Here is a 115343-nt window from a genome sequence, read left to right as displayed (position 1 = left end):
GGGTCGGCCAGCACCAGCCGTGCCAGCGCGACCTGCTGCGCCTGCGCCGCGTGCAGCGTGTGGCCGCCGGACCCGACCTCGGTGGACAGGCCGTCCGGGAGGGCGTCGACCCAGTCGAGGGCGTCGACGGCGGCGAGCGCGGCCCGGATGTCGTCCTCGGTCGCGTCCTCCGGGGCGGCGAGCGCGAGGTTCTCGCGCAGGCTGCCCACGAAGACGTGGTGCTCCTGGGTGACCAGGGCGACGTGGCCGCGCAGGTCGCCGAGCGGCAGCTCGACCAGTCCGACGCCGCCCACGGTGACCTCGCCGGTGCGCGGCGGGTGGATGCCGGCCAGCAGCCGGCCCAGGGTCGACTTGCCGGCGCCGGACGGCCCGACCATCGCGATCCGCTCGCCCACGCCGACGTCGAGGTCGACGCCGTGCAGCACGTCGCGGCCCTCGACGTAGGAGAACCGGACGTCGTGCGCGGCGAGCTGCTCGCCGACCGGCTCGCGCCCGCTCACCTCGCGGTCGTCGGGCACCTGCGCGACGCCGAGCAGCCGGGCCAGTGACGCGGCGCCCATCTGGAGCTCGTCGAGGATGGCGACGACCCGGTCGACGGGGTCGATGAGCATCTGGACGTAGAGGACCGCCGTCGTCACGTCGCCGAGCGAGACGCTGCCCTGGCTGTAGAGGTAACCGCCGTAGAGCAGCGTCAGCACCGTCGGGATGATGTAGCTGATGTCCATGCTCGGGAAGAACACCGTGCGCAGGTGCAGCGTGTAGCGCTCCGCGGCGTAGGAGTCGTCGATGTCGGCGTCGATCGCGGTGACCCGCTCGCGACCGAGGCCGAGCGCCTCGACCGTGCGGGAGCCCTCGACGGTCTCGGTGAGGGTCGCGCTGATCCGCGAGTACGTCGCCGACTCGCGCAGGTAGCCGTCCTTGGCGCGGGCGAGGTACCAGCGCAGGCCGACGACCAGGGGCGGCACGCCGAACAGGCAGGGGAGGGCGACCCACCAGCCGACCGAGAGCGCGGCCGCGAAGGTGAGGACGGCGGTGACGCAGGCGATCGTCCACTCGGGCAGCGCCCACCGCACCGACCAGCCGAGCTGCTCGACGTCGCGGCTCGTGCGGGTGAGCAGGTCGCCGGACCCCGTCGACTCGACGACGCCGACCGGCAGGGCCAGCGAGTTCTGCACGAAGTCCTCGCGCAGCTCGGCCAGCACCTGCTCGCCCAGGACCTGGCTGACGTAGCGGGCGTAGCGGGTGAGCACCGTCTGCAGCACCAGGAAGCCGAACAGCGCCAGGACGACCCGGTCGACGTGACCGGTCGTCGACCCGGTCTCGACCGCCTCGACCAGGCCGCCGAGCAGCCGCGGCGCGGCGAGGCCGGCCACGGCGGCCAGCACGTGCAGCGCCAGCGCGGTCCACAGGAGCCGCGGGTGGCGGCGGGCCAGGTCGACGGCGTACCGGCGCAGGGAGCCGCTGTCGGCGACGGGCAGCGTGGTGCCACTCATGCGGGGCCCCTGCGGTGTCCGGCGGAGGAGCGGGGCGGGGGGGACGGAGAGCGACGTGGGGCGGTCACGAGACCGGCACCTCCTCACGGGTCACGACGGCGCGGTAGGCCGGCTCGGTGTGCATCAGGTCGGCGTGGGTGCCGGTCGCGACGACCCGGCCGTCGAGCAGGAACGCGACCTCGTCGGCGGCGTCCAGCACCAGGGGGCTGCTCGTCGTGACGACGGTGGTGCGTCCGGCCCGGTGGCCGCGCAGCCGGGCCGCGATCCGGGCCTCGGTGTGGGCGTCGACGGCGGACGTCGGCTCCACCAGCACCAGCACGTCGGGGTCGACGGTGAGCGCGCGGGCCAGCACGAGCCGCTGCCGCTGGCCACCGGAGAAGCTCCGGCCGCGCTCGGTCACCACGGTGTCGAGCCCCTCGGGCAGGGCCTCGAGGATGTCGTCGGCGGACGCCGTCGCCAGGGCCTCGTCGACGCGCCGGTCGACCCCGCCGCCGCTGCCGGTGACGTCGAGCCGGTCGCCCAGCCGGCCGGAGAAGAGCGCCGCGCCGGTGTCGGAGACGACGACGCGGCGGCGGACGTCCGCACGGCGGAACGCCGTCAGCGGGAGGCCGCCGAGCGTGACGTCGTCGTCGACCTCGGCGGCGCACATGCCGAGCCGGTCGGCCAGCGCGGCCGACTCCTCGGCGGGCTCGCCCACGATCGCGGTCAGGCTGCCGGGGCGCACCGTCAGGCCGCTGCGGGAGTCGGCGAGCACGCTGCCCTCCGGCGGCAGCTCGAGCGGCGCGGCCGGGTCGTGGACGTCGGGCTCGAGCGCCAGGAGCCGGCAGACCCGGACGGCGGAGACCCGGGCCCGGATGACCTTGTTGGCGTACTCCGTCGCCGTGCGCAGCGGGATCATCAGGAACGCCGAGTAGCCGTAGAACGCGACCAGCTCGCCCGGGGTGATCCGGCCGGTGACGGCGTACCGTGCGCCGAGCCAGACCACGACGACCACGAACAGCCCGGGCAGCAGCACCTGCAGCGCGTCGAGCACCGACTGGATCCGCGCGACCGCGACACCCGCGCGCCGGGTCTCCTGCGACTCGCGGCGGTAGCGGGACAGGAAGACCTGCTCGCCGCCGATCCCACGGAGCACCCGCAGCCCGCTGACGATGTCGGTGGCGGTGTTGGAGAGCCGGCCCATCAGCTCGCGCTGCTCGGCGCTGCGCCGCTGCAGCGGCGAGAGCAGCGGCCCGACGAGCAGCATCAGGGCCGGGACGCCGAGCAGGACGACGAGCCCGAGCGTCACCGAGGTCTGCAGCAGGATCACCGCGACCAGGACGAACGACACGACCGCGCCGCTGAAGCGCGCGGTGACGTCCATGACCTGCCCGAGGTGGGAGATGTCGCTGTTGCCGATCGCGACGACCTCGCCGGTCGACACCTTGCGCGGCAGCGTGCCGCCCAGGTGCACCGTGTGCCGGCCGGTCAGCTGGATCGTGCGGTAGGCCGCCGTCAGCCAGTTGGTGACCGCGAAGCGGTGCCGCATGATGCCGCTGCCGGCCTGCACGAGCCCGAGGGCGAACATCACCCCGGCCAGCGTGAGCAGGGCGGACCGGTCGCGGTCGGCGACCCCCTGGTCGATCGCACGCCCGATCACGGCCGGCATCACCGCCTGGCTGCTCATCCAGACGATGCCGAAGAGCATCCCCCCGAGCAGCGTCTGCCACTGCCCCTTCGCCAGCCACCACAGGAACCTCATCGGCGAGCGGTGGTCGGCGGTGCCGGGATGGTCGAGAGGCAGGTGGCGCACCCGCCGACACTACGGACCCGGGCCCGGCACGAGCCACTCGATTACCCCCCGGCCGCCCGGGGGGCCTCAGGAGGCAAGGCCGTCGACGACCTCGACGCCGGGGAGGCCGGTGAGCAGCCGGCCCGGCACGAGCAGCTTGGAACGACGGACGCCGGAGCCGATGACGGCGACGTCCATCTCGAGGACGCGGGTGTCGACGAGGATGCGCCAGCCCGCGGCGACGGGGAGGCCGACCGGCGTGATGCCGCCGTGCTCCATGCCGGACTCCTCGACGGCCCGGTCCGTCGCGAGGAAGGAGCACTTGCGGACGTCGAGCAGCCGCTTGACCAGGCCGTTGACGTCGGCGCGGGTGTCGGCCCGCACCAGGCAGGCGGCGATCCGCTCCTCGCCGTCGCGGCGACCGGCCACGACGACGCAGTTGGCGCCGGTGTCCATGGTCAGGTCGTAGGCCTCGGCCAACGCGGCGGTGTCGGCGACGGCGGGGTCGATCTCCACCACGCCGACCGCCCCGGCGTGCTCCCAGCCGGCCAGGGCCGAGGCCACGGGCGGGGCGAGCAGGTCGGGGCGGTCGAGCGCGGGGACGGTGGTGATCCGGCCCAGGGTCGGTGGTGTCGTCACGGCTCCATCGTGCCGGAGGGGCCGGCAAGGCCCGAGGGGCCCACCCAGCCGGTCCGGCGGGACACGGCCCGGCGCCGGTCGGCGACGACCAGCCCGACCAGCCCGGCGATCCCGGCGAGCACCCACGGCACCGGCATCAGCCAGCGGACGTCGTCGCCGGCGACGACGTCGCCGGCCAGGAGCGCCCAGACGAGGGTCATCCCGGCGAAGGCCACCCCCATGACGAGGTGGCCGATGCTGACCGGGTGCCGGCCCTCGGCCAGGAGGCCGGGCCGTTCCCCGGCGGTGTCGACGCGTCCCGGCTGCTCCATCGGTGTCGTGTCGTCGTTCATCGTCGGACTCCCTCGCGGTGGATGTCGATGTCGCCGAACGTCATCTCGACGTCGAGCCGGAGCTCGGGCGCGTCCAGGGCGCCGTCGGTGGAGGTGGAGGTGGAGGTGGAGGTGGAGGTGGTGCGGGCGCTGTCGTCGAGCTCGTCGCCGAAGACGCGGTGCTCGCCCTCGTCGAGCCGGGAGTCGACGACGACGTCGATCCCGTCGGGCACGATGATCTCGATCCGGCCGGCGAAGTCGACCTCGACGTCGATCCTGCGACCGTCGAGGTTCGCGGGGTCGCTCACCTGGGTCAGGTCGAGCTTGATCTCGCCGACGGTGAGGTCGTAGCGGTCGGCGACGGCGGCGGCCGTCGTCGGTGTCGCGTCCACCCGGCCGGCGTCGACCTCGTCGACGACCAGCCCGCCGGCGGTGGCGAGCGCCGAGACCAGCCCGAGCAGGATGATGCCGCCGGCGCGGCCCCAGAACGCACCGAGCAGGAGCATCGCGGCGCTCACCCCGAGCGCGAGGGCCGGGTAGGCGGAGTCGGCCACCCGGGCGCCGGCCAGGTCGACCATGCCCAGGACACCGAGACCGGCGGCGATCAGGGCGAGGGCGTACCAGAACAGCACCGGGCCGGGGCGCCGCGGCCGGGCCGGCGGCACGACGTACGACGACACCGGCGGGATCCACGAGCCGGGGGGCGCCGGCGAGACCGGCCCCGACGACGCCGTCGGGGCCGTCGGCCCCGTCGAGACGGGCGGGGCGGGGTACGACGGCGCGACGCCGTCGACACGGAGCATCGGGTGCACGCGCGGGCCGTTGCCGCGCACCAGCATGAACGCCAGCACGAGCGCGCCGGCGACGGCGAGCGGCCACGGGAAGCCCCAGCCGCCGAGGCTCTCGCCGAGGACCGCCAGGCCGGCCAGCGCGAAGGCGATGACCACGGCGACGGTCCGGCTGCGGTCGTCGAGGCGGACGACGACGTCCCCGGTCTCCTCCTGCGGCACGACCAGCCACAGCGCGGCGTACAGGATGATGCCGCCGCCGAAGAAGATCAGCACGGCCAGGACGACCCGCGGGATGATCGGGTCGATGTCGAAGTGCCGGGCCAGACCGCCGGCGACACCGGCGATCTTGCGGTCGTGCCGGGTGCGGCGCAGGTTGGCGAGGTCGCGGAGCTGGTCGCGGTTGACGGGCCGCGCTTCGTGGGGAGCCGGACCGCCGGGATCCTGACCCGCGTCGGCCGGTGCCGGGCCCGGAGGAGGTGTGGTGTTCATGTCTCCAGCGTGGTCGAGAAGTCGGCTTCCCACCATCGGGGACGTCCCTGATCCTGCCGACGCCCGACGGGCGTCGTCCCTCAGGGTCGGGCCGGGGGTTCACCTCATGGGGAGGTCGCTCGCGCTGTGTGACGATGGAGTCACCATGAGCACGCCGACGTACGACGGCCGCGCCGCCGTCCGCGGCCCGCACGGCCTGCCCGCGCCCCGCGCCCCGCGGCGGGCGACCCGCGACCTCGAGGAGTCGGTCGTCGGCGGCGTCGCGTCCGGCCTGGCCGCGCACCTGGGGGTGGCGGTGCTGTGGGTGCGCCTGGGCTTCGTCCTGTGCACGGCGCTGAGCGGACTCGGCCTGGCGCTGTACGCCGTCTTCTGGATCGCCCTGCCGGTGGGCCAGCAGTTCGTCCCGGCCGCACCCGGCCTGGAGAGCGCGTCGCGCGGCGGGCGCCGTCCGACGGTGCGGCGCCGGCTCACCGACGTCGGTCCGATCGTCGTGCTGGGAGTCCTCGGCATCGCGGCGCTCTTCACCGTCGAGGCCGTCTTCGGCAGCGGCGCCGTCTTCTGGCCGGTGGCCATCGCGGTCGTCGGCGTCGCCCTGCTGTGGCGACAGGCCGACGAGGTCCAGCGCGAGCGCTGGTTCGACGGCGGCAGCCGGGTCAACCCGATGCGGATCGTCTTCGGCAACGGCGGCTGGGCGTCGTTCGCCCGGGTCGCGACCGGCCTGGCGCTGCTCCTCTCGGCGCTCTTCGTGGTCGGCTTCGACCAGGGCTCGTTGCGCGAGGCCCGCGGTGTCGTCGTCGCCGGCGCGATCGGCATCGCCGGCATCGCCGTCGTCGTCGGGCCCTGGGTCTGGCGGCTGGCCGCCGAGCTGTCCGACGAGCGCGCCGAGCGGGTCCGGACCCAGGAGCGCGCCGACGTCGCCGCGCACCTGCACGACTCCGTGCTCCAGACGTTGGCCCTGATCCAGAAGAACGCCGACGACGGCGCCACCGTCTCCCGCCTCGCCCGCGCCCAGGAGCGCGACCTGCGCGCCTGGCTGTACGCCGGGGAGGCACAGGACGACAGCACCGTCGCCAGCGCGCTGCGGGCCGCGGCCGCCGAGGTCGAGGACGCCCACGGCATCTCCGTCGACGTCGTCACCGTGGGCGACGTCGACCTCGACGAGTCGCTGCGTCCCGTCGTGGCCGCGACCCGCGAGTCGATGACCAACGCCGCCAAGCACGCGGGCGTCGGCCGAGTCGACGTGTACGCCGAGATCACCCCCGGCGCGGTCGACGTGTTCGTCCGCGACCGCGGCGCCGGGTTCGACGTCGCGGCCGTGCCGGAGGACCGTCACGGCGTCCGGCACAGCATCGTCGACCGGATGCGGCGGCACGGCGGCTCGGGCGAGGTCCGGTCGACGCCCGGCGAGGGCACCGAGGTGCGGCTGCACCTGCCGGTCAGCAGCACCGGGCACCACGAGGAGAAGGATGTCTGACATGAGCACGTCGTCCACCGAGCCGGGCCCGCCCGCCGAGACCCTCGTGAGCGTCGTCGTCGTCGACGACCACGCGATGTTCCGCCGCGGGGTCCGCGCCGAGCTGGAGGCCGCCGGCGCCGGCGTCGTCGACGTGCTGGCCGAGGCCGCCGACGTCGACGAGGCGGTCCGGGCCGTCGCCGCGCACCGGCCGGCCGTCGTCCTGCTCGACGTGCACCTGCCCGGCGGCGGAGGGGTCGAGGTGATGCGGAGGTCGCAGTCACCGGAGACGAGGTTCCTCGCGCTGTCGGTCAGCGACGCCGCCGAGGACGTCATCGGCACGATCCGCGGCGGAGCCCGCGGCTACGTCACCAAGACCATCACCGGGCCCGAGCTGGTCGCCGCGATCCGGCGCGTCGCCGAGGGCGACGCCGTCTTCTCGCCGCGGCTCGCCGGCTTCGTCCTCGACGCGTTCGCCGGCTCGATCCAGGTGGCCGCCGTCGACGAGGACCTCGACCGGCTCACCGAGCGCGAGCGGGAGGTGATGCGGCTGATCGCCCGCGGCTACGCCTACAAGGAGGTCGCCAAGGAGCTGTTCATCTCGATCAAGACCGTCGAGACCCACATGTCGTCGGTGCTGCGCAAGCTGCAGCTCTCGTCGCGCCACGAGCTGACCCGGTGGGCGACCGACCGACGCCTGCTGTGAGACGGCTGCTCGCGGTCGCCGCCTGCCTGGCGCTGGTCGCGTGCTCGACACCGGAGGACCAGCCCGCGTCGCCGGCTCCGGGCACCCCGACCACGTCGACGGTCGTGACGTCGTCCCCCGCGCCCGAGCCGCCCCAGCCCGAGCCGCCCGAGTCGGAGCCGCCCGAGTCCGAGCCGCCCGGGCCGGCGTACTCGACCTGGCCGCTCGGCCGACGGGTCCTGCCGCTGCGCGCCGACGGGTTCGGCGAGGTGCGTCCGACCCCGCCCACGCTGCGCGACCGGCGCTACCCGACGACCGACCTGCTCCCGCCCCCGCGCGGCGAGCGGTGGCGCTCGAGGATCGGGCCGGTCACCCCGGCGATCGCGCGCCGGCTGACCTGGACGTCGTCCTGCCCGGTCGCCCTGGCCGACCTGCGGCACGTGACCGTCTCCTTCCGTGGCTACGACGGCGCCGCCCACACCGGTGAGCTCGTCGTCGCCGCGACCGAGGCCGACGCGGTCGCGTCGGTCTTCCGCGCGCTCTACGCCGCCGACTTCCCGATCGAGGAGATGCGGATCCCCGAGCCGGCCGAGCTCGACCTCCCGCCCACCGGCGACGGCAACAACACCGCGGCGTACGTGTGCCGGCCCACGACGGGCCAGTCCTCCGGGTTCTCGGCGCACGCCTACGGGCTGGCGATCGACGTCAACCCGTTCGTGAACCCCTACGAGAAGGGCGACCTCGTGCTCCCCGAGCTCGCGTCCAGCTACCTCGACCGGGCCAGGGAGCGCCCGGGCATGGTGCTCCGGGACGGCCTGGTGGTCCGGGAGTTCGCCCGGATCGGCTGGTCGTGGGGAGGCGACTTCCAGAGCCTGAAGGACTACCAGCACTTCACCGCCACCGGTCGCTGACGGGGCCCGTCGCGCCGATACCCTGCTGCGCATGGAGACCCTGCGCCTGGTCCTGCTCGTCGTGCACGTCCTGGGGTTCTCCGCGCTCATCGGCGGGCTCCTGGCCCAGGCCGGCCCGGGGGAGAAGACGGTCAACGCCGCGATGCGCGACGGGGTGGGCACCGCCTTCGTCGCCGGGCTCGCGCTCGTGGGTGTCCTCGAGGGCCTCGACGCCGACCTCGACCACGCCAAGATCGCGGTCAAGGCGCTCATCGGTCTCGTGCTCCTGGTGCTCGTCATGGCCAACACCCGCAAGCCGCGGATCCCGCAGGGACTGTGGGTCGGTCTCCTCGTGCTGTCGGTCCTCAACGTCGTCGTCGCCGTCGTCTGGTCCTCCGCGCACGCCTGAGCGGCCGCGGGGGCAACGGCGAGGCGCCCGCTGTCGGAGGGTCGCCGTAGGCTGGGACCAGCATGAGCGCGCAACCATTTCTCGAGGGGCTCGGCGTCGAGGGCACCGCCCCCGCCGAGGCCCGGACGACCCGCCGCGGTCCCACGCCCGATGAGCTGCTGGACGGGCTCAACGAGCCCCAGCGCGAGGCCGTCCGGCACGCGGGGCGACCCCTGCTGGTCGTCGCCGGCGCCGGGTCGGGCAAGACCCGGGTGCTGACCCGGCGGATCGCCTGGCTGATCTCCGAGCGCAAGGCACACCCCGGCTCGATCCTGGCGATCACCTTCACCAACAAGGCGGCCGCCGAGATGAAGGAGCGGGTCGAGGAGCTCGTCGGACGGCGGGCCCGGCTGATGTGGGTGAGCACGTTCCACTCGGCGTGCGTGCGGATCCTGCGCAAGGAGATCACCGTGCTCGAGCGGGAGGGGCGGACCTACCGGTCCAACTTCTCCATCTACGACGCCCAGGACCAGAAGCGCCTGATGACGATGGTCATCAAGGACCTCGACCTCGACCCGCGGCGGTTCCAGCCCGGGCCGGTGCTGCACTGGGTGAGCAACCACAAGAACGAGCTGCGTGACGACGAGGACGCCGCCAAGGACGCCAAGAACGGCGTCGAGGAGGCCTTCGCCCAGGCCTACACGCTCTACCAGCGGCGCCTGCGCGAGGCCAACGCCCTCGACTTCGACGACCTCATCATGCTCACGGTGCACCTGCTGCAGACGTTCCCCGACGTCCGCGAGACCTACCGCCGGCGGTTCCGGCACGTGCTGGTCGACGAGTACCAGGACACCAACCACGCGCAGTACGCGCTGATCCACCAGCTGTGCGCCGACCGGGTCGACGACATGGGCTCGCTCGACGACGGGGAGCGGATCGAGCCGGCCGAGCTGATGGTCGTCGGGGACGCCGACCAGTCGATCTACGCCTTCCGCGGCGCCAACATCCGCAACATCCTCGACTTCGAGCAGGACTTCCCCGACGCGACCTCGATCCTGCTCGAGCAGAACTACCGCTCCACGCAGACGATCCTCACCGCCGCCAACTCCGTCATCAGCCGCAACCAGGGCCGCAAGGAGAAGCGGCTGTGGTCCGAGGCCGGCGACGGCGAGCACATCGTCGGCTACGTGGCCGACGACGAGCGCGACGAGGCCCGCTTCGTCAGCGACGAGATCGACAAGCTCACCGACGACGGACTGCGCCCCGGCGACGTCGCCGTGTTCTACCGCACCAACGCCCAGTCCCGCGTGCTGGAGGAGGTGTTCATCCGCACCGGCATGCCCTACAAGGTCGTCGGCGGCGTCCGCTTCTACGAACGCCGGGAGGTCCGCGACGCGTTGGCCTACCTGCGGATGCTGGTCAACCCCGACGACTCCGTGTCGCTGCGCCGCATCCTCAACGTGCCCAAGCGCGGGATCGGCGACCGCGCCGTGGAGTGCGTCAACGCGCTCTCGGAGCGGGAGCGGATCCCGTTCTGGGAGGCGCTGCGCCGCGCCGACGAGGCGCCCGGCCTCGCCACCCGCTCGCTCACCAACATCCGCGGCTTCGTCGGGCTGGTGACCGAGCTCCAGTCGATGGTCGACGCGGGGGAGCGGCCCGACGTCGTCCTCGACTCGGTGCTCGACAAGTCCGGCTACCTCGCCGAGCTCGAGGCCTCCGACGACCCGCAGGACGCCACCCGCGTCGAGAACCTCGGCGAGCTCGTCGCCGTGGCACGCGAGTTCTCCGACGACCCGGTGGCCGGGCCGTCGGCCGACCCCGCCGACGTCGACGCCGACCTGGTGACGCCGGGGCTCGGCGACTTCCTCGAGCGGGTCGCGCTGGTCGCCGACACCGACCAGATCCCCGACGACGAGGCCGAGGCGCAGGGCGTGGTCACGCTGATGACCCTGCACACCGCGAAGGGCCTCGAGTTCCCGACGGTCTTCCTCACCGGGCTCGAGGACGGCGTGTTCCCGCACTCCCGGTCGCTCGGCGACCGCCCCGAGCTCGAGGAGGAGCGCCGGCTCGCCTACGTCGGCATCACCCGCGCCCGCGAGCGGCTCTACATCTCGCGGGCCGTCGTCCGCTCGGCCTGGGGATCGCCGTCCCACAACCCCGCGAGCCGGTTCCTCGACGAGCTGCCCGTCGACCTCGTCGACTGGCGCCGCACCGAGGCCGCCCAGACGCAGTGGGGTCGCCCCGACTGGGCCTCGTCGTCCCCGGCGGCCAGCGGCTACGGCCAGCAGACCGCCGCCGGCCGCCGCAACTTCTCCGCCGCCGCCGCCCGCGCCGACGCCGCCGCCAAGGCGAAGCCGGCGCGCCAGATCCCGAGCCTCGACCCCGGCGACCGGGTCCTGCACGACTCCTTCGGCATGGGCACCGTCGTCGCGCTCGAGGGCGCCGCCGACAAGACCGTCGCCTCGATCGACTTCGGCTCCGAGGGCGTCAAGCGGCTCCTCCTGCGCTACGCCCCGGTGGAGAAGCTGTAGCGCCGAGCGTGCGGGGCGCGCCGGCTCCCACGGTCACCGAACAGGTGCGGCACGCGGGTGGCATGGCCCCTTGCTCGACCACCGGTGTTCGCGTCGTGTCGGACCCGGCCGTCGCAGGCTCGGGCTACGCCGGCCCGCCGCTCACGGCGTCACGCCGTGCTGGACGAAGGCGGCGTAGGGGTCGACCGGGTCGCCGCCGCCGGGGCGGACCTCGACGTGCAGGTGCGAGCCGGTGACGTTGCCGGTCGTGCCGACGGTGCCGATGATGTCGTTGCCGTTGACGATGTCGCCGACGGAGACGTACTGGTCGGTCTGGTGGCAGTACCAGATCTCGGTGCCGTCCTCGAGCGTGATGACGGTCTTGTTGCCGTAGGACCCGTCGTAGCCGACGAAGGTCACGGTGCCGTTGGCGATCGCGTGGATCGAGTCGCCGGTCTCGCCGTTGAAGTCGAGGCCCGTGTGGTAGCTGGCCCACAGCCCGGTCTGGCCGAACGTCGCGGTGGTGATCGACGGGTTGAGCGGGAGGAACCAGCGGTTCTCCTTGATCTTGGCCGCCTGCTTCTCGGCCTGCGCGGCGAGCTCGCCCAGGGCGGCGTTGCGCTGCTCGGCCTGGGCCTCCGCGGCCGCGACGAGCGCCTCGTCGCCGTTGGCCTGGTCGAGCGCGCCCCGGTCGGAGGAGCGGCTGACGTCGGCGCGCAGCCCGTCGACGGTGCCGGTGCCGCCCGAGCCGCTGAGCGCGGTGGCTGGCCGGACGTCGTTGACGACGACGGTGCGAGCGAGCTCCTGGTCGGTGCCCGCGCCCGAGGTGAGCACGCCGCCGACGGCGACGGCGAGGGTCGCGACACCGAGCAGCAGCGGCGGGGACGGCAGGCCGCGGAAGAGCGAGCCGCGCGCACCGGCGTGCCGGACCGCCTTGCGCCTGCCCGGCGTGGCCTCGCGGACCAGCGGGATCTCGGCGGTGACGTCGAGGTCACCGAAGTAGTGGGTGCCCGTGTGGGTGCCCGTGCGGGCCGGTGCGGGGGCCGCGACCGGAGCCGCGGCGGGCTCGACGTGGGCGACCTGCTCGAGCGGAGGGGCTACGACGACGGGCTCGGGACGAGCGACGCGACGGCCCACGTACGGGGTGTCCGGTCGGGTCTCCGGGCGTCGACGCGGCGCGCGGCGATCCGCTCGGTGGTTTCCCATAGGTCAGACGACTCCGTTGGTTGCTGGTGCTGCACGCGTGGGGGAGACGTGCCGAACAGTGGTGGTCGAGAACGACGCGTCACTCTAACCGAGCCGGGGACCTGTCCGAAATCATCGTCCACAGCACGTGCGGACGACGTCGGGCGGACGGGCGGGTGGATCGCGGGGATGCGGCGATCCGGACCTCGGCGCGGCACCACGCCGCGACGGGACTAGGGTGCCACGAGGAAGCACGCCAGCGCGCGGCTCGCGCCCTCGAGGCCGGACCGGGCCGCTCGCTCCGACGCGTGACAACCCTCTCGAGAACGTGGTGAACCAGTGGACCTGATGGAGTTTCAAGCGAAGGAGCTCTTCGCCAAGCATGGTGTCGCGACGACCCTCGGTGTCGTCGTCGAGACCGCTGAGGCCGCCAAGGCCGCCGCCGAGCAGATCGGCGGCGTCACCGTCGTGAAGGCCCAGGTCAAGGCCGGCGGACGAGGCAAGGCCGGCGGCGTCAAGCTCGCCAAGACCCCCGACGAGGCGTTCGAGCACGCCACCAACATCCTCGCCCTGGAGATCAAGGGCCTCCCGGTCAACCGGGTGCTGATCACCCCGGCCACGCCCCCCGAGGAGGAGTACTACTTCTCCTTCCTGCTCGACCGCGCCAACCGGCAGTACCTCTGCATCGCCAGCGTCGAGGGTGGGGTGGAGATCGAGGAGGTCGCCAAGACCAACCCGGACGCCGTGAAGCAGATCCCGATCGACCCCGGCACCGGCGTCGACGAGGCCAAGGCCCGCGAGATCGCGACCGAGGCGAAGTTCCCCGAGGCCGTCTTCGAGCAGGCCGTCGCCATGATCGAGTCGCTCTACCGGGTCTTCGTCGAGGAGGACGCCACGCTCGTCGAGGTGAACCCGCTCGCGCGGCTCGCCGGCGACAAGCTCGAGGCGCTCGACGGCAAGGTCTCCCTCGACGAGAACGCCTCCGAGGTGCGTCACCCCGACCACGAGGCGTTCGAGATCAAGGACGAGACGGACCCGCTCGAGGCGAAGGCCAAGGAGAAGGGCCTCAACTACGTCAAGCTCGACGGTGCCGTCGGCATCATCGGCAACGGCGCCGGACTGGTCATGTCGACCCTCGACGTCGTCGCGTACGCCGGCGAGGTCCACGGCGGCGTGAAGCCGGCCAACTTCCTCGACATCGGCGGCGGCGCGAACGCGCAGGTCATGGCCGACGGCCTCGACGTGATCCTCGGCGACGAGCAGGTCAGGAGCGTCTTCGTGAACGTCTTCGGCGGCATCACCGCCTGCGACGAGGTCGCCAACGGCATCAAGGGTGCGCTGGAGATCCTCGGCGACGCCGCGACCAAGCCGCTCGTCGTCCGCCTCGACGGCAACAACGTCGACAAGGGCCGAGCGATCCTCGACGAGCTGAACCACCCGCTGGTGACGCAGGTCCCGACCATGGACGGCGCGGCCGACAAGGCCGCCGAGCTCGCCAACAACGCCTGAGACCGGAGAGATCACGACGTGTCTATTTACCTGAACAAGGACAGCAAGATCATCGTCCAGGGCATCACCGGTGGGATGGGCGCCAAGCACACCACCCTGATGCTCCAGTCCGGCAGCAACATCGTCGGCGGCGTCAACGCCCGCAAGGCCGGCACCACGGTCGAGCTGGACGGCAAGGAGCTGCCGGTCTACGGCACCGTCGAGGAGGCGATGCGCGAGACCGGCGCCGACGTGTCGGTGGCCTTCGTGCCGCCGGCGTTCACCAAGGACGCCTGCATCGAGGCCATCGACGCCGGCATCGGCCTGCTCGTGGTCATCACCGAGGGCGTGCCGGTCCAGGACACCGCCGAGGTGTGGTCCTACCTGCAGGGCAGGTCGACCCGGATGATCGGGCCGAACTGCCCCGGCATCATCACCCCGGGCGAGTCGCTGGCCGGCATCACGCCGCACACCATCGCCGGCACCGGCCCGATCGGCCTGGTGTCGAAGTCGGGCACCCTGACCTACCAGATGATGTACGAGCTCAAGGACTTCGGCTTCTCCACCGCCATCGGCATCGGCGGCGACCCGATCGTGGGCACCACCCACATCGACGCCCTCGCGGCGTTCGAGGCCGACCCCGACACCAAGGCGATCGTGATGATCGGCGAGATCGGTGGGGACGCCGAGGAGCGGGCCGCGGCCTACATCAAGGACAACGTGACCAAGCCGGTCGTCGGCTACGTCGCGGGCTTCACCGCCCCCGAGGGCAAGACGATGGGCCACGCCGGCGCCATCGTGTCCGGCTCCTCGGGCACCGCGGCCGCGAAGCAGGAGGCCCTCGAGGCCGTCGGCGTCAAGGTCGGCAAGACGCCGTCCGAGACCGCCGCCCTGATGCGCGAGATCCTGCAGGGCCTCTGACCGCACCGGTCACCCGGAACGGTCCGACGACGGCCCGCCACCTCGATCGAGGTGGCGGGCCGTCCGTCGTCGCGGCGCAGGACCGGCGGGGTCAGCAGCCGGCCACGGTGAAGGCGCACATCGCGGCGACGACGTCGCCGGACCGGTCGGTCATCACCTCGGCGAGGTTCCGGGCCGCGGCCGCGTCGCCGGCGCTGCCCTCGGTGGAGGTGGAGTCGAGGAGCACCGCGCTGCCCACCCTGACGACCTGGAGCGCGCTGACCCCGATGGCCGGCCTCCCGTCGTGCTCGGCGCTGCGGACGACGGCGAACGACTGCCCGCCGACCGCGGTGTCGAAGGTGCGCACCGGGTAGGAGAGCCCGTCCTCGCTCTGCGTGGGGCAGGCGGCGTAGAAGTCGCGGAGGTCGGTGACGAAGGCGACCGCCGCGTCGGCGTCGGCGAAGCTCAGCAGCTCGCGGCCGAGGTAGGCCTCGACGTCGGAGAACTGGGCGCGCACGACCTCGGTCGGGTCGCCGCCGGGCGCCGCGCTGTCGCAGGCGTGGTCGGCGAACGGGGCGTCGAGCTCGGCGACGGGCAGCTCGAGGCCGGCGGAGCCGGACTCGGTGACCTCGGTCGGCCACCCGGCGGCGAGGGGGAGGTCGCCGGCCGACGGCGTGGTCCCTTGGCCCGTGTCCGGGCTGGTCTCCGGGCTGGTTTCCGGGCTGGGGTCGGGCGTGGCCGTCCCGAGGTCAGCCATCGCCTCCAGCACCGGCCGGGACGACGTCCGGGCCTCGTCGACCGAGGACGCGATGGACTCGGGGCTGGTCCCGCCCTCGCCGTAGTACGACGCGAGGTACAGCGCCGGCCCGACCTGGACGACCTCGATGACTTCCAGGCCGGGGTCGAAGGCGCCCCCGTAGCGGTAGCGGTGGGTGTAGGTCGACGACCCCGGGCCGCGATCGATCTCCTCGTAGACCTGGTCGGTGCCGCCCACCGTCGCGTCGGGGCAGGCGGCGAACGCCGCGCGGGCGTGGTCGAGGGCCGCGGTCGCGGCGGCCTCGTCGGCGTACAGGGCGAGGGTGCGGCCGCGGAAGTCCTCGGCCTCGCCGGCGTAGGTGACCCCGGCGACGTCGACCGTCCCGTCGCGGGTCCAGGCCTCGTCCTCGCACAGCTCGACACCGTCGGTGCCGGGCCGCGCGGTCACCCGGACCGGCGTGCCGTCGTCGCCGTTGGTGGCGGGCAGTGCGGCCGCCAGGGGGAAGTCGTCGGGGAGCCGGGTGGCCGGCGGCTCGGCCGAGGGGACGGCGTCCGCGACCGTGGTCGCCGTCCCGCCCCCGTCGGCTGCCTGCGGGCCGGCCGCGTCGCCGCTGCGGGCGTCGCCGCAGCCGGTCACGCAGAGCGGGACGAGGACGGCGACGGCAGCGGCCGTCCCTCGGGTGAGCAGGCGGTGTCCGGCGTTCATGCGGGGCTCCTTCGGCTGGGGTCGTCGTGCAGGGGTGGGACGGTCGGCCGGCCGGAGAAGTTGTCGGCCGCGTCCCGGTCGGCCGCCTCAGCAGCAGCCCGGCGCCGGGCCGACGCCCCCGGACATCCGGGTGACGACGGCGTGGTCGGGCGCCCACGTGGGGCGGTCGGCGTCCCAGCTGCCGCTCATCCGCCACGCCCCGACGCCGTCGACGATGCCGGGCCACGGCGGGGCGCCGATCACCAGGGACGCGCCCTCCCCGCCGCCGGCCCGGGCCCCGGGGTAGGCCGCGCGGAAGTCCGCCCAGGTGTCGCCGAGCCGGATCCCGCTGCCCTCGAGCGCGATCCGCGGCCCGGTGGGGTCCGGGTCGTCGTCCTCGTCCCACCGCCGGAAGTCCGACACCTCCCACCCGAGGAACGTGGCGGTGGCGGGGGAGGAGCCCCCGAAGATCGAGCAGAGCGACGCCCAGCAGGCCGCGCGGAAGTAGCGGTGCCGCCAGGAGTCGCTGAGCGGGTCGTCGTCGCGGTACCAGCCGGCGTGGCCCTCGAGGCGCCGGAACTCCTCCCAGCCGGTGTCGACGTCGGCAGCACCGAGCTCGCCGGTCATGGCCTCGAGCGCCGGCTCGGCCGCGTCGCCGAAGGCCCACCCGCCCAGTCCGTCGTCGGACGCCGTCATCCGTGCCGCCGCGGGTGTCGCGGACGCCGGGGGCTCGGTCCCGACGACCGTGGTGGCTCGCGCGCCGGGCCCGGCGCGCCCGTCGTCGCGCGGGCGGACGTCGTCCTCGCCGCCGCAGCCGGCCAGCGCGAGCGGGACCAGGACGGCGGCCAGCGCGGCCAGCGCGGCCGCCCGGGTGCGGCGCGGCGATGGGGGGCGTGTCGTCATCGGGTCCTCCTCGGCCGGGGTCAGCGTGCGGAGGTGGGACGACGTCCGGTCCCGGAAGGTTGTGGGCCCGCCTCAGCCTCGGCCGGGCGCGCCGGGCGCGGGCAGCTGCCGCAGCCGGGCCTGGGCCCGCTCGGCGAGGTCGACGAACACGTCCGTGTCGACCGTCGCGTCCTGGGTGGGCACGAAGGTGAGCTGGGCCACCGAGGTGCCGGTGCGGATGATGGCCATCAGGTAGGTGACGGTGCGCTCGTCGGTGACCCTCACCTCGAGCCGCCAGGCGGTGAGCGCCTCGGCGCCGTCGCTGCGGTCGACCAGCCGCTCCACCTCGGTGTTGAGCTCGCGCTCGGGACAGCTGGCGAGGCGGTCGCGGACCTGCTCGACCAGGCCGGCGGCGCCGGCGGCGGGCAGTGCCCCGACGGTCTCGGTGAGCCCGAACTCCCGGGGGAGCTCGGCCCCCGGCACCAGGAAGGTGCGGGTGGCGTTGCGGGTGAACCTCGACCTGCCGAACCGGCCGTCGAACGACGTGACGTCGCAGCCGGTCGCCGCGGCGTTGGTCGTCGCGCGCCGTGGTTCGGTGCCGACCCACGGGTCGTCGACGCCGGAGACCGGCGGCAGGTCGATCTCGGACACGAGGGCCGGCTGCCGACCGGCCGGGAGCGGGTCGCGGTCGACGAGCTCGGGCTGCGCCGGTGCGCAGGCGCCCGCTCCGGGCAGCGCACACAGCTCACCGACACCCGCGGCGAGGACGGCGGCCGCGGCGTCGCGGTCGGGCACGTCGTCACCCGGTGTCTCGACGACGGTGGTCGTCGTGAACAGGCCGCTGCGGGCCACCCCGACGACGTAGGTCGTGACCGGGGCCGCGGAGGACCGGAGCACCAGCTGGACCGCCTCGTCGCCGACCCCGGTCGGGGTGCGGGTGCCGAGCAGCTGGACGCGCTGGTCGGTGCAGCCGGCGAACCAGGCGGTCGTGGCGCGGAAGGTCCGCTCGGCGGCCCGCGGGCGGGCCGAGGCCTCCGTGAGCTGGACGGCGGTGGCGGCGGGCTGCCGGCCCGCGGCGGCGCGGAAGGTCCGGACGAGGGCGGCGGTGCCGGCCGGGTCGGCGTACCGCGCCACCTGGCACGGGAGGACCATCCCGCTGCCGTCGCTGTTGTCGCCGGTGCGCCGCTCCGTCCAGGTGCGACCGGGGTAGGCCGCGTCGAGCGGTGCGACGTCGAGGAGCGCGGAGTCGGGCAGGGTGACGGTGACGCCGGACTCGACCTCGGCCTCGTCGACCGGCGCGGGCGTGCGGGTCGGCCGGTCGGGCTGGGCGTGCAACGTGGGGCGGACGCCGCCGGCGTCGGTCACGAGGGAGCCGGTGACGACCAGCGCCGCGACGGCGCCGACCGCTCCGAGCAGGGTGTGGCCGCGGCGGCGCGTGTTGCCCGTGCGGCGCACGATGGGCGCCCGCGGGAACCGGCCGCGGTCGTGCACGGACGTCGCCAGGGCGTCGAAGACCGCCCGCAGCTCGCTGGCCTGGACCTCGCGCTCGAGCGAGAGCGCCGTCGTCCCGGCCTGCAGCTCGATCTCCGCCCGCTCGAGCGTCAGCCCGATCTCCCGGGCCATCTGCGGCATCGAGACCGCGGCGAGCTGGGTGAGCACCAGCGCCTTGCGCTGCGGCGTCGACAGCTTGCCCAGCGCGTCGAGGGTGGCGCGGACGTCGCGGTCGATGTCGCGCTCGCGGTGCCACACGCGCGCGGTGTGCCGGCGCTGGGCCAGCCGCCAGGCGTGCGGACGGACGACGTCCTCGGGCTGCTCGAGGCGCGAGAGCTTGCGCCAGCGCTGCCAGGCGACCGAGAACGCGTCGCGGACCGCCCGGCGCGAGGCGCCGAGGTCGCCGGTCATCGCGTAGGTCTGGGCGAGCAGGCGGTCGCGGGCGTCCTTGTAGAACTCGTCGAACTCGTCGGGCTGCCTCATCGCCCGTCCACGGTAGACGAGGGGGCACGTCGATGCCGACTCGGCGCGACCCCGGTGCCGGTGCCGGTGCGGGCGCCGGTGCCGACCCGGTGCCGACCCCGGTGCCGACCGGGAGGAGGTCGGCGTGGGAGCACGATCGGGACCGGGCTCCGGGTCACGATGGACCGGTCATGACCTCACTGCTGCCCTCCGAGACCCGCCGCGGCCGCACCGCCGAGCAGGTGCGCGACGACCTCGCCACCCGCCGGCCGCTCACCCTGGTCGCGATCGCCGGCGGGCTCGCCGCCGCCACGTCGACCCTGCTGGTGTGCCTGGCCCTGGGTGTCGCCGGCTGGTTCCTCACCGACGGCGGGTCGCACGGCGCTCCGCGTGACGGACTCCGCACGGGTGCCCTCGCCTGGCTGATGGGCCACGGGTCGGGCGTCCGGATCGAGGGGACCCCGGTCACCGCGGTGCCGCTCGGCGTGACCCTGCTGTGCGCCTGGGCGCTGTGGCGGATCGGCCAGCGCGTCGGCGCCTCGGTCTCCGGGCACGGACCCGACGCCGACGGCGTCCTCGACGGCCGCCGCGACCTCGTCGTCCCGGCCGCCGGGCTCCTCCTCACCCTCGGGTACGTCGCCACCGCGGTGGTCACCCTCACCCTCGCCTCCACCCCCGCGACGGCGCCGAGCCTGCCGCGGGTGGTGCTGTGGGCCGTCCTGCTGTGCCTGCTCGTCGGGGTCCCCGCCATCGCGGTCGGCTCCGGCCGGGCCGCGATCTGGGCGGCGTACCTCCCGACGACCGTGCGGGCGAGCGCCCACGTCGTCCGTCGGGTCGTCGTGGCCTGGACGCTGGTCTCGCTGCTCGCCTTCGCGGTCGCGCTCGTCGTCGACCTCAGCACCGCCGCCAACGTGATGAGCCAGCTCGGCGGCGGCGGGGGAGCGGTCGTGCTCGTCGTCGCCCTCGGCCTGGCCCTGCTGCCGAACGCCGTGGTCTTCGCCGGCTCCTACCTGCTCGGTCCCGGCTTCAGCGTCGGCACGGGCACCCTGGTCACCCCCGGGCTGGTCGTGCTCGGACCGCTGCCGGCGTTCCCGATGCTCGCCGCCCTCCCCGACGACGGCCCCACGCCCGGCTGGACCGGCTGGCTGATGCTGCTGCCGCCGCTCGTCGCCTGCGCTGCCGCGGCCTGGTCGCAGCGGGCCTGGCCCACGGCGTACTACGTCGAGGGCGCCGTCCGCGGCGTCGCCGGTGGCGTCGTCGCGGGCGTGCTGTTCGCGCTGGCCGCCTCGGTGGCCGGCGGTGCCGTCGGCCCGGGCCGGATGGCCGACGTCGCACCGTTCACCTTCGACGTGCTGCTGCACGCGCTGACGTCGTTCGGCCTCGGCGGCCTCGTCGGCGGCGCCGCGATGACCTGGTGGCAGCGCCGGACCCTGCCGGTGGAGATCTCGCTCGAGGAGTCCGAGCAGTAGGGTCTGCGCCGTGCCTCGCCGTCCCCGCCGTCTGGTCGTCCTCGTGTCCGGCAGCGGCACCAACCTCCAGGCGCTGCTCGACGCCTGCGCCGACCCCGCTTACGGCGCCGAGGTGGTCGCGGTCGGTGCCGACCGCGACGGCATCGAGGGGCTCGCCCGCGCCGAGCGGGCCGGCGTCCCGACGTTCGTGCTGACGGTCGCGGGCTCCGCGGACCGCGCCACGTGGGACGCCGACCTGGCGCGACTGGTCGGCGAGCACCGCCCCGACGTCGTCGTCCTGGCCGGGTTCATGAAGCTGGTCGGCGACGCCTTCCTCGCCGCCCACGGCGGTCGCACCGTCAACACCCACCCGGCCCTGTCGCCGGCGTTCCCCGGCATGCGCGGTCCGGCCGACGCGCTCGCCTACGGCGTCAAGGTGACCGGCTGCACGCTCTTCGTCGTCGACGCCGGGGTCGACACCGGCGCGATCGTCGCGCAGAGCGCCGTCCCGGTCGAGGACGGCGACACCGAGGCGTCCCTGCACGAGCGGATCAAGGTCGCCGAGCGGGCCATGCTCGTGGAGGCCGTGGGCCGGATGGCGCGCGAGGGCTTCACGGTCGAGGGCCGGTCGGTCCGGTTCGGCGGGGGCGACGACGACCGATAGTCTGCGGGCACACGACTGGCGCAGGTGGGTGACCACCGGGGAGTGAACGTCGAGGGTCATCGTCCGCCTGGGTGGCCCCTCCGTCCCGACGCAGGAGCGCTCTGACATGGCTGACCAGATCTCGATCAAGCGGGCCTTGGTGTCCGTCTACGACAAGACCGGCCTCGAGGGCCTCGTCCGCGGCCTGCACGACGCCGGGGTGGCGCTCGTCTCGACCGGCGGCTCGGCCGCGCTGATCGAGGGCCTCGGCCTGCCGGTCACCAAGGTCGAGGAGCTCACCGGGTTCCCCGAGTGCCTCGACGGCCGGGTCAAGACGCTGCACCCGCGCGTGCACGCCGGGATCCTCGCCGACCGCCGCCTCGAGAGCCACGTGCAGCAGCTCGCCGACCTCGAGGTCGAGCCCTTCGACCTCGTCGTGGTGAACCTCTACCCCTTCCGCGAGACCGTCGCCTCGGGCGCCGCCCCCGACGACGTCGTCGAGCAGATCGACATCGGCGGACCGTCGATGGTGCGCGCCGCCGCCAAGAACCACCCGTCGGTCGCCGTGGTCGTCTCGCCGTCGGCGTACGACGACGTGCTGGCCGCCGTGGGCGCCGGCGGCTTCACGCTCGCCCAGCGCAAGCACCTCGCCGCCCGGGCCTTCGCCCACACCGCGGCCTACGACGCCGCGGTGTCGTCCTGGTTCGCCTCGACCTACGTGCCCGCCGACGACCAGTGGCCCGCCTTCGTCGCCGGCACCTGGGACAAGTCGACCGTGCTGCGCTACGGCGAGAACCCGCACCAGGGTGCCGCCCTCTACGTCAACGACCTCGGCGGCGGCCTCGCGCAGGCCACCCAGCTGCACGGCAAGGAGATGTCCTACAACAACTACGTCGACAGCGACGCCGCTCGTCGTGCGGCCCACGACTTCAGCGAGCCGGCCGTCGCGATCATCAAGCACGCCAACCCGTGCGGCATCGCGGTCGGCGCCGACGTCGCGGAGGCGCACCGCAAGGCCCACGAGTGCGACCCCGTCTCGGCCTTCGGCGGCGTCATCGCCACCAACGTGCCGGTCTCGGTCGCCATGGCCCGGCAGGTCGCCGAGGTCTTCACCGAGGTCGTCGTCGCCCCCGGCTACGAGGACGGCGCCGTCGAGGTGCTCGCCGCCAAGAAGAACATCCGCCTCCTCGTGTGCGGGCCGGTCAGCGGCGGTGGCGTCGAGATGCGTCCCATCTCGGGCGGTCTGCTCATCCAGGAGCGGGACGAGATCCACGCCGAGGGCGACGACCCGGCCACCTGGACCCTCGCCACCGGTACGCCGGCCACGCCCGAGCAGCTCGCCGACCTCGCCTTCGCCTGGCGCGCCTGCCGCGCGGCCAAGTCCAACGCCATCCTGCTCGCCAAGGACGGCGCCTCGGTCGGCGTCGGCATGGGCCAGGTCAACCGGGTCGACTCGTGCCGGCTCGCCGTCTCCCGCGCCGGCGACCGCGCTGCCGGCTCCGTGGCGGCGTCCGACGCGTTCTTCCCGTTCGAGGACGGCCCGCAGATCCTCATCGACGCCGGCGTCACCGCGATCGTGCAGCCCGGCGGCTCCGTCCGCGACGAGCTGACCGTCCGCGCCGCCGAGGCGGCCGGCGTCACGATGTACTTCACCGGCACCCGCCACTTCGCCCACTGACGCTGACCCGTCACCTATAGGTGACGGGTCGACGAGGATGACGCTGACCCGTCACCTATCGGCGACGGGTCGACGAGGATGGCGCTGACCCGTCACCTATAGGTGACGGGTCAGCGAGGACGAGAGGGGAGTGGTGGTGGGGCTGGGGAGCGGGTTGCTGCCGAGGACGAGGCTGGAGCGCGACCTCGCGCTGCAGTGCGTCCTGTCGGCGTTCGCGACGGGGTCGTTCCTTACCGGGACGGCGGTGTTCTTCACGCAGATCGTCGGGCTGAGCGGCGCCCAGGTGGGCCTCGGCATGTCGGTGGCGGCCGGCGTCAGCCTGGCGCTGTCGATCCCGCTGGGCCGGCTCACCGACGTCGTGGGTGCCAAGCTGCTCTGGGTCGTCGCCTCGCTGCTGGAGGCCGGGCTCTACCTCGTCTGGCCGCTGATCGGCACGTTCGCGACGTTCGTGGCGATGCTCGCCGTGCTGGCGTGCGTCGAGACCGCCGCGCGGTCGGCCCGCGAGGTCTACCGGATCGCGGTGTTCCCGCGAGAGACGCGCGTGCGGGCGATGGCCTACATGCGCGCGGCCCGCAACGTCGGCTACACGCTCGGCGCCGGTGCGGGCGGTGTCGCGCTCGGCATCGGCTCGCGCGAGGCGATCATCGCCGTCCCCCTGCTCACCGGCGGGCTGCTGGTCCTCAACGCGGTGATGGTCGCCTTCCTGCCGAGCGTCGCGCGGCCGCCGCGGGCGAAGGGCGACCTCGAGCTGATGGGCCCGGCGGCGCTGCGCAACCCCGGGTTCGTGGCGCTCGCGATGTGCAACGGCGTGCTCGGGTCCAACCAGGTGCTGCTCAACGTCGTGGTGCCGTTGTGGCTCGTCGAGCGCACCGACGTCCCGCAGGTGCTGCTGGCGTGGCTGTTCGGCACCAACACCGTGCTGGCCGTGGCCCTGCAGGTGCGCGCGTCGCGCGGCTCGGAGACCGTGCCGGGCGCGCTGCGGGCCGTGCGCTGGTCGGGGTGGGCGTTCGTGGTGTCGTGCGCGCTGATGGCCGTCACCCACGAGACCATCGGCTGGGTCTCCATCGTGCTCATCTGGGCCGGGCACATCACGATCACCGGTGCCGAGCTGTGGCAGTCGGCGGCGAGCTGGGGATTCGCCTCCGAGCTCTCCGACCACCGTCGCCTCGGGGACTACCAGGGCGTGTGGGGCATGGGCCACCAGGTCGAGTCGATCGTCTTCCCTGCGCTGTTCACCTTCCTCGCCCTCGAGTGGGGCGCCCCGGGATGGGGGGTGATCGCGGTGATCGCGGTCGCCGCGGCGCTCGCCTCGCACCCCGCCGCGCGGGCCGCCGAGCGTCACCTCGTCAAGGTGGGTGCGCCGGTCGGTGCCTGACGGCGGGGGCTCCCTAGACTGGCGCGTGTGACTGCGCAGAGGCTCGACGGCACCGCCACCCTCAAGACCATCAAGGCCGAGCTGAGGGAGCGCGTCGCCCTCCTCCGCGAGCGGGGCGTCGTCCCCGGGCTCGGGACCGTGCTGGTCGGTGACGACCCCGGGTCGCGCTGGTACGTCGGTGCCAAGCACAAGGACTGCGCCGAGATCGGGATCGAGTCGATCCGCCGCGACCTGCCCGCGACCGCCACCCAGGCCGAGGTCGAGGCCGTCATCGACGAGCTCAACGCCGACCCCGGCTGCACCGGTTTCCTCGTGCAGCAGCCGACCGGGCTCGACGAGTTCCGGCTGCTCTCGCGCGTGGACCCCGACAAGGACGTCGACGGCCTGCACCCCGTCAACCTCGGCAAGCTCGTCCTCGGCGAGCCCGGCGCCCTGCCCTGCACGCCGATCGGCTGCATCGAGCTGCTCCGCCGCCACGGCGTCGAGCTGAACGGCGCCGAGGTGGTCGTCGTCGGCCGCGGGCTCACCGTCGGTCGCCCCCTGGGCCTGCTGCTCACCCGCCGCTCGGAGAACTCGACCACGACGCTGTGCCACACCGGCACCCGCGACCTCGCCGCGCACACCCGCACCGCCGACGTCGTCATCGCCGCGGCGGGTGTCCCCGGCCTGATCACCGCCGACATGGTCAAGCCCGGCGCCGCGCTCCTCGACGTTGGTGTCTCCCGCGTCGACGACAAGATCGCCGGTGACCTCGCCGACGACGTCTGGGACGTCGCCGGCTGGGTCTCGCCCAACCCCGGCGGCGTCGGCCCGATGACCCGCGCGATGCTCCTGAGCAACATCGTCAGCCGCGCCGAGCAGGCGCTCGAGACGTCGTCCTGAGCGCCGTGACCGAGCCCGACCCGACCGAGGGGGCCGGCGACCCGGAGGTCGTCGGGGCGTCCCAGGCCTGGCAGCCACGTCGCTACCCCTCGACGGTCGGCGGCGGGTTCTACCTCGCCATCCTCCTCACCGCGAGCACGGCGATCGGCATCGTCGTCAGCGGCGACTGGCGCCTCGGCGTCCGGGTCCTCGCCGCCGCCCTCGCGGCCGCGGCGGTGCTCCGGCTGGTGCTCCCGCGCCGTGACGCCGGGATGCTCGCCGTCCGGCACCGGGTGCTGGACGTGCTGATCCTGGCCGGGGTCGCCGTCGCGCTCTACTGGCTCGCGGGCTCCATCCCGGACCAGCCGGGCTAGCCCCGCGAGCACATGCACACAGCCGAACGCCACCGTGGGAGTCCCCGCGGTGGCGTCCGGCTGTGCTGGTGGGCTCGGCTCAGATGAGACCGAGCTCGGTGACCGCGGCGCGCTCGTCGGCGAGCTCGGCGGTCGAGGCGTCGATGCGGGTGCGCGAGAAGTCGTCGATCTCGAGGCCCTGGACGATCTGCCAGTCGCCGTCCTTGGTGGTGACGGGGAACGACGAGACCAGGCCCTCGGGGACGCCGTAGGAGCCGTCGGAGACGACGGCCATGGAGACCCAGTCGTCCTCGGCGGAGCCGAAGAGCCAGTCGCGGGCGGCGTCGACGGTGGCCGAGGCGGCCGAGGCGGCCGAGGACGAGCCGCGGGCCTCGATGATGGCGGCGCCGCGCTTGGCGACGGTCGGGATGAAGGTGTTCTCCAGCCAGTCCTGGTCACCGACGGTCTCGGCGGCGTTGCGGCCGGCGACCTCGGCGTGGAAGAGGTCGGGGTACTGGGTGGCGGAGTGGTTGCCCCAGATCGTCATCTTGGTGATGTCGGTGACCGGGGCGCCGGTCTTCGCGGCGAGCTGCGAGATGGCCCGGTTGTGGTCGAGGCGGGTCAGCGCGGAGAACCGCTCGGCCGGGATGTCGGGGGCGTTCTTCAGCGCGATCAGCGCGTTGGTGTTGGCGGGGTTGCCGGTGACCCCGATCCGGACGTCGTCGGCGGCGGCGGCGTTGAGGGCCTTGCCCTGCGCGGTGAAGATCGCGCCGTTGGCCGAGAGCAGGTCGCCGCGCTCCATGCCGGGGCCGCGCGGGCGGGCACCGACGAGGAGGGCGAGGTTGACGCCGTCGAAGATCTTCTCCGCGTCGTCGCCGATCTCGACTCCGGCGAGGCCGGGGAAGGCGCAGTCGTCGAGCTCCATGACGACGCCCTCGAGCGCCTTCAGCGCGGGCGTGATCTCGAGCAGGCGCAGCTCGATCGGACGGCCGCCCGTGAGCGAGCCGCTGGCGAGGCGGAAGAGGAGGCTGTAACCGATCTGGCCGGCGGCACCGGTGACGGCGACCTTGAGCGGAGCTGAGCTCACGACGACTCCTGAGTCATTTGAGGTGGGTTGGGACGTCGCTCCCGACGCTAGCAGCGGGCGCGGACAGAGGTGCGGCCGGTCCCGAGGGCGAGCTCGGGACCGGCCGCACCGGTCACTGCGGGGCGAGGTGCCCGGTCACTGCCCGTCGGAGGGGCGGACCTGGGTCTGCTCGCCGGCGCCGGGGCTGGGCCAGCTGCCGCCGGCGGCCGGCGGCTGCTGCTGGGCCGGGATCCACTGCTGGGCCTGCGGGTCCCACTGCCACCCGTCCTGGATGATCGGCTGCTCCTGGGCCGGCTGCTGCGCGGCCTGCGGCGCGGCGTACCCACCGGCGGCGGGCTGCTGGTAGGCGCCGTGGGCACCCTGACCCGTGTCGTGCGAGCCGAACGCCGGGGAGGCGCCGGGCTGGTTCCACTGCTGCTGGAACTGGTCGGGGGCGCCGTAGCCGGGCACCGCGCCGCCGGGCTTGCCGCCGAAGCTCATGCCCGACCCGGGGACCGGCTCACCGGCGTGGCCGAAGATCGCCGGGTAGGCGAAGCCGGCGAGCGCACCACCGAGGAGCGGCGCCAGGATGAACACCCAGACCTGGATGAGCGGGTCGGACCCGGAGAAGAGCGCCGGGCCGATCGACCGGGCCGGGTTGACCGACGTGCCGGTCGCGGGGATGGCGACGAAGTGGATCACGGCGAGCGTGAGGCCGATGGCGAGCGGGGCCAGGGCCGGGTGCTCGTTGCGCTCGTCGGTGACGCCGAGGATCGTGAAGACGAAGATCGCGGTGAGGATCAGCTCGAGGAGCAGTGCGGCCCACAGCGCGTAGCCGCTGCCGTCGTCACCCCAGCTGTTGGAGCCGAGCGTGTCGGTGAAGGCGTCGAAGCTGTCGAAGCCCATGGCCACGACGAGCAGGCCGGCGCCCGCCAGGATCGCTCCGGCGAGCTGGGCGCCGACGTAGAGGGGCACCTGGGTCCAGGCCATCCGGCCGCCGAGCGCGGCCCCGACGGTGACGGCCGGGTTGAAGTGGCCGCCCGAGATGCGACCGAAGGCGTAGACCATGACGGTGACGGCCAGGCCGAACGACAGGCCGATCGAGACGATCGAGGCGAGCCCGGTGAAGGACTCGAGCGAGTCGCTGGCCTCCTTGGCCTTCAGCGTCGCCAGGACGACCGAGCCGCAGCCGATGAAGACGAGCACGAAGGTGCCGATCGCCTCGGCCAGCAGCTTCTGCACGGTGGTGGGTGGAGCGGGAGTGGTGGTGTCCATGTGGGCGGACCTGCCCTTTCGCGGTGGGACGAAACCTGGGAGAGCAGCACTCTAGACCGGTCGGCGCCCCGGCGACCGGCTGGCCCGCGGGACCGTCGGGGTGCAAGTCTGGCGGAGGCAGGGACGTCAGGTATCTTGACGTCAAGAAACCCATCGTCGCCGCAGGAGCTGATGACCACCCATGACCGACCAGTCGAAGATCATCTACACGCACACCGACGAGGCGCCGCTGCTGGCGACGTACTCGTTCCTGCCGATCATCGCGGCGTACGCCGCCAAGGCCGGCGTCGACGTCGAGACCCGCGACATCTCGGTCGCGGCCCGGATCCTCGCGCAGTTCGGCCTCGCCGACGACGCGCTCGCCGAGCTGGGCGACCTGGCCACCACCCCCGAGGCCAACATCATCAAGCTGCCCAACATCTCCGCCTCCGTCCCGCAGCTCAAGGCCGCGATCAAGGAGCTGCAGGAGCAGGGCTTCGACCTGCCCGACTACCCCGAGAACCCCTCGACCGACGAGGAGAGGGCGACCGCGGCCCGCTACGACAAGGTCAAGGGCTCGGCGGTCAACCCGGTCCTGCGCGAGGGCAACTCCGACCGCCGCGCGCCGGCGGCCGTGAAGAACTACGCCAAGAAGTACCCCCACCGGATGGGCGCCTGGAGCAGCGACTCCAAGACCAACGTCGCCACCATGGGCGAGCACGACTTCTTCTCCAACGAGAAGTCGGTGATCCTGCCGGCCGCCGACACCCTCACCATCAAGCACGTCGGCGTCGACGGCACCGAGACCGTGCTCAAGGACGACGTGGCCGTGCTCGAGGGCGAGGTCGTCGACGCGACGTTCATGGACGTCGCCGCGCTGCGCCGCTTCCTCACCGAGCAGATCGCCCGCGCCAAGGCCGACGACGTCCTGTTCTCGGTGCACCTCAAGGCGACGATGATGAAGGTCTCCGACCCGATCATCTTCGGCCACGTCGTGCAGGCGTTCTTCCCGACCCTGTTCGAGCAGTACGGCGAGGTCCTGGCCGCTGCCGGCATCTCGCCCAACGACGGGCTCGGCGCCCTGCTCGACGCGGTCGCCTCGCTGCCCGAGGGCGAGGCGATCAAGGCCGCCGTCGCGCAGGGTCTCGCCGAGGGCCCCGCCATGGCGATGGTCGACGACCGCAAGGGCATCACCAACCTGCACGTGCCGTCCGACGTCATCATCGACGCCTCGATGCCGGCGATGATCCGCACCTCGGGCCACATGTGGGACCCGAAGGGCGAGGAGGCCGACACCCTGGCCGTCATCCCCGACTCGTCCTACGCCGGGGTCTACCAGACCGTCATCGACGACTGCCGCGCCCACGGCGCCTACGACCCGGCCACGATGGGCTCGGTGCCCAACGTCGGGCTGATGGCGAAGGCGGCCGAGGAGTACGGCTCGCACAACAAGACCTTCGAGGCGCCGTCCGCCGGCTCCATCCAGGTCGTCAACGCCGCCGGCGAGGTGCTGATCGAGCACGCCGTGCAGCCCGGCGACATCTGGCGCGCCTGCCAGACCAAGGACGCCCCGATCCGCGACTGGGTCAAGCTCGCCGTCACCCGGGCCCGCGCCTCCGACACCCCGGCCGTCTTCTGGCTCGACGAGGACCGCGCCCACGACGCCAACCTGATCGGCCTGGTCCGGACCTACCTCGCCGAGCACGACACCGACGGCCTCACCATCGAGATCATGGCCCCGGCCGCCGCGTGCGCGTACTCCATCGAGCGGATCCGCAGGGGCGAGGACACGATCTCGGTCACCGGCAACGTGCTGCGCGACTACAACACCGACCTGTTCCCGATCCTCGAGCTCGGCACGTCGGCCAAGATGCTCTCGGTCGTCCCGCTGATGAACGGCGGTGGCCTCTTCGAGACCGGCGCCGGCGGCTCGGCGCCCAAGCACGTCCAGCAGCTGGTCGAGGAGAACTACCTGCGCTGGGACAGCCTCGGCGAGTTCTTCGCGCTGGCCGCCTCGCTCGAGCACCTCTCCGACTACGCCGGCAACAAGGGCGCCAAGGTCCTCGCCGACACCCTCGACAAGGCGACCGGCACGTTCCTCGAGAACGACAAGTCGCCGACCCGTCGCCTCGGCGGCATCGACAACCGCGGCTCGCACTTCTACCTCGGCCTCTACTGGGCCCAGGAGATCGCCGCGCAGAGCGAGGACGCCGACCTGGCGGCGGTGTTCGCGCCGTTCGCCGAGTCGCTCGCGGCCGACGAGGAGAAGATCGTCGCCGAGCTGAACGCCGTGCAGGGCAGCCCGGCCGACATCGGTGGCTACTTCCGCCCCGACGCGGCCAAGGCCGACGCCGTGATGCGACCGTCCGCGACGCTGAACGCCGCCCTCGCGGCGCTGTGACCCCCGGCCGCTCGCGGCGGCCGTGACGACGGCGGCGGACCCCTCCGGGTCCGCCGCCGTCGTCCGTCTCGGCGTCGCAGCGCGGGGACGGACGAGGAGCGAGGAAACCCAGGTGAGACTGTCGGTGCTCCGGCGTAGCGTCGGTCAGCGATGAGCACATCAGCCACGACCGAGCCCGACACGCGGCCGACCCCCGAGGGGCGGCCCGCCGTCGTCGCGCCGTCCGACGACGCGGCCCGCCGGATCGACTGGCGCCGGGTGCGTCGTCCCGTCACCGCGTGGGCGCTCGTCTGCTCGTTCGTGGCCGCCGTGGGCCAGACCCTCGGCACCGTGGTCGCCGGGCACCTGGCCGAGGCGCCGACCTCGCGCCTGGTGTGGTTGCTGGGGTCGTGCGTGGTCGGCGCGGCGCTGCTCGACACCGTCGGCCGCACCGTGTGGGCCGGGGTCGTCGACCGCGCCGAGGGCCGGCTGCGCGCCGACCTGCTCGACGTCGCCCTGCACCAACCGCTCGCGTCGCTCGACGAGCAGGCCGTGGGCGAGGTCCTCGACCGGATCGACGACGACACCCACGAGGTCGGCGCGCTGCTGAGGCGTCAGGTCTGGGACGCGCTGCGCACCGTGTTCGCCGCGGTGCCGATGTGGATCGTCGCCGGCGTGACCTGGTGGCCGGCGTGGCTGCTCTTCCCCCTCTTCGCCGGCGCCGCCTTCGCGGTCGTGCGCCGCAAGCTGCCCGAGATCGCCGAGAAGACCCTCGTCGAGGAGATGGCCTGGACCGACCACGCCGCCGCGATGGAGGAGGGCGTCACGGGTCGCGACGACCTGCGCACCAGCCTGGGCCAGGCCCACGTGGTCCGACGGCTCGCGCTGCTGTCCGCGACGGTGCACCGGCGCTTCGACGCCCTGCTGCAGCTCGAGGTCTGGGTCACGCGCCGCAGCGGCCTGCTGCTCCACGCGCTGCTCGGCGGGGTCGCGGTCGGCGGCGTCGCCGTCGTGATCGAGGGCGACCTGTCGGTCGCGCGCCTGGTGACCCTCTTCCTGGTCACAAGCACCTTCGTCGGGCAGATCGACCGGATGGCCCAGCACCTGCCGGAGCTCCAGGCGGGGCTCGGCGCGGTCGTCCGCCTGCGTCAGCTCGCCGCCACCGAGCCCGAGCCGGTCGGGGGGCTGCCGCTGCCGGGCACCCAGCTCGACCTCGAGCTCCGCGACCTGCACTTCTCCTACGCCGAGGGCACCTTCGCGCTGCGCGACGTCGACCTCCTGGTCCCCGCCGGGCAGACCTGCGCGCTCGTCGGGCGCACCGGGTCGGGCAAGTCCACGCTGGCCTCGTTGATCTCGCGCGCCGTCGACCCCGCGCCGGGCACCGTGCTGCTCGGGGGCGTCGACGTCCTCGACCTCGACCTCCAACAGCTGCGCGCCGCGGTCGGGGTGGTCACGCAGCGCACCGAGATCCTGGTCGGCACCCTCGCCGAGAACGTCGCCCTCTTCGTCGACCTGCCGCGCGCGCAGGTCGCCGCCGCCATCACCGAGCTCGGGCTCGACGAGTGGGTCGCGGGGCTGCCCGACGGCCTCGACACCCCGCTCGGCCCCGGCGGCACCACCCTGTCCGCGGGGGAGGAGCAGCTCGTCGCCTTCGCCCGGCTCCTGGTGCGCGACGTCGACGTGGTGATCCTCGACGAGGCGACCGCCCGGATGGACCCGCTCACCGAGGCCCTCGTCGTGCGCGCCTCCGACCGGCTGCTCCGGCGCCGGACCGGTCTGCTGATCGCGCACCGGCTCTCGACCGTCACCCGGGCCGACCTGGTCGCCGTCCTCGACGCCGGGCGGGTGGTCCAGCAGGGCCCGCGGGCCCGGCTGGCCGTGCAGCCCGGCCCGTTCCGGTCGCTGCTCGAGGCCGGCGGGGGCGACCTGCTCGACGAGCACCTCGGCACGGTCGACGACGACGAGGACACCGCCGGGTCGCCGGTGGTCGCGGCGGGTCCGGTGGGAGGCACCCGCCGCAGCGGTCCGCCGCCGGTCCTCGCCGACCCCGGCGACGGGCCGAGCCTGGCCCGGGGGATGGTCTCGGCGCTGACGACCAAGCCCTGGTGGGGAGCGTGGGCGGCGATGCTGTTCCTGCTCACCTCGGTCCTGGGCGCCTTCGGCGTCGTCACCGGCTTCCTCTGGGGCACCCTCGTCGAGCGGCTCCAGGACGGCGCCGGCTGGAGCCCGACCACGGTGCTGCTGTGCCTCGGGGTGTCGGCGTCGCTGATCGCGGCGCCGCTCGTGCTCGCCGCCGCCATCCGGCGCTACCCGCGCTGGTGGATCGAGGTGATGCTGCGGGTGCGGATGTCGGTGCTGGTCGGCCAGACCCAGCAGCACCGGCTCGAGCGCACCCCGCCCGGCGAGGTCGTGGCCCGGTCGATGGACGCCGACCGCTACGTCCGCTACGCCGACCGGTGGGTCGACTTCCTCAACGGTGCGCTGATCGTCGTGATCACCGCGATCGCCGGTCGCAGCCTCCTCGCCGGCGCGGTGCTGCTCGCGGTGATGGTCGGCTCGGCGCTGGCCTCCGCGCTGGGCCGACCGATCGCGGGCCGCTCGGCCGCGGCGTCCTCCGCGGCCCGGGCCGGGTTCGGCCGCTCCCTGGTTTCGGCGCTCGAGTCGGCCCGCACGGTCAAGCTCGCCGCCGCCACCCCTGCCGTGCACGCCCACCTGCGGCGCGTCGACGGCGGTCGGGTCCGGGCCGCGGTGTTCGAGCACCGGGTGCAGGCCGTCCTCGACGGCGTCCCGGTCGTGATGGTGCAGTGCGGCGTGGTGGCGGCGTGGCTCACCTACTTCCTCGGCGGCTGGGGCCTGTCGACGGCGATCCTGGTCGCCGGGGCCGTCACCGGCTTCGACTGGTTCGGCCGGGTCGCCGGCGCCGTGGTCACCGAGGCACCCGGCACCCGGGCCTGGCAGCAGGCCACCGGGCGACTCGCCGGCGGGGTCGACCTCATGCACCTCCCGCCCGGCGTCGACCTCGTCGCGGGCACCGCCCCGGAGCCCGCGGTGCCCGACCGGGTGCCGTTGCGGGACCTGTCGCTGCGCGGGGTGGGCGCGGTCCACGACGACGGCACCCGTGGCGTCGACGGCGTCGACCTCGACGTGAGGGCGGGCGAGCTCGTGCTCCTGCTCGGCCAGGTCGGCTCGGGCAAGTCGAGCCTGCTGGGCGCCCTGGCCGGACTGCTCGACCACACCGGGTCGATCCGCTGGAACGGCGTCGAGGTCGACGAGGCCCAGACCTTCCTGCGCCCCGGTCAGGTCGCCCACGTCTCCCAGGTCCCGCGGGTCCTCTCCGGCACCTTCGACGACAACATCCGTCTCGGTCACGAGCGCGACGTCGCGAGCGCCGTCGACGACGCCCGGCTCGGCCTCGACGTCGCCGACGCGGGCGGCATCGACGCCGTCGTCGGTCACCGTGGCGTCCGGCTGTCGGGCGGCCAGGTCCAGCGCGTCGCCCTGGCGCGCGCCCTCGCGGCCGACACCGAGCTGCTCCTCGCCGACGACGTGTCCAGCGCCCTCGACGCCACCACCGAGGTCGAGCTCTGGTCGGCGCTGCGCTCCCGCGGCGCCACCGTCATCGGTGCCACCTCCAAGCGGGCCGCGCTCGCCCAGGCCGACCGCGTCGTCGTCCTCGTCGAGGGCGAGGTCGCCGCCGTCGGGCCCTGGCGCGACCTCGCGCCGGCGTGGAGCCACCTCGCCGGCTGAGCGGCGTCCCGGGTGCGGGTCGCCCCGGTCGGCGGCTCGCTGGAACGCCCCTGGCACCCTGGAGGCATGCGCACCGTCGTCCTCGCCACCGTGACCGTCCTGGCCGCCCTGGTCCTCGCGGCGTGCTCCGACCCCGAGGCCGCCGTCCGCGACGCCTCGTCGGACGCCGCCTGCTCGCTGGCGCGTGAGACCGTCGACCAGGTCGGCACGGAGGCCAGCTCGGCCGTCGACGAGATCGGCGCCGACCCGCGAGCCGCGCAGCAGGAGCTGGAGGCCGCGCGCGACGTCCTCACCGTCGCCCAGAAGGGCGTGTCCGGCGACGTCAAGAGCAAGGTCGACGACGCGCGCGCGGCCGTCGAGGAGCTGCTCGGCGAGGCGAGGAGCGCCGCCGAGGGCGCCGACGTGGACGTCCAGCTCGTGGAGCGGGCGCGCGGCGAGCTCGACCAGGCGATCGCCGACGTCCGCGACCTCTGCTGACGCCACCCTCCCGTCGTCGCGACCGGCGTTCCCCGCTCGCCGGCTGACCGGTCGTCCAACCCCCAGGGGTGGTGAACGACGCGGGCCGACGTGACCATGGTGGAGGCATGAGCGACGACAAGCGGATCACAGTCCAGCGCACCATCGACGCGCCGACGACCGCGGTGTTCGACGTGTTGTCGAACCCGCAGCGGCACGCCGACCTCGACGGCTCGGGTTTCGTGATCTCCGACGACCGGTCGGACCGGATCACCGGCACCGGCCAGAAGTTCCGGATGAACATGAGCGGCGACCACATGGGCGGCGACTACCAGACCGACAACCACGTCACCGGCTACGACGAGAACAAGCTCCTCGCGTGGCAGACCGCGCCCGCCGGCGTCGAGCCGCCCGGATGGGAGTGGGTCTGGGAGCTCGAGGCGAACGGGCCGGACGCCACCGACGTCACGCTCGTCTACGACTGGAGCCACGTGACCGACCCCGCCATCCTGCAGAAGGTGAGCTTCCCCCTGGTCTCGCAGGCCCAGCTCGAGGACTCCCTCGCGAACCTGGCGGAGTCCGTCTCGGGCTGAGGACCCTCGTCGGGCGGGCGCGTGGTGGTGACAGGTCACACCCCGCCGCGGAATAGGCCGGCCTCGCGGCCCGGTTGGAGGATGAGGACAGTCCCCGATCCGGAAGCAGTGATGACCACCACCGCCCCGCCCCCGCCCGTCGTGTCCGCGACGCGCGCCCCGCACTACCTGCTCGCCGTGCTCGCCCTGGCGATGGGCGGGTTCTCGATCGGCACGACCGAGTTCGTGACCATGGGGCTGATCCGGGAGATCGCCGGGGGTGTCGCCGTCTCGGTCCCGAGCGCCGGCCACGTGATCTCCGCCTACGCCGTGGGCGTCGTCGTCGGTGCGCCCGTGCTGGCCTTCCTCGGGGCCAGGTGGCCCCGGCGCGGCCTGCTGATCGGCCTGATGGCGACGTTCGGCATCTTCAACGCCCTCAGCGCCCTCGCCACCAGCTACTCGTGGCTGATGCTCGCCCGCTTCCTCGGCGGCGTCCCGCACGGCGCGTACTTCGGCGTGGCCTCGCTCGTAGCGGCGAGCCTGGCGCCGGCCGACCGCAAGGGTCGGGCGGTCGCGAGCGTCATGCTCGGCCTGTCGGTGGCCAACGTCGTCGGGGTCCCGGCCGCGACGTGGCTCGGGCAGCACCTCGGGTGGCGCTCGGCGTACTGGGCGGTCGCGGTCCTCGCGATCGTCACCGTCGCCATGATCATCGCGTTCGTCCCGTCGTGCCCCGGCGACTCCGAGGCGACCGGACGCCGCGAGCTCGCCGCCTTCGCCAAGCCGCAGGTGTGGCTGACCCTGCTGGCCGGCGCGATCGGCTTCGGCGGCATGTTCGCCGTCTTCTCCTACATCGCACCCACCGTCACCGAGGTCGGCGGGCTGGGTGACGGTGCGGTCCCGGTCTTCCTGCTGGTCTTCGGGCTCGGCATGGTCGCCGGCACGTGGGCGGCCGGCGAGCTGGCCGACTGGTCGGTGTACCGCTCGCTCCTGCTGGGCTCCGCGGGGATGGGCGCCGCGCTCGTCGCGTTCTACGTCCTCGCCCCCACCGGCTGGGGCCTGCTCCCGGTCGCCTTCGCGGTGACGGGCCTGAGCTCGGTGCTGGTCGTCAACCTCCAGCTCCGCCTGATGGACGTCGCCGGCGACGCCCAGACCCTGGGCGCCGCCATGAACCACGCCTCGCTCAACGCCGCCAACGCGCTCGGCGCGTGGCTGGGCGGCGTCATCATCGCGGCCGGCTACGGCTACCGCGCCCCGGCCCTCGTCGGCATCGGCCTCTCGGTCGCCGGCTTCGCCGTGATCGTCCTGTCCGCCGCCCTGCAGCGCCGCACCGACCACGCACCCGCCCTCACGCCGACCCGTCAGTGATCACTGTTGGGTCGACCCCCGGGTCCACGCCGACCCGTCACTGATCAGGGACGGGTCGACCACTCCGAGGCAAGGACGTCGTAGAGCGCGACGTCCGCGAGGCCGGTGCGGACGCGCGTCGCGAGACGCTCCTCGCCGGTGCGGCGGAACCCGCACGCCTCGGCGACGTGGCACGACGCGGCGTTGGCGACGGCCGCGACGATCCGCACCCGCCCGACCCCGAGCTCGGCGAACGACCACGACGTGACCGCCTCCACGGCAGCCCGCACGACGCCGCGGCCACGGGCGTCCGGGTGCGCCCAGTAGCCGATCTCGCACTCGTCGTCGTCGACGTCGAAGATGCTGATCGCGGCGAGCAGCCGGTCGTCGTCGGGGTCGGCCACCGCCCAGGTCGTGCCCCTCCCGGTCGCCTGCTTCTCCGTGGAGCCCTCGATCCAGCCGTGCGCGTGCTCGGCGGTGTACGGCGAGGGCATGGCGCCCAGCCAGTGCTGGGTGCGCGGGTCGGAGCACGCCTCGACGACCCGCGGGACGTCGTCCTCGCTCACGGGCCGGAGCCGGACGCCGGCGCCGTCGACAACCGGTGAGGTGAGCCAGCGCGTGGTGGGGGTGCGCGGCTCGTCGGCGAGCAGGGTGCCGACCCAGGCGTCGACGAGCGCGCCGCGCGACACCTGCGAGTGCCGCAGGACGCCGTCGATCCGGAAGCCGAGGCGCCAGGCGAGCTTGCGGGAGGCCCAGTTGCCGACGTTCGCGCGCCAGACGACGGTCCGCACGTCCTGCGTGGCGAAGCCCCACTCCAGGAGCAGCCGGACCCCGGCCTCCATCGCGCCGGTGCCGCGGGCGGCCGGGTAGGCACCGAAGGCGATCTCGGCCCGCCCGTGGCCCTCGTCGCGCAGGGCGATGTTGCCGGCGTAGCGGGTGCCGTCGTCGAGCGGGTGCTCTACGCCGAAGATCCACTGCGACCCGTCGGCCCACGCCGCGGGGGCGATCTCGTGCACGAAGGCGACCGCGTCCTGGACGCCGAACGGCACCGGCACCTGGGTCCACGCGATCGAGACCGGGTCGAGGCACTGCTCGAGGACGCCGGCGACGTCGCGGTCGGCCAGGGCACGGATCGTCGTGGTGCCGTCGGTCAGGGTCGGGGCGTCCATGGGTCGACCCTGTCACGCGCCGCCCGGGCCCCGCCCCGGGTTATCCCGCGAAGGCGGTGGCGTCCCCGCCGGACGCCCCGACGGGCGTCGTCGCCGGCGTCAGAGCACCGCGCTGTCGTGCCAGAGGGGCCAGATGTCGGAGTCGAGCTCGGCCGTGCGGTGCCACAGCGCCAGGTACACCTGGACGGCGGTGCCCTCGATCGAGCGGTCGCCCGCGACCGGCCCCTCGTGCCGGACGACGACGGGCGGCTCGTCGGTGACCCGGACGGTGTAGCCGTGCTGCGCGTCGGTGAGCGTGACGGCGAGCGTGAGCGGCGTCGTCGAGCGCAGCCGCGACCTCGAGCGCGGCACGAACCCGAGGAGCAGCTCGTCGACGCCGTCGAGCGCGACGTCGGGGTCGATCCACGTCTCGTCGGCGCGGGGGAGCCGGCCGAGTCGGGCGGCGAGGACGTCGACGGCGTGCACGGTCGTCTCGTGGCACTGACGGCGGGCCCAGAAGCGGCGCGGCGGCGGGGCGTCGTGCAGGAAGGTCGCCGCCTGCGCGTCGGCGGGCGCCGCGACCAGGGTGCGGACCAGCTCGATGGCGCCGTCGCGGAGCCACTCGACGGGGTCGGCGCTGCTGCGCCCGGCCTTCTCGAGCGGCTCCCACGCCAGGTCCTGGCCGCGGAAGCTGCCCGCGGCCCAGCGGTGGACGGCGCCCTGGTGGCCGATCAGGCGTCGTACGGTCCACTCCGGGCACGACGGGACGTCGACGTCCAGCCCGCCCCGACCGGCGTGCCGGGCCAGCTCGGTCATCGCCGTGTGGAAGCCCGCGAGGTGCTGCTCGAACGTGAGGTGGGTGGGCACCCGCCGATGGTCTCAGGTCGTCGGCAAGAATGACGTCCATGCCTGCGGTGACCGAGACCGAGACCGCCGTCCCGACGGCCGCGACCGGCGGCGCGCGCCCACGCGTGCTGTCCGGCATCCAGCCGACCGCCGACTCCTTCCACTTCGGCAACTACCTCGGCGCGCTGCGCCAGTGGGTCGACCTCCAGCGCGACCACCAGCCGTTCTTCTTCATCGCCGACCTGCACGCGATCACCGTCGAGCAGGACCCCAAGGTGCTTCGCGAGCGCACCCTGCGCGCGGCGGCGCAGCTGCTCGCCATGGGCATCGACCCGGCGCGATCGGCGATCTTCGTGCAGAGCCAGATCCCCGAGCACGCCCAGCTGTCGTGGGTGCTGCAGTGCCTCACCGGCTTCGGCGAGGCGCGCCGGATGACGCAGTTCAAGGACAAGTCCGCCAAGGGCGGGGAGGGGGCCGCCTCGGTCGGGCTGTTCACCTACCCGATCCTCCAGGCCGCCGACATCCTGCTCTACCGGCCGCACTACGTGCCGGTGGGCGAGGACCAGCGCCAGCACCTCGAGCTGACCCGCGACGTCGCCCAGCGGTTCAACCACCGCTACAAGAAGACCTTCCGGCTGCCCGAGCCCTACATCCTCAAGGCCACCGCCAAGATCGCCGACCTGCAGGACCCGACGTCGAAGATGTCGAAGTCGGCCTCCTCGCCCGGGGGCATCGTCGAGATGCTCGACCAGCCGTCGGTGAGCGCCAAGAAGATCCGCTCGGCGGTGACCGACTCCGAGGCCGAGATCCGCTTCGACGTCGAGGCCAAGCCGGGCGTCAGCAACCTGCTCACCATCTTCTCCGCCCTCACCGGCACCGGCATCTCCGACCTCGAGGCGGAGTACGCCGGCCAGGGGTACGGCGCCCTCAAGGGCGACCTCGCCGACGCCGTCATCTCGTTCGTGACCCCGTTCCGCGACCGCACGCTCGAGCTCCTCGACGACCAGGACCACCTGTCGAAGGTGCTCGCCCAGGGCGCCGAGCAGGCCGGCGAGGTCGCCCGGGCCACCCTGCGCGACGTCTACCAGCGGGTGGGCTTCGTCGCTCCCACCGCCCGCTAGGGTCGGGGAATGCCGACGATCGGAGTGGCCGTCGCGATCCCGGAGCCGTGGGCCACCGAGCTGCAGGACTACCGCACCGCCGTGGGTGACACGACGGCGACGATGATCCCGACGCACATCACGCTGGTGCCGCCGACCGAGGTCGACGGTGACCTGTCCTCGATCCAGGCGCACCTGGCCGAGGCGGCCGCGACGGTGCCGGCCTTCGAGGTCCACCTGCGCGGCACGGGCACCTTCCGCCCCGTCTCGCCGGTGGTGTTCGTGACGCTCGTCGAGGGCATCTCGCAGTGCGAGCAGCTCGCCGACGCCGTCCGCCGGGGACCGCTCGAGGTCGACCTCGACTTCCCCTACCACCCGCACGTCACCGTCGCGCACCACCTCGACGACGTGCTGCTCGACCGGGCCTTCGACGAGCTCGCGCGGTTCGAGTGCGAGTTCACCGTCACCGACTTCCACCTGTACGTCCACGACGACGAGCACGGGTGGCAGACCTCGCACGACTTCGCCCTCCGCGCCGCCCTAGGAGGCTGAGCCCGATGCCGTCGGTCAAGCAACGCATCACCAGCGCGCGCGAGCGTCGTCCCGGCCTCGACCACGTGCTGCGGATGCAGGAGCACTACGGCGCCGTGAAGGCCGGCCAGCAGGCCGGCGCGGTCACCTACTTCGCGTTCCTGTCGTTCTTCCCGATCCTGGCGCTGGCGTTCTTCGTGGTCGGCGTCGTCGCCGAGGTCTACCCCGAGGCCAACGCCAACCTGACCACCGCCATCGAGTCGGTGCTGCCGGGCCTGATCGGCAACGGCGAGAGCCAGATCTCCCTCGACGACGTCCAGTCGTTCTCCGGCATCGCCGGTGTCGTCGGTGTGCTCGGTGTCCTGTACGCCGGACTCGGCTGGGTCTCGGCGCTGCGGGACGCGCTCGTGGTCGTCTTCGAGACCCCGCAGCGCGAGCTGCCGTCGTTCGTCAAGGGCAAGCTGCGCGACCTGGTGGCCCTGGTGTCGATCGGCTTCGTGCTCATCGTCGCGGTGGCGGTGACCGGCTTCGTCTCCGGCTTCTCCGCCGACGTCCTCGGCTGGATCGGCCTCGGGTCCGAGCTCGCCTGGCTCGTGCAGGTCCTGGTGGTCGTCCTCGGGCTCGCCGCGAACGCCGTGCTGTTCTTCACGCTCTTCAAGCTCCTCGCCGAGCCGCGTGCGCCCAGCCGCTCGCTCTGGTCGGGGGCCCTGCTCGGTGCCGTGGGCTTCGAGGTCCTCAAGCAGGTCTCGAGCCTGCTGCTCAAGAGCACGCAGGGCCAGCCGGCCTTCCAGGCGTTCGGGATCGCGCTGATCCTGCTGGTCTGGATCAACTACTTCTCGCGCCTGGTCCTGTACGCCGCCGCCTGGGCCCACACGACGCCCGCGGCGCGCGCGCTGCGCCAGTCGGAGCCGGTCGACCCCGTGCAGGGGCCGGTCACGCCCGACCTCACGCACCTCCCGGCCGACAAGGCCACGGCCGGCGCCGCCACGCCCGGCCGCGCCTGGACCACGCCGTTCGCCGCCGGTGCGGGCGCCATGCTCGCCCTGGTGGCCGTCATCCGCCGCAGGAGGAACCCGTGAGGTTCGAACGCAAGCACGCCCTCGTCCTCCTGGCCGTCGCGGCCTGGAACGTCGTCACCTTCGGCAACTTCGCGAAGCGGCTCTACACCGCCTACGACGCGGGGGAGGACCGGGCGCTGGGCTACTGGGTGGCGCACTCGGTGCTGATCGTGGTCAACGTCCTGATCGCCGGCGTGCTCGGGTCGTGGGGCTGGAAGGCGCTCCGGGCCACCAAGGAGTCCTGACGCCGCCGTTTCTCCCGCCCGAGGCGGAGCGAACGGACGCCGACGAAACCGGCGAGCCGGCCTCGGTGCGCTCCCGGAGGCGGCTCGGTGGTCTCGACACGCTGACGCGCCTTCGCAAGCCCAGACGCGCCGCTTGCTCGACCCGCGCAGCGACGGGTCCCGCTCCTCCGTCCTGCGCCCCGGCTACTTGCCGTGGCGCAGGGCGGCGTGCAGGTCCCAGTTGAGGCGGGAGATCACGTCGAGCGGGATCTCCTTGGGGCACGCGGCGGTGCACTCACCGATGTTGGTGCAGCCGCCGAAGCCCTCGGCGTCGTGCTGGCCGATCATGTTGACGACACGGGTGTCGCGCTCGGCCTGGCCCTGGGGGAGCTCGCCGAGGTGGGTGATCTTCGCGCCGAGGAACAGCGAGGCCGAGCCGTTCGGGCAGGCGGCGACGCACGCGCCGCAGCCGATGCAGGTGGCGACGTCGAAGGCGCGGTTGGCCTTGTCCTTGGGGACCGGCGTGGCGTGGGCGTCGGGTGCCGCACCGGTGTTGACCGAGATGTAGCCGCCCTGCTGGATGATCCGGTCGAAGGCGCTGCGGTCGACGACGAGGTCCTTGACGATCGGGAAGGCGTCGGCGCGCCACGGCTCGATCGTGATGCTGTCGCCGTCACGGAACGAGCGCATGTGCAGCTGGCACGTGGTGGTCACCTCGGGGCCGTGCGCCTCGCCGTCGATCATCAGGCTGCACTGCCCGCAGATGCCCTCGCGGCAGTCGGAGTCGAACGCGATCGGCTCCTCGCCCTCGGCGTTCAGCTGCTCGTTGAGGACGTCGAGCATCTCGAGGAAGCTCATGTCCTCGGAGACGTCGTCGAGCTCGTAGGTGTGGATCCCGCCCGGCGCGGTCGCGTTCTCCTGGCGCCAGATCTTCAGGTTGAGCTTCATCGGGGTCCTTCCAGGGCAGCGGTGCTCGACAGGGGTGCGAGCAGGAGGGGACGAAGGGTGTCGCGGGGGGCCGTCACTTGTAGCTCCGCTGCTTCATCTCGACGAACTCGTAGGTGAGGTGCTCCTTGTGGAGGATCGGCTTCTCGTCCGCGCCGCCCCACTCCCAGGCCGCCACGTAGGCGTACTGGTCGTCGTGGCGCAGCGCCTCGCCCTCCTCGGTCTGCGACTCGGCCCGGAAGTGGCCGCCGCACGACTCGCGCCGGTTCAGCGCGTCGATGCACATGAGCTCGCCGAGCTCGAAGAAGTCGGCGACCCGGCCGGCCTTCTCGAGGGACTGGTTCATGCTCTCGGCGCTCCCGAGGACCCGGACGTTGCGCCAGAAGTCCTCCTTCAGGCTGCGGATGAGGTCGATCGCCTTGCGCAGGCCGTCCTCGGACCGCTCCATGCCGCAGTACTCCCACATGATGTGGCCGAGCTCGCGGTGGTAGGAGTCGACGCTGCGGGTGCCGTTGGTCGTCATGAACTGCTCGATGCGCGACTTCACCGACTGCTGCGCCTCGACCACCGCGGGGTCGTCCTCGGCGATCTTCTCGAACGGACCCTCGGCGAGGTAGTCGCGGATGGTGTTGGGGAGGACGAAGTAGCCGTCGGCGAGGCCCTGCATCAGCGCCGAGGCGCCGAGGCGGTTGGCGCCGTGGTCGGAGAAGTTGGCCTCGCCGGTGACGAACAGGCCCGGGATCGTCGACTGCAGGTCGTAGTCGACCCACAGCCCACCCATGACGTAGTGCACGGCCGGGTAGATCCGCATCGGCGAGGTGTAGGGGTCCTCGCCGGTGATCCGGGCGTACATGTCGAAGAGGTTGTCGTACTTGTCCTCGATGGCCTTGCGGCCGAGCCGGTCGATGGCCTCGGCGAAGTCGAGGTAGACGCCGCGCCGGACGCCGTCGACCTCGGGGCCGACGCCGCGGCCCTCGTCGCACATGTTCTTCGCCTGGCGCGAGGCGATGTCGCGGGGGACGAGGTTGCCGAACGCCGGGTAGATCCGCTCGAGGTAGTAGTCGCGGTCCTCCTCGGGGATCTCCCGGGGGTCCTTGCCGCAGTCGGCCTGGTTCTTGGGGACCCAGATCCGCCCGTCGTTGCGCAGCGACTCCGACATGAGGGTCAGCTTCGACTGGTGCGCGCCGGCGACCGGGATGCAGGTGGGGTGGATCTGCGTGTAGCAGGGGTTCGCCATCAGGGCGCCCTTGCGGTGCGCGCGCCACGCGGCGGTGACGTTGCAGCCCATCGCGTTGGTGGAGAGGAAGAAGACGTTGCCGTAGCCGCCCGAGGCGAGCACGACGACGTCGGCGAAGTAGGTCTCGATCTCGCCGGTGACCATGTCGCGCACGATGATCCCGCGGGCCCGGCCGTCGACGACGATCAGCTCGACCATCTCGTGGCGGGTGTAGCACTTGACCGTGCCGGCCGCGACCTGGCGCTCGAGGGCCTGGTAGGCGCCGATGAGCAGCTGCTGGCCGGTCTGGCCGCGGGCGTAGAAGGTGCGGGAGACCTGGACGCCGCCGAAGGAGCGGTTGTCGAGCAGGCCGCCGTACTCGCGGGCGAACGGGACGCCCTGGGCGACGCACTGGTCGATGATGCTGGTGCTCACCTGGGCCAGGCGGTAGACGTTCGACTCGCGCGAGCGGTAGTCGCCGCCCTTGATCGTGTCGTAGAAGAGCCGGTAGACCGAGTCGCCGTCGCCCTTGTAGTTCTTGGCCGCGTTGATGCCGCCCTGGGCGGCGATCGAGTGCGCCCGGCGCGGGGAGTCCTGGTAGCAGAACGACTTGACGACGTAGCCGGCCTCGCCGAGCGTCGCGGCGGCCGAGGCGCCGGCCAGGCCGGTGCCGACCACGATCACCGAGAGCCGGCGCCGGTTGGCCGGGTTGGCGATGCGGGCCTCGAACTGACGGGTGTTCCAGCGCTCCTCGAGCGGGCCGCCGGGCGCCTTCGTGTCCTGGATCGGGTCGCCGTCGACGTAGTAGTCGGCCGCGTCGTCGGTCTGCTGCGCGCCCTCGCGCTCGGCGAGCGCGGCGGCGTCGAGCGTGCGCGAGGAGTCGAAGGAGTTGGTGGTGTCGGGCAGGTCGGTCATGGGGTGCTCGAACCTCTCAGATCAGTCGATGACGCCGGCGAGCACGAAGATCGGGACCAGCGAGAACCCGCCGGCCACGACCACCGCGAGGATGGTGCCGATCGCCTTGGCGTTGCGGCGCGACGTGGCGTTGTTGGTCAGGCCGAGGGTCTGGGCGGCACTCCAGGTGCCGTGGTGCAGGTGCAGCGCCAGGGCGACCATCGCCAGGAGGTAGATGACCGTCAGCCACGGCACCTCGAAGCTCTGGACCATCAGCGTGTAGGGGTCGCCCGCGGCGTCGCCCGTCTCGCCGGTGTTCACGTTGATGCGACCGACGGTGAAGTTCAGCAGGTGCCAGATGATGAAGAGCAGCAGCGTGATCCCGCCCCAGCGCATCCAGTGCGAGGAGAAGCTGGAGTGCTTGTTCTTCTTCACCACGTACTTGGTCGTGCGCGCCCTGCCGGCGCGCCGCCACAGCGCGATGGCGCAGAAGACGTGCACGAACAGCGAGAGGAGCAGCACGACGCGCGCGATCCAGAGGAAGCCCTCGTGCGGCAGCAGGGGCTCGCCGAGCTCGCGCAGGTGGTGCGCGTAGTCGTTGAAGGCCTCCTGCCCGGAGAAGGCCTTGAGGTTGCCGTACATGTGCGCAAGCACGTAGCCGACGAAGATCAGGCCGCTCACGGCCATCAACATCTTCAGCGCGATGGTCGAACGCACTGCACGAGAGCCCTTGACCAGGGCCGGACGGGTCGTCATCACCACGATGGTCACTCTACGGTCACCGCGACCTGCGGCTTCACCCGACCGGTGTGACATACGTCGCCCGGCCCACCCCGCGGCGTGTCGTGCTGCCTCGGGCGACGGTCGCGCCTGGTCAGGCGGCGGTGACCCGGGTCGGGGCCAGGTGCTCGGCGACCAGCTCGTCGACCGCGTCGGACCAGCTGCGCCGGCGGGCGACCTCGCGCCCCTCGGCTCCGAGCAGGCCGCGGTGCCGGTCGGCGACGACGGCCTCGACGGCCCGCCGGAACGCCCGGGGGTCGGAGGGGTCGTAGAGGAGCCCGGTCTCGAGGTGGCGGACGACGTCGGGCGCCCCGCCCGAGCGCGGTGCGACGACGGGGACGCCGGCCGCGGCGGCCTCACGCAGGGTGTGGGCGCACGTCTCGTGCTCCCCGGGGTGCACGAGCAGGTCGAGGGTCGGCATCGCCACGGTCAGGTCGCCGGTGCCCATCGAGCCGGTCACCTTCCCCTGCGGCAGGCGCGACTCCAGCCACTCGCGCTGCGGGCCGTCGCCGATCACCACCGGGCGGACGCCGTCGAGGGAGGCCAGCTCGGCGAGGCGGCGCACGCCGTGCCGCTTGTGCAGCCCGCCGACGTACCCGACGACGACCAGCGGTGGCCGGCCGGCGCGCCCGGCCGAGCGGGCGCGCGACCACGAGTCGTGCAGCCAGCCGTCCCGCAGCGCCGGGGTGAACGCCGCGGTGTCGACCCCCGGGCGCCACAGCCCGGCGTCGACGCCGAACTCCTTCATCCGGTCGACCATCCAGGTCGAGGTGACCAGCACCCGGTCGGCGCGGTCGGCGACCCGGGAGCGCCAGTAGTCGGCGCTGACGTCGAGCACGGGGGACTGCTCGACGACCAGCGAGGGGATGCCGGTGCGGTGGGTCAGCTTGAGGGCCTTGCGGCCGAGCACCCCGGGGGAGGTGACGTGCACGAGGTCCGGGCCGAACTGGTCGAGGGCCGTGCGCACCTGCGGGCCGGCGGGCTCCAGCGGGCGGACCCGCACCACCTGTGAGGTCCGGTACGTCGTCAGCCCTGGCCCGGGAGTGATGATCCGGACCGTGTGGCCGAGGTCGACGAGCCGGTCCGCGACGGCCTTCAACGTCGTCGTGGTGCCGTCGACCGCGGGGTAGAACGTCTCGGTGACCAGGGCGATCCGCATGTCGCGAGCCTCACCGCCGCGCCCGTCGGTGCCACCACGGCGACCCGTCCCGTCCGTGCACACCAGGTGAACGCGTGGGTGGGCACCGACGTCGCGACGCCCTACGGTGGTTGCGCTCCCTCCTGTGTGCCCACCCCCTCGACGCCAGGAGTCCCCGGACGATGTCCGTGACCGCTTCCTCCCCCGACGCCCCTGCCCCTCCCGCCGGCCACGCGGCACCCGACCCACGCGGTCGGGGAGTCGTCCGCCTGCTGCCGGCGGCCGAGCGCCACCTGGTGAGCCGGTTCTCCTACGGCATCACCCCCGAGCTCGCGAAGCGGGTCCGCGGCGCCGGCGGGGCCGCGCGCTGGTTCGAGCAGCAGCTGTCGCCCGGATCGGTCAGGGACCCGCAGGCCGACGCCGTCGCCGACTGGTTCCCGAGCCTGCGGCGCGGGCCGGCCGAGCTGTGGCGGCGCCAGGTGCAGGACGTCGAGGGTGGCTGGGAGGTCATGGAGGACTACGCCCGCTGGCTGCTCGTGCGACGGACCAAGACGCGTCGCCCGGTGCTGGAGATGATGACCGAGCTGTGGGAGAACCTGCTGCACGTGCCGGTCTCGGGCGACGAGCAGTTCACCCACCGCGTCGACTACGGAGCCACGATCCGCCGCCACGCCCTCGGGCGCTTCGACGAGCTCCTCGTCGCGGCGATCACCCATCCCGCGATGCTCATCTACCTCGACGCCGCCGAGTCCACCAAGGAGCACCCCAACGAGAACCTCGGGCGCGAGCTCCTCGAGCTGCACACCGTCGGCGTCGGGCACTACACCGAGGACGACGTCCGCGACTCGGCGCGGATCCTCACCGGCTGGTCGGTCGACCTGTGGGAGAGCTGGCGCCCGGAGTACCACCGCGAGGAGCACCACGTCGGTCGGGTGCGGGTCAAGGGCTTCGTCGACAAGAACCGGTCGGACGACGGACGCGCGCTCACCCGCCGCTACCTGCGCTACCTCGCGCACCACCCGCACACCGCCCGGCGGGTCGCGCAGCGGCTGGCGGTGAAGTTCGTCGGCGACCGCCCGCCGGCGTCCCTGGTCGACCGGCTCGCCCGCGTCTACCTCGAGCACGACACCGCCATCAAGCCGGTGCTGCGCGCCCTGGTCGCCTCGTCGGCGTTCGAGCGGTCGGCCGGCACCAAGGTCCGCGACCCCGGCGAGGACGTCGTCGCCACCTACCGCGTGCTGGGTGCGTCGATCTCCCGGCCGCCGAGCGGGGAGGCGCGGGGCCGGTCGGCCGCCGAGGCGATCCTGTGGCAGAGCAGCTCGATCGGCACCTCGCCGTACGCCTGGCCGGCGCCGGACGGGCAGCCGATCGACAGCGCGTCCTGGTCGTCGCCCTCGCGGCTGCTGGCCTCGATGCGGTTCCACCTCGACCTGGCGGGAGGCTGGTGGCCCGACGTCGCGGTCGGCCACCGCGAGCCGCGGCAGTGGCTGCCACGGCCGGAGGTCCGTTTCGACGACCTGGTCGACCACGTGTCGCGCCTCGTGCTGCACCGCCCCGCGACCGACCGGCTGGTCGAGGCGTGCTGCCGCGCCACCGGCGTGAAGCGCCGCGAGCGGATCGACGCCGAGCACGCCCTCGTGCAGTGGATGTTCCCGACCTTCCTCGCCGTCCTCCTCGACAGCCCCGCCCACCTGAGCAGGTAGCCCGCCATGACCTCGACCCACCAGCCCACCCAGCACCCCCGCTCCTGCTGCGACGAGTACGCCGGCGTGCAGGCCGCCGTCTCCCGCCGCGGCCTGATGAGGGGCGCGCTCGCCCTGGCCGGCGCCAGCACCGTCGTCGGCGGCGCGGTCGTCACCGCCTCTCCCGCGGCGGCCCGCACGGCGTCGTCCGTGCTCGTCGTGCTGTCGCTGCGCGGCGGCGCCGACGGGCTCTCGCTCGTCGTCCCGCACGCCGACCCGGTCTACTACCGCGCCCGCCCGGGCATCGCGGTCGCCGCCGACCGGCTGCTGCACAAGGACGGCATGTTCGGCCTGCACCCGGCCCTGGCCCCGCTCACGCCGCTCTGGCAGGCGGGGAAGGTCGCGGCCGTGCACGCCACCGGGCTCCCGGTCGCCAACCGGTCGCACTTCTCCGCGATGGAGGAGGTCGAGGACGCCGACCCGGGCTCCTCGACCCGCGTGGGCTGGCTCAACCGCCTGGTCGGCACGACGCCGGGCGGCTCCCCGCTGCAGGGCTTCGGCGTGGGCGGCGGCGTCCTCCCGACGTCGCTGTACGGACCCTCGCCGGTGATGTCCGGGGGGCGCGTCGACGCGCTCACCATCCCCGGCGCGAGCGGCGACGGCCGCAAGAAGGCTTCGCTCCGCACGGTCTGGAAGGGCGACACGAGCCCGCTCGGCCGCAGCATGCGCTCGGTGTTCGACGCGGTCGCGGCCGGCGGCCCGATCCGCGCGGCGGCCGACCACAGCGACGCCTACCCGGCGACCGACCTCGGGCGCGCCCTGTCGACGGCCGCGCAGATCGTCCGCGGCGACGTGGGCGTCGAGGTGATCACCGTCGACCAGGGCGACTGGGACATGCACGTCGGCACCGGCGGCTCCGACGACGGGTGGCTGGCCCGCAACGCCCGCGACCTGGCCGCGTCGATGGCGGCGTTCCTCGGTGACCTCGGCGACCAGGCCGGCAAGGTCACGCTGGTGACGATCAGCGAGTTCGGACGCCGCGTCGTCGAGAACGACAGCGGCGGCACCGACCACGGCCACGGCAACGTCATGCTCGTCGCCGGGGCGGGCGTCCGAGGCGGCTACCACGGCCGGTGGCCGGGCCTGTCGACCGGCTACGAGGCCGACCTGAAGGTCACCACCGACCACCGCCAGGTGCTGGCGGAGATCGGAGCGACGCGGTTCGGGGCCTCGACGGCGAAGGTCTTCCCGGGCCTGCGCTACGCGCCCCTGGGCGTCGTCCGCAGCGGCTGACCCGGCCGCGCCAGCGCCCCAGAAGCGGGGTCCGGACCAGTCCGTGCGGTGTGGCCTCTTTCACATCGGGCCCGGTTTGTGCAGACTCGGCGCACCACCGGCTGACTGCACGAGCAAGGGGCGCGGATGAGCACTGGCCAGGGAAGCACCGGCGTACGAGGCCCGACGCGGGCCCGGATCGAGGCCAGGACGCTCCGCACGGACCGGTGGTGGCAGGCGCCGTTGACGACGTTCGTCGTGTTCTCCGCCTTCGTCGTCTACGCGACGGTGCGCGCGTTCATGGGCACCGACTACTACGCGAAGCCCTACCTGTCGCCGTTCTACTCGCCGTGCCTCGGCGACTGCGTCGAGGGCGCCTCCGACTTCGGTCAGCCGTTCGGCTGGTTCCCGCTGTCGGCGGCGCTGATCATCCTGGTCTTCCCGCTCGGCTTCCGGATGACCTGCTACTACTACCGCAAGTCCTACTACCGGGCGTTCTGGCTCTCGCCGCCGGCCTGTGGGGTCGCCGAGCCGCACGCGAGCTACACCGGTGAGTCGCGCTTCCCGCTGGTCCTGCAGAACGCGCACCGCTACTTCTGGTACGCCGCGATCGTGGTCGGCCTGATCCTCACCTTCGACGTGGTCCTCGCGTTCCGGCCGATGCCCGGCGAGTACGCGATCGGCGACGGCGAGACCGGCGGCGTCCACATGGGCCTCGGCACGCTGCTGATGATCGTCAACATCGTGCTCATCTGGCTCTACACGCTCTCGTGCCACTCCTGTCGGCACGCCGTGGGCGGCCGGCTGCGGCACTTCTCGAAGCACCCCGTCCGCTACCGGCTCTGGACGTGGGTCTCGAGGCTGAACGTCCACCACGGCCGGTTCGCCTGGTACTCGCTGTTCTCGGTGGCGCTGGTCGACCTCTACGTCCTCCTGCTCGCCACCGGCACCATCCAGGACCTGAGGTTCTTCTGACATGAGCACGACGAGCGACCGGCACCCGATGACCGGCAACGAGATGTCCGGTGCCGCCGAGGGCGGCACGGAGCGCCACCAGTACGACGTGGTCGTGGTCGGCGCCGGCGGCGCCGGCCTGCGGGCCGCGATCGCCGCGCACGAGGCGGGCGCACGCACCGCCGTCGTCTGCAAGTCGCTGCTCGGCAAGGCCCACACGGTCATGGCCGAGGGCGGGATCGCCGCGGCGATGGGCAACCGGTGGCCCGAGGACAGCTGGGAGGTCCACTTCCGCGACACCATGCGCGGCGGGAAGATGCTCAACCACTGGCGGATGGCGCAGCTGCACGCGCAGGAGGCGCCCGAGCGGGTGATGGAGCTCGAGGACTGGGGTGCGCTGTTCGACCGCACCGACGACGGGCTGATCTCGCAGCGCGACTTCGGCGGCCACAAGTACGCGCGGCTCGCCCACGTCGGCGACCGCACCGGCCTGGAGATGATCCGCACGCTGCAGCAGCGCACCGTCGCGCTCGGCATCGACGTCTTCATGGAGTGCACGGTCACCGACGTCTTCAAGCAGGACGGGGTGGTGTCGGGGGCGCTGGCCTACTGGCGCGAGACCGGCCGGTTCGTGCTCTTCGACACCCCCACGGTCGTGCTCGCCACGGGCGGCATCGGCAAGTCGTTCAAGGTCACCTCGAACTCCTGGGAGTACACCGGCGACGGCCACGCCCTCGCGATGCGCACGGGGGCGTCGCTGATCAACATGGAGTTCGTGCAGTTCCACCCGACCGGCATGGTGTGGCCGCCGTCGGTGAAGGGGCTGCTGGTCACGGAGTCGGTCCGCGGCGACGGCGGCATCCTGAAGAACTCCGAGGGCGAGCGGTTCATGTTCGACTACATCCCGGAGTTCTTCCGCGCCGAGACGGCCGACACCGTCGAGGAGGCCGACGCCTGGTACGAGGACAAGAAGAACAACCGCCGGCCCCCCGAGCTGCTGCCGCGCGACGAGGTCGCGCGGGCGATCAACTCCGAGATCAAGGCGGGGCGGGGCACGCCGCACGGTGGCATCTACCTCGACATCGCCTCGCGCCGGACGCCGGAGTTCATCCGCAAGCGGCTGCCCTCGATGTACCACCAGTTCAAGGAGCTCGCCGACGTCGACATCACCCGGGAGCCGATGGAGATCGGCCCGACCTGCCACTACGTGATGGGCGGGGTCGAGGTCGATCCCGACACCCAGGAGAGCGCGGTCACCGGCCTGTACGCCGTGGGGGAGTGTTCGGGCGGGATGCACGGCTCCAACCGGCTCGGCGGCAACTCACTCGGCGACCTCCTCGTCTTCGGCAAGCGGGCCGGGGAGTCGGCCTCGGCGTACGCCGCCGGGCTGGGCGCGACGCGTCCGCAGGTCGACGAGGACGACGTCCGCGCGGCCCGGGCGAGCGCCCTCGCGCCGTTCGAGGTGGAGGGGGGCGAGAACCCGTACGCGATCCAGAGCGACCTCCAGCAGTCGATGAACGACCTGGTCGGGATCATCCGCACCGGGCAGGAGCTGCAGGAGTCGCTGGACGCGATCGAGGCCTTCAAGGTGCGGGCGGCGTCGATGAAGGTGGAGGGCCACCGGCAGTACAACCCGGGCTGGCACCTGGCGCTCGACCTGCGCAACATGCTGCTCGTCAGCGAGTCGGTCGCGCGGGCGGCGCTGGCCCGCGAGGAGTCCCGCGGTGGTCACACCCGCGACGACTTCCCCGGCCCCGACCCGACGTGGGGCACCAAGAACCTCGTCGTCCGCCTCGACGCCGCGGGCACCGGCGTCGAGCTGCAGGAACAACCGCTGCCGGCGATGCCGGACGAGCTCAAGAAGTACTTCGAGAGCAAGTGAGGGAGCGACCATGGGCTACGAGCTGAAGCTGCGGGTGTGGCGGGGCGACCAGGACGGCGGCGACCTCGGCGACTACGCCGTCGAGGTGTCCGAGGGCGAGGTCGTGCTCGACGCCCTGCACCGGCTGCAGGCCACCCAGGCCGGCGACCTCGCGATCCGGTGGAACTGCAAGGCCGGCAAGTGCGGCTCGTGCAGCGCCGAGATCAACGGCCGGCCCCGGCTGCTGTGCATGACCCGGCTCTCCGACTTCGACCCCGCGGAGACGATCACGGTGACGCCGATGCGGACCTTCCCGGTGATCCGCGACCTCGTCACCGACGTCTCGTTCAACTACGAGAAGGCGCGCGAGCTGCCGTCGTTCGCCCCGCCGCCGCGCGACGCCGACGGCAAGCGCCGGATGGCGCAGGTCGACGTCGAGCGGGGCCAGGAGTTCCGCAAGTGCATCGAGTGCTTCCTGTGCCAGGACGTGTGCCACGTCGTCCGCGACCACGACGACAACAAGCCGGCCTTCGCCGGTCCGCGGTTCTTCCTGCGGTACGCCGAGCTCGACATGCACCCGCTCGACACCCACGACCGCCGCGAGCTCGCCCAGGGCGCCGCCGGGCTCGGGATGTGCAACATCACCAAGTGCTGCACCGAGGTCTGTCCCGAGGGCATCAAGATCACCGACAACGCGATCATCCCGATGAAGGAGCGCGTCGTCGACCGCAGGTTCGACCCGCTGGTCTGGCTCGGCTCCAAGATCGGGATCCGCACCAAGGACTACGACGGCCGCACCGAGGTCTGACCCCTGTCCCTCCCGGGGCGGGCCCGGAGGCGCCGTCGTCAGGGGGTGGGTGCGGGGGCGTCGACCGTCTGCGGCGGCAGCACGCCGCGCTCGACGTCCGCGGCCACCGCGCGGATCCGGGCGGCGCTCGCGCTCCAGTCGCCGCCGTCGTCGTCCCACCAGATCCGGAGGCCCTTCCGGGCCTCGACGGTCCAGCGGCGGCGGACGGCGGCCCGGTGGAGGACCGCGAACGGCAGCACGAGCAGCATCACCGCGAGCTCGACGAGGGCGGCGACGGCGAAGGGGATCCCGACGAGCACGACGAGCAGGATGCTCAGCGGGTCGTCGGCACCGAGCCAGCCGAGCACCTGCGGCAGCCACTTCTTGAACCGGCGCCGCCACGGCACCCACCGCCGGCTCACCCGCCACACCTGCCCGGTGGGATCGCTGACCTTCACCCCGGCACCCTAGGCCGACCCGTCACCCATAGGTGACGGGTCAGCGCAGACCTGACCGACCCGTCACCTATAGGTGACGGGTCAGCGGAGACCTGGTCGACCCGTCACCCATAGGTGACGGGTCGGCGTGGCGGCCGAACGACCGTACGGCAAACATCACAGTCAGTGGCCCGGATCACGTCGGGTGCCTAGGGTGCCCACCATGAGCATCGAGGGGACCGCCGTCGAGGGCGGCCTGGACGAGCCGACCGAGCTGGAGCCGGAGCAGGGCTCGCTCGAGCTGGCGCAGGCCGAGGACCGGCACACCCGCGCCGACTGGGAGCGCGAGACCGCGAAGGTGCTCCGCAAGGCGCGCCGGATGACCGACGAGGACGACGACGCGCTGGTCTGGAGCAAGCTGACCCGCACCACGCTCGACGGGATCCCGGTCGCGCCGCTCGGCACGCCCGACCTGCTCGAGGACCTGCAGACCGTGGGCCGACCCACCCGAGCCGGCGACTGGGACGTCCGCGCACACGTCGCGGCCGGGCCCGCGAAGGAGGTCAACGAGGAGATCCTCGGCGACCTCGAGGGCGGGGTGACCTCGACCTGGGTCGAGGCCGGTCCCGGCACCGACTTCGAGGCGCTGCTGGAGGGCGTCCTCCTCGACCTCGCCCCCGTCGTCCTGCAGCCCCCGCCGGACGACGCCGCGGCGACCGCCCGCGCGTTCCTGGCCTGGGCCGGCGACCTCGAGCTGCACCCCGGCACCAACCTCGGCGTGCCCGCCTTCGACGCCGACGTCGCGGCAGCCGCCCGCGCGGCCGGCGTCCTGGGCTTCGTCCTCGACGCCACCGCCGTCCACGACCGCGGCGCCTCCGACGCCCAGGAGGTCGGCACGGCGATGGCGGCCGCGGCGGGCTACCTGCGCGCCGCCACCGACGCCGGCCCCGCCGTCGCCGAGGCCGCCGCCCTGGTCGAGTTCCGCCTGGCCGTCACCGACGACCAGTTCGCGAGCATCGCCAAGCTGCGGGCCGCACGTCGTCTGTGGGCGCGGCTCCAGGAGCACTGCGACGCCGAGCCCGTCCCGATGCGTCTGCACGCCGTCACGAGCCGGCCGATGATGACCCGCTACGACCCCTGGGTGAACATGCTCCGCACCACCGTCGCCGCGTTCGCCGCCGGCGTCGGCGGCGCCGACGCCGTCACCGTCCTGCCGTTCGACTCCGCGCTCGGTCGCCCCGACGCCCTCGGCCGGCGCAACGCGCGCAACACCTCCGCGCTGCTGATCTCCGAGGCGCACGTCGCCCGCGTCGCCGACCCCGCCGGCGGGTCGTACGCCGTCGAGAAGCTCACCGACGACCTCGCGGTCGCCGCGTGGGAGATCCTCGGCCGCCTCGACGACGGTGCCGACCTCACCGCCGAGATCGAGGCCGTCGCCCGGGAGCGCGAGGAGCAGGTCGCCACCCGCCGGCGCCCGCTGACCGGCGTCACCGAGTTCCCGAACCTCGCCGAGACGTTGCCCGAGCGGTCCGGTGCCGGGCTCGCGGCGGCCGGCGTCCGCTCGTACGCCGCCAGCTTCGAGGCCCTGCGCGACGACCCGCCGGCGGCCCACGTCTTCCTCGCCACCCTCGGACCCGTCTCTGCCCACACCGCGCGGGCCACGTTCGCGGCCAACCTGTTCGCGGCCGGGGGAGTCGCCACCGACCCCGCCGGCGCGACCGACGGCGTTGAGGCCCTCCTCGCGGCGTACGCCGGCCAGCCGGTCGTCTGCCTGGCCGGGACCGACGCCGCCTACGCCGAGTGGGGCGCGGCCGCAGCCGCCGCTCTCCGCGAGGCCGGCGCCACCCGCGTCGTGGTCGCGGGCAGGCCCGTCGACCACGCCGACGACTCCTGCGCGACGGGCGTGGACGCCCTCGACTTCCTGAGCCGCACGCGAGAGGCGCTGTCATGAGTGTTCCGAAGAGCTTCGCCGGCCTGCCGCTCCACGGGGGCGGCGTCGCGTCGGGCGCGACGTCCGGTGGCGAGCCGTGGGCCAGCCCCGAGGGCATCGACGTCCTGCCGGTCTACGGACCCGAGCACCTCGCCGGCCTCGACGCCCTCGACACGTGGCCGGGCCTGAGCCCGTTCCTGCGCGGTCCCTACCCGACGATGTACACGACCCAGCCCTGGACCGTGCGCCAGTACGCCGGCTTCTCGACCGCCGAGGCCTCCAACGCCTTCTACCGGCGCAACCTCGCCGCCGGCCAGAAGGGCCTGAGCGTCGCCTTCGACCTCGCGACCCACCGCGGCTACGACTCCGACCACCCGCGCGTGCGCGGCGACGTCGGGATGGCCGGCGTCGCGATCGACTCGATCTACGACACCCGCACGCTCTTCGACGGGATCCCGCTCGACGAGATGTCGGTGTCGATGACGATGAACGGCGCGGTGCTGCCGGTGCTCGCGCTCTACATCGCCGCGGCCGAGGAGCAGGGGGTGAAGCCGGAGCAGCTCGCGGGGACGATCCAGAACGACATCCTCAAGGAGTTCATGGTCCGCAACACCTACATCTACCCGCCGGCGCCGTCGATGCGGATCATCTCCGACATCTTCAGCTACACCTCGGCGCGGATGCCGCGGTTCAACTCGATCTCGATCTCGGGCTACCACATCCAGGAGGCCGGGGCGACCAACGACCTCGAGCTCGCCTACACCCTGGCCGACGGCGTCGAGTACATCCGCGCCGGCCTCGAGACCGGGATGACGATCGACCAGTTCGCCCCGCGGCTGAGCTTCTTCTGGGCGACCGGGATGAACTTCTTCATGGAGATCGCCAAGATGCGCGCGGCCCGCGCCCTGTGGAGCCGGCTGGTGCGGGAGTTCGAGCCGCAGAACCCGAAGTCGCTGTCGCTGCGCACGCACAGCCAGACGTCGGGCTGGAGCCTGACCGCGCAGGACGTCTTCAACAACGTCCAGCGCACCTGCATCGAGGCGATGGCCTCCACCCAGGGCCACACCCAGAGCCTGCACACGAACGCCCTCGACGAGGCCATCGCGCTGCCCACCGACTTCAGCGCCCGGATCGCCCGCAACACCCAGCTGCTGCTGCAGCAGGAGAGCGGCACGACCGGCACGATCGACCCGTGGGCCGGCTCGTACTACGTCGAGCGGCTCACCCACGACCTCGCCGAGCGCGCCTGGGGCCACATCCAGGAGGCCGAGCGCGCCGGCGGGATGGCCCGGGCGATCGAGCAGGGCATCCCGAAGATGCGCATCGAGGAGGCCGCGGCCCGCACCCAGGCGCGCATCGACTCCGGCGCCCAGAAGGTCATCGGCGTCAACACCTTCCGGCTCGCCGCGGAGGACAAGCTCGACGTCCTCAAGGTCGACAACGACGACGTCTACCGCCAGCAGCTCGCGAAGCTGGAGCGGCTGCGCGCCGAGCGCGACGACGACGCGGTCCGCTCGGCCCTCGAGGCGCTCACCAGCTCGGCCGACCGCGGCGCCGCGAAGGGCAGCCTCGACGGCAACCTGCTCGCCCTGGCCGTCGACGCCGCGCGCGCCAAGGCCACGGTCGGGGAGATCTCCGACGCGCTGGAGAAGGTCTACGGCCGGCACCAGGCGGTGATCCGTACGATCTCGGGCGTGTACCGCGACACCGCCGGCGAGGGCGACGGCACCCTGCTCCAGCAGGTGCTCGACGCGACGGCCGCCTTCGACGAGGCCGAGGGACGGCGTCCGCGCATCCTGGTCGCCAAGATGGGCCAGGACGGCCACGACCGCGGCCAGAAGGTCATCGTGTCGGCCTTCGCCGACATGGGCTTCGACGTCGACGTCGGCCCGCTGTTCTCCACGCCGGAGGAGGTCGCGCAGCAGGCGGTGGACGCCGACGTCCACATCGTCGGGGTCAGCTCGCTGGCGGCGGGCCACCTCGCGCTGCTGCCCGCGCTGAAGCAGGCGCTCGCCGAGCAGGGACGGCCCGACATCATGACGGTGATCGGCGGCGTGATCCCGCCCGACGACGTCCCGACGCTGAGGGAGATGGGCGCCGCCGCGGTCTTCCTGCCCGGCACGGTCATCGCCGAGTCGGCGCTCGACCTGCTCGCCAAGCTGCGCGAGCAGCTCGGGCACTGATGGTGGGCGCGAGGTCTCGACTCGCGGTGACTACGTCCCCGCGGCTCGACCACCGGAGTCGTCCGTCGGTCGAGCCGGGCGAGCGCCGGCGAGCCCGAGTCGAGACCCTCCCCGTCGACGAGCGGGCCGGCGATGCCTGACGTCGACACCCTGGTCTCCGGCATCCGCGAGGGCCGGCGCGCGGCGGTCGCGCAGGCGATCACGCTCGTCGAGTCGGCCCTGCCCGCGAAGCGGACGGCGGCGCGCGAGCTGCTCACGCTGCTCACCACCGACGCCGACGCCGGCGTCCGGTCGCCCGCGGTGCGGGTCGGCATCAGCGGCGTCCCGGGCGTGGGCAAGTCGACCTTCATCGAGGCGCTCGGGTCGCGGCTGACCGCGGAGGGCCACCGCGTCGGCGTCCTGGCCGTCGACCCGAGCAGCGTGCGCACCGGTGGTTCGGTGCTCGGCGACAAGACCCGGATGTCGCGGCTCTCCGCCGACCCGCAGGCCTACATCCGCCCGAGCCCCAGCGCGGGCACGCTCGGGGGCGTGGCGCGCGCGACGGTGCAGGCGATGACGGTGCTCGAGGCGGCGGCGTACGACGTGGTGCTGGTCGAGACCGTCGGCGTCGGCCAGTCCGAGGTCACCGTCGCCGGGATGGTCGACACCTTCCTCTTCCTCACCCTGGCGCGCACCGGTGACCAGCTGCAGGGCATCAAGAAGGGCATCCTCGAGATCGTCGACGTCGTCGCGGTCAACAAGGCCGACGGCGAGCACGAGCAGGAGGCGCGCGTGGCCGCGCGCGAGCTGGCCGGGGCGCTGCGGCTGGTGCGCGGGCACGGGGAGTGGGCGCCGCCGGTGGTCACCTGCTCGGCCCTGCACGACGTCGGCGTCGACGACCTGTGGCAGCGGGTCCTCGCGCACCGCGACCACCTCGGCGACGAGGGCCTCGCGACCAGGCGCGCCCAGCAGCAGCTCGAGTTCACCTGGGCGCTGGTCCGCGACGAGCTCGACCAGCGGTTGCGGCACTCGCCCGGCGTCCGGGCCATCCGCGACGACGTCCGCGCCGCGGTGCTGGGCGGCGACCTGCCCGCCACCGTCGCCGCCGACCGGCTGCTGGCGGCCTACGACGGCTGAGCCGTCCCCAATGCCGGGGTAACGGCCCGCCGATCCGCCCCGTCGGGACGGCGGGGGAGCAACATCGGTGGGCGTCCCGCCCGACCCCACGAGAGGCATTCCTCATGCGCACCACCACCGCGACCCGCGCTGCGGTCGCCGGCCTGGCCGTCGTCCTGGCCGGCCCGTTCCTGACCTCGGCGCCGGCGGCGTCGTCCGCCGCCGACAGCCCCGCGCAGGCTCCGGCCCCGCCCCGCGCCGTCACCCTCGTCCCCGGGCTGGTGAGCCCGCTCAGCGTCGCGATCGGCGGCGAGCAGACCCGGTGGTTCAGCCAGAACTTCACGGGCACCCTGATGCGCCAGCGCGGCGACCGACCGGCCAGGCCGGTCTACCAGGCCGAGCGCGGCGTCGAGGTCGGCGCCGTCTCGGTCCACCGCGGCTCCGTCGTCTTCGCCACCACCCTGCGCCGTGACACCCACCTGCTGCGGCTCGGGCGCGACGGCGGGGCGACCGAGCTCGCCGACCTCGGCGCCCACGAGCGCCGCACGAACCCCGACGGCGACGTCCGCTACGGGTTCCGCCGGCTCGGGGCCGACTGCGCCTCGCAGCTGCCCGAGCGGTTCCCTGCCCGCTACCGCGGCATCGTGGAGTCGCACCCGTACGCCACGACCACCGCCGGCGGCCGCACCTGGGTCGCCGACGCCGCCGCGAACGCGATCCTCGAGGTCGACCGGCGCGGCCGGGTGAGCACGACCGCCGTCCTGCCGCCCGTGCCGGTGAGGATCACCCGCAGGGCCGCGGAGGCCAACGGGCTGCCGGCCTGCACCGCCGGCCACGTCTACGTCTTCGAGGGCGTGCCCACCGACGTCGAGGTCGGACCGCGGGGCCAGCTCTACGTCTCGTCCCTGCCCGGCGGTCCCGAGGACGGCAGCACCGGCGCCCAGGGCCGGGTGTTCCGGGTCGACCCGTCCTCCGGGAAGGTCACCCTGGTCGCGAAGGGCCTCGTGAGCGCCACCGGCCTGGCCGTGACCCCGCGGGGCGCCGTGTACGTCGCCGAGCTGTTCGGCGCGAGGATCTCCAAGATCGCCCCCGGGGCCCGGCGACCGCGGCCGTTCCTGCCGATCGGGATGCCCGGCGACGTCGAGCTCCACCGCGGTCGCCTGTTCGCGACCGCCGACGTGCTGGGCGAGGGACGGCTGGTCGCGATCCGGCGCTGAGCCCGGGCGGTGCGCCCGTCGCCGGCGGCGACGTCCCTCGACGCGATCCGGGCCGACGGGCCTCGCCGCCGGGGGCTAGATTGGACCGGATGCCCGATCACCTGTCCTCGCTCATCGCCGACGTCGTCGCCAAGTACGCCGGCGAGCTCGTCGACCTGCGCCGAGACCTGCACGCCCACCCCGAGCTGTCGTGGGCCGAGGCCCGGACGACCGACCTGGTGGCGCAGCGCGTCGAGGCGGCCGGCTGGCGGGTCACGCTGCCCTCGCCGACCGGGGTGGTCGCCGAGATCGGACCCGCCGAGGGCGGGCCGGGCATCGCGCTCCGGGCCGACATCGACGCCCTGCCCGTCCAGGACGTCTCCGGGGTGCCGTGGCAGAGCACGGTGCCGGGTGTCGCGCACGCCTGCGGCCACGACGTCCACACCACCAGCCTCGTCGGTGCCGCGCTCGCCCTCGGGGAGCTCCACGAGCGCGGCGAGCTGCCCGGCCGCGTGCGGCTGCTGTTCCAGCCGGCCGAGGAGGTGATGCCGGGCGGCGCCCGCCAGCTCGTCGCCGACGGCCACCTCGACGGGATCGACCGGATCTTCGCGCTGCACTGCGACCCCAACGTCGACGTCGGCCGGATCGGGCTGCGGTCCGGGGCGCTGACCAGCGCCGCCGACAAGATCGAGGTCCACCTCGAGGGCACCGGCGGGCACACGTCCCGGCCCCACCTCACCGGCGACCTCACCTTCGCCCTGGCCAAGGTGACCAGCGAGCTGCCCGCCGTCCTGAGCCGCCGGATGGACCCGCGCGCCGGCGTCAGCGTGGTCTGGGGCGTCGTCCGGGCCGGCTCCGCGCCCAACGTCATCCCCGACCGCGGCCTGGTCGCCGGCACCGTGCGGATCCTCGACGCCGTCGCCTGGGCCGGCTGCGAGGCGATCATCCGCGAGGCCATCCACGACATCGTGCGCCCCTACGGCGTCACCGCCACCGTCAACTACCTCCAGGGCGTGCCGCCGGTCGTGAACGACGCCGGCTCCAACGCGATCCTGGCCGCCGCCGTCCGCGACGCGCTCGGCACGGCCGGCCAGACCGCGGTGCCGCAGAGCCTGGGCGGCGAGGACTTCGGGTGGTACCTCGAGCACGTCCCGGGCGCCATGTTCCGCCTCGGCACCCGCACGCCCGGCGGGGCGACGTACGACCTCCACCAGGGCAACCTGCAGGTCGACGAGCGCGCGATCGGCATCGGCGCGCGGGTGCTGGCCGGGACGGCGCTCGGCTCGGTCGTCTCGTCCGGCTCGGCCTCCTCCTCGTCCTAGAACCAGGCACAGGACGCCGGACGCCCCGTCCTCGGGGGGACGGGGCGTCGCGGTCGGTGCTGCGGGCGCTAGGACTTGCGGTAGGGCAGTCCCACCGCGGCCGGGCCCCGGGAGCGGCCCACCAACCCGGCGACGGCGAAGACCGTGACGACGTAGGGGAGCATCAGCATGAACTGGCTCGGCACCGGTGAGCCGATCACCGACAGCACGCCCTGCAGGTTGGAGGCGAAGCCGAACAGCAGGGCGGCCAGCGTGGCCCGGATCGGGTCCCACTTGCCGAAGATCACCGCGGCGAGCGCGATGTAGCCGGCGCCCCCGGTCATCTCCCGGTTGAAGCCCTGCACCGAGACGAGGGTGTAGAACGCGCCGCCGAGGCCGGCGATCGCGCCGGCCAGCAGGATCGTCTTGTAGCGGGTCGCGACCACGTTGATGCCGACCGTGTCGGCGGCCTTCGGGTGCTCGCCGACGGCGCGGACCCGCAGGCCCCACCGCGTCTTGTAGAGCGCCCAGGTCACCACCGCGACCGCGACGTAGAGCAGGTAGACGATGACCGTCTGCCGGAACAGGATGGCTCCCACGACCGGGATGTCACCGAGGACCGGGATGGTGATCGCGCTCAGGCGGGGCGGCGAGTTGAGCGACTCGGCGTTGGGGGCGAGGACCTGCGAGAACATGAAGCTGGTGACGCCGATGACGAGCACGTTCAGCACGACGCCGACGATGACCTGGTCGACGTAGTAGCTGATCGCGAAGACCCCGAGGATCACCGCGACGAGGGCGCCGGCCACCATCGCGCCCAGCATGCCGGCCCAGGTGGAGCCCACGATCGAGGCGGTCAGCGCCGCGGCGAAGGCCCCGGCGAGCAGCTGGCCGTCGATGGCGATGTTCACCACGCCGGCCCGCTCGCCGAGCACCCCGCCGAGGGCGCCGAACACGAGGGGGACGGCGAGCGCCACCGATCCGCTCAGCAGGCCGACGAGCGGCACGGTGCCGCCGGCCGCGGCCCAGGTGAGGAACCCGGTCATCGCGACGACGGCGAAGACGATCGGCAGCCACATCGGCAGCCGGAGCCGGCCGAGGTAGCGGCGCAGCGCCTCCGCGGTGCACAGCGCCATCACGACCAGCGCGGCGATCGCGGTGCCCGTCACGGGCACCGTGACCTCGGGGAGCTCGAACAGGTCGTCGCGGGACGCGAGCCGGTAGGTGGTGTCACCGCTCTGCGAGCCCAGGAGGACCGCGAGGCCGAGGCCGAGGGTCAGCAGGCCCAGGACGATGGCGGCCTTGGGGCTGACGACGGTGACGACCCGGGCCTCGTCGGTCACCGGCTCGTCGGGGATCTCGACGGCGGGGCCGTTGTCGGTCGTGCTCACATCGCCTCCTTGGCGGGTAGACGGAACAGCGCCCGGACCAGCGGCGGCGCGGCGATGAAGAGCACGATGAGGGACTGGATCACCAGGACGATGTCGACCGGGATCCCCTCGGCGGCCTGCATCGAGAAGCCGCCGGCCTTGAAGGCGCCGAACAGCAGCCCGGCGCCGAGGATGCCGAGGGGGTGGGAGCGACCGAGCAGCGCCACGGTGATGGCGTCGAACCCGATCCCGGCGTCCAGGCCGGTGGTCACCCCGTCGGGCACGGTGCCGAGCACCTGGTTGGAGGCGGCGAGCCCGACGAGGCCGCCGGCCATCAGCATCACCACGACGTACATCCGGCCGACGTCGATGCCGGCGGTGCGTGCGGCGTGCGGGTTCTCACCGACGGCGCGGAACCGGTAGCCGAGCGCGGAGCGGTTCAGGACCCACCAGACGACGGCGACGGCGACCAGCGCCAGGACGAAGCCGAGGTGCAGGCTGAACTGGTCGCCGAGCAGGCGCGGCAGCACGGCGTCCTCGGGCATCGGCAGCGACTTCGGGTTCACCGAGCCGGGCTGCTGGAGGATGCCCTGCTTGGAGAGGGCGTAGAAGACCAGGTAGAAGCCGACGTAGTTGAGCATGATCGTCACGATCACCTCGTGCGCCCCGGTGCGGGCCTTGAGGAGACCGGCGATGCCGGCCCACAGGCCGGCGCCCAGCATGCCGGCGAGGACGGAGAGCACGAGCAGCAGCGGTCCGGAGACGTCGACGTTCAGCGCCACCCAGCCGGCGGCGGCGCCGCCGAGCAGCATCTGGCCGCGGCCACCGATGTTGAACAGCCCGGCGCGGAAGGCCAGGCCGACCCCGAGGCCGGCCATGATGAGGGGACCGGAGAACTTGAGGGTCTCGGTGAGCGGGCGGATCCGCCCCTCGGACGTCGGCGAGAGGTTGTTGTAGATCGAGCCGCGGAACAGCGCGGTGTAGGCGCCGCTGATCGCGTCCCACGAGGCGCTGAAGAAGTCCTGCGGGCGAGCGGTGATGTAGGACGCCGAGTCGCGCACGCTCTCGTCGGTGAACATGATCATCAGCGAGCCGACGATCAGGGCGAGGACCACCGAGAGCACGGCCACCACGGCGTTGCCGGAGGTGATGGAGCGGACCACCAGGTGCCAGGGCGGCGACTCGGGCCGTCGGACCTCGTCGACGTCGACGGGCGGGGTGGCCTGCGGCTCGGCCGAGCCGTCGTCGTCGGCCGGCCCGGTCGAGGCCTTGGCGAGGTCGGGCCTCTCGTCGCTCATGCGACCACCTCGGCGGGACGCTCGCCGGTCATCATCAGACCCAGCACGTCGCGCGGGGTGTCCGCCGGCACGATCCCGACGATCTGTCCTCGGTACAACACCATGATCCTGTCTGCCAGCGCGACGACCTCGTCGAGCTCGGTGGAGACCACGACGACCGGGATCCCGGAGTCGCGCGTCGCCACGATCTGCTTGTGGATGAACTCGATGGAGCCGACGTCGACACCGCGGGTCGGCTGGGCGGCGACGAGGAGGCGCAGGTCGCGCGAGAGCTCGCGGGCCACCACGACCTTCTGCTGGTTGCCGCCGGAGAGGTTGCCGGCCTTCGCGGTGATCCCGGGGGCGCGGACGTCGTACTCGGCGAACTTCTCGCGCGCGAACGTCGCGAGCCTGCCGCGCTGGACCGAGCCCAGCTTGACGAACGGTGCCCCGAAGCTCCGGTCGAGCATGAGGTTCTCGGCGACGGAGAACGTGCCGACCAGACCGTCGACCTGCCGGTCCTCGGGGATGAACCCGACGCCGGCGTCCAGGATCTGGCGCACGGAGCGTCCGTGCAGGCGCTTGCCGTCGAGGGTGACGGAGCCGCGGACGTGGGCTTGGAGGCCGAGCAGGGCCTCGGTCAGCTCGGTCTGCCCGTTGCCCTGGACGCCGGCGACGGCGAGCACCTCGCCGGCACGCACGGTGAAGCTGACGTCGTCGACGTGCACGAGCCCGTGGACGTCGGTCACCGTGAGGTGCTCGACGACCAGGGCCTCCTTGCCGAGCTCGGGCTCCTCCTTGTGCACCGTCAGCTCCACCGGGCGGCCCACCATGAGGGCGGCGAGCTCGGCGTTGGTGGCGGCGGGGTCGGCCTCGCCGACCACCTTCCCGCGCCGGATGACGGTGATCCGGTCGGCCACCGCGCGCACCTCGCGCAGCTTGTGGGTGATGAAGACGATCGCGACGCCCGACTCCTTGAGCTGGCGCATGATCAGCATCAGCTCGTCGGTCTCCTGCGGCGTCAGCACCGCGGTCGGCTCGTCGAAGACGAGGACGCGGGCGTCGCGGGAGAGCGCCTTGATGATCTCGACCCGCTGCTGGACGCCGACGGGGAGGTCCTCGACGACGGCGTCGGGGGAGACGTGGAACCCGAAGCGGTCGGAGATCTCGCGGACCCGGCGGCTGGCGGCGTCCCGGTCGAGCGAGCCGGCGAAGCCGGTCGACTCGTCGCCGAGCATCACGTTCTCGGCCACGGTGAAGACGGGGACCAGCATGAAGTGCTGGTGGACCATGCCGATACCGGCGGCGATCGCGTCGCCCGGACCCGAGAAGTGCTGCACGGTGCCGTCGAGGACGATCTCGCCCTCGTCGGCCTGGTAGAGGCCGTAGAGGACGTTCATGAGGGTCGACTTGCCGGCGCCGTTCTCCCCGAGCAGGCAGTGGACCTCGCCCGGCTCGACGGTCAGGGAGATCCGGTCGTTGGCGACGAGGGTGCCGAAGCGTTTGGTGATGTCGCGCAGGGCGAGCTGCATGGGGCGCATCCTAGTGGTGTGCGTGCGTGGGTCGTGGGTCGTCCGGCGGGGCTCGCGGAGCCCGGACGCCTGGGGGCCCACCGGCGCGGTGGGCGACCTCTCCGGGAAAGCCAGGAGGGAGGCCGGCCGGGGCCGGACCTCCCTCCTTCTCGTCAGCGGTGGATCAGGGGGTCAGGTACGACGTCACCGGGATGGAGCCGTCGATGATGCCCTCCTTGATCGTGTCGAGCTCGCCCTGCAGCGACTCGTTGACCTCGGTCTCGAAGTTGTGGAACGGGGCGATCGCGACGCCGTCGTTCTCGAGGGTGCCGACGTAGGCCTCGGGGTCGAACTCGTCGTTGCCGGCGGCCATGATGGCGTCGTAGGTCGAGACGTCCATGTTCTTCATGATCGAGGTCAGGATGACCTCCTGCGTCTTCGGGTCGCTCTCGAAGACGTCGGCGTCGGTGCCGATCATGACGGCGTCGGAGCCCGAGTCGGCGATCGCGGTGAGCGCGCCCTCGTAGATCGGGCCGCCGACGGGCAGGATGACGTCGACGTCCTGGCCGAGGATCTGCGTGGCCGTGTTGGTGGCCTTCTCGTTGGCCTCGAAGCCACCGGTGAACGAGCCGTTCTCGCCGTCCCAGCCGGCGACCTTGACGTCGGTGCCCTTCTGCTCGTTGTAGTACTCCACGCCCTGGCGGTAGCCGTCCATGAAGATCGTCACGGTCGGGAACGGCTGGCCGCCGTAGGTGCCGACGGTGCCGGTCTTGGAGTAGTCGGCGGCGGCGTAGCCGGCCAGGAACGCGGCCTGGGCGGTGTCGTAGAGGAGCGGCTTGATGTTGTCCGCGTCCTTGGTGCCGTCGAAGTCGTTGTCGGCCGCGTCGTCGATGAGGATGTACTCGATGTCGGGGTTGGCCTTGGCCGACTCGACGGTGGCCGCCGAGAGGGCGAAGCCGACCGTGACGATGGCGTCGCAGCCCTGGTCGACGAGGTTGGTGAGGTTGGGGGCGTAGTCGTTCTCGCTGTTGGACTCCACGTCCTTGTACTCCGCGCCGAGCTCGTCAGCCGCCTTGACCAGGCCCTCGAAGCCGAGCTGGTTGAAGGACTTGTCGTCGAAGCCTCCGGCGTCGGAGACGATGCACGGGAGGAAGTCGGTCTTCGCCTCGTCGTCGCCGGCCGAGTCGTCGGGGGCATCGCCGCACGCGACGAGCGCGCTGGCCAGGGTGAGCGCCGAGATTCCGCCGAGGACGGACTTCCTGATCTTCATACGTGGTGCCTCCAGATCTCCTGCCCCCGGAGTGGGTGCAGCGCGGTCGGTCACGCTACGCGATCCGGCGGCCGAAAGTCTTCCGAAGTCGCGATGTATCGAAACGTTTACCGTACTGGGATGTTCGGGCCCTCCCGCGGGGTGCTGGGGCGGCCCGGGACCGGTGCCGGGTGGCCCCGCGTACGGCTTGTGCCGGCCGCCGTCGTGCGTCAGGGTGTGTCGCCCGGCGTGAACCGCGCCCCGCCCCCCGAGGAGCCTGCTGTGAGTGTCGAGCCCGGAGCGTCCGTCGACTGGAGCGCCCTGCGCGCCGCCGCCGTCGAGATCGCCCGCCACGCCTATGCGCCCTACAGCCGGTTCCGGGTCGGCGCGGCCGCCCTGGTCGACGACGGTCGGGTGGTCGTGGGCTGCAACGTCGAGAACGCCGCGTACGGCGTGACCCTGTGCGCCGAGTGCGGACTGGTGTCGTCGCTGCACGCCGGCGGCGGCGGGCGGCTGACCCACTTCGTCTGCGTCAACGGCGACGACGACGTGATCATGCCGTGCGGCCGGTGCCGCCAGCTGCTGTGGGAGCACGGCGGCGCCGAGCTGCTGGTCGAGACGCCGCGCGGGGTGCTGACGATGGCCGACGTCCTGCCGCAGGCCTTCGGAGCCGAGGACCTCGGCCAGTAGGGTCGCGCCCATGAGTGCCCACGACGCCGTCGAGATCATCACCGCCAAGCGCGACCGCGGGGAGCTGAGCGACAGCCAGATCGACTGGGTGGTCGACGCCTACACCCGCGGTGACGTCGCCGACGAGCAGATGTCGGCCCTGGCCATGGCGATCCTGCTCAACGGCATGGAGCGGCGCGAGATCGCCCGGTGGACCGCCGCGATGATCGCGTCGGGCGAGCGGATGGACTTCTCCGCGCTCTCCCGCCCGACGGCCGACAAGCACTCGACCGGTGGCGTCGGCGACAAGATCACCCTCCCGCTCGCGCCCCTGGTGGCGGCGTGCGGCGTCGCCGTCCCGCAGCTCTCGGGGCGGGGTCTGGGCCACACCGGCGGCACGCTCGACAAGCTCGAGTCGATCCCGGGCTGGCGCGCCGCGCTGTCGAACGACGAGATGATGGCGCAGCTCGATTCGGTCGGCGCCGTGATCTGCGCCGCCGGTGACGGGCTGGCGCCGGCCGACAAGAAGCTCTACGCGCTGCGCGACGTGACCGGCACGGTCGAGGCGATCCCGCTGATCGCCTCCTCGATCATGAGCAAGAAGATCGCCGAGGGCACCGGGGCACTCGTGCTCGACGTCAAGGTCGGCAGCGGCGCGTTCATGAAGGACGTCGCCCGCGCCCGCGAGCTCGCCGAGGTGATGGTGGCGCTCGGCAAGGACGCCGGCGTCACGACCGTCGCGCTGCTCACCGACATGGGCACCCCGCTCGGCCTCACCGCCGGCAACGCCCTCGAGGTCGCCGAGTCGGTGGAGGTGCTCGCCGGCGGCGGACCCGCCGACGTCGTCGAGCTCACCGTGGCGCTGGCCCGCGAGATGCTCGCCGCGGCCGGCCGCGACGACGTCGACCCCGCCGACCGGCTCGCCGACGGCTCGGCGATGGATGCCTGGAAGGCGATGATCCGCGCCCAGGACGGCGACCCGGACGCCGCGCTCCCCACCGCCCGCGAGTCGCACGTCGTCACGGCGCCGTCCTCGGGCGTCCTGACCCGGCTCGACGCGATGGCCGTCGGCATGGCCGCCTGGCGCCTCGGCGCCGGGCGCGCGCGCAAGGAGGACCCGGTGCAGGCCGGCGCCGGCGTCGTCTGGCACGCCCGACCCGGCGACGAGGTCACCGCGGGGGAGCCGCTGTTCACCCTGCTCACCGACGAGCCGGCCCGCTTCGAGCGGGCCCTGGCCTCCCTCGAGGGCGGCTGGGACGTCGGCGACGCGGCCGACGTCGTCAAGCAGGACCTGCTGATCGACCGGATCGCCTGAGCCGCGTCAGGGCAGCAGGACGACGACCATCTCGGCGACGCAGGCCGGCTTGTCGACGCCGTCGATCTCTAGGACGTGCTTCATGGTGAGCTGCTTGCCGACGGGCAGGTCGTCGACGGCGAGCAGCGTGACGTGGTCGCGCAGCCGCTGGCCGACCTTGACCGGGTGCGGGAAGCGGACCTTGTTCAGGCCGTAGTTCAGCTTGGCGCCGGGGGTCTCCAGCGAGAAGACGCTGGTGCCGAGGTAGGGGATCAGCGAGAGCGTGAGGTAGCCGTGCGCGATCGGTCCGCCGAACGGGCCGGCGTTCGCCCGCTCCACGTCGACGTGGATCCACTGGTGGTCGCCGGTGGCGTCGGCGAACAACCCGACCCGGTCCTGCTCGATCTCCAGCCAGTCGCCGGTTCCGAGCTCCTCGCCGACGGCGGCGTCGAGCTCCTCGAGAGTGGTGAAGGTGCGCATGGCGGGGCCTCCGTGCCGCGGGGGCGGCGGGCAGACGGGGTGGTTGGATGATCGCCATGGAACCTACACGCGAGCAGGTCCGCTCGGCTCCCAAGGTCTTGCTGCACGACCACCTCGACGGGGGGCTGCGGCCCTCGACGATCCTCGAGCTCGCCAACGAGATCGGCCACCGGCTGCCCACCCACGAGAGTGCCGAGGCGCTGGGCGCCTGGTTCGCCGACGCGGCCGACTCCGGCTCGCTGGTGCGCTACCTCGAGACCTTCGACCACACGGTCGCGGTGATGCAGAACGGCCCCGCGATCACGCGGGTCGCGCGCGAGTGCGTCGAGGACCTCGCCGCCGACGGCGTCGTCTACGCCGAGGTCCGCTACGCCCCCGAGCAGCACGTCGAGCAGGGGCTGACCCTCGACGAGGTCGTCGCCGCCGTCCAGGAGGGCTTCGAGCAGGGCGTCGCCGCCGCCGGCGGCCGGATCGTCGTGCGCCAGCTCCTCACCGCGATGCGGCACCAGGCGCGGTCCATGGAGATCGCCGAGCTGGCCGTCGCCTGGCGGGACCGGGGTGTCGCCGGCTTCGACATCGCCGGGGCCGAGGCCGGCTACCCGCCCACCCGTCACCTGGACGCCTTCGAGTACCTCCAGCGCGAGAACTCCCACTTCACGATCCACGCGGGCGAGGCCTTCGGGCTGCCGTCGATCTGGCAGGCGATCCAGTGGTGCGGGGCCGACCGGCTCGGCCACGGCGTGCGGATCATCGACGACATCACCGTGCACGACGACGGCTCCGTCGAGCTGGGTCGGCTGGCGTCGTACGTGCGCGACCAGCGGATCCCGCTCGAGATGGCCCCGGCGTCGAACGTGCAGACCGGTGCGGCCGCCAGCATCGCCGAGCACCCCATCGGGCTCCTCACCGAGCTGCGCTTCCGCGTCACCGTCAACACCGACAACCGGTTGATGAGCGGCACCTCGATGACCGACGAGATGCTCGCGCTCGTGGAGGCGTTCGGCTACGGGTTCTCGGACCTGCGCTGGTTCACGATCAACGCGATGAAGTCGGCGTTCCTGCCCTTCGACGAGCGGCTCGCGATCATCGACGACGTCATCAAGCCCGGGTACGCCGACCTGCTCGGCTGACGGCGAACCAGACGGTCGTCCAGCGCCCGAGCGGCCGCGCCCGCGCGAGCGCCGCGGCGTCGACCTCGACGACCCTGCCCCGGGCGGGGTCGTAGCAGCGCAGCGGGTCGTGGCCGACCACGAGCACCACGTGCCGGGGGAGCCAGCGGTCGCCGACGTAGAGGGCGGCGACGTCCTCCCAGCGGGGCGGACGCCGCCACCGCACCAGCCGCGTGCGGTGCCGGACGCCGGTGAGGGCCGTCAGCTCCCGGGCCACCGCCCACGGCGGGGTACCGACCGCCCGCGGCCAGGGGAGCTGGAGCCGACCGTGCAGCCGCGCCCGGGTGAGCCGCCGGTGGGTGGCCAGCACCTCGGCGGCGAACCGCGGCCGCACCCCCTCGGCGTACGAGGGGTCGGCGAGCATCCGGGCCACCACCGCGGCCGTGGCGCCGCAGGAGCGCTGGTCGGGCTGGCGCAGGCCGGCGGGGTTCATCGTCGTCCGGCGCGACTCATCGGACCGGGGTGGACCGGATCCGCTCGACGTCGGCGACCGCCTCGTCGGGGGTCATCGGCGTGCAGCCCTTGCGCACGGCGTCCTCGACCACGCCGCGCTGGGCGCGGGCCAGCGCGAGGCCGCGGCGCAGCAGCACGAGCGGCGGCTTGCGGCGCTCCTTGAGGTCGCGGGTCAGTCGCAACCAGAACGTCACGGCGGCCGAGCGGCGGATGCAGTAGGCCGCGGCCAGCAGCCCCTCGTCGCGGCAGGCCGCGACGACGTCGGGGGCGAAGATGCCCTCCGCGACGACGAGGTCGGCGCCGGCGAGGTCGAGGGTCTGCCAGCCGCACCGGCCGTTCTGGGAGATCTCGTAGACCGGCACGTCGGCGACACCGGTGGCGCACAGCGTGCGCAGGGCGGCCATCGCGTCGTCGGGCAGCCACGAGTCGGGGTGGTCCCAGTCGACGATGCCGGCGTTCGCGCCCTCGGTGACGCGGGGGAGCGTCGGGTCGTCGCCGGACTTGTAGAAGTCGTCGAGCCGCAGGATCGGCAGCCCGAGCCGGCCGGCGAGCCGGGACTTGCCCGACCCGGAGGGTCCGGCGAGCACGATCACGCGGGCGGTCGTCCGGGGCACCCGCAGATCATGCCGCACGCGGGCACGCCCCCGGCACCTGGTCGGTGTCAGACGCCCATCGGGTGCCAGACCGTCTTCAGCTCGAGGAAGTCGGTCATCGTGTCGAGGCGCGGGGTGAGGGTCCAGTCGGGCTCGGCCGCCGGGGCGCGCCGGACCCGCTTGAGGTTGTCGGCCGCGGCGACCTCGAGGTCGGTGGCGAGCGCGGGGTCGCCCGCCACGCCGACCAGGTCGATGGCGTTGACGTCCATGTGCGAGGCCAGCCACGGGCCGAGGGTGGCCGCGGAGCCGGTGAGGACGTTGACGACGCCGGCCGGGACGTCGGAGGTGGCCAGGACCTCCGCGAACGTCACGGCCGGCAGCGGACGGTCGTGGGAGGAGACCAGGACGACGACGTTGCCGGTGGTGAGGACCGGGGCGATCACGCTGACCAGGCCGAGCAGCGAGGACTGCTGGGGCCCGAGGACGGCGACGACACCGGTGGGCTCGGGCGTGGTGAGGTTGAAGAACGGTCCGGCGACCGGGTTGGCGTTGCCGACCACCTGGGTCAGCTTGTCGGCCCACCCGGCGTACCAGACGAGCCGGTCGACGGAGGCGTCGACGGCGGCGTTCGCCCTCGCGGCGCTGAGTCCCTCCGACTGCTGGACGGCGGCGACGAACTGCGGGCGGCGGTCCTCCACCAGCTCGGCGACGCGGTAGAGGATCTGCGCCCGGTTGTAGGCGGTGCGTGCCGCCCAGCCGCCGGCGGCCTTGCGGGCCGCGACGACGGCGTCGCGGGCGTCCTTGCGGGAGGCGAGGGCGGCGTTGGCCACGAACTTCCCCTTCGCGTCGTTGACGGCGTACGAGTAGCCGGACTCGGAGCGCGGGAAGGCGCCGCCGATGAAGAGCTTGTAGGTCTTGCGGACGTCGACTCGACTCATGCGGGGTCCCTGCGGTGGTGTGCGACGGAGGAGCGGAGCGGGGGAGGCGAAGAGCATCGTGCAGTGGTCACAGGTCGCCACCCTTGAGGTAGGCGGCGAGCCCGTGCCGGCCGCCCTCGCGGCCCTGGCCGGACTCCTTGTAGCCGCCGAACGGGCTGGTGGGGTCGAACTTGTTGAACGTGTTGGCCCACACCACGCCGGCCCTGAGCGCGCCGGCCATGTGGAGGATGAGCGAGCCCTTCTCGGTCCACACGCCGGCGGACAGGCCGTACGGCGTGTTGTTGGCCTTCTCGACCGCCTCGGACGGCGTGCGGAACGTCAGCACCGACAGCACCGGGCCGAAGATCTCCTCCCGGGCGATCCGGTGGGCCTGGGTGACGCCGGTGAACAGCGTCGGCGGGAACCAGAACCCGCGCTCGGGCAGGTCGCACGGCGGTGACCAGCGCCCGGCGCCCTCGTCCTCGCCGACCTGCGACAGCTCGCGGATCCGCTGCAGCTGCTCGGCGGAGTTGATCGCGCCGACGTCGGTGTTCTTGTCGAGCGGGTCACCGACGCGCAGGGTGCCCATCCGGGTCTTCAGCTTGGCGAGCAGCTCCTCGGCGATCGACTCCTGCACCAGCAGCCGGGAGCCCGCGCAGCAGACGTGACCCTGGTTGAAGAAGATCCCGTCGACGATGCCCTCGACGGCCTGGTCGAGCGGGGCGTCGTCGAAGACGATGTTGGCGGCCTTGCCGCCGAGCTCGAGGGTGACCCTCTTGGTCGAGCCGGCCACCGCACGGGCGATCGCCTTGCCGACGTCGGTGGAGCCGGTGAAGGCGACCTTGTCGACGTCCGGGTGCGAGACGAGCGCCTGGCCGGTGCCGCCGGCGCCGGTGACGATGTTGACCACGCCGGGCGGCAGGTCGGCCTGCTGGCAGATCTCCGCGAACAGCAGCGCGGTCAGCGGCGTCGTCTCGGCCGGCTTGAGGACGACGGTGTTGCCGCACGCCAGCGCCGGGGCGATCTTCCAGGCCAGCATCATCAGCGGGAAGTTCCACGGGATGATCTGGCCGGCGACGCCGAGCGGGGTGGTGCCGTAGCCCGAGTGCTCGAGCTTGTCGGCCCAGCCGGCGTAGTAGAAGAAGTGGGCGGCGACGATGGGGACGTCGACGTCGCGCGACTCCTTGATCGGCTTGCCGTTGTCGAGCGACTCCAGCACGGCGAGCTCGCGGCCGCGCTCCTGGATGATCCGGGCGATCCGGTAGAGGTACTTGGCGCGCTCGCTGCCCGACATCCGCGACCACACGCGGGTGTGGGCGCGGCGGGCGGCCCTGACCGCGGCGTCGACGTCGGCGTCGTCGGCCTCGGCGACCTCGGCGAGGACCTCCTCGGTGGCGGGGTTGATCGTCTTGAACGACGATCCGTGGCCGTCGACGAACTCGCCGTCGACGAAGAGTCCGTAGGACGCCTTGAGGTCGAGGATGCTGCGCGACTCGGGGGCGGGGGCGTACTCGAACACGGTGCTGGTCGGGGCGGTGCCGGTGGGGGCGGTGCCGGTCGGGTCGGTCGTCATCGTCGTCCTCAGTCCAGCGTGAAGTAGTCGGGGCCGGAGTAGCGGCCGGTGGTCAGCTTGGTGCGCTGCATGAGCAGCTCGTTGAGCAGCGTGGAGGCGCCGAAGCGGAACCAGTCGGGGTCGAGCCAGTCGGGTCCGGCGACCTCGTTGACCATCACGAGGTACTTGATGGCGTCCTTCGAGGTGCGGATGCCGCCGGCCGGCTTCACGCCGACCATCTGGGCGGTGCTGTCGCGGAAGTCGCGCACGGCCTGCAGCATCACCAGCGTGACCGGCAGGGTCGCGGCCGGCTGCACCTTGCCGGTGGAGGTCTTGATGAAGTGCGCACCGGCCAGCATCGCCAGCCAGCTCACGCGGCGCACGTTGTCGAGGGTCTGCAGCTCGCCGGTCTCGAAGATGACCTTGAGGTGGGCGGCGGTGCCGTCCTCACGCGTGCACGCCTCGCGGACCGCGACGATCTCCTCGAAGACCTGCAGGTACCGCCCGGACAGGAACGCCCCGCGGTCGATGACCATGTCGATCTCGTCGGCCCCGGCCTCGACGGCGTCACGGGTGTCGGCGAGCTTGATGTCGAGCGCGGCGCGACCGCTGGGGAAGGCGGTGGCCACGGCGGCGACGTTGATGCCGGAGGACCCGAGGGTCTCCTTCGCGATCGCGACCATGTCGGGGTAGACGCACACGGCGGCGACCTGCGGGCAGGTCGGGTCGGCCGGGTCGGGGTGCACCGCCTTGGACGCCAGGGCGCGGACCTTGCCCGGCGTGTCCTGCCCCTCGAGCGTCGTCAGGTCGACCATCGAGATCGCGAGGTCGATGGCGTGGGCCTTGGCCGTGGTCTTGATCGACCGGGTGCCGAGCGAGGCGGCGCGCGCCTCGGCACCGACCTGGTCGACCCCGGGGAGCCCGTGCAGGAAACGACGCATCGAGGCCTCGGACCCGGTCACGTCGGCGAACTCCGTGGTGAGGGTGGGCATGGGGTGAGCATAGAGTTCCGGGCGTGACCGGCGACAAACCGCGAGGCGAGACCTTCGTGCCGACCAGCGGGCGGGTCTACGGGGTCGCGGCCGTGCTGCTCGGGCTCACCGGTGCCGTCCTCGGCCTCGCCGGCGAGGGCCCGGTGACCTGGTGGGTGGTCGCGCTCGGCGTGAACTTCGCTGCGCTGGGCTGGGCGGCCATGCTGCGCCCCGGGGTGGCGGTCCGGGACGAGACGCTGGTGCTGCGCAACATCGTCGACACCGTGCGGATCCCGCTCGCGGCGGTCGAGGAGGTCGCCGTCCGCCAGGTCCTCGCGGTCCGGGCGGGGGAGAAGCGCTACACCTCGGCGGCGATCGGCCGCAAGCGTCGCCAGCTGCGGCGCGACGACCGGGTCCCCCGGGGCGGTTCGGCCGACGTCGGCCGGATGGCGGAGGAGTCCTACGGGCTCTTCGTCGAGGAGCGGATCCGCCAGCTCGCCGAGGAGGCCCGCACGACGCAGGGCATCAAGCTCTACGGACCCGAGCAGGCCGCCCTCGCCGCCGGCGTCCGCCGCGAGCCGGCCGTTCCCGAAATCGTCCTCCTCGCCGGCTCCGCGCTCGCGCTCGTCCTCGCCGTCGTCGTCTGACCGGTCGTGCCCGGGCTCAGGTGAGTCCGACCGCGGCCGTCACGACGGTGTGCACCGCGCCGTCGGCGCCGACCTCCAGGCGGCTGTCGCCCGGCGCGCCCTCCTGGGCCGGCCACCACGCTCCCCAGACCCCGTCCTGGACGGTCGCCACGACGCGCAGCCCGTTGGCGAGGACCACGACGACCGAGTCGACGTCCGGCCCGGCGAGCCCGGCGAGCTGGTAGGCCTCCAGCATCCTGACGTCGTCCTCCTCGGGCGGCGGCGGCGGTGTGTCGACGTCACCGGTCAGGACGAGCACCTCGTCGGCCGCCGGAGGGGTGAACGGCTGGTCCTCGACCCGAGCCCACATCGTGTTCAGCTCCTCCAGGGGGCCGTCGTCGGCCCGGATGCCGGCCAGGGCCACGAGGGGGTCGTCCTCGGTCCCGCTGCCCCGGGCGACGTCCACGCAGAAGGTGAAGTCGCCGCGCCGGTCGACGAGGGGGGTCCGTGCGGTGGCCTCCTCGACCCGTGGAGGCACCCCCTCGATCGAGACGCCGCCGACACCGAGGTCGCTGCACTGCGAGCTCCACGCCGCGAGGTCCCCGTCCGCGGGGTGCCGCCCCGGGGCGGTCTCGGGCACCGCCGTCCAGCTCGCGTAGCTCGGCGAGGGGCCGGGGTCGGCGACGACGAGCACGACGGCCGTGACCGCGGTAGCGGCGACCAGCCCGCCGGCCAGCGCGACGCGGCTCGGGGACCGGCGCGGCGGGTGGGCCCGGCCGGCCTCGGCGACGAGCAGGTCGCGCACGGCGGCGTGCCGGCGTGGGTCCATCGGGGTGAGCGTGGTGGTCATCGGTGCTCCTGGACGGTCAGCGGGAGGGGGGCGGGGTCTGCCGGTGGACCCGGTGGACCCGGTGGGTCCGGTTCGACGGCGTCGCGGAGCCGGCCCCGCGCCCTCGACAGACGGGAACGGACGGTGCCGATCGGGACGCCGAGCGCCACGGAGGCCGAGGCGTAGTCGAGGCCCTGCCAGACGCAGAGCAGGATCACGTCCCGATCGATGGCGTTGAGCTCGGTCATGGCCACGCGGACCCGCTCGAGGTGACGCTCGTCGTCGAGGCGTGCCGCGACCCCGTCGGCGGGGTCGGGCTCGACCATCGACGCCGGGAGCCGGGAGAGCGCCTGCCGGTGCCGGACCGCCGTGCGCCAGCGACGCTGCACGGTGCGGCGGGCCACGCCGTAGAGCCACGGGAGCGCGAGGTCGTCGACGAGCTCGACCTCCTCGCGTCGTCGCCAGGCCTCGAGGAAGACGATCGACACGAGGTCGTCGGCGGCGTCCAGCGAGCCCGTCCGGCGCGCGCAGTAGCTGCGCACCGCCTCGGCGTGCCGGTCGAACAGCACGCCGAAGGACTCGCGGTCGCCCGCGGTGGCCCGCCGCCAGAGGACGCCGTCGGTGGGGTGGGGAGGCACAGGCACGTCGTTCACGACCTGCCTATGCCCGCAGGAGCGGCCGGGTTCCGTCCGGACGCCTACAGTCCGGCGGCGGCGAGGATGTCGGAGCCGAGGGCGTCGAGGCGGCCGGCGGCGCTGATGCGGGCGGCCTGGACGCCGTCCTCGGCGCCGTCCTCGACCGGGACGACGACCTCGAGGTAGCACTTCACCTTCGGCTCGGTGCCGCTGGGCCGCACGATCACCCGGGCGCCGTCGGCGAGGTGGTAGCGCAGCCCGTCGGTCGGCGGCAGGTCGGCGGAGCCCGCGCCGAGGTCGTCGACGGACAGCACGTCGAGGCCGCCGAGGGCGGTCGGCGGCTGCTCGCGCAGGCGCGCCATTGCGGCGGTGATCAGGCCGAGGTCGTCGACCCGCACCGAGGCCTGGCCGGTGGCGTGCAGCCCGTGCTCGCGGGCGATGTCGTCGAGGAGGTCGACCAGGCCGCGGCCCTCGGCCTTGAGGGCGGCGGCGAGCTCGCACAGCATGAGCAGGGCCGAGACGCCGTCCTTGTCGCGCACGTGGGTCGGGTCGACGCAGTAACCGAGCGCCTCCTCGTAGCCGAAGGCGAGGCCCTCGACCCGGGCGATCCACTTGAAGCCGGTGAGGGTCTCCTCGTGGGGCTGGCCGGCGGCCCGGGCCTGCTTGCCGAGCAGCGAGGAGGACACGATGGACGCCGCGTAGGTGCCGGTGGCGCCGCGCGCGAGCAGGTGGTGCGCGAGGAGCGCGCCGACCTCGTCGCCGCGCAGCATCCGCCAGCCGCCGGGGCCGGGGACGGCGGCCGCGCACCGGTCGGCGTCCGGGTCGTTGGCGACGACCAGGTCGGCGCCGGTCCGCTCGGCGAGGGCGAGCGCGAGGTCCATCGCGCCCTCCTCCTCGGGGTTCGGGAAGCCGACCGTCGGGAAGTCGGGGTCGGGCTGCTCCTGCTGCTCGACGACGCGCGGCGCCGCGAACCCCGCGGTCTCGAGCACCTGCAGCACCGTGGCGGCGCCGACGCCGTGCAACGGCGTGTAGACGACGTCGAGGTCGCGCGGGCCGTCGCCGGCCAGGCCGGCCACCGTGTCGAGGTAGTGGTCGACGATGTCCTCGCCGAGGACGGTGCCGGCGCCGCCGCGGGCGATGCCGGCGAGCGGGCCGACGGTCTCGATCTCGGCGGCGATGCCGGCGTCGGCGGGCGGCACGATCTGGCTGCCGTCGCCGAGGTAGACCTTGTAGCCGTTGTCCTGCGGCGGGTTGTGGCTCGCGGTGACCATCACGCCGGCGGCGCACCCGAGCTCGCGGATCGCGAAGGCCAGGATCGGGGTGGGCAGCGGTCGCGGCAGCACCCACGCGGTGAAGCCGGCGCCGGTCATCACCGCGGCGGTGTCGCGCGCGAACACGTCGGAGTCGTGGCGGGCGTCGTACCCGATGACGACGGAGCGGTGGCCGCCGGCGGCCGGGTCCTGCTTGACGAGGTAGGCCGCCAGCCCGGCCGCCGCGCGCTGGACGACGACGCGGTTCATCCGGTTCGGCCCGGCACCGAGCGCACCGCGCAGCCCGGCGGTGCCGAACTCGAGGGTGCCGCGGAAGCGGTCGGCGAGGTCGGCCCGGGCGTCGGCGTCGCCGCTGCCGACGGCGGCCACGACGGCCTCGAGCTCGGCCCGCGTGCGGTCGTCGGGGTCCTCCGACAGCCAGGCGCGCGCGCGGTCGAGGAGGACGTCGACGTCGGGACTCATGTGAGGAAAGGTAGCGCCATGGCTCCCGCCGGCTCCGACCGCGAGCCGGTCGCGGTCTCGATCGCCGCCCTGGCCGATCGGATCGGCCGGCCGGCGTTCACGGCGGTGTGCGTCGACCTGCTCGCGGGGGCGCCGCGCGAGCGGTACGTCGCCGAGCTGCGCGGGCTGACCGGGCGCACCTGGGAGCCCGGGGACGCCGTCCTCGACCGGAGCAGGTGGAAGGACTACTGGGTGCGCACGTGGGGTGCGCGCGGCCTGCTGCACGTGTGGGACGAGGCGGCGACCCCGGCGGTCGTGCGCGGTCTCGCCGACGGGCACTACCGGCCGGCCGAGATGTGCCTCAAGGTCGCCGCCCGGTACGACGTCGCCGGGACCGGCGACGGCGCGGCCGCGCTGGCCGACCACGCCCTGCCGCGGGTGCGGGCGCAGGCCGTGCGCTGCCTGGCCGTCACCGGCGACACCGAGCACGTCGCCGTGGTCACGGCGCACCTGGCGGACGAGCACCCCGACGTACGACGGCAGGCGGCCCGGGCGCTCGAGACGCTGCGCCGCCGCCTCGACCTCGACGACACGTGATCGACCCGTCACCGATAGGTGACGGGTCGACCTCGCTCACTCCTCGATCGAGCTCATGTCGCCGTAGCGGTCGCCGACGACGGCGTCGGCCGGGACGGCCTCGGCGATCCGGGCGAGCTCGTCGTCGGTGAGGACGACGTCCGCGGCACCGACGTTCTCCTCCAGGTAGCGCACCCGCTTGGTGCCGGGGATCGGCGCGACGTCGTCGCCCTGCGCGAGCACCCAGGCGAGGGCGAGCTGGCCGGGCGTGCAGCCCTTCTCCGCCGCGATCTCCTTGACCCGGTCGACCAGGCGCAGGTTCGACTCGAGGGCGTCGCCGTGCAGGCGGGGGAAGCGGCTGTTGCGGGAGTCGGACGCCTCCAGCGAGCCCGCCGAGATGGCGCCGGTGAGGAGGCCGCGGCCCAGCGGGGAGTACGGCACCAGGCCGATGCCGAGCTCGCGCAGGGTCGGCAGCACCTCGGCCTCGAGGTCGCGGGTGAACAGCGAGTACTCGGACTGCAGGGCGGTGATCGGGTGCACGGCGTGCGCGCGCCGGATCGTCTCCGCGCCGGCCTCCGACAGGCCCAGGTGGCGGACCTTGCCGGCCTCGACGAGCTCCTTCATCGCCCCGACGGTCTCCTCGATCGGGACGGTCCGGTCGACGCGGTGCTGGTAGTAGAGGTCGATGTGGTCGACGCCGAGGCGCTGGAGCGAGGCGTCGCACGCCGAGCGCACGTAGTCGGGGGAGCCGCTGATGCCGAGGAACCCACCGTCCTCGCTGCGGACGTTGCCGAACTTCGTGGCCAGGACGACGCCGTCGCGGCCCTGGCCGCTCGAGGCGATGGCCTTGCCGACCAGGCGCTCGTTGGTGAAGGGGCCGTACATGTCGGCGGTGTCGAGGAAGGTGACGCCGAGGTCGAGCGCGCGGTGGATGGTGTCGAGCCCACCCTGCTCGTCGGGGGTGCCGTAGAACTCCGACATGCCCATGCAGCCCAGGCCGAGGGCCGAGACGGTCAGGGGGGAGGCGGTTCCGAGGGTGCGGTGCTGAAGGGTCATGGACCCAGCCAACATCCTGGAGCGCGGTCCAGGTCAAGCGGCGCCGTCGGCACGCTCCAGGAGGTCGGTGTAGATGCCGATCTTGTGGTCGATGGCGCCGAGGTGCTCCTGGACCTCGGCGAGCTGGGCCAGCACGGCGCGGCGGTGCTCCTGCAGGAGGGCGAGCCGGTCGGGCTCGTTGCCGGCGCCGGCCCGCACCAGGTCGGCGTAGCGACGCACGTCGCGGATCGGCATGCCGGTCGAGCGGAGGCGGGTCACGAGCTCGACCCAGCGCAGGTCGGGGCCGTCGTAGCGGCGGTGCCCGCTGGAGGCCCGCCGGACCGGGCGGAGGAGCAGCCCGTCCTTCTCGTAGTAGCGCAGCGTGTCGGGCGTCAGGCCGAGGTGAGCTGCGGCCTCCGCGATGCTCATCCCGGAGGCGGAGGCGGAGGCGGGGGCGGGGTCCGTCGACGTGGCGTCCATCCGCACATTCGACCCTGGAGCGGGCTCCAGGGTCAAGTGGTCACGGCTCCCGGCGGATCCGGCCGGCCTCCTCGGCCGCGGCGCGCTCCTTGGCCGCCTTCTTCTCGAGGTTCCGGGTGTCGCGGTGAGGCAGCAGGATGTCGTCCTCGGCCGGCTCGCCGCGCTGGAGCTCGCGGCCCCGCTCGAGCTCGGCGTCCAGCTCGGCCCCGAGCAGGAGGGCGAGGTTGGTGAGCCACAGCCACAGCAGGAACACCACGACGCCGGCGAGCGCGCCGTAGGTCTTGTCGTAGGAGGAGAAGTTCGCGACGTAGAGACCGAACCCGATGCTCGCGACCACCCAGACCACGATGGCCAGGACGGCGCCGACACTGGTCCAGCGGAAGCGGGGCGGGTGGACGTTGGGCGTGAAGTGGTAGAGCAGGGCCACGATCAGGACGACGACCGCGAGCAGCACCGGCCACTTGGCGATGTTCCAGACCGTGACGGCCGTGCCGCCGAGACCGATCGCGTCGCCGACCGCCTCGGCCGCCGGGCCCGTGAGGACGAGCGCGGCGAGCACCAGGGCGACGAGCACGACCAGGACGGCGGTCAGCAGGAGCATCGCCGGGCGGAGCTTCCAGATCGGGCGGCCCTCGCCCTTCTCGTAGATCCGGTTCATCGCCCGGCCGAACGCACCGACGTACCCGCTGGCCGACCACAGCGCCCCGGCGAGACCCAGCACGAAGCCGAGGCCCGCGCCCTGCGACGTCGCGAGCTCGCGCAGGGTGGGACCGATGGAGTCCACGACGCCGCCGGCGCCGAGGGTCTGCAGGATGCCGAGCACCTCGTCGACCGCGCTCGTGCCCTGACCGACCAGGCCGAGCACGGAGGTCAGGGCGATCGCCGCCGGGAACAGCGCCAGGACGGCGTAGTAGGTGAGCGCGGCCGCCAGGTCGGTGCACTGGTCGTCGAGGAACTCGCTGAGCGTCTGGCGTGCGACGAACTTCCGGGTGCGGGGGGTGAGGTCGGTCGGGTCGTCGACGTCCTGGGTGTCGTCGACTTCGTCGGTGTGCGTGTCCGTCATGGCGCCCGGTACCCACCTGGGCGGGTTCTGTGCAGCCCGGAGGTGGAGTGCGTCGACCTCCGGGCGGGACGGTCAGCGCCGGTAGGCGGGGAGGTGCCGGCCGAGCTCGGTGAAGAGCGCCTGGTTGAGGTTGAAGGCGACCTTGACCTCCTCCACGACGCGGCGGACGCCGGCGTCGTCGAGCCCGAGGCCGTCGAGCCGGGCGCGGTAGGCGTCCTTGTAGGGCTTCGGCTTCGCGATGGCCGGGAAGGCGTAGAAGGCCACGCCGCCACCGTCGGTGAGGTCGAAGGACCGGCTGAGGATCCGGCCGATCGCCTGGCCGCCCGAGAGGTCGCCGAGGTACCGGGTGTAGTGGTGCGCCACGAGCGCGCCGCCCCAGCCGTCGGCGGCTTGCTCGCGCGCCGTCCGCAGCCGGGCCGCGTAGGCCTCGGCGGCGGGGGAGTCCAGCGTCCCGACCTCGGCACCGCCGGGTGTCCGGGCGGTCCAGTAGGCCAGGTCGGCGTCGAGGGCGGCAAGTCGTTCGAGCTCCGGGTCGTGCACGGCGGCGACCATCGGGTCGTCGGCGGTCGCACGGACGGCGTCCTCCATCGCCTCGTAGGCGGCGCGCAGGCGCAGGAGGTAGTCGACGTAGCCGCGCTCGTTCAGCCGGCCGTCGAGCAGCTCGGCCATGAACGAGGAGCCCTCGGCCGCCTCGTGCTCGATCTTCGAGCCGTCGCGCATCGCCGAGGCCAGGGACGGCGTGGTCGTGGTGGTGATGGTCATGGGGGTGGGTGCCCTGTCTGGTGGTCTCGGGTGGTGCCGGGGGTGGGGCTGGGGGTGGTGATGGGGGTGGTGCCGGCGCGGGCTGACGGGTCCCTGGGGCCGGGCGCGAGCCCGGCCCCGGGGACCAGGATGGATCAGCCGACGGTGAAGCGGACCGTCTTGGTCGAACCGGCGACGTTGGCGGTGCCGGCGTAGGTCACGACGACCTGATGGGCGCCCTTGGCCTTGTTGCCGAGCTGGGGCAGCGTCACGGTGACGACGCCGTTCGGCCTCAGCGTGCCCTGGGCGCGCCTGACGACCTTGCCGGCCTTCGTGACCTGGACGACGACCTTGCCGGTCGCCCTCGTGGTCGGGGAGGTGACGGTGACCTTCGCCTTGCCGGCCCTCTGCTTCCTCGGAGCCCTGGCCAGCGCGACCGCGGTCGTGCTGGTGGCCTTCGCGACCCTCAGCGAGCCGGCGCCCCGGGCGGCGAGCGAGTTGCTGTTGCCCGAGAACGACGCGGTGAGCGCGTGCGCGCCGGCCGGGAGCGTGCCGAGCGGGAAGGTCGCCGTGCCGGCGGTGAGCGGGGCGGTGCCGACCGTGGTGGTGCCGCGCCGCAGCGTGACGGTGTCGCCGTCGGCGGCACCCTCGTTGGCGACGGTGACGGTCGCGGTCGCGGTCCTGCCGTAGGTGACCGACGGCGCCGAGACGGTGACCGCCGGGGTCGCCGGGGTGAAGGTGATCGGCGTGTAGGTCTCGAACGCCGCGTTGGCCGCGCCGCTGCCCGGGTAGGTGTAGACGCCGTAGTTGACCAGGCTCGGGTCGGTCGCCACCGCGTCGATCGCGGCCTTGTCGACGGTGACGGTGGTCGAGAACGTGCCAGCGGGGGTGAGCTCGACCGCACCGGCCGCGGGACCGCCCACGGTGCCCATGTCGGCGGCGAGGACGGCCCACTTCTGGCTGGTGTTCTTGCGCGAGGTGGACGGTGCGCCCGCCGAGGGGCGCCAGGTGTCGGCGAACTTGCCGAACACCACGTAGGTGCCCCCGGACCGGCCCGCGAGCGGGGGGCGGGTGCCGATGGCGGCGCCCGGGTCGAAGTTCTCGCCCTCGACGGTGACCTCGTAGCTGCCGTTCGGCAGCAGGTCGGTGTCGGAGACGGTGACCGAGGGGGCGGTGTTGAACCTCACCTGGAGCTCGTTGGCGATCTTGCGAGGGTCGGCCGCGCCACCGGTGGAGTACCAGTACGGACCCTGGCGGACGTCCTGCTGGAAGTCGACGAAGCCCTGGGGGAAGGAGCCCCAGCTGGTGCCCGAGGTGACCTGGGCCGACGAGCTCGCCGGCGCGGAGTAGGCGACCTCGCGGTACGCCGGGGTGGTGGTGACGCCGAGCGTGGTGACGTCGACGTCGGTGAGCGTGGCGACGGTGACCTCCTCGTCGGGCAGCGCCTGCCAGAGGGTCGGGTCGTCCATGGACGTGGCGTAGCCGCCCACGGTGGCCCTCACGGTGCCGGTGCCGTCGGCGGCGACGCTCAGCTCGGGGTCGGAGAGGTGGAAGAACGTCATGCCGGAGTAGAAGAGGAGCGTCGCGTCGCCGTCCCAGGCCACGGACGCGGTGCCGGCGGCGGGGTCGACCGTGCCGGTGCCCCCGGTGAACTTGAACCGGGTCTCCCCGCGGACACCCGCCGTGTTGGCGTTCGCGCCCGCGGTGTTGGTGCGGGTGCCGCCGAAGGTGGCCGGGGCGTACGAGCCGTTGGCCTGGAGGTCCTCGACGGTGACGTCGCCGCTCTGGGCCGACCAGCCGGCGGCGGCGCCGTTGCTCCAGGTCGCGCCGTCGTCGCTGGTCCTGAGGGTCACCCCGCCCGCGCCCGGGTTGCCGATCCTGCCGGCCGACATCAGGTTCCAGGTGCCGGGCGCGAAGGCCCCGCTGGTGGCCTCGTTGTTGAGGTCCCACGTGAAGGTCGCGTTCGTGACGTCGACCTCCGCGGCCCGGGCGGGCGGGGCCGTGGCGACGCCGCCGAGGACGGCGAGGCCGGCGGCGGCGACGCCGAGGGAGGTCACGGCGCCGAGGACTCGCCTCGGTCGATGGGTCGTGCGGTTCATGCTGGTCCTTTCACGCGGTTGCTGAGCAGGGTGACTGCGGCCGCTGCGAGCAGCAGCGCGCTTCCGGCCAACCACGTCCAGTGGAGGTCGGAACCAGGGCCCGGTGCCGTCGCGGTGTCCGACGAGGCGTGGGCGTAGACGGTGGGCGCGGCGGGGGCCGGTCCCAGGGCGGGAGTCCCGGCGGCGGCGCTGCCGCCGGGATCGGTCAGGTCGGCGGGCGGGGTGCTCGCCGACGGTTGCGGGGGGAGCGCGGGGGCCGGGGGCCGGGCCGGCACGGAGGGTGACGGGGTGGGCGGCGGCGTCGGGTTGACCGGGGTCGTCGGGGACGCCGTCTGGCCGGGGTCCGGCGTCTCGGTGACCGGGTCGGTGGGCGGCTCGACCGGCGCGCCGGCCTCGTAGCTGACCGCGATCGGCTCCGGCACCTTGTGCGCGTCGGCGGAGCCGCCGCTGGAGTACCAGTACGCCGCCGACCCGACGTCCCGCATGAACGCGAGGTACGACGGCGGGAAGGCGCCCCAGGCAGCGCCGGTCCGGACCTGGGCGGGGTCGGTGCCCCCGCCGTCGTGGCGGACGCCGAGGTACCTCGGCGTCGCCACGAAGCCGCCCGGCCGCTCCAGGTCGACCTTCGGCAGGTTCGCCAGGTCGACCTGCCGCGGCGGGACCGGTCGCCAGATGCTCTGGTCCTCCATCGAGGAGGCGTAGCCGGCGAGGGTGGCGCGCAGGGTGGCGCCGGTGCGGGTCACGGTCAGGACCGGGTCGCTGACGGTGAAGAAGGTCATCCCGGAGTAGTAGACGACCGAGAACGCGCCCTTCCAGGTGATCGTGGCCGTGCCGGCGTCGGCGTCGACCTCGCCGGTGCCGCCGTCGAGGACGACCTGGTGGCCGGAGAACGGTCCGTTGGTGCCGGACATCGTGGTGCCGGCGACGGTGGTCGACAACCCGGACCAGGTGGCGGTCGCGAAGCCGCCGTCGGGCTGCTGCTTCTCGATCCGGACGTCGCCCGAGGCGGCCTGCCACGCGCGCGTGCCGGTGCCGCGCCAGACGCCGTCGACGATCGTCTGGCCGCCCCGGCCGGGGTCGGGGACCTTGCCGGCCGCGAGGAAGTTGATGGTGCCGGGGGCGAACGCACGGTTGTTGGACTCGTCGTTGACCGCCCAGCGCAGCTGGGCGTCGTCGACCTCGAAGGCACCGGTCTGGGGGGCGGCCGGGGTGGTCGGGCTCGAGGACGTGGGGGTCGTCGGAGGGTCGGTCGGAGTCGGGCTCGTCGGGCTCGTGGGGCTGCTCGCGGGGTCGTTGGCGGGGGCGCCGGGGGTGCCGGCGGCGGCGGTGGCCGCGACGAGGGCCAGCGGGACGCCGAGGACGACGACGCCCGCCAGCACCGCGGCGACGAGGCCGTGCCGGACCCGGACCCGGGTGCTCGGCGCGGCGCTCACGCCGGCACCTGCGCGGGACGGCGCCGCACCCGACCGAGCGCGAGCCCGGCGACGGCGAGGAGGAAGACCGCGCCGGCGACGCCGAGGAACACCCACCCGGCCGGCTGGCCGTCGCCGCGGGTGCTCGCGTCCTCGGCGGCGACCGGCTCCGCAGCGGCCCCGGAGGCGTCCGTGCCCGCGGCGACGGGGAAGAGCTGGGCGACCTCGGTGCCGGACGCGGCGCCGGACAGCCGGAGCTCGTGGGTGCCGACGCCGAGGTCGACGGGCAGCTGGAGGACGCCGGCGACCTCGCCGGAGGCGCCGGCCTGCATCGGCCCGATGGCCGCGACGCCGTCGTCGAGGACGGCGACGACCTGCTCACCGGGCTGGAAACCCTGCCCGGAGAACGCCATCGCCCGACCCTCGACCGCGGTGGCGCGGTCGACGACGGCGAGGGGGCGTGCCGTGGCCGCCCTGCGGCCGGCCCGGCCCGTCCCGGCCGCGGGGGTGCCGGCGGTGGTGCCCGGCCCGCTCCCGGTGGTGCCCGCGCCGGCGTCCGGACCGTCGGCCGGGCCGTCGGCCGGGCCGTCGGTCGGGTCGGCGGCCGGGGCCTGGTCGTACACGTCGCCGAAGTCGACGGGCGTGAACGACTCGTTGGCGGGGTTCTTCACCCCGTGCGCGCCGATCGTGATGACGCCGCACTGGACGCGACGGCAGTCGACCTGCGCGACGGCCCCGTCCCGGTCGACGCTCTGGAAGACCGGCCCGGGGATGGTGATGTCGACGGTGAACGAGCCGTCGGCGGCCAGCACGGCGCTCGCCTCGGACGCCGTCGAGCTGCCCGGGAACGCGACGAACGTGAGGTAGCCCTTGTTGTCGGCGGCGTCCTCGGCGTCGGGGATGTACTGGTAGTCCTGGCCGGTCAGACCGCCGTTCGAGGGCCGCCAGCCGCCGCCACGGGCGTCGCGGACCCAGCCGAACATGACGTAGACGCCGCCGAAGCCGCCGTCGACGACCTGGAAGCCGGTGCCGCGCAGGGTGAGCCTCGTCTGGTACGTCGCGTCGGCCTGCGACCCGCCGCGGTCGTTGCTCACGGTGACGCGCGAGTCGGCGTGGGCCGGGGGCGGGGCCAGGACGCCGCCGAGCAGCAGGCCGGCGAGGGCGAGCGCGGTCATGGCCGTGGTCAGGCGCTTCACGGGGTCTCCTCCAGGGGTGCGGTGCGGGCCGCCGAGCGGTCGGCCAGCACGAGCAGCTCGCCGCTGACGGGGTGGGGGAGCACGTCGACCGGGTAGCGGTAGACCTCGCTCAGCAACGGCGCCCGGAGGACGTCGGCGGGGGCGCCCTCGGCGGCGACGCGGCCGCGGTCGAGCAGCACGATCCGGTCCGACCACGCAGCGGCCAGGCTCAGGTCGTGCAGCACGACGACCACGGCGGCGCCGGCGTCGGCCTGCGCCCGCGCGCGGGCCAGCACCGTCTCCTGGTGACCGAGGTCGAGCGCTGCGGTGGGCTCGTCGAGCAGCAGCACGCCGGTGCGCTGGGCGAGGATCCGGGCGAACGACGTCCGGCCCTTCTCGCCACCCGACAGCACGCCGAACGGACGGGCCGCGAGGTGGGTGATGTCGGCGACGCCCATCGCGTCGGCGACGGCCGCGTCGTCGTCGTCCTCCTCGGGGCGGCCGCGCCACGGGGAGCGGCCCATCCGGACGACGTCCCCGACGGGGAACGGGAACGACACGTGGTGCTCCTGCGCCAGGACGGCGCGCTCGCGGGCCAGGTCGCGCAGCCGCCACTCCTCGAGCGGGCGGCCGAGCACCTCGACCTTGCCGTCGGTGGCGTCGACGTCGCCGGTGAGGACGCCGAGCAGGGTCGACTTGCCGGCGCCGTTCGGGCCGACGAGCGCGAGCACCTCGCCGTGCCGGACGTCGAGGTCGACCGCCTCGAGCACGGTGGTGGCGCCGTACCGGACGGTGACGCCGCGGGCCTGGAGGGCGGTCGTGCCTCGTGGGGTGCTCGGGGTTGGGGTGTCCAATGTTGCGGGGTCCCCGCGGCGTTGCCCGGTGGGGGAGCGCAGCGGCGGAGCCGAGGAACGTCGTGGGGTGTTCATGCCCACCCGCCGGCGGTCCTGCGGGTGCGGCGGAGCAGCCAGAAGAAGAACGGGCCGCCGACGACCGAGGTGAGCATGCCGAGCGGGAGGTCGGCGTTGGCCACGAACGAGCGGGCGGTGGTGTCGGCCACGACGAGCACCAGCGCACCCGCGAGCATGGAGGCGGGGATCAGGACCCGGTGGCCGGGACCGGTGACCATCCGCACCAGGTGCGGGACGACGAGCCCGATGAAGGCGACGATCCCGCAGAAGCTGACCGCGGCGGCGGTGAGCAGCGCGACGACCACGATGAGGAAGATCCGCAGCCGCTCGACGTCGACGCCGAGGTGCCGGGCCGGGCGCTCGCCGAGGGCGAGCAGGTCGAGGGAGCGGGCGCAGAAGAAGGCGACGACGATGCCGGCCAGCGCGAGCGGCGCCACCACGGCGACGTAGGGCCAGCGGCTGCCGTTGAGGCTGCCGAGCTGCCAGAAGACGATCTGCTCGCGCGCCTGGGTGTCGCCGACGAAGAGCAGGAACGCCAGGGCGGCGCCGGCGACGGCGTTGACCGCGATCCCGGTCAGCACCAGGGTGACGACCTCGGTACGACCGTCGGCGCGGGACAGGGCGTAGACGGCGAGGGTGGTGACCAGGCCGCCGGCGAAGGCGCAGGCGGCGACGGTCCAGTCGCCGGCGAAGGTCCACGAGAACGCGATCGACGCCGCGGCGGCGACGGCGGCGCCCGCCGAGACCCCGACCACGCTGGGCTCGGCCAGCGGGTTGCCGAAGACGCCCTGCATGAGGGCCCCGGCGACCCCGAGGGCGGCGCCGACGACGATCGCCATCGTCACGCGGGGGAACCGGACGGTCCACAGCGTGTCGTCGCCGCGCGGGTGGGTGGGCATCGGTCCGAGGTCGAGGCCGAGTCGGTGCAGGAACGAGCCGAGGACCTCGTCGAACGGGATCGCGAGCTGACCGGAGCCGGCCGCGGCGAGCCCGGCGACGCCGACCCCGACGCCGAGCAGGACGAGGAAGATCGCCGAGCGGGTCCGACGGCGGGGGGCCGGTGCCTCGCGAGGGTCCTTCGCGACGGGGACGGCGTCGGCGCGGGCCGGCTGGGCGGGGACGGTCTGGGTCACGGGTCGCCCGGCCTAGAGCGCGTCGGGCGCGTAGAGCGCGACCGCGAGGGCGTTGAGGACGTCGGCGGTGCGCGGACCGAAGCTGAGCACCTGGTCGTCGTCCATCGCGATGATCCGCTCGTGCTCGCCGGCCGGGGTGTTCGCGAGGGCGGGGAAGCGCTCGAGCAACCCGTCGGCACCGCCGACCGAGTCGAGTCCCTTCGTCATTATCAGCAGCACGTCGGGCGCGGCGTCGATCAGGGCCTCGTCGGTGACCGGCTTCATGCCGCTCCAGTCGATCTCCTTCGCGACGTCGTAGCCGCCGGCGGCCTCGATGAGCGAGTCGGCGCCGGAGCCCTCGCCGAACATGTAGTAGACGCCGGCCTGGCCGCGGACGTAGAGGAAGACGGTGCGCAGCTTGCCGGTGACGTCTGCCGGGGCGACCTCGGCGATCGCGGCGGCGGTGTCGGTGGCCTCCTGCTCGAGGCGGTCGCCGAGCTGCTTGCCGGCGTCGGGGACGCCGAGGGAGTCGGCGACGAGCCGGGTGAGCGAGGCGATGTTGTCGAGGCCGCGGTGGGAGTCGGTGACCACGACCGGGATGCCGGCGTCCTCGAGCTGCAGGACGACGTCCCACGGGCCGAGCGAGGTGTCGGTGAGGACGACGGTCGGGTCGAGCGCCAAGATCGCCTCGGCGTTGAGCTCGTGGCCGTTCTGGGTGACCAGCGGGCGGTCGGAGATCTCGGGGAACTGCGCGGACACGTCGCGGCCGACGACGTTGTCACCGAGGCCGAGCTCGAAGACGGTGTGGGCCAGGGTGCCGTAGATGTCGAGCGCGAGGATCCGGCTGACGTCGTCGACGACGACCTCGTCGCCCTGGGCGTCGGTGACCGTCGCGGGCAGCCGCGGCTCGGGGGAGTCGTCGACCGGGTCGATGACCGGGTCGGGCAGGTCGACCTCGACGACACCGTCCCACGAGCGCGGGTCCGCCAGCGGGGTCACCTCGCCCAGCCTCGGGACGCGGGTCGCGGTCGGCCGGTCGTCGTCGCCGGCGGCGGGGTCGACGACCGGGCCGCACGCGGCCAGGGCCAGCAGGGCGGTCGCGGCGGCGGTGGCGATCGGGAGGCGGAGCATGCGCGACGTCGTTTCTCGAGGAAGGGTTACCTAAGTGAGGCAAGGGTAACCTTAAAAAGGTTTGCCTTACCTAACTGGGCCGCATCGTGGGAAAAGCAGGCCCGCCCCGGCCGAGGGCCGGGGCGGGTCCGTCGTCGCGGGGTCGGTCAGATGCGGGGCACGATGCGACCGAGCAGGTCACCCATCCGCGAGGCGGCGGAGCGGCCCGCCTCGAGGACCTCGGCGTGGTCGAGGGGCTCGCCGCTGATGCCGGCGGCCAGGTTGGTGACCAGGCTGATGCCGAGCACCTCCATGCCGGCCTCGCGGGCCGCGATCGCCTCGAGCGTGGTGCTCATGCCGACCAGGTGGCCGCCCATGATCCCGGCCATCCGGACCTCGGCCGGCGTCTCGTAGTGCGGCCCGGGGAACTGGACGTAGACGCCTTCGTCGAGCGAGGGGTCGACGTCCTGGCACATCGCGCGCAGCCGGGGGGAGTAGAGGTCGGTGAGGTCGACGAAGTTGGCGCCCTCGAGCGGCGAGCGGCCGGTCAGGTTGATGTGGTCGCTGATGAGCACCGGGGTGCCCGGCGTCCAGGACTGCTTGAGGCCGCCGCAGCCGTTGGTCAGCACGATCGCGCGGCAGCCGGCGGCGGCCGCCGTCCGGACGCCGTGCACGACCGCGGCGACGCCCTTGCCCTCGTAGTAGTGGGTGCGGCTGAGGAAGACGAGCAGGTTGGTGTCGCCGGAGCGCACCGACCGGATCTTGCCGCTGTGCCCGACCACGGCCGCCGCGGAGAAGCCGGGCAGGTCGGTCGTGTCGATCTCGGCGGTCGCGTCGCCGAGCGCGTCGACGGCCGGCAGCCACCCGCTCCCGAGGACGAGCGCGACGTCGTGCCTCTCGACGCCGGTCAGCTCGGCGAGACGGGCGGCGGCGTCGCGGGCGAGGTCTGCGGGACTGGGCGTGGTGGCGGCGTTCGTCTCGGTCACGGGCGGCACTGTAGGGCACGCGGGTCCCTCGGTGCCGCGCCCGGCGTTTCCTCCGGCCGGGCCCGGGCATGGTGCGCAGGTGGACCCCGAGACGACGTACGCCGAGCTGACCTCGGGCGACGCCGGGGCCGTCGAGCAGGTGGGAGCCGACGCGCAGGACCTGTCGCGCTCGGTCGACGCCGACGCCCGCGCGATCGTCGACGCCGTCTCGCGCCCGGTCTGGACGGGCGCCGCGGCGAAGGACTCGTTCGAGACCGAGGGGCTGGTGGCCTACCTCGCGGCCTCGATGGCGGCCTTCCGGCTCTACCGGGCCGGCGAGGTGCTCGAGGTGGTCGCCGCCGACTACCGCTCGGCGTGCCGCTCCGCCGACCATGCGATCGGGATCTGGCGGGGACGCCCGGGCGGTCCTGGTGCGGTGATCACCGACCCGCTGTACGAGATCGTCGTGAACGGCGCGCTCCAGGTCACCGGGGCCTACCTCCAGGCGTCCTACCAGCAGGCGGTGGCCGCGCTGCAGTCGATCGAGGCGGAGATCGAGGAGTGGGTGGCACGCGGCGCCGTCCTCGACTACGTGTTCTACACCGACAACGACGCCCTCCCGGGCGCGCGCATCCCCGACTCCGGGATCAACGGCGTGCCCGGCGGGTGGACCCAGCAGGGCCTGGCCTACGACCCCGGTACCGACCGCTACTACGTCTCGTCCTACGACGACGACGGCGGCGCCCAGGTCACCACGATCGACGCCGGCACCGGGGCACCCGGCCCGTCGGTCCCGCTGGCCGGTCCGGGCGGGTCGGCGCCGCCGAACCACGTGGGCGGGATCGTCGTGCAGGGCGACCAGGTGCTCGTGACGTCGACGGAGGGCGACCAGAGCTACGTCTACGTCTACGACCGCGCCGCGTTCGAGGCGGGCGACGGGCAGCCCGTGAACGCGCTGGACCGGATCGAGGCGCCCGCGTCGTCGTACGCGACGGTCGGCCCGGACGGCTCGCTGTACCTGGGGTCCTGGGACGAGGACGACAACGGGGTGCTGCACCAGGTCGCGCTCGTGAACGGTGAGTACCAGACGGTCGAGTCCTGGGACACGCCTCCCGGCGTCAACGGCGTCGCGGTGCAGCCCGGCGGGGTCTTCACCTTCGGGGTCCAGACGGGTCGCAACGACCGCGGCCAGCTCGTCACCGTCGACTCCGGGGGAGACGGCGGGAACAGCCAGGCGGACATCGACGGCGCCACGACGATCGACGTCGGCAACATGGTCCAGAACCTCGTGATCGTCGACGGACGGGGGCGCCGGAGACGTCACCGAGGCCGGAGCGACGCAGTACGGGCCCGGCGACCCGGACTCCGGCAACCCCGGCGCGTTGTGGGGACAGACGCACCTCAGCGAGCTCGTCAACGGCGGCGCCGGCTACGACGTCGAGCCCCGGACCCTGACCGAGGCCGCGCAGGCGCTCTCCGCCGCCCAGGCGGGGATCTCCGACGAGATCGGTCGGATCGCGGGTCTCCACCTGCCGAGCGCCGTCCTCGGTGACGTCTCCGGCGCCCCCGCCCTCGCGAGCGAGGCGACGGTCTACTTCGACCTGACCTCGACCCGGCTGCTCACCTCCGCCGACTCGATCGACGTCTCGGTGACGGGGCTGCTCGCCGCCCGGACGTTGTACGAGGAGACCGACAGCGACGCCGCCGCGCAGGCCCTGAGCATCGTCGAACGGATGGTCTGACCTCAGCGCCCGGTCCGGGAGCAGGCTCTCAGCGCAGGGCGAGGCACCCCGACGTCGGCGACTCGAACGGGAGGTCGGCGTCGGAGGCGATCTGGCGGTCGAGGTTGGCGGCGACGTCCTCGGGCCAGGGCGCGGTCTTGCGGGTCTCCATCTCGATGTGGAGGAAGACCTCCTCCATCACGTAGCTGACCCGCTGGTGGGTGTCGTCGAGCAGGTACACCAGGACGTGCGCCGCCCGCTCCGACCGCCCGAGCAGCCGCACCCGCGCCGACATCGTGTCGCCGGTGCGCAGCTCGGCGAGGTAGGTGCAGTGGTGCTCGGCCGAGAAGCACGCGTGGCCGGCCGTGATCGGCCACGTCTGGGGGATGCCGAGGGACACGAGCGACTCGTCGAGGCCCTCGCTCGCGATCCCGATGTAGTGACGGACGTTGAGGTGGCCGTTGATGTCCTCGAACGGCATCGGCACGGGCTGCACGGCATACGCCGGCAGGGCCGAGAGCTGCTCGTAGGTCGGTTGGGTGCTCATCGGCCGGACACTACTCAGGGCAGCGCGGCACGTCATCCGTCGGGCGGCGTGGCGCGGTCGGCCCGGCCCGGCCCCGGACCTCACCGCCAGGCAGGAGCCGGCACGACGGACCTCGCTACAACCCCGTCGACCGGCAGGGACGCCGGCGCAGGGCACCCACGTAGTCGGCCGGGGCGTCGGCCGCCTCGGCGGCGTCGGCCAGGACGCCGAGGGTGACCGCGGAGGGCAGGCCGCCCTCGTAGGCGTCGAGGACGTAGGTCCAGACGACGAGCTCGCCGGCCATCGTCGCGACCCGCACCTTGGTCTTGCGGTAGAGCCCGGAGTCGGCCTGCTCCCAGCCGTCGAGGGCGTCCTCGTCCGTCGGGACGACGTCGTACACGGCGACGTAGACCTGCTCGAAGGGGTCCTGCACCAGGGTCGGGAGGGCGCCGTCCCAGCCGAGCTCCTCGCCCCCGAAGGTCAGCCGCCAGCCGGTCAGCCAACCGGTCGTCTGCAGCGGCGAGTGCGGGCAGCGCTCGCTCATGCGAGCGGGGTCGAGGTTGCTCCCGTAGGCGGCGTAGAGCGTCATCGGCGGGCCGGGCGCGGTGCGGGCGCGGCGAGCGGCGTCAGGGGGGCAGGCGTCACGGAGAGCACAGTAATGCCCGAGGCGGAGGCGTCCCGCCACCCGGACTAGGCTGCAGTCGTGAGCCACTTCGATGTCCTCGTCCTCGGTGCCGGCCCCGGTGGGTACGTCGCCGCGATCCGCGCCGCCCAGCTCGGCAAGTCCGTTGCCGTGGTGGAGGAGAAGTACTGGGGCGGTGTCTGCCTCAACGTCGGCTGCATCCCCTCCAAGGCGCTCCTCAAGAACGCCGAGCTGTCGCACGTGCTCACCCACGAGAAGGCGAAGTTCGGCATCGAGGGCGACGCCACCATGGCGTACGGCCCGACCCACAAGCGCAGCCGTCAGGTGTCCGCCGGGATCGTCAAGGGCGTCCACTTCCTGATGAAGAAGAACAAGATCACCGAGATCGACGGCTGGGGCACCCTCACCGGCCCGACGTCGGTCGACGTCAAGGGCAAGGACGGCGAGACGACCGCCCACACCTGCGACGACCTCATCATCGCCTCGGGCGCGAAGGTGCGCCTCGTCCCCGGCGTGACCCTCAGCGACAACGTGGTCACCTACGAGGAGCAGATCCTCGACGAGAACCTCCCCGGCTCGATCATCATCGGCGGCTCGGGCGCGATCGGCGTCGAGTTCGCCTACGTCATGAAGAACTTCGGCGTCGACGTCACCATCGTCGAGTTCGTCGACCGGATGGTCCCCACCGAGGACGCCGACGTGTCCAAGGAGCTCGCCAAGCACTACAAGAAGCTCGGCGTGAAGGTGCTCACCTCGACCGCCGTCAAGGGCGTCGAGGACACCGGCTCCGGGGTCAAGGTCACCGTCGCCCCCGCCGGCGGCGGCGACGAGCAGGTGCTCGAGGCCGACAAGTTCCTCGCCGCCTTCGGGTTCGCACCGCGCGTGGACGGCTACGGCCTCGAGGCCGCCGGCGTCCAGCTCACCGAGCGCGGCGCGATCGACATCGACGGCCGCGGCCGCACCAACGTCGAGCACGTCTACGCCATCGGCGACGTCACCGGCAAGATGATGCTCGCCCACGCCGCCGAGGCGATGGGCATCGTCGCCGCCGAGACCATCGCCGGCGCCGAGACCATGGAGATCGACTTCGACATGATCCCGCGCGCCACCTACTGCCAGCCGCAGATCGGCTCGTTCGGCTACTCCGAGCAGCAGGCCAAGGACAAGGGCTACGACGTCAAGACCGCGACGTTCCCCTTCTCGGCCAACGGCAAGGCCCAGGGCCTCGGTGACACCGCCGGCTTCGTCAAGATCGTCGCGGACGCCGAGCACAACGAGATCATCGGCGCCCACCTCATCGGCCCCGACGTCACCGAGCTGCTGCCCGTGCTCACCCTGGCCCAGCGGTGGGACCTCACCGCCGACGAGGTCGCTCGCAACATCTTCGCGCACCCGACCCTCGGCGAGTCCGTCAAGGAAGCGGTCCACGGCATCGCCGGCCACATGATCAACTTCTGATCCGGTCGCGGACCGGGTCGTCCTGTCCTGTGCGGCCGGCTGGAGGTGGGGTCGTGGGCCTGCGGCCGGTGTGGGGCTCGGTGTGAGGCACACGACCCGGCCCGACCCCCGGCCCGACGCCACCCGGACGGCGCCCGAGCGCGCTCGATAGCCTGCAGGCATGAGTACTGACCGCGTTGTCATCCTCGGCGGCGGGCCCGGAGGCTACGAGGCCGCCCTCGTCGCCGCCCAGCTCGGCGCCGACGTCACCGTCGTCGACTCCGACGGCATCGGCGGCTCGGCGGTCCTCACCGACTGCGTGCCCAGCAAGACCCTCATCGCCACCGCCGAGGTGATGACGCAGGTCGCCGCCGCGGCCGAGCTCGGCATCGACTTCCACGACTCCGAGGGCGACGCCGCGACCACCATCCGGGTCGACCTGGCGCGGGTCAACGCGCGGGTCAAGCAGCTCGCGACCGACCAGTCCGACGACATCGCGCGCCGCCTCGACAAGGAGGGTGTCACCGTCGTCCGGGGTCGCGGCCGGCTCGACGGACCGAGCCGGGTCGTCGTCGGCGGGACGACCTACGACGCCGACGCGATCCTCGTCGCCACCGGCGCCGCACCGCGCACCCTGCCCAGCGCCCAGCCCGACGGCGAGCGGATCCTCACCTGGGAGCAGGTCTACGACCTCACCGAGGTGCCGACCGAGCTCGTCGTCGTCGGCTCCGGGGTGACCGGCGCCGAGTTCGCCAGCGCCTACCTCGCGCTCGGCATCCCGGTCACCCTCGTCTCCAGCCGCGACCGCGTGCTCCCGGGCGAGGACGCCGACGCCTCCCTCGTCCTCGAGGACGTCTCCAAGCGCCGCGGCATGACGGTGCTGTCGAAGTCCCGGATGGAGTCGGTCACCCGCGACGGCGACGTCGTCACGGTCCGGCTCACCGACGGCCGCGAGGTGCGGGGCAGCCACTGCATCCTGGCCCTCGGGTCGGTCCCCAACACCCACGACCTCGGCCTCGAGGAGGCCGGCGTCGTCCTCGACGACGGTGGCTTCGTCAAGGTCGACCGGGTCTCGCGCACCTCGGCGCGCGGCGTGTACGCCGCCGGCGACTGCACCGGCGTCCTGATGCTCGCCAGCGTCGCCGCCATGCAGGGCCGGATCGCGATGTGGCACCTGCTCGGCGACACCGTGCACCCGCTCGACCTCAAGAAGGTCTCCTCCAACGTCTTCACCGCACCCGAGATCGCCACCGTCGGCTGGTCGCAGCAGGCCGTCGACGCAGGCGAGATCCAGGCCGAGTCGGTCATGCTCCCCCTGGCCGGCAACCCGCGCGCCAAGATGCAGGGCGTCCGCGACGGCTTCGTGAAGCTCTTCTGCCGTCCGGGCACCGGCATCGTCGTCGGGGGAGTGGTGGTCGGGCCGCGGGCGAGCGAGCTGATCCACGCGGTCGCGGTCGCCGTCGGCGAGTCGCTCACCGCCGACCAGCTGGCCCAGGTCTTCACCGTCTACCCGTCCAACAGCGGCTCGATCGCCGAGGCCGCGCGTCGCCTGCACCGCGTCTAGCGACGCTCACCCGCCGCGCGAGCCGGTCACGGCAGCTGTCGCAGCAGCTCACGCATCCGGGTGATCTCGGCGTTCTGGCTGGCGATCACGTCGGTGGCCATCTCGGTGGCCCGGACGTCCTCACCCTCGACGACCTGCTGCTCGGCCATGGCGACGGCACCCTGGTGGTGCTGGATCATGTCCTCGAGGAAGCGGCGGTCGAACTCCGTCCCGTCGGTCGCCGCGAGCGCGTCGACCTGGGCGGTGGTGAGCATGCCGGGCATGCCGTGCTCGGTCATGGCGGCCACGCCCTCGACCGTCGGCTCCGGCAGGTCGTGGTCGACCAGCCACGCCGCCATCACCAGGACCTCCCGGCCCTGCCCGGCGTCGATCCCGGTGGCGATCTTGCGCACCCGCCGGTCGACGGCACGCTCGGCGGCGAGCTCGGTGAGGTCGATCGCCTGGCTGTGGTGGGCCACCATCATCGAGAGGTAGGTCGCGTCGGCGGCGTTCCAGTCGGCCGACGCGGGAGGTTCGGGGACGGCGTCCATCGCGTGCCCGTCACCGGCGTGGGTGTGGACAGCGGAGGGCGGGTTCGTCGTAGGCTGCTCGCCAGCACAGCCCGCGACGAGCACCAGGCAGAGCGCCGTACCCACGGCGAGTGCGCGACTCGGGTCCATGCCCAGCACCTTAGGTCGGTGTGGGTGAGCGCCCCCCCAGGTAGGAGAATCTCGGTGAAGCTGATCGTCGCCCTCGGCTCGTTCGTCCTGGCGGCCGGACTGGCCGTCGCCCCCGCGTCCGCGGACCCCGACGACCCGCCGGCGCTGGAGAAGCGCCCGGTCCTCCCCGGGCACGACATCGCGCGCACCGACCCGGCCGTGCCGCGCGTCACCAGCGGCCAGGTCGACCGCAGCCGCGCCATGCGCCAGGTCGCCCGGGTGCCGCTCGCCGCCGAGCTCGCCGAGGACGGTGCGTTCGGCACCGACCTGGCGTTCAAGGGCGACTACGCCTTCGCCGGCAACTACAACGGCTTCGCCGTCTACGACATCTCGCGGCCGCGGAGCCCGCGGCGCGTCGCCCAGGTCGTCTGCCCGGGCGCGCAGAACGACGTCTCGGTCTACCGCAACCTGCTCGTGCTGTCCGTCGACGCCGTGCTCAGCGACGACACCTGCAACGCCGAGTACGCCGAGCCGGGAGGCGACGAGACCACCACGTGGGAGGGCATCCGGGTCTTCGACATCTCCGACCCCCGCTCGCCGGAGCTGCTGACGTCGGTCGCCACCTCGTGCGGCTCCCACACCCACACCCTCGCCCCCGACCGTGACGGCCGGAACGTCTACGTCTACGTGTCGTCCTACGGCCCCGCGCCCCGGCTCAAGGGGTGCAAGCCCCCGCACGACTCGATCAGCGTGGTGAAGGTGCCGACCGACGACGGCGCGGCGGCCCGGGTGGTCCGCACGCCGGTGCTCTTCCCCGGCGGCGGGACGAGGGGCGACGACTACAGCAGCAACACCAGCGGCTGCCACGACATCACCGCGTACCCGCGCAAGAACCTCGCCGCCGGCGCCTGCATGGGCGACGGCATCCTGCTCGACATCACCAACCGCGCCCGGCCGCGGGTCATCGACCGCGTCAAGGACCGGCGCAACTTCGCCTTCTGGCACTCCGCGACCTTCAACAACGCCGGCACCAAGGTCGTCTTCACCGACGAGCTCGGCGGGGGCGGCGGCCCGATGTGCAACAACGACGTCGGCCCGAAGCGGGGGGCGAACGGCATCTACGACATCGTCCGTCGCGAGCTGAAGTTCCGCAGCTACTACAAGATGCCGCGCGTGCAGTCGGACACCGAGAACTGCGTGGCGCACAACGGCTCGCTGATCCCGGTCAAGGGTCGCGACATCATGGTGCAGGCCTGGTACCAGGGCGGCACGTCGGTCTTCGACTTCACCGACTCCCGCAACCCGCGCGAGCTGCAGCACTTCGACCGTGGCGCGATCTCCAACCGTCGCCTGGAGCTGGGCGGGTCGTGGTCGTCGTACTGGTACAACGGCTTCGTCTACTCCAGCGACATCACCCGCGGGCTCGAGGTCTTCCAGATCCGCACGCCGTGGGCCCGCCGGGCGGCGAAGGTGCGGCTCTCGAGCTTCAACGCGCAGTCGCAGCCCTCCTACAACGGCTAAGCACGACTGACCACGGCTGACCACGACCGGCCACCGCGGGGCGACCCCGCGGTGGCCGCCGTCGGTCGACGTCGGTGCCCCTCGACCCTGGAGTCCTCGGTGAAGCTGCTCGTCGCGCTCAGCGCCCTCGTCCTGACCACCGCGCTGGCGGTGACCGCGCCCGCGGGCGCCGAGGACGACCTCACCCTCGACGCGGTGACCGGGCGGGCGGCCGAGCCGGCGGCCGAGCGGGCCGCCCCGTCGGTGCGGGTCACCGGCAACGGCTACGGGCACGGCCACGGCCTGTCGCAGTACGGCGCCCAGGGTGCCGCCGGCCAGGGCCTGAGCCACCGCGAGATCCTCGGCTTCTACTACCCCGGCCTGACCTGGGGTCGTGCCGGCGGCAACGTCTCCGTGCTGCTGACCGCCGACACCAGCACCGACGTCGTGGTCGTCGACCGGGGCGGCCTCCGCTACCGCAGCCTCGGCAACGGACGCACCGTCCGACTCACGAAGCCGCGCGCCGCCCGGCTGTGGCGGATCACCCCGTCGGCGGGCGGACGCACGAGCACGCTGGCCTGGAAGGGCCAGCGAGGGCGCTGGACGAAGGTCCGCACCACGCCGGGCGAGGCGCAGTTCACCGCGGGCGGGGAGCCGATCACCCTGGTCACGCCGTCCGGGCGCCGGGCGTACCGCGGGGTGCTCCGCTCGGCGGGCGCGACCGCGACGACGGTGCAGCGCGACACCGTGAACGTCGTCCCGCTCGACTCCTACCTCAAGGGCGTCGTGCCGCGGGAGGTCCCGGCGTCCTGGCGCGCGGCCGCACTGCGCTCCCAGGCGGTGGCGGCGCGCACCTACGCGGCCTTCGACCGTCGCGACGGCACCGCGCGGCACTACCAGATCTGCGACACCACGAGCTGCCAGGTCTACGGCGGCTTCACCGACGAGCACCCGGCGACCAACCGCGCCATCGACGCCACCCGCGGCCAGGTGCTCCTCACCGCCGACGGGCTGCCGGCGTTCACCCAGTTCTCGGCCAGCAACGGCGGCTACCTGGCCGCCGGTTCCCAGCCCTACCTCGTCGCCAAGCGCGACCCCTACGACACCGCCTACCGCGGGTGGACGGCCACCATCAGCGCCGACCTGGCCCGCCGGGTCGCCGCGGCCAACCCCGACGACCCCACCGACATCGGCACGTTCCGGTCGATGACCGTGCTCGGCCGCGACGGTGGTGGCGCGTATGGCGGCCGGGTCACCTCGATCCGGATCACCGGCACCGCCGGCTCGACGGTGCTCACCGGCGAGAACTTCCGCTACCTCGCGGCCCTGCGCTCGACCCTCTTCACGCTGGGCTGAGCGCTGACCCGTCAGCGATCGCTGACGGGTCAGCGCTCGAACCGGGCCGACCCGTCACCTATAGGTGACGGGTCAGCGCTCGAACCGGGCCGACCCGTCACCTATAGGTGACGGGTCAGCGTGGGTCGGGACGGCGGGCGATCAGGACAGGACGACGACCAGGTCGCCGCCGTCGACGGCCTGGGTGCCGGTGAGGGCGACCCGCTCGACCGTGCCGGCGACGGGGGCGGTGATCGAGGCCTCCATCTTCATCGCCTCGATGGTCGCGACGGTCTGGCCCGCCTCGACGGCGTCGCCGGCGGCGACGGCCAGGGTGACGACGCCCTGGTACGGCGCGGCGACGTGCCCCGGCTTGCCGGGGTCGGCCTTCTCCGCGACCGCGACGTCGGAGGCGATCGAGCGGTCGCGCACCGAGATGGGCCGCATCTGGCCGTTGATCGTGGTCATCACGGTGCGGATGCCGCGCTCGTCGGGCTCGCTGATCGCCTGCAGCCCGATCAGCAGCGTGACGCCGGGCTCGAGCTCGACCTCGTGCTCCTCGCCCTGGCGCAGGCCGTAGAGGTAGTCGCGGGTCGGCAGCACCGAGATGTCGCCGTAGGTCTGCCGGGACTCGTCGAACTCGCGCGTGGGGCCGGGGAAGAGGAGCTGGTTGAGCGTGCGCCGCCGCGTCGGCGACGCGCCGGCCAGCCCGGCGGCCTGGTCGTCGGTGAGGTCCTCGGCGGGCGCCTTCCAGGTGCGGCCCTCGAGGGCCTTGGAGCGGAACGGCTCGGGCCAGCCGCCGGGCGGGTCGCCGAGCTCGCCGTTGAGGAAGCCGATGACGGAGTCGGGGATGTCGTACCGGGAGGGGTCCTCGGCGAACTCGGCCGGGTCGGCCCCGATGCCCACCAGCGCGAGGGCCAGGTCGCCGATCACCTTCGAGGACGGCGTCACCTTCGGGACCCGGCCGAGGATGTCGTTCGCCGCGGCGTACATGTCCTCGACCTGCTCGAACTTCTCGCCGAGGCCGAGGGCGATCGCCTGCTGGCGCAGGTTGGAGAGCTGGCCGCCGGGGATCTCGTGGCGGTAGACGCGGCCGGTGGGGGCGGGCAGGCCCGACTCGAACGGCGCGTAGACGCGGCGGGTCGCCTCCCAGTAGGGCTCGAGCGCGTTGACCGCGGCCAGCGACAGGCCGGTCTCCCGCGCCGAGTGGTCGGTCGCCGAGACCAGCGCCGACAGGGCCGGCTGGGACGTCGTGCCGGCCACCGCCGCGCAGGCCGCGTCGACGGCGTCCACCCCCGCGTCGATCGCCGCCAGGAGCGTGGCGAGCTGCCCGCCCGGGGTGTCGTGGGTGTGCAGGTGGACCGGGAGGTCGAAGCGGTCGCGGAGCGCGGTGACCAGGGTGCGGGCGGCGGGCGCGCGCAACAGGCCGGCCATGTCCTTGATCGCCAGCACGTGTGCGCCGGCGTCGACGATCCGCTCGGCCAGGCGCAGGTAGTAGTCGAGGGTGTAGAGGTCCTCGTCGGGGTTGGACAGGTCGCCGGTGTAGCAGAGGGCGACCTCGGCGACGGCGGTGCCGGTGGCGCGCACGGCCTCGATCGCCGGCCGCATCTGCTCGACGTCGTTCAGGGCGTCGAAGACCCGGAAGACGTCGATGCCGGTGGCCGCGGCCTCCTCGACGAAGGCGTTCGTGACGGCGGTGGGGTACGGCGTGTAGCCGACGGTGTTGCGCCCGCGCAGCAGCATCTGGAGGCAGATGTTGGGCACCGACTGCCGCAGCACGGCCAGCCGCTCCCAGGGGTCCTCGCCGAGGAAGCGCAGCGCGACGTCGTACGTCGCCCCGCCCCAGGCCTCGAGCGACCACAGCTCGGGCGTCGTGCGGGCCACGTGACCCGCGACGGCGTCGAGGTCACGCGTGCGGACCCGGGTGGCGAGCAGCGACTGGTGGGCGTCGCGGAACGTCGTGTCGGTGACGGCGACGCGGTCCTGGGCGCGCAGCCGGCGGGCGAACTCCTCCGGGCCTACGTCCAGCAGCAGCTGGCGGGTGCCGTCGGGGGCCGGGACGTCGAGGTCGACGGCGGGCAGCTTGCTGACCGGGTCGATGCTGACCGGCGCGGCGCCGTGCGGCTGGTTGACCGTGACGTCGGCGAGGTAGGTCAGCAGCTTGGTGCCGCGGTCTCCCGAGCTGCGGGCGCTCAGCAGCTGCGGGTGCGTCTCGATGAACGACGTCGTCACCCGGCCGGCGGCGAAGTCGGGGTCGTCGAGGAGCGCCTGGAGGAACGGGATGTTGGTGGAGACGCCGCGGATGCGGAACTCGGCGACCGCGCGCTTGGCCTTGGCGACCGCGCTCTCGAAGGTGCGGCCGCGGCAGGTGAGCTTGGCCAGCATCGAGTCGAAGTGGGCCGAGACCTCGGCGCCGGTGTACACCGTGCCGCCGTCGAGGCGGATGCCGCCGCCGCCGGGGGAGCGGTACGTCGTGATGATGCCGGTGTCGGGGCGGAAGTTGTTGGCGGGGTCCTCGGTGGTGATCCGGCACTGCAGGGCGGCCCCGCGCAGCTGCACGGTCTCCTGCGAGAGGCCGAGGTCGTCGAGGGTCTCGCCCGCGGCGATCCGCAGCTGCGACTGCACGAGGTCGACGTCGGTGACCTCCTCGGTCACGGTGTGCTCGACCTGGATGCGCGGGTTCATCTCGATGAAGACGTAGTTGCCCGCGGGGTCGAGGAGGAACTCGACGGTGCCGGCGTTGCGGTAGCCGATCTCGCGGGCGAAGCGGACGGCGTCCGCACACATCCGCTCGCGCAGCTCGGGGTCGAGGTTGGGCGCCGGCGCGATCTCGACGACCTTCTGGTGCCGGCGCTGCACGGAGCAGTCGCGCTCGAAGAGGTGCATCACGTGGCCGACGCCGTCGGCGAGGATCTGCACCTCGATGTGCCGCGGCTCGACGACCGCCTGCTCGATGAAGACCGTCGGGTCGCCGAAGGCGCCCTCGCCCTCGCGCATGCAGGTCGCGACCGCCTCGCGCAGGTCCTTCGGGTCGTCGACGCGGCGCATGCCGCGGCCGCCGCCCCCGGCGACGGCCTTGACGAACAGCGGGTACGGCAGGTCCGCGGCCGCGGCGACGAGGGTGTCGACGTCCGTGCCGGGCTCGACGCTGGCCAGCGTCGGGACGCCGGCCGCCTTGGCCGCCGCGATCGCGCGCGCCTTGTTGCCGGTCAGCTCGAGGACGTCGGAGGTCGGGCCGACGAAGGTGATGCCGGCGTTGGTGCAGGCCTCGGCCAGCGCCGGGTTCTCCGAGAGGAACCCGTAGCCGGGGTAGACGGCGTCCGCGCCCGACTTGAGGGCCACCGCCACGATCGCGTCGGCGTCGAGGTAGGCGCGCACGGGGTGGCCGCGCTCGCCGATCTCGTAGGCCTCGTCGGCCTTGAGGCGGTGCTCGGACCAGCGGTCCTCGTAGGGGAAGACCGCCACCGTCTTCGCACCGAGCTCGTACGCCGCGCGGAAACCGCGGATCGCGATCTCGCCGCGGTTCGCTACCAGGACCTTGGAGAACATGGCCGCAAACCTAGTGGCGCCAGGGGTCGTCCCTGTTACGGGTCTCATGGTGCGGGTGGTGCAGGGACGGCGCCGTCGCCGACGGCGGGGAGGTGCGGCGTGGTGCCGGCGGGCTCAGGCGTCGCGACGTCGGACGTGCTCGGTCAGGGCGGCGATGTCGCGGGGTCCGGTGCCGCAGCAGCCGCCGACCAGCCGGGCGCCCGCGCCGACCCAGGCGTCGACCAGGCCGACGTCGAGACCGCCGACGCCCTCCCACGCCCGGGTCTCGCTGTTCCAGGTGCCGCCGCGGTTCGGGTAGACCACGGCCGGCAGCCCGGTGACGGTGACGCTGGTCGTGACGGCGTCCAGGACGTCGCCGGGCGCCGAGCAGTTGACGCCGGCGGCCACGAGCGAGGTGCTGCCGGACAGCACGGCGTAGGCGTCCTCCAGCGGTTGCCCGGCGGCCGTCTCGGCGCCCCGGACGACGTAGCCGAACCAGGCGGGGATGCCGATCTCGTCGAGCAGCGGCACCAGCACGGCCGCCTCGTCGAGGTCGGGGACGGTCTCGACGGCGAACAGGTCGGGCCCGGCCGAGGCGAGCAGCTCGAGGCGCGGGCCGTGGAAGTCCCGCAGCTCGCGGGCGGTGCGGCCGTAGCGGCCGCGGTACTCGGAGCCGTCGGCCAGCACGGCGCCGTACGGTCCCACGGACGCCGCCACCCGCAACCCGGTCCCGCGCGTGTCGGTGGCCTCGTCGCGGGCGACCCGGGCGAGCTCGACGGCGGTCACGACGAGCCGCGTCGCCTCGGCCTCGTCGAGCCCGGCGGCGACGAGGCTCGGGACGCTCGCCTGGTAGCTGGCCGCCGTGGCGACCTCGGCGCCGGCCTCGAAGTACGCGCGATGGGCCGCGACGATCCGCGCCGGGTCGTCGCGGAGCAGACGGGCGGTCCACAACGCGGAGCCGAGGTCGGCGCCGAGCTCCTCCAGGGCCGTGGAGAGGCCGCCGTCGAGGATGGTCGTGGTGGGGGTCGCGGTCATGCGGAGAGGCTAGGGCGTGGCGCGACGGGCTCGAGGAACTGCTCGACCAGACCGGGGACGGCGTCGTCCGCGAGCGCGACGGCGGTCGGCTCCGGCACGTCGGGCGCGGTGACCGACCCACCGCCGCCGGCGGTCGTCGCGACCAGCGTCGTCAGCCCGGCCCGGCGCTGGAACCAGGTGTCGCGCAGGTTCCAGCCGATGACGTGCTCGGCACCCAGCACCTCGCGCCGCCGGGTCAGGCTGCCGGAGCGGACGACGACGTACCCCTCGGCGAGGACGTGCCCGAGCCCGGCCACCCGGTCGGCGGCGAGCGCGGCCGTGGCGGCGAGGGCCGTGACGGCGACGACCACCGGCCACCACCAGCCCGTGGCGACCGCGAGGACGACGGCCGCGACGACCACGGGCAGCGCGCCCAGCAGGGCGCGGGTCCAGCGCCGCCGGGCCGCCCGTGGGCCGTGGCCGACGAGCCGGGCGTCCACGGGCACGGCCGAGCCGAGCAGCTCGCCTGCGACCCGGGTCGCGACGCCGGCGTCGGCGGGCGGGACCAGGGTCGAGCTGCCGCTCTCGCTGCGGTCGACGCCGGTGACGATCGCCTGCAGGTGCCGGCCGCCGGCGAGGCGGAGCGCGAGCGGCTCCCCGAGCGCGACGCCGGCGAGGCGGCCCTCGTCGATGCTGGTCTCGCGGGTGGTGAGCAGCCCGCGCCGCACGTGCCAGGCGCCGGCGGCGCGGGTGAGCCGGTAGCCGCCGTTGGTGACGAGGTAGCCGAGCACCGAGGCGGCCGCCAGCACGACGAGCGCGCCGACGACGAGCAGCGCGATGCCGAGGAAGGACGGCACGGCCAGGTCCCCGACGTCGAGGCGCTCCCAGAGGTCGAGCGAGTCGAGCACCTGGCTCAGGGCGCCCACGGTCGCCGCGACCACGACGGCGCCGGTGGCCGTGAACGGCGCGAACCGCAGCCACCGCAGGTCGAAGGTGGCCAGGGTGGTCGGCGCCGCGGCGTGCGGTCCGCCCGCGTCGCCGTCCCCGCCGGCCGTCGCGGCGGGACCGACGGGCGCCGCGCGCAGCAGCTGCGCGCGCAGGGCGTGCGCGCGCCCGACCGGGAGCCCGTCGAGGTCCAGCGACTCGCCGTCGTCGCTGCTGGCCAGGCCGGTGCCGATGCGCAGGGTGGTCAGGCCCAGCAGCCGGTGGATGAGGGAGGCGGTCAGGTCGACGGTGCGCACCCGGGCGACCGGCGTCGACGTGACCCGGCGGCTCAGCAGGCCGCGACTGAGCTCGACCCGTCCGTCGGCCACCCGGAACCGCGTCGTGAGGTAGCGGAAGATGCCGTACACGATCGGGACGGCGACGCCGAGCAGCTGCCACGGGGGCCCGCCGGAGGCCGACCCGGCGATGAGCAGGCCGACGAGGACCGGCAGGAACCTGACCAGCTCGCGCACCGGGTGGACCAGGAGCATCCGGGCGTCGAGACGCTGCCACCCCTGGTCGGACGGCGCGGTGGGCGGGACGGGCGGGTCCGGTGGCGCGGGTGCCGCGGGTGCCGCGGATGGGTGGGGTGGACCGGACGGGTCGGGCGGGCCGGGCGGGTCGCTCACGTGGCGTCGCCCTCGACGGCGTCGGCCTTGAGGGTGAGGTCGTCGACGAGGCGGCGCGCGGTGTCGCGGTCGAGGCCGTCGATGCTGATCGCGCCGGCGGCCGAGGCGGTGGTGATGGTGACGCGGGCGAGGCCGAACAGGCGGGCGACCGGCCCCTCGGCGTAGTCGACGGTCTGGATCCTGCTCATCGGGGCGATCCGCCGCTCGCGCGCCCACCACCCGGTCTGGGTGTAGACGGCGGTCTCGGTGGTCTCCCAGCGGTGCACCAGGTAGCGCCACCGCGGCACGACGACGGCCCACACGACCTGGACGGCGGCCAGCGCGGCGATCGTCCAGGCCGGCACGCGGTCCCACAGCAGGACGGCGCCGGTGAGCAGCGCGACCGCGAACACCCCCTCGACCACCGCGCTCAGGTGCCACATGGTCCGCGCCCGCGGGCTGACCCGGTGGGCGGGCTCGCGCAGGCTGATCCCGACCGTTGCCCCAGCTGCGCCCACGTCGGCGAGCGTAGTGGGGGCGGTGACGCGGCCGGGCCGGGCGGGCGAGGGTGCGCGGGGTCCGCCGGCGGGTAACGCACCGTTCGTTGCACCTACCCGCCCGTATTCGGGCGGGTAGGAACGCACAACGGTGAGTTACCCGCCGGCTCGCCGGACCGTCTCCCGGTGCGACGTTCAGCCCCGCGTAGGTTGAGGCACCGTGACCGAGCAGCCGTACCTCGCGCCCGTCTCGGCGGACTCGATCGAGGAGTCCGCCCGCCGCGTCGCCGGGGTCGCGGTCCGCACCCCGCTGGAGCGGAGCACCCGGCTGTCCCGGCTGACCGGGCTCGAGGTCTGGCTGAAGCGGGAGGACCTCCAGCCGGTGCGGTCCTACAAGGTCCGCGGCGCCTACAACTTCATGGCCCAGCTCAGCGCCGAGACGCTGACCCGCGGCGTCGTGTGCGCCAGCGCGGGCAACCACGGCCAGGGCGTGGCGCTGGCCTGCGGCCGGTTGCGTGCCGAGGGGCGGATCTACGTCCCGAAGACGACCCCGCGGCAGAAGCGGGACCGGATCGCCGCGCTGGGCGAGGGCAGCGTCGCGGTCGTCGTCCTGGGCGACACCTACGAGGAGGCGAGCCGGGCCGCCGCGGCCGACGCCGCCCGCACGGGCGCGACCCTGGTGCCGGCGTTCGACGACCCGCGCACGATCAACGGCCAGGGCACGGTGGCGCCGGAGATCGTCGAGCAGCTCGGCCGCGCGCCCGGCACCGTCGTCGTCCCGGTCGGTGGCGGCGGGCTGCTGGCGGGTACGGCGACGTGGTTGCGCGAGCGCGGTCACGCGACGCGGATCGTCGGGGTCGAGCCGGCCGGCGCCGCGTGCCTGGCCGCGGCGGTGGCCGCCGGCGGTCCGGTGGACCTCCCGTCGGTCGACACCTTCGTCGACGGTGCGGCCGTGGGACGAGCCGGCGCGCACACCTACGCCGCGGTCCGCGACCGCGACGTCGACCTGGTCACCGTCGAGGAGGGCCGGGTCTGCACCGAGATGCTCGACCTCTACCAGAGCGACGGGATCATCGCCGAGCCCGCCGGCGCCCTCGCCACGGCCGCGCTGCTCGCGCTCGACCTGCCGCCCGGCTCCGACGTCGTGTGCGTGGTCTCCGGGGGCAACAACGACGTCAGCCGCTACGGCGAGGTGCTCGAGCGCTCGCTGGTGCATCGCGGGCTCAAGCACTACTTCCTGGTCTCGTTCCCGCAGGAGCCCGGCGCGCTGCGCCGCTTCCTCGACGAGGTGCTCGGCCCCGACGACGACATCACCCTCTTCGAGTACGTCAAGCGCAACAACCGGGAGACCGGCCCGGCCCTCATCGGCGTCGAGCTCGCCGACCCGGGCGACCTCGCCGGCCTCCTCGCGCGGCTCGAGGCCAGCCCGGTGAGCGTCCAGCCGGTCGAGCCCGGCAGCCCGTTCTTCCACTTCGTCGTCTGAGCCGGGTCCCGGCGGGAGCAGCCCGTCGGTCCACCTCCCCGGGTGGACCGACGGGCTGACGGCACGACGACGCTGTCCAGATGAAGTTCATCCTGCTGCTCGTCGTCCTGGTCATCGTCGCCGTCCTGGCCTACCGGTTCCTGCTCGCGGGTCGCACCCGCCGCTGACCGGGCCGGTCCGGCTCAGCCGAACTCGTGGGCCGCGATCGCGGCCTGGAGCTCCTCGTCGTCGACGCTGCTGTAGGCACGGCCGTCCTCGATGAAGGCGACGAACGGGCAGTCCGCCGCCGGGGCCGCGAGGTCGGGAGCCGTCCCGAGGTCGCGACCGGTCGCCGCCTCCACGAACCGCAGCGAGTACGGCACGGTCACGAAGGTGTAGGTCACCGGCTTGTCGTCGGCGTCCGTCGACTCGCACTCGATCTGGTCGGCCGGCTCGCCGGGGGTCAGGCAGGCGACCACGCTCACCTTGGCGAAGTCCTCGTAGTCGACGTAGTAGGGCTGGTCGGAGGGCACGTACTGCGACAGCCACAGGTCGTTGCCGGGCAGCTGCTTGAACGGCGAGATCTTGGGCGCGGCCGGGTCGTAGGCGGCGGCGTTGGACATCGCGCCGCCGTCGCAGACGTCGCCGACGTCGGAGCCGTACTCCGCCGTGAACGGCGTCCCCGTGCCCTCGGCGGGCTCGGTCTCGGTCGGCTCGACCGGCTCGGGGTCCTCCGGGTCGGGGTCGGCGGGGGAGTCGGTCTCGGCCGGCGTGCTCGGGTCGACGGGCGCCGAGGTGTTGTCGTCGCTCGCCCTGCGGTCGTCGTCGTTGTCGTCGTCGCCCGAGAGGGCGAAGCCGAGGGCGGTGCCGACCCCGATGACGAGCACCAGGGCCACCACGCCCAGGCCGATCCACAGCCCGCGTCGCGACCCACCGCCTCCCGAGCCTCCGTGCCCGGACGGCGGGCCGTACGGCGGCTGGCCGCCCCATCCCGGCGGCGGGCCCCCGTAGGGGGGACCGCCGTACGGAGGACCGCCGTAGGGCGGACCGCCGTAGGGCGGGCCACCCGGCGGGGGACCGGACGGGGGACCGGACGGGGGACCCTGCGGCGGGTACCCGCCGGGCGGGGGCGACATGGGCGGGGGCGGCACGTGACCGGACATCGAGAGTTCTCCTGGGGCTGGCTCGGGGACCGCAGCCTGTCCGGTGGGCCGCCGGCACAAACCCGCCGGACCGCGCCCCGTGCGGACTGCTCAGCCGGTGGACGCGACGGCGCGCCCGGCCGCCCGGCCGGAGAAGATGCAACCGCCCAGGAAGGTGCCCTCCAGCGCGTTGTGACCGTGCACCCCACCGCCGCCGAACCCCGCGACCTCACCCGCGGCGTACAGGCCGGGGACGGGCTCGCCCGAGGCGTCGAGCGCCCGCGACGACAGGTCGGTCTGGATCCCGCCGAGGGTCTTGCGGGTCAGGATGTTGAGCCGGACGGCGATCAGCGGGCCGTGCGCCGGGTCGAGGATCTTGTGCGGCTTGGCGACGCGGACCAGCTTGTCGGTGCGCGACCGGCGGGCGTTGGCGACCAGCATCAGCTGGGCGTCCTTGGAGAAGCCGTTGTCGAGCTCGCGGTCGCGGGCCACGACCATCGCCTCGATCTCGGCGGCGTCGAGCTGCGGGCCGCGCGAGATCGCGTTCATGCCGGCGACGAGCTCGGCGACCGAGTCGGCGACGACGAAGTCCTCGCCGTGCTCCTTGAACGCCTCCACCGGTGACGGTGCGCCCTTGGCCAGCCGCTCGCGCAGCAGGACGCGGAGGTCCTTCTCGGTCACGTCGGGATTCTGCTCGGAGCCGGAGAGCGCGAACTCCTTCTCGATCACCGACTGCGTGAGCACGAACCAGGAGTAGTCGTAGCCGGTCGCGAGGATGGCACGCATCGTGCCCAGGTTGTCGCAGCCGGGGAAGTTCGGCGCGGGGAACCGCCTGCCGTGCGCGTCGAGCCACAGCGACGACGGTCCGGGGATGATCCGGATGGCGTGGTCGGGCCAGATCGGGTCCCAGTTGTGCACGCCCTCGGTGTAGTGCCACATCCGGTCGCGGTTCACGACGCGGGCGCCGGCGGCCTCGCTGATGGCGAGCATCCGGCCGTCGACGTGCGCCGGGACGCCGGAGATCAGGTGCTCGGGCGCCGGGCCCATCCGCTCGGTCGGCCAGGTCTGGCGGACGAGGTCGTGGTTGCCGCCGATGCCGCCGGAGGTGACGATGACCGCCGGGCCGCGCAGCTCGAAGGTGTCGACGACCTCGCGGGAGGACCTCACCCCGCGGTCCTCCTCGCTCGGTGCGAGCACGGAGCCGCGGACGCCGACCACCGTCGGTCCGGCCGGTCCGTCCTCGACGACCACCTCGTCGACCTGGTGGCGGAAGGCGAACGAGACCAGGCCCCGCTCCTCGGCCGCGAGCACCGGCTCGGCGAAGATCCGGACGACCTCCGGGCCGGTGCCCCAGGTCAGGTGGAAGCGCGGCACGGAGTTGCCGTGGCCCTGGGGGTCGGCGGCGCCGCGCTCGGCCCAGCCGACCATCGGCACCGAGCGGAGCCCGAGCGCGTGCAGGTAGTCGCGCTTCTCGCCGGCCGCGAACTCGACGTACGCCTCGGCCCACCGGCGGCCCCAGTGGTCGTCGGCGCCGTCGCCGAACCCCGCGGACCCGAACCAGTCCTGCAGGGCGAGCTCCCGCGAGTCCTTGATGCCCATCCGGCGCTGCTCGGGGGAGTCGACGAGGAACAGCCCGCCGAGCGACCAGAACGCCTGGCCGCCGAGGTTGGCCCGGTTCTCCTGGTCGAGGACCAGGACCTTCCGGCCGGCCAGCACCAGCTCGTGGGTGGCGACGAGGCCGGCCAGGCCGGCCCCGACCACGATGGCGTCGGGCTGGAAGTCGCTGGGGGAGTCGGTCACGGGTTCTCCTCGAACAGTGGGCGGAGCAGGTCGGCCAGGGCGCGCAGGGTCGCCTCGTCGCGATCGGGATCGGGCAGGACGTGCGCGACGGCGGCCTCGCCGTCGAGGTAGTTGACGACGAGCCGCAGCGCCGCCTGGTGGGTCGCGGTCCACGGGCGGCCGGTGGGGGCGAGGGCGGCCACCGCCGACCCGGTGCGCCGGTGGTAGTCGCGCAGCGCCGGCGCCAGGTCGGCGCGCAGCTCGGCGTCGGTGCGCGCGGCGCGCACCAGCTCGTGCCAGACCTGGTTGGGCCGCGAGCGCACCAGCCCGCGCAGGTGCCGCAGGGCGTCGAGGAGGCTCAGGCCGTCGGGCACGTGGTCCGTCTGCCGCTCGGCGACCCGGGCGGCGGTGGCGACCAGCAGGGCGCGGCGGTGCGGGAAGTGGCGGAACAGCCCACCCTGGCTGACCCCCGCCCGGGCGCAGATCGCGGCGACCGTCGTGTCGGCGTACCCGCGCTCGTGGACGACGACCTCGGTCGCGTCGAGCAGCCGGGTCACGGTCGCCGTACGACGCTCGAGCTGGGTGGGCACGTGCCCGACCCTAACTTGGCGAGTGGTTGCTCGCTAACTGGCGACCGGACGGGGCTAGGACGAGGTGGCCGGCCCGGCCGGGTGGGCGACGCCGTTCAGGTCGTGGGGCAGGTCGGCGTAGGCCCACTGGTGCACGCGTGCGTGCAGGCAGGCCCGGTCGACGTCCCCGGTCCGCAGGACTTCGAGCAGGTCGGCGTGCTCCTCGGCGACGCGGTCCAGGTCGGGAGCAGCGACGACCAGCGCGATGGCGGTGCGCGCCTCGATCTGCAGCCCCTCCCAGGCGCGGTCGAGCAGGAGGTTGCCGCTCGCCTGGACGATCCGCCGGTGGAACCGGCTGCTCGCGACCCCCATGGCGTGCAGGTCCTCGCCCTCGGCGCTGCGGTACATGTCGACGACATCCGCCTCCAGCGCCTCCCACGGGAGCTGCCCCCCGGTCAGCGCCAGCCGGGTGGCCGCCTCCTCCAGAGCGGCGCGCACCACGTAGGCCTCGCGAAGCGTCTGCTCGACGAAGGGGAGCACGTGCCTGCCGCGGCGGGGCCGGCTCTCGATCAGGCCGAGTCCCTCGAGCTCGCGCAGCGCCTCGCGGACCGGAGCCTGACTGGTTCCGAAGTCGGCGGCGATCTTGGTCTCGACCAGCCGCTCCCCGCTCTCCAGCTCGCCGGAGACGATCGACTCGACGAGGCCGTCGCGGATCCGCTCGCTCAGGGTGGGCTTGGCGACCCGGCCGGCGGGGGTGCGCGGCGCGGGCACGGAGGTCGTCATGCGTCAGGTTTCTTCTTCCCGTGCAGGAGGTGTGGCCGTCGCACGACGCCGGGCGGCGGCATTGACCAGCATAGGGGGAACCACTACGGTCATTATCGATATCGATAATGGAGGGCAGATGCTCACCGAAGTTCACGTTCCCGACGATCTGTCCGAGGCCCTCCGGCTCGTTGCCGGGGGAGCCCGGGTCCTGGGTGGCGGCACGAGCCTGATGCCGAGGCTCAACGACCACGCGTCGACGCCCACCGAGCTGGTGAGCCTGCGCCGGGTCGGCCTGGCCGGCGTACGGGTGGACGGGTCCGCCGTCCGCATCGGCGCGACGACCACGCTGGCCGAGCTCGAGCACGACGACCGGGTCGCGTTCCTGTCACCCGTCGTGCGCTCGATCGCCTCGGTGCCGGTGCGCAACCTGGCGACCGTGGGGGGCAACCTGTTCGCCGAGCAGCCCTACGGCGACCTGACCGTCGCGCTGGTCGCGCTGGACGCCCGGGCCTCGGTGCTGGACGCTGCGGGCCGCCGCGAGGAGCCGGTGGCCGCGCTGGCCGGACAGCACCACGGGCTGGTCACCGAGCTGGTGCTCGAGGTCCCGGCCCCGTCCACCTTCCGCTACCTCAAGGCCACCCGACGCCGCTACAACTCGGCCTCGATCGTCACGGTCGCCGCAGTGGTCGAGCAGACCGACGGCGTCGTGTCCGCCGCCCGCGTCGCTCTCGGGGGAGTCGGCCGGCAGGTCGTCCGCGCGACCCTCGTCGAGGCGGCCCTGCTCGGCCAGCCGCTCGACGAGGCCACCGTCGCGAGCGCCGCGCAGGCCGGTCTCGGTCAGCTCGACCCGAGCGACGACGCCTACGCCTCGGCCTGGTACCGAGCCCGCGTGTTTCCCGTCCACCTGCGCCGAGCCCTGCTCGGGCGCTGACTGCGAAGAAGGTCCCGCGATGACGGTCAAGATCGTCAACCTCAAGCTCAACGGCGTCGACAAGGCCTTCATGGCCCGACCCGAGACCACCCTGCTCCTGGGCCTGCGCGAGCAGCTGGGGATGATGGGCGCCAAGCGCGGCTGTGCGCAGGGTGCCTGCGGCTCGTGCACGGTGCTGCTCGACGGCAGCCCGGTGGTGTCGTGCCTGGTGCCCGCCGTCACGGTCGACGGGTCCACCGTCGGCACCGTCGAGGGCCTCTCCGACGGTCAGGTGCTCAGCGACGTGCAACAGGCCTTCCTCGACGGGTTCGCGACGCAGTGCGGCTTCTGCACCCCCGGCATGATCATGTCCGCGGAGGCGCTCCTGGAGCGCAACCCCGACCCGACGACCGAGGAGGTCCAGGAGGCGATCAGCGGCAACGTGTGCCGGTGCACCGGGTACGAGCCGATCATCACCGCCATCCTCGATGCCGCCGCCCGTCGTCGGGGCACGACCGCCGCCACCACCCCGGAGACCGACGAGGGTCCACCGCCGACCACGGCGTACGAGTCCTCCGAGGGAATGCGGGCGGACGTCTGATGGCCAAGATCAACGAGATCGACACCGAGTTCTTCGCCGACGAGCGCTCGTCGAGCTTCACCGTCATCGGCACGCCCGCGCAGCGGTCCGACGCGCTCGGCCACGTCACCGGGAAGACCGAGTTCTTCGAGGACCGTGCCTTCCCCGACCTGGCCCACGTCAAGATCCACCGCTCGGTCCACCACCACGCTCGGATCGACAGCGTCGACTGCTCCGAGGCGCTCAAGGTCCCGGGCGTCCTGCGGGTCATCACCCACCACGACGTCCCGGCCAACTGGTACCTGGTGCTGCGACTGATCGGCGTCGAGCCCCACGACGAGCCGGTGCTGGCCGAGGACCGCGTGCTCTACGTGGGGGAGCCGATCGTCGCCGTCGTGGCCGACACCGAGGCGGCGGCCATCGAGGGCGCCAGTCGCGTCAAGGTGTCCTACACCGAGCTGCCCGCCGTCCTCGACGTCGAGGAGGCGCTGTCCCCGGACGCGCCCGTCATCAAGAAGGACGGCACCAACTACTTCGTCTACGAGGGGCACCACGCCCGCCGCATCCGCTTCGGTGACGTGGAGGAGGGGTTCGCGCAGGCCGACCACGTCTTCGAGTGGCGCTACAGCTCGGCACCCATCGAGCACGCGCCCACCGAGACCACCGGGTGCATCGTGGTCCCGCAGAGCGGCAACCGCCTGCTCATCCACTCCAACACCCAGGCGGCCTTCTTCACCCTCGACAACACCGCGCTGATCCTGGACCGCCCCTTCACCGACCTCCAGGTCAAGGGCGGCACCGTCGGTGGCGGCTTCGGCGGCAAGGTCGACGTGATCGTCGAGCCACTGGCCTGCATCGCCGCGACCCTGACCAACCGACCGGTCAAGTTCGTCTACTCCCGGGAGGAGGAGATGCAGGTCTCCTCGCCCCGGGCCGCGGAGCGGATCTACATCAAGGACGGCGTGATGGCCGACGGGCGGATCGTGGCGCGCAAGGTCATGCTCTACGTCGACTCCGGCGCCTACTCGCGGCACACGCCGTACGGCACCACGAAGGCGGCAGCCCACCTGCCCGGTCCCTACACGATCCCCAACGTCCACGCCGACTGTCACTGCGTCTACACCAACCGGA

99 protein-coding genes (2 of these 99 running past the window's edge) are annotated in these 115343 nt (G+C 73.4%); 46 read left to right on the top strand and 53 right to left on the bottom strand.

Annotation, left to right across the window (positions count from 1 at the left end):
- From E4623_RS01270 to E4623_RS01255, 5 genes are all read right to left on the bottom strand, one after another.
- Positions 1–1493, bottom strand: the 5' portion of a protein-coding gene (locus E4623_RS01270; RefSeq protein ID WP_134764708.1) for an ABC transporter ATP-binding protein. The gene continues 253 nt to the left of window position 1, outside the view; the window shows 1493 of its 1746 coding nt (coding positions 1–1493); the start codon lies at positions 1491–1493; its stop codon lies off the left edge, out of view.
- 64 nt (positions 1494–1557) lie between these two features.
- Positions 1558–3285, bottom strand: a complete 1728-nt coding sequence (locus tag E4623_RS01265) for an ABC transporter ATP-binding protein (RefSeq protein ID WP_209020438.1) — start codon at positions 3283–3285, stop codon at positions 1558–1560.
- Between the two features lie 66 nt (positions 3286–3351).
- On the bottom strand, positions 3352–3903 hold the full coding sequence (locus E4623_RS01260; protein WP_134764707.1) for a YbaK/EbsC family protein: 552 nt from the start codon (positions 3901–3903) through the stop codon (positions 3352–3354).
- Positions 3900–4235: a hypothetical protein gene (locus E4623_RS22415; protein WP_167736420.1), complete on the bottom strand. Its 336-nt coding sequence runs from the start codon at positions 4233–4235 to the stop codon at positions 3900–3902. The genes E4623_RS01260 and E4623_RS22415 overlap by 4 nt, the downstream gene beginning before the upstream one ends.
- Positions 4232–5494 (bottom strand): PspC domain-containing protein, encoded by a 1263-nt coding sequence (locus tag E4623_RS01255; RefSeq protein WP_167736419.1) that lies wholly within the window; start codon positions 5492–5494, stop codon positions 4232–4234. Before E4623_RS01255 ends, E4623_RS22415 begins: the two co-directional genes overlap by 4 nt.
- 145 nt (positions 5495–5639) lie before the next feature.
- Between E4623_RS01255 and E4623_RS01250 the strand changes: the two genes are divergently transcribed.
- The 5 genes from E4623_RS01250 (at position 5640) to pcrA (ending at position 11441) form a co-directional block, all read left to right on the top strand.
- On the top strand, positions 5640–6968 hold the full coding sequence (locus tag E4623_RS01250) for an ATP-binding protein (protein WP_134764705.1): 1329 nt from the start codon (positions 5640–5642) through the stop codon (positions 6966–6968).
- 1 nt (position 6969) lies between these two features.
- Positions 6970–7653 carry a response regulator transcription factor gene (locus E4623_RS01245; RefSeq protein ID WP_209020437.1) on the top strand — a complete coding sequence of 228 codons (684 nt, stop codon included), beginning with the start codon at positions 6970–6972 and terminating at the stop codon, positions 7651–7653.
- Positions 7650–8543 carry a M15 family metallopeptidase gene (locus E4623_RS01240; RefSeq protein WP_209020436.1) on the top strand — a complete coding sequence of 298 codons (894 nt, stop codon included), beginning with the start codon at positions 7650–7652 and terminating at the stop codon, positions 8541–8543. Before E4623_RS01245 ends, E4623_RS01240 begins: the two co-directional genes overlap by 4 nt.
- A gap of 31 nt (positions 8544–8574) precedes the next feature.
- Complete coding sequence (locus tag E4623_RS01235; RefSeq protein WP_134764703.1) at positions 8575–8931, top strand: hypothetical protein; 357 nt, start codon at positions 8575–8577, stop codon at positions 8929–8931.
- Positions 8932–8993: 62 nt separating this feature from the next.
- A complete protein-coding gene (pcrA, locus tag E4623_RS01230) occupies positions 8994–11441 on the top strand; it encodes a DNA helicase PcrA (protein WP_134764702.1) in 2448 nt (815 codons plus the stop codon).
- Between the two features lie 141 nt (positions 11442–11582).
- Here pcrA and E4623_RS01225 read toward each other — a convergent pair whose 3' ends face one another.
- Complete coding sequence (locus E4623_RS01225; protein ID WP_134764701.1) at positions 11583–12557, bottom strand: M23 family metallopeptidase; 975 nt, start codon at positions 12555–12557, stop codon at positions 11583–11585.
- A gap of 387 nt (positions 12558–12944) precedes the next feature.
- Between E4623_RS01225 and sucC the strand changes: the two genes are divergently transcribed.
- Both sucC and sucD read left to right on the top strand, forming a co-directional pair.
- Complete coding sequence (gene sucC, locus E4623_RS01220; protein WP_134764700.1) at positions 12945–14114, top strand: ADP-forming succinate--CoA ligase subunit beta; 1170 nt, start codon at positions 12945–12947, stop codon at positions 14112–14114.
- An 18-nt stretch (positions 14115–14132) separates the two neighbouring features.
- Positions 14133–15014, top strand: coding sequence for a succinate--CoA ligase subunit alpha (gene sucD / locus E4623_RS01215; protein ID WP_134764699.1), 882 nt, complete (start codon positions 14133–14135; stop codon positions 15012–15014).
- Between the two features lie 91 nt (positions 15015–15105).
- On the opposite strand, the gene E4623_RS01210 is transcribed toward sucD, so the two are convergent.
- The 3 genes from E4623_RS01210 to E4623_RS01200 form a co-directional block, all read right to left on the bottom strand.
- Positions 15106–16455: a hypothetical protein gene (locus E4623_RS01210; RefSeq protein WP_134764698.1), complete on the bottom strand. Its 1350-nt coding sequence runs from the start codon at positions 16453–16455 to the stop codon at positions 15106–15108.
- A gap of 87 nt (positions 16456–16542) precedes the next feature.
- Positions 16543–17337 (bottom strand): hypothetical protein, encoded by a 795-nt coding sequence (locus tag E4623_RS01205; protein WP_134764697.1) that lies wholly within the window; start codon positions 17335–17337, stop codon positions 16543–16545.
- A gap of 72 nt (positions 17338–17409) precedes the next feature.
- The gene (locus tag E4623_RS01200; RefSeq protein WP_134764696.1) at positions 17410–19290 is read right to left on the bottom strand and encodes a hypothetical protein; all 1881 of its coding nucleotides are present in this window, start codon (positions 19288–19290) and stop codon (positions 17410–17412) included.
- A gap of 170 nt (positions 19291–19460) precedes the next feature.
- Here E4623_RS01200 and E4623_RS01195 point away from each other — a divergent pair, with 170 nt between their 5' ends.
- The 6 genes from E4623_RS01195 to E4623_RS01170 all read left to right on the top strand — a co-directional run bounded on the left by E4623_RS01195 (position 19461) and on the right by E4623_RS01170 (position 25648).
- Complete coding sequence (locus E4623_RS01195) at positions 19461–20738, top strand: DUF6350 family protein (RefSeq protein ID WP_134764695.1); 1278 nt, start codon at positions 19461–19463, stop codon at positions 20736–20738.
- A gap of 10 nt (positions 20739–20748) precedes the next feature.
- Positions 20749–21381 (top strand): phosphoribosylglycinamide formyltransferase, encoded by a 633-nt coding sequence (gene purN, locus E4623_RS01190; RefSeq protein WP_134764694.1) that lies wholly within the window; start codon positions 20749–20751, stop codon positions 21379–21381.
- A gap of 106 nt (positions 21382–21487) precedes the next feature.
- Positions 21488–23038, top strand: a complete 1551-nt coding sequence (purH, locus tag E4623_RS01185) for a bifunctional phosphoribosylaminoimidazolecarboxamide formyltransferase/IMP cyclohydrolase (RefSeq protein WP_134764693.1) — start codon at positions 21488–21490, stop codon at positions 23036–23038.
- Between the two features lie 136 nt (positions 23039–23174).
- Positions 23175–24413 carry an MFS transporter gene (locus E4623_RS01180; RefSeq protein ID WP_245154772.1) on the top strand — a complete coding sequence of 413 codons (1239 nt, stop codon included), beginning with the start codon at positions 23175–23177 and terminating at the stop codon, positions 24411–24413.
- A 27-nt stretch (positions 24414–24440) separates the two neighbouring features.
- Positions 24441–25295, top strand: a complete 855-nt coding sequence (locus E4623_RS01175) for a bifunctional methylenetetrahydrofolate dehydrogenase/methenyltetrahydrofolate cyclohydrolase (RefSeq protein WP_134764691.1) — start codon at positions 24441–24443, stop codon at positions 25293–25295.
- A gap of 5 nt (positions 25296–25300) precedes the next feature.
- Complete coding sequence (locus tag E4623_RS01170) at positions 25301–25648, top strand: DUF3017 domain-containing protein (RefSeq protein ID WP_134764690.1); 348 nt, start codon at positions 25301–25303, stop codon at positions 25646–25648.
- Positions 25649–25727: 79 nt separating this feature from the next.
- Here E4623_RS01170 and E4623_RS01165 read toward each other — a convergent pair whose 3' ends face one another.
- Together E4623_RS01165 and E4623_RS01160 are read right to left on the bottom strand one after the other, a co-directional pair.
- Positions 25728–26714 carry a malate dehydrogenase gene (locus tag E4623_RS01165; RefSeq protein ID WP_134764689.1) on the bottom strand — a complete coding sequence of 329 codons (987 nt, stop codon included), beginning with the start codon at positions 26712–26714 and terminating at the stop codon, positions 25728–25730.
- Between the two features lie 135 nt (positions 26715–26849).
- A complete protein-coding gene (locus E4623_RS01160; RefSeq protein ID WP_134764688.1) occupies positions 26850–27968 on the bottom strand; it encodes an MIP family channel protein in 1119 nt (372 codons plus the stop codon).
- Between the two features lie 181 nt (positions 27969–28149).
- Here E4623_RS01160 and E4623_RS01155 point away from each other — a divergent pair, with 181 nt between their 5' ends.
- The 5 genes from E4623_RS01155 (at position 28150) to E4623_RS01135 (ending at position 36467) form a co-directional block, all read left to right on the top strand.
- Complete coding sequence (locus tag E4623_RS01155) at positions 28150–30348, top strand: NADP-dependent isocitrate dehydrogenase (RefSeq protein WP_134764687.1); 2199 nt, start codon at positions 28150–28152, stop codon at positions 30346–30348.
- A 150-nt stretch (positions 30349–30498) separates the two neighbouring features.
- The gene (locus tag E4623_RS01150; RefSeq protein ID WP_134764686.1) at positions 30499–34074 is read left to right on the top strand and encodes an ABC transporter ATP-binding protein; all 3576 of its coding nucleotides are present in this window, start codon (positions 30499–30501) and stop codon (positions 34072–34074) included.
- A 66-nt stretch (positions 34075–34140) separates the two neighbouring features.
- On the top strand, positions 34141–34551 hold the full coding sequence (locus E4623_RS01145) for a hypothetical protein (RefSeq protein WP_134764685.1): 411 nt from the start codon (positions 34141–34143) through the stop codon (positions 34549–34551).
- Between the two features lie 107 nt (positions 34552–34658).
- Positions 34659–35123 carry an SRPBCC family protein gene (locus E4623_RS01140; protein ID WP_134764684.1) on the top strand — a complete coding sequence of 155 codons (465 nt, stop codon included), beginning with the start codon at positions 34659–34661 and terminating at the stop codon, positions 35121–35123.
- A 111-nt stretch (positions 35124–35234) separates the two neighbouring features.
- Positions 35235–36467: an MFS transporter gene (locus tag E4623_RS01135; protein WP_134764683.1), complete on the top strand. Its 1233-nt coding sequence runs from the start codon at positions 35235–35237 to the stop codon at positions 36465–36467.
- Between the two features lie 44 nt (positions 36468–36511).
- Here E4623_RS01135 and E4623_RS01130 read toward each other — a convergent pair whose 3' ends face one another.
- Both E4623_RS01130 and E4623_RS01125 read right to left on the bottom strand, forming a co-directional pair.
- Positions 36512–37615: a GNAT family N-acetyltransferase gene (locus E4623_RS01130; protein WP_134764682.1), complete on the bottom strand. Its 1104-nt coding sequence runs from the start codon at positions 37613–37615 to the stop codon at positions 36512–36514.
- Between the two features lie 99 nt (positions 37616–37714).
- Positions 37715–38461 (bottom strand): maleylpyruvate isomerase family mycothiol-dependent enzyme, encoded by a 747-nt coding sequence (locus E4623_RS01125; protein WP_245154771.1) that lies wholly within the window; start codon positions 38459–38461, stop codon positions 37715–37717.
- 38 nt (positions 38462–38499) lie between these two features.
- On the opposite strand from E4623_RS01125, the gene trpS reads away from it, so the two are divergent.
- From trpS to E4623_RS01105, 4 genes are read left to right on the top strand one after another with little or no spacing between them, the layout of a single operon-like run.
- A complete protein-coding gene (gene trpS, locus E4623_RS01120) occupies positions 38500–39561 on the top strand; it encodes a tryptophan--tRNA ligase (RefSeq protein ID WP_134764681.1) in 1062 nt (353 codons plus the stop codon).
- Positions 39562–39570: 9 nt separating this feature from the next.
- A complete protein-coding gene (locus tag E4623_RS01115; protein ID WP_134764680.1) occupies positions 39571–40092 on the top strand; it encodes a 2'-5' RNA ligase family protein in 522 nt (173 codons plus the stop codon).
- Positions 40093–40097: 5 nt separating this feature from the next.
- Positions 40098–41150 (top strand): YihY/virulence factor BrkB family protein, encoded by a 1053-nt coding sequence (locus tag E4623_RS01110; protein WP_134764679.1) that lies wholly within the window; start codon positions 40098–40100, stop codon positions 41148–41150.
- On the top strand, positions 41147–41374 hold the full coding sequence (locus E4623_RS01105; RefSeq protein WP_134764678.1) for a hypothetical protein: 228 nt from the start codon (positions 41147–41149) through the stop codon (positions 41372–41374). The genes E4623_RS01110 and E4623_RS01105 overlap by 4 nt, the downstream gene beginning before the upstream one ends.
- A gap of 183 nt (positions 41375–41557) precedes the next feature.
- Here the strand turns inward: E4623_RS01105 and E4623_RS01100 are convergent, their stop codons facing one another.
- The 4 genes from E4623_RS01100 to E4623_RS01085 form a co-directional block, all read right to left on the bottom strand.
- Complete coding sequence (locus E4623_RS01100; protein WP_134764677.1) at positions 41558–42301, bottom strand: succinate dehydrogenase/fumarate reductase iron-sulfur subunit; 744 nt, start codon at positions 42299–42301, stop codon at positions 41558–41560.
- A 73-nt stretch (positions 42302–42374) separates the two neighbouring features.
- The gene (locus tag E4623_RS01095; protein WP_134764676.1) at positions 42375–44429 is read right to left on the bottom strand and encodes a fumarate reductase/succinate dehydrogenase flavoprotein subunit; all 2055 of its coding nucleotides are present in this window, start codon (positions 44427–44429) and stop codon (positions 42375–42377) included.
- Positions 44430–44450: 21 nt separating this feature from the next.
- Complete coding sequence (locus E4623_RS01090) at positions 44451–45164, bottom strand: succinate dehydrogenase cytochrome b subunit (RefSeq protein ID WP_134764675.1); 714 nt, start codon at positions 45162–45164, stop codon at positions 44451–44453.
- Positions 45165–45282: 118 nt separating this feature from the next.
- Complete coding sequence (locus tag E4623_RS01085) at positions 45283–46347, bottom strand: glycosyltransferase (RefSeq protein ID WP_134764674.1); 1065 nt, start codon at positions 46345–46347, stop codon at positions 45283–45285.
- 167 nt (positions 46348–46514) lie between these two features.
- Between E4623_RS01085 and E4623_RS01080 the strand changes: the two genes are divergently transcribed.
- The 5 genes from E4623_RS01080 (at position 46515) to E4623_RS01060 (ending at position 52903) form a co-directional block, all read left to right on the top strand.
- Positions 46515–48029, top strand: coding sequence for a DUF1800 domain-containing protein (locus tag E4623_RS01080; RefSeq protein WP_167736417.1), 1515 nt, complete (start codon positions 46515–46517; stop codon positions 48027–48029).
- 6 nt (positions 48030–48035) lie between these two features.
- Positions 48036–49301: a DUF1501 domain-containing protein gene (locus tag E4623_RS01075; RefSeq protein WP_134764672.1), complete on the top strand. Its 1266-nt coding sequence runs from the start codon at positions 48036–48038 to the stop codon at positions 49299–49301.
- 126 nt (positions 49302–49427) lie between these two features.
- Positions 49428–50255: a hypothetical protein gene (locus E4623_RS01070; RefSeq protein WP_134764671.1), complete on the top strand. Its 828-nt coding sequence runs from the start codon at positions 49428–49430 to the stop codon at positions 50253–50255.
- Position 50256: 1 nt separating this feature from the next.
- Complete coding sequence (locus E4623_RS01065) at positions 50257–52116, top strand: fumarate reductase/succinate dehydrogenase flavoprotein subunit (RefSeq protein ID WP_245154770.1); 1860 nt, start codon at positions 50257–50259, stop codon at positions 52114–52116.
- A gap of 10 nt (positions 52117–52126) precedes the next feature.
- Positions 52127–52903, top strand: coding sequence for a succinate dehydrogenase/fumarate reductase iron-sulfur subunit (locus E4623_RS01060; RefSeq protein ID WP_134764670.1), 777 nt, complete (start codon positions 52127–52129; stop codon positions 52901–52903).
- Positions 52904–52941: 38 nt separating this feature from the next.
- Here E4623_RS01060 and E4623_RS01055 read toward each other — a convergent pair whose 3' ends face one another.
- Entirely contained in the window at positions 52942–53340 is a 399-nt protein-coding gene (locus tag E4623_RS01055) for a hypothetical protein (RefSeq protein ID WP_134764669.1), read from the bottom strand.
- Between the two features lie 202 nt (positions 53341–53542).
- Here E4623_RS01055 and E4623_RS01050 point away from each other — a divergent pair, with 202 nt between their 5' ends.
- The 5 genes from E4623_RS01050 (at position 53543) to E4623_RS01030 (ending at position 61045) form a co-directional block, all read left to right on the top strand.
- Positions 53543–55270 (top strand): methylmalonyl-CoA mutase family protein, encoded by a 1728-nt coding sequence (locus tag E4623_RS01050; RefSeq protein ID WP_167736416.1) that lies wholly within the window; start codon positions 53543–53545, stop codon positions 55268–55270.
- On the top strand, positions 55267–57432 hold the full coding sequence (scpA, locus tag E4623_RS01045) for a methylmalonyl-CoA mutase (RefSeq protein ID WP_134764668.1): 2166 nt from the start codon (positions 55267–55269) through the stop codon (positions 57430–57432). The genes E4623_RS01050 and scpA overlap by 4 nt, the downstream gene beginning before the upstream one ends.
- A 132-nt stretch (positions 57433–57564) precedes the next feature.
- Positions 57565–58548 (top strand): methylmalonyl Co-A mutase-associated GTPase MeaB, encoded by a 984-nt coding sequence (gene meaB / locus E4623_RS01040; protein WP_134764667.1) that lies wholly within the window; start codon positions 57565–57567, stop codon positions 58546–58548.
- Positions 58549–58652: 104 nt separating this feature from the next.
- The gene (locus tag E4623_RS01035) at positions 58653–59744 is read left to right on the top strand and encodes a ScyD/ScyE family protein (RefSeq protein WP_134764666.1); all 1092 of its coding nucleotides are present in this window, start codon (positions 58653–58655) and stop codon (positions 59742–59744) included.
- Between the two features lie 89 nt (positions 59745–59833).
- Positions 59834–61045, top strand: coding sequence for an amidohydrolase (locus tag E4623_RS01030; protein ID WP_134764665.1), 1212 nt, complete (start codon positions 59834–59836; stop codon positions 61043–61045).
- Positions 61046–61113: 68 nt separating this feature from the next.
- Here the strand turns inward: E4623_RS01030 and E4623_RS01025 are convergent, their stop codons facing one another.
- From E4623_RS01025 to E4623_RS01010, 4 genes are all read right to left on the bottom strand, one after another.
- Positions 61114–62415 carry an ABC transporter permease gene (locus E4623_RS01025; protein ID WP_245154769.1) on the bottom strand — a complete coding sequence of 434 codons (1302 nt, stop codon included), beginning with the start codon at positions 62413–62415 and terminating at the stop codon, positions 61114–61116.
- A complete protein-coding gene (locus tag E4623_RS01020) occupies positions 62412–63692 on the bottom strand; it encodes an ABC transporter permease (protein WP_209020435.1) in 1281 nt (426 codons plus the stop codon). Before E4623_RS01020 ends, E4623_RS01025 begins: the two co-directional genes overlap by 4 nt.
- Entirely contained in the window at positions 63689–65203 is a 1515-nt protein-coding gene (locus tag E4623_RS01015; protein WP_134764664.1) for an ABC transporter ATP-binding protein, read from the bottom strand. The genes E4623_RS01020 and E4623_RS01015 overlap by 4 nt, the downstream gene beginning before the upstream one ends.
- A 163-nt stretch (positions 65204–65366) precedes the next feature.
- Entirely contained in the window at positions 65367–66452 is a 1086-nt protein-coding gene (locus tag E4623_RS01010; protein ID WP_134764663.1) for a BMP family ABC transporter substrate-binding protein, read from the bottom strand.
- Positions 66453–66713: 261 nt separating this feature from the next.
- On the opposite strand from E4623_RS01010, the gene E4623_RS01005 reads away from it, so the two are divergent.
- Both E4623_RS01005 and E4623_RS01000 read left to right on the top strand, forming a co-directional pair.
- Positions 66714–67121 (top strand): cytidine deaminase, encoded by a 408-nt coding sequence (locus tag E4623_RS01005; protein ID WP_245154768.1) that lies wholly within the window; start codon positions 66714–66716, stop codon positions 67119–67121.
- Between the two features lie 10 nt (positions 67122–67131).
- The gene (locus E4623_RS01000; RefSeq protein WP_134764661.1) at positions 67132–68415 is read left to right on the top strand and encodes a thymidine phosphorylase; all 1284 of its coding nucleotides are present in this window, start codon (positions 67132–67134) and stop codon (positions 68413–68415) included.
- Between the two features lie 6 nt (positions 68416–68421).
- On the opposite strand, the gene E4623_RS00995 is transcribed toward E4623_RS01000, so the two are convergent.
- Positions 68422–68874, bottom strand: a complete 453-nt coding sequence (locus E4623_RS00995; protein WP_134764660.1) for a MaoC family dehydratase — start codon at positions 68872–68874, stop codon at positions 68422–68424.
- A gap of 56 nt (positions 68875–68930) precedes the next feature.
- Between E4623_RS00995 and E4623_RS00990 the strand changes: the two genes are divergently transcribed.
- Complete coding sequence (locus E4623_RS00990; RefSeq protein ID WP_134764659.1) at positions 68931–70004, top strand: adenosine deaminase; 1074 nt, start codon at positions 68931–68933, stop codon at positions 70002–70004.
- Here the strand turns inward: E4623_RS00990 and E4623_RS00985 are convergent.
- From E4623_RS00985 to deoC, 5 genes are all read right to left on the bottom strand, one after another.
- Positions 69973–70476, bottom strand: a complete 504-nt coding sequence (locus tag E4623_RS00985) for a hypothetical protein (protein ID WP_134764658.1) — start codon at positions 70474–70476, stop codon at positions 69973–69975. The two genes, E4623_RS00990 and E4623_RS00985, sit on opposite strands and share 32 nt — an antisense overlap.
- Before the next feature lie 16 nt (positions 70477–70492).
- Positions 70493–71110, bottom strand: coding sequence for an ATP-binding protein (locus E4623_RS00980; protein ID WP_134764657.1), 618 nt, complete (start codon positions 71108–71110; stop codon positions 70493–70495).
- Between the two features lie 47 nt (positions 71111–71157).
- Positions 71158–72027: an aldehyde dehydrogenase family protein gene (locus E4623_RS00975; protein ID WP_134764656.1), complete on the bottom strand. Its 870-nt coding sequence runs from the start codon at positions 72025–72027 to the stop codon at positions 71158–71160.
- Between the two features lie 67 nt (positions 72028–72094).
- Positions 72095–73579 (bottom strand): aldehyde dehydrogenase family protein, encoded by a 1485-nt coding sequence (locus tag E4623_RS00970; protein WP_209020434.1) that lies wholly within the window; start codon positions 73577–73579, stop codon positions 72095–72097.
- A gap of 8 nt (positions 73580–73587) precedes the next feature.
- Positions 73588–74550, bottom strand: coding sequence for a deoxyribose-phosphate aldolase (deoC, locus tag E4623_RS00965; protein ID WP_134764655.1), 963 nt, complete (start codon positions 74548–74550; stop codon positions 73588–73590).
- Between the two features lie 23 nt (positions 74551–74573).
- Here deoC and E4623_RS00960 point away from each other — a divergent pair, with 23 nt between their 5' ends.
- Entirely contained in the window at positions 74574–75176 is a 603-nt protein-coding gene (locus E4623_RS00960) for a hypothetical protein (RefSeq protein WP_134764654.1), read from the top strand.
- A gap of 16 nt (positions 75177–75192) precedes the next feature.
- Here the strand turns inward: E4623_RS00960 and E4623_RS00955 are convergent, their stop codons facing one another.
- From E4623_RS00955 to E4623_RS00945, 3 genes are read right to left on the bottom strand one after another with little or no spacing between them, the layout of a single operon-like run.
- Entirely contained in the window at positions 75193–76005 is an 813-nt protein-coding gene (locus E4623_RS00955; protein WP_134764653.1) for a hypothetical protein, read from the bottom strand.
- On the bottom strand, positions 76002–76622 hold the full coding sequence (locus tag E4623_RS00950) for an RNA polymerase sigma factor (protein WP_134764652.1): 621 nt from the start codon (positions 76620–76622) through the stop codon (positions 76002–76004). Before E4623_RS00950 ends, E4623_RS00955 begins: the two co-directional genes overlap by 4 nt.
- A 59-nt stretch (positions 76623–76681) precedes the next feature.
- The gene (locus tag E4623_RS00945; protein WP_134764651.1) at positions 76682–78352 is read right to left on the bottom strand and encodes a phospho-sugar mutase; all 1671 of its coding nucleotides are present in this window, start codon (positions 78350–78352) and stop codon (positions 76682–76684) included.
- An 18-nt stretch (positions 78353–78370) separates the two neighbouring features.
- Here E4623_RS00945 and E4623_RS00940 point away from each other — a divergent pair, with 18 nt between their 5' ends.
- A complete protein-coding gene (locus E4623_RS00940; RefSeq protein WP_134764650.1) occupies positions 78371–78928 on the top strand; it encodes a HEAT repeat domain-containing protein in 558 nt (185 codons plus the stop codon).
- 36 nt (positions 78929–78964) lie between these two features.
- Here E4623_RS00940 and E4623_RS00935 read toward each other — a convergent pair whose 3' ends face one another.
- The 11 genes from E4623_RS00935 to E4623_RS00885 form a co-directional block, all read right to left on the bottom strand.
- Positions 78965–79963, bottom strand: coding sequence for an aldo/keto reductase (locus E4623_RS00935; protein WP_134764649.1), 999 nt, complete (start codon positions 79961–79963; stop codon positions 78965–78967).
- A gap of 33 nt (positions 79964–79996) precedes the next feature.
- Positions 79997–80422 (bottom strand): MerR family transcriptional regulator, encoded by a 426-nt coding sequence (locus E4623_RS00930; RefSeq protein WP_134764648.1) that lies wholly within the window; start codon positions 80420–80422, stop codon positions 79997–79999.
- 40 nt (positions 80423–80462) lie between these two features.
- Positions 80463–81485 (bottom strand): YihY/virulence factor BrkB family protein, encoded by a 1023-nt coding sequence (locus E4623_RS00925; protein WP_134764647.1) that lies wholly within the window; start codon positions 81483–81485, stop codon positions 80463–80465.
- Positions 81486–81557: 72 nt separating this feature from the next.
- Positions 81558–82247, bottom strand: a complete 690-nt coding sequence (locus E4623_RS00920; protein WP_134764646.1) for a biliverdin-producing heme oxygenase — start codon at positions 82245–82247, stop codon at positions 81558–81560.
- A gap of 134 nt (positions 82248–82381) precedes the next feature.
- Positions 82382–84283, bottom strand: coding sequence for an Ig-like domain-containing protein (locus E4623_RS00915; RefSeq protein ID WP_134764645.1), 1902 nt, complete (start codon positions 84281–84283; stop codon positions 82382–82384).
- Positions 84284–84321: 38 nt separating this feature from the next.
- Positions 84322–85758 carry a hypothetical protein gene (locus E4623_RS00910; protein WP_134764644.1) on the bottom strand — a complete coding sequence of 479 codons (1437 nt, stop codon included), beginning with the start codon at positions 85756–85758 and terminating at the stop codon, positions 84322–84324.
- Complete coding sequence (locus E4623_RS00905; RefSeq protein WP_134764643.1) at positions 85755–86933, bottom strand: hypothetical protein; 1179 nt, start codon at positions 86931–86933, stop codon at positions 85755–85757. The genes E4623_RS00910 and E4623_RS00905 overlap by 4 nt, the downstream gene beginning before the upstream one ends.
- A complete protein-coding gene (locus tag E4623_RS00900; protein ID WP_245154767.1) occupies positions 86930–87766 on the bottom strand; it encodes a heme ABC transporter ATP-binding protein in 837 nt (278 codons plus the stop codon). Before E4623_RS00900 ends, E4623_RS00905 begins: the two co-directional genes overlap by 4 nt.
- Before the next feature lie 71 nt (positions 87767–87837).
- Complete coding sequence (locus tag E4623_RS00895) at positions 87838–88956, bottom strand: iron ABC transporter permease (protein ID WP_134764641.1); 1119 nt, start codon at positions 88954–88956, stop codon at positions 87838–87840.
- Positions 88957–88968: 12 nt separating this feature from the next.
- Entirely contained in the window at positions 88969–90066 is a 1098-nt protein-coding gene (locus tag E4623_RS00890) for an ABC transporter substrate-binding protein (RefSeq protein WP_134764640.1), read from the bottom strand.
- A 146-nt stretch (positions 90067–90212) separates the two neighbouring features.
- Positions 90213–91031: a purine-nucleoside phosphorylase gene (locus tag E4623_RS00885; protein ID WP_134764639.1), complete on the bottom strand. Its 819-nt coding sequence runs from the start codon at positions 91029–91031 to the stop codon at positions 90213–90215.
- A 79-nt stretch (positions 91032–91110) separates the two neighbouring features.
- Here E4623_RS00885 and E4623_RS00880 point away from each other — a divergent pair, with 79 nt between their 5' ends.
- Positions 91111–92562 (top strand): hypothetical protein, encoded by a 1452-nt coding sequence (locus tag E4623_RS00880; protein ID WP_134764638.1) that lies wholly within the window; start codon positions 91111–91113, stop codon positions 92560–92562.
- Between the two features lie 218 nt (positions 92563–92780).
- Here the strand turns inward: E4623_RS00880 and E4623_RS00875 are convergent, their stop codons facing one another.
- Complete coding sequence (locus tag E4623_RS00875) at positions 92781–93278, bottom strand: thioesterase family protein (RefSeq protein ID WP_167736415.1); 498 nt, start codon at positions 93276–93278, stop codon at positions 92781–92783.
- Between the two features lie 115 nt (positions 93279–93393).
- The gene (locus E4623_RS00870) at positions 93394–93846 is read right to left on the bottom strand and encodes a gamma-glutamylcyclotransferase family protein (RefSeq protein WP_134764636.1); all 453 of its coding nucleotides are present in this window, start codon (positions 93844–93846) and stop codon (positions 93394–93396) included.
- A gap of 114 nt (positions 93847–93960) precedes the next feature.
- On the opposite strand from E4623_RS00870, the gene lpdA reads away from it, so the two are divergent.
- A complete protein-coding gene (lpdA, locus tag E4623_RS00865; protein ID WP_134764635.1) occupies positions 93961–95358 on the top strand; it encodes a dihydrolipoyl dehydrogenase in 1398 nt (465 codons plus the stop codon).
- 160 nt (positions 95359–95518) lie between these two features.
- Positions 95519–96901 carry an NAD(P)H-quinone dehydrogenase gene (locus tag E4623_RS00860; protein WP_134764634.1) on the top strand — a complete coding sequence of 461 codons (1383 nt, stop codon included), beginning with the start codon at positions 95519–95521 and terminating at the stop codon, positions 96899–96901.
- A 26-nt stretch (positions 96902–96927) separates the two neighbouring features.
- Here E4623_RS00860 and E4623_RS00855 read toward each other — a convergent pair whose 3' ends face one another.
- Entirely contained in the window at positions 96928–97560 is a 633-nt protein-coding gene (locus E4623_RS00855; protein WP_134764633.1) for a DUF305 domain-containing protein, read from the bottom strand.
- 54 nt (positions 97561–97614) lie between these two features.
- Here E4623_RS00855 and E4623_RS00850 point away from each other — a divergent pair, with 54 nt between their 5' ends.
- A complete protein-coding gene (locus E4623_RS00850) occupies positions 97615–99060 on the top strand; it encodes a hypothetical protein (protein ID WP_245154766.1) in 1446 nt (481 codons plus the stop codon).
- A gap of 99 nt (positions 99061–99159) precedes the next feature.
- Positions 99160–100395 (top strand): SpoIID/LytB domain-containing protein, encoded by a 1236-nt coding sequence (locus tag E4623_RS00845; RefSeq protein ID WP_167736413.1) that lies wholly within the window; start codon positions 99160–99162, stop codon positions 100393–100395.
- 141 nt (positions 100396–100536) lie between these two features.
- Here the strand turns inward: E4623_RS00845 and E4623_RS00840 are convergent, their stop codons facing one another.
- The 4 genes from E4623_RS00840 to E4623_RS00825 all read right to left on the bottom strand — a co-directional run bounded on the left by E4623_RS00840 (position 100537) and on the right by E4623_RS00825 (position 107026).
- Positions 100537–103923 (bottom strand): pyruvate carboxylase, encoded by a 3387-nt coding sequence (locus E4623_RS00840; protein ID WP_134764631.1) that lies wholly within the window; start codon positions 103921–103923, stop codon positions 100537–100539.
- A 114-nt stretch (positions 103924–104037) separates the two neighbouring features.
- The gene (gene mmuM / locus E4623_RS00835) at positions 104038–104937 is read right to left on the bottom strand and encodes a homocysteine S-methyltransferase (protein WP_134764630.1); all 900 of its coding nucleotides are present in this window, start codon (positions 104935–104937) and stop codon (positions 104038–104040) included.
- Complete coding sequence (locus tag E4623_RS00830) at positions 104934–106529, bottom strand: PH domain-containing protein (RefSeq protein WP_134764629.1); 1596 nt, start codon at positions 106527–106529, stop codon at positions 104934–104936. The genes mmuM and E4623_RS00830 overlap by 4 nt, the downstream gene beginning before the upstream one ends.
- Complete coding sequence (locus E4623_RS00825) at positions 106526–107026, bottom strand: PH domain-containing protein (RefSeq protein ID WP_245154765.1); 501 nt, start codon at positions 107024–107026, stop codon at positions 106526–106528. Before E4623_RS00825 ends, E4623_RS00830 begins: the two co-directional genes overlap by 4 nt.
- A gap of 199 nt (positions 107027–107225) precedes the next feature.
- Between E4623_RS00825 and ilvA the strand changes: the two genes are divergently transcribed.
- The gene (ilvA, locus tag E4623_RS00820; RefSeq protein ID WP_134764628.1) at positions 107226–108488 is read left to right on the top strand and encodes a threonine ammonia-lyase IlvA; all 1263 of its coding nucleotides are present in this window, start codon (positions 107226–107228) and stop codon (positions 108486–108488) included.
- A gap of 182 nt (positions 108489–108670) precedes the next feature.
- On the opposite strand, the gene E4623_RS00815 is transcribed toward ilvA, so the two are convergent.
- The 4 genes from E4623_RS00815 to E4623_RS00800 form a co-directional block, all read right to left on the bottom strand.
- A complete protein-coding gene (locus E4623_RS00815; RefSeq protein ID WP_167736412.1) occupies positions 108671–109366 on the bottom strand; it encodes a hypothetical protein in 696 nt (231 codons plus the stop codon).
- A gap of 354 nt (positions 109367–109720) precedes the next feature.
- Positions 109721–111409 (bottom strand): FAD-binding dehydrogenase, encoded by a 1689-nt coding sequence (locus tag E4623_RS00810; protein ID WP_134764626.1) that lies wholly within the window; start codon positions 111407–111409, stop codon positions 109721–109723.
- Positions 111406–111978, bottom strand: a complete 573-nt coding sequence (locus tag E4623_RS00805; RefSeq protein WP_134764625.1) for a TetR/AcrR family transcriptional regulator — start codon at positions 111976–111978, stop codon at positions 111406–111408. Before E4623_RS00805 ends, E4623_RS00810 begins: the two co-directional genes overlap by 4 nt.
- A gap of 54 nt (positions 111979–112032) precedes the next feature.
- Complete coding sequence (locus E4623_RS00800; protein WP_134764624.1) at positions 112033–112740, bottom strand: GntR family transcriptional regulator; 708 nt, start codon at positions 112738–112740, stop codon at positions 112033–112035.
- Here E4623_RS00800 and E4623_RS00795 point away from each other — a divergent pair.
- The 3 genes in view from E4623_RS00795 to E4623_RS23290 are tightly spaced (at most 19 nt apart) and all read left to right on the top strand, a layout consistent with a single transcriptional unit that may run on beyond the window.
- Positions 112739–113653 (top strand): FAD binding domain-containing protein, encoded by a 915-nt coding sequence (locus tag E4623_RS00795; RefSeq protein WP_134764623.1) that lies wholly within the window; start codon positions 112739–112741, stop codon positions 113651–113653. The genes E4623_RS00800 and E4623_RS00795 overlap by 2 nt on opposite strands.
- A gap of 19 nt (positions 113654–113672) precedes the next feature.
- The gene (locus E4623_RS00790) at positions 113673–114233 is read left to right on the top strand and encodes a (2Fe-2S)-binding protein (RefSeq protein WP_134764622.1); all 561 of its coding nucleotides are present in this window, start codon (positions 113673–113675) and stop codon (positions 114231–114233) included.
- A protein-coding gene (locus E4623_RS23290; protein ID WP_134764621.1) for a molybdopterin cofactor-binding domain-containing protein crosses the window boundary here: on the top strand, positions 114233–115343 show its 5' portion. The gene runs 269 nt beyond the window's last position; 1111 of the gene's 1380 nt are visible here — the first part of the coding sequence; it begins with the start codon at positions 114233–114235; its stop codon lies beyond the right edge, outside the window. The genes E4623_RS00790 and E4623_RS23290 overlap by 1 nt, the downstream gene beginning before the upstream one ends.

This window comes from Nocardioides sp. 1609 (assembly GCF_004522105.1).
Classification (GTDB): Bacteria; Actinomycetota; Actinomycetes; order Propionibacteriales; family Nocardioidaceae; genus Nocardioides.
Note: the sequence above shows the minus strand (reverse complement) of the source record. Positions and strands in the feature narration are given on the sequence as shown.

Coding starts and splice junctions, on each gene's coding strand:
- E4623_RS22415 (WP_167736420.1), bottom strand. CDS start 4,235: ATGAACGACGACACGACACCGATGGAGCAGCCGGGACGCGTCGACACC.
- E4623_RS01255 (WP_167736419.1), bottom strand. CDS start 5,494: ATGAACACCACACCTCCTCCGGGCCCGGCACCGGCCGACGCGGGTCAG.
- E4623_RS01250 (WP_134764705.1), top strand. CDS start 5,640: ATGAGCACGCCGACGTACGACGGCCGCGCCGCCGTCCGCGGCCCGCAC.
- E4623_RS01245 (WP_209020437.1), top strand. CDS start 6,970: ATGAGCACGTCGTCCACCGAGCCGGGCCCGCCCGCCGAGACCCTCGTG.
- E4623_RS01235 (WP_134764703.1), top strand. CDS start 8,575: ATGGAGACCCTGCGCCTGGTCCTGCTCGTCGTGCACGTCCTGGGGTTC.
- pcrA (WP_134764702.1), top strand. CDS start 8,994: ATGAGCGCGCAACCATTTCTCGAGGGGCTCGGCGTCGAGGGCACCGCC.
- E4623_RS01210 (WP_134764698.1), bottom strand. CDS start 16,455: ATGAACGCCGGACACCGCCTGCTCACCCGAGGGACGGCCGCTGCCGTC.
- E4623_RS01205 (WP_134764697.1), bottom strand. CDS start 17,337: ATGACGACACGCCCCCCATCGCCGCGCCGCACCCGGGCGGCCGCGCTG.
- E4623_RS01200 (WP_134764696.1), bottom strand. CDS start 19,290: ATGAGGCAGCCCGACGAGTTCGACGAGTTCTACAAGGACGCCCGCGAC.
- E4623_RS01195 (WP_134764695.1), top strand. CDS start 19,461: ATGACCTCACTGCTGCCCTCCGAGACCCGCCGCGGCCGCACCGCCGAG.
- purH (WP_134764693.1), top strand. CDS start 21,488: ATGGCTGACCAGATCTCGATCAAGCGGGCCTTGGTGTCCGTCTACGAC.
- E4623_RS01160 (WP_134764688.1), bottom strand. CDS start 27,968: ATGGACACCACCACTCCCGCTCCACCCACCACCGTGCAGAAGCTGCTG.
- E4623_RS01155 (WP_134764687.1), top strand. CDS start 28,150: ATGACCGACCAGTCGAAGATCATCTACACGCACACCGACGAGGCGCCG.
- E4623_RS01150 (WP_134764686.1), top strand. CDS start 30,499: ATGAGCACATCAGCCACGACCGAGCCCGACACGCGGCCGACCCCCGAG.
- E4623_RS01145 (WP_134764685.1), top strand. CDS start 34,141: ATGCGCACCGTCGTCCTCGCCACCGTGACCGTCCTGGCCGCCCTGGTC.
- E4623_RS01140 (WP_134764684.1), top strand. CDS start 34,659: ATGAGCGACGACAAGCGGATCACAGTCCAGCGCACCATCGACGCGCCG.
- E4623_RS01135 (WP_134764683.1), top strand. CDS start 35,235: ATGACCACCACCGCCCCGCCCCCGCCCGTCGTGTCCGCGACGCGCGCC.
- E4623_RS01130 (WP_134764682.1), bottom strand. CDS start 37,615: ATGGACGCCCCGACCCTGACCGACGGCACCACGACGATCCGTGCCCTG.
- trpS (WP_134764681.1), top strand. CDS start 38,500: ATGCCTGCGGTGACCGAGACCGAGACCGCCGTCCCGACGGCCGCGACC.
- E4623_RS01115 (WP_134764680.1), top strand. CDS start 39,571: ATGCCGACGATCGGAGTGGCCGTCGCGATCCCGGAGCCGTGGGCCACC.
- E4623_RS01110 (WP_134764679.1), top strand. CDS start 40,098: ATGCCGTCGGTCAAGCAACGCATCACCAGCGCGCGCGAGCGTCGTCCC.
- E4623_RS01100 (WP_134764677.1), bottom strand. CDS start 42,301: ATGAAGCTCAACCTGAAGATCTGGCGCCAGGAGAACGCGACCGCGCCG.
- E4623_RS01095 (WP_134764676.1), bottom strand. CDS start 44,429: ATGACCGACCTGCCCGACACCACCAACTCCTTCGACTCCTCGCGCACG.
- E4623_RS01090 (WP_134764675.1), bottom strand. CDS start 45,164: ATGACGACCCGTCCGGCCCTGGTCAAGGGCTCTCGTGCAGTGCGTTCG.
- E4623_RS01085 (WP_134764674.1), bottom strand. CDS start 46,347: ATGCGGATCGCCCTGGTCACCGAGACGTTCTACCCCGCGGTCGACGGC.
- E4623_RS01075 (WP_134764672.1), top strand. CDS start 48,036: ATGACCTCGACCCACCAGCCCACCCAGCACCCCCGCTCCTGCTGCGAC.
- E4623_RS01070 (WP_134764671.1), top strand. CDS start 49,428: ATGAGCACTGGCCAGGGAAGCACCGGCGTACGAGGCCCGACGCGGGCC.
- E4623_RS01065 (WP_245154770.1), top strand. CDS start 50,257: ATGAGCACGACGAGCGACCGGCACCCGATGACCGGCAACGAGATGTCC.
- E4623_RS01060 (WP_134764670.1), top strand. CDS start 52,127: ATGGGCTACGAGCTGAAGCTGCGGGTGTGGCGGGGCGACCAGGACGGC.
- E4623_RS01050 (WP_167736416.1), top strand. CDS start 53,543: ATGAGCATCGAGGGGACCGCCGTCGAGGGCGGCCTGGACGAGCCGACC.
- scpA (WP_134764668.1), top strand. CDS start 55,267: ATGAGTGTTCCGAAGAGCTTCGCCGGCCTGCCGCTCCACGGGGGCGGC.
- meaB (WP_134764667.1), top strand. CDS start 57,565: ATGCCTGACGTCGACACCCTGGTCTCCGGCATCCGCGAGGGCCGGCGC.
- E4623_RS01035 (WP_134764666.1), top strand. CDS start 58,653: ATGCGCACCACCACCGCGACCCGCGCTGCGGTCGCCGGCCTGGCCGTC.
- E4623_RS01030 (WP_134764665.1), top strand. CDS start 59,834: ATGCCCGATCACCTGTCCTCGCTCATCGCCGACGTCGTCGCCAAGTAC.
- E4623_RS01020 (WP_209020435.1), bottom strand. CDS start 63,692: ATGAGCGACGAGAGGCCCGACCTCGCCAAGGCCTCGACCGGGCCGGCC.
- E4623_RS01015 (WP_134764664.1), bottom strand. CDS start 65,203: ATGCAGCTCGCCCTGCGCGACATCACCAAACGCTTCGGCACCCTCGTC.
- E4623_RS01010 (WP_134764663.1), bottom strand. CDS start 66,452: ATGAAGATCAGGAAGTCCGTCCTCGGCGGAATCTCGGCGCTCACCCTG.
- E4623_RS01000 (WP_134764661.1), top strand. CDS start 67,132: ATGAGTGCCCACGACGCCGTCGAGATCATCACCGCCAAGCGCGACCGC.
- E4623_RS00995 (WP_134764660.1), bottom strand. CDS start 68,874: ATGCGCACCTTCACCACTCTCGAGGAGCTCGACGCCGCCGTCGGCGAG.
- E4623_RS00990 (WP_134764659.1), top strand. CDS start 68,931: ATGGAACCTACACGCGAGCAGGTCCGCTCGGCTCCCAAGGTCTTGCTG.
- E4623_RS00985 (WP_134764658.1), bottom strand. CDS start 70,476: ATGAACCCCGCCGGCCTGCGCCAGCCCGACCAGCGCTCCTGCGGCGCC.
- E4623_RS00975 (WP_134764656.1), bottom strand. CDS start 72,027: ATGAGTCGAGTCGACGTCCGCAAGACCTACAAGCTCTTCATCGGCGGC.
- E4623_RS00970 (WP_209020434.1), bottom strand. CDS start 73,579: ATGACGACCGACCCGACCGGCACCGCCCCCACCGGCACCGCCCCGACC.
- deoC (WP_134764655.1), bottom strand. CDS start 74,550: ATGCCCACCCTCACCACGGAGTTCGCCGACGTGACCGGGTCCGAGGCC.
- E4623_RS00955 (WP_134764653.1), bottom strand. CDS start 76,005: ATGACCACCACGCTCACCCCGATGGACCCACGCCGGCACGCCGCCGTG.
- E4623_RS00945 (WP_134764651.1), bottom strand. CDS start 78,352: ATGAGTCCCGACGTCGACGTCCTCCTCGACCGCGCGCGCGCCTGGCTG.
- E4623_RS00940 (WP_134764650.1), top strand. CDS start 78,371: ATGGCTCCCGCCGGCTCCGACCGCGAGCCGGTCGCGGTCTCGATCGCC.
- E4623_RS00935 (WP_134764649.1), bottom strand. CDS start 79,963: ATGACCCTTCAGCACCGCACCCTCGGAACCGCCTCCCCCCTGACCGTC.
- E4623_RS00930 (WP_134764648.1), bottom strand. CDS start 80,422: ATGGACGCCACGTCGACGGACCCCGCCCCCGCCTCCGCCTCCGCCTCC.
- E4623_RS00925 (WP_134764647.1), bottom strand. CDS start 81,485: ATGACGGACACGCACACCGACGAAGTCGACGACACCCAGGACGTCGAC.
- E4623_RS00920 (WP_134764646.1), bottom strand. CDS start 82,247: ATGACCATCACCACCACGACCACGCCGTCCCTGGCCTCGGCGATGCGC.
- E4623_RS00890 (WP_134764640.1), bottom strand. CDS start 90,066: ATGCTCCGCCTCCCGATCGCCACCGCCGCCGCGACCGCCCTGCTGGCC.
- E4623_RS00875 (WP_167736415.1), bottom strand. CDS start 93,278: ATGAGCACCCAACCGACCTACGAGCAGCTCTCGGCCCTGCCGGCGTAT.
- E4623_RS00870 (WP_134764636.1), bottom strand. CDS start 93,846: ATGACGCTCTACGCCGCCTACGGGAGCAACCTCGACCCCGCTCGCATG.
- E4623_RS00860 (WP_134764634.1), top strand. CDS start 95,519: ATGAGTACTGACCGCGTTGTCATCCTCGGCGGCGGGCCCGGAGGCTAC.
- E4623_RS00855 (WP_134764633.1), bottom strand. CDS start 97,560: ATGGACCCGAGTCGCGCACTCGCCGTGGGTACGGCGCTCTGCCTGGTG.
- E4623_RS00840 (WP_134764631.1), bottom strand. CDS start 103,923: ATGTTCTCCAAGGTCCTGGTAGCGAACCGCGGCGAGATCGCGATCCGC.
- mmuM (WP_134764630.1), bottom strand. CDS start 104,937: ATGACCGCGACCCCCACCACGACCATCCTCGACGGCGGCCTCTCCACG.
- E4623_RS00795 (WP_134764623.1), top strand. CDS start 112,739: ATGCGTCAGGTTTCTTCTTCCCGTGCAGGAGGTGTGGCCGTCGCACGA.
- E4623_RS00800 (WP_134764624.1), bottom strand. CDS start 112,740: ATGACGACCTCCGTGCCCGCGCCGCGCACCCCCGCCGGCCGGGTCGCC.
- E4623_RS00790 (WP_134764622.1), top strand. CDS start 113,673: ATGACGGTCAAGATCGTCAACCTCAAGCTCAACGGCGTCGACAAGGCC.